Origin of the sequence: uncultured Arthrobacter sp. (assembly GCF_947495145.1) — a bacterium.
In the GTDB taxonomy this organism is placed as follows: Bacteria; Actinomycetota; Actinomycetes; order Actinomycetales; family Micrococcaceae; genus Arthrobacter_D.
Map to the genome: position 1 here is coordinate 1 of NZ_CANLXP010000014.1, position 89,134 is coordinate 89,134.

General features: G+C 63.1%; 78 protein-coding genes and 2 pseudogenes. 35 read left to right on the forward strand and 45 right to left on the reverse strand.

Features of this window, described 5'->3' with window-relative positions; translation table 11 throughout:
* On the reverse strand, positions 1–572 hold a 572-nt coding region (locus Q0877_RS11280), incomplete at its 3' end, for a DUF222 domain-containing protein (RefSeq protein ID WP_299167832.1).
* A gap of 166 nt (positions 573–738) precedes the next feature.
* Positions 739–1,275 (reverse strand): N-acetyltransferase, encoded by a 537-nt coding sequence (locus Q0877_RS11285; protein WP_299167834.1) that lies wholly within the window; start codon positions 1,273–1,275, stop codon positions 739–741.
* Between the two features lie 95 nt (positions 1,276–1,370).
* Between Q0877_RS11285 and Q0877_RS11290 the strand changes: the two genes are divergently transcribed.
* Positions 1,371–2,402 carry a copper resistance D family protein gene (locus tag Q0877_RS11290; RefSeq protein WP_299167836.1) on the forward strand — a complete coding sequence of 344 codons (1,032 nt, stop codon included), beginning with the start codon at positions 1,371–1,373 and terminating at the stop codon, positions 2,400–2,402.
* Positions 2,403–2,472: 70 nt separating this feature from the next.
* Here Q0877_RS11290 and Q0877_RS11295 read toward each other — a convergent pair whose 3' ends face one another.
* Positions 2,473–3,129, reverse strand: a complete 657-nt coding sequence (locus Q0877_RS11295; protein WP_299167838.1) for a class I SAM-dependent methyltransferase — start codon at positions 3,127–3,129, stop codon at positions 2,473–2,475.
* 135 nt (positions 3,130–3,264) lie between these two features.
* Positions 3,265–4,290 (reverse strand): matrixin family metalloprotease, encoded by a 1,026-nt coding sequence (locus Q0877_RS11300; RefSeq protein ID WP_299167839.1) that lies wholly within the window; start codon positions 4,288–4,290, stop codon positions 3,265–3,267.
* Between the two features lie 204 nt (positions 4,291–4,494).
* On the opposite strand from Q0877_RS11300, the gene Q0877_RS11305 reads away from it, so the two are divergent.
* Positions 4,495–5,145, forward strand: coding sequence for an SDR family oxidoreductase (locus Q0877_RS11305; protein ID WP_299167841.1), 651 nt, complete (start codon positions 4,495–4,497; stop codon positions 5,143–5,145).
* 73 nt (positions 5,146–5,218) lie between these two features.
* Here Q0877_RS11305 and Q0877_RS11310 read toward each other — a convergent pair whose 3' ends face one another.
* The 8 genes from Q0877_RS11310 to Q0877_RS11345 all read right to left on the reverse strand — a co-directional run bounded on the left by Q0877_RS11310 (position 5,219) and on the right by Q0877_RS11345 (position 18,145).
* On the reverse strand, positions 5,219–6,184 hold the full coding sequence (locus Q0877_RS11310) for a glycosyltransferase family 2 protein (RefSeq protein ID WP_299167843.1): 966 nt from the start codon (positions 6,182–6,184) through the stop codon (positions 5,219–5,221).
* A 3-nt stretch (positions 6,185–6,187) separates the two neighbouring features.
* Positions 6,188–7,690 carry a polysaccharide pyruvyl transferase family protein gene (locus Q0877_RS11315; RefSeq protein ID WP_299167846.1) on the reverse strand — a complete coding sequence of 501 codons (1,503 nt, stop codon included), beginning with the start codon at positions 7,688–7,690 and terminating at the stop codon, positions 6,188–6,190.
* Positions 7,691–7,825: 135 nt separating this feature from the next.
* Entirely contained in the window at positions 7,826–9,520 is a 1,695-nt protein-coding gene (locus Q0877_RS11320) for a nuclease-related domain-containing DEAD/DEAH box helicase (RefSeq protein WP_299167848.1), read from the reverse strand.
* The gene (locus Q0877_RS11325) at positions 9,513–12,728 is read right to left on the reverse strand and encodes an exodeoxyribonuclease V subunit beta (protein ID WP_299167850.1); all 3,216 of its coding nucleotides are present in this window, start codon (positions 12,726–12,728) and stop codon (positions 9,513–9,515) included. Before Q0877_RS11325 ends, Q0877_RS11320 begins: the two co-directional genes overlap by 8 nt.
* A complete protein-coding gene (locus Q0877_RS11330; protein WP_299167852.1) occupies positions 12,725–15,397 on the reverse strand; it encodes a PD-(D/E)XK nuclease family protein in 2,673 nt (890 codons plus the stop codon). The genes Q0877_RS11325 and Q0877_RS11330 overlap by 4 nt, the downstream gene beginning before the upstream one ends.
* Before the next feature lie 94 nt (positions 15,398–15,491).
* Positions 15,492–16,205 carry an endonuclease/exonuclease/phosphatase family protein gene (locus Q0877_RS11335; RefSeq protein WP_299167968.1) on the reverse strand — a complete coding sequence of 238 codons (714 nt, stop codon included), beginning with the start codon at positions 16,203–16,205 and terminating at the stop codon, positions 15,492–15,494.
* Between the two features lie 55 nt (positions 16,206–16,260).
* Complete coding sequence (locus Q0877_RS11340; protein ID WP_299167855.1) at positions 16,261–17,373, reverse strand: alcohol dehydrogenase catalytic domain-containing protein; 1,113 nt, start codon at positions 17,371–17,373, stop codon at positions 16,261–16,263.
* Positions 17,374–17,446: 73 nt separating this feature from the next.
* On the reverse strand, positions 17,447–18,145 hold the full coding sequence (locus Q0877_RS11345; RefSeq protein WP_299167857.1) for an HAD family hydrolase: 699 nt from the start codon (positions 18,143–18,145) through the stop codon (positions 17,447–17,449).
* Between the two features lie 127 nt (positions 18,146–18,272).
* Between Q0877_RS11345 and Q0877_RS11350 the strand changes: the two genes are divergently transcribed.
* Together Q0877_RS11350 and Q0877_RS11355 are read left to right on the forward strand one after the other, a co-directional pair.
* A complete protein-coding gene (locus Q0877_RS11350; RefSeq protein ID WP_299167859.1) occupies positions 18,273–18,635 on the forward strand; it encodes a hypothetical protein in 363 nt (120 codons plus the stop codon).
* Positions 18,636–18,752: 117 nt separating this feature from the next.
* Positions 18,753–19,217 (forward strand): TetR family transcriptional regulator, encoded by a 465-nt coding sequence (locus Q0877_RS11355; RefSeq protein WP_299167861.1) that lies wholly within the window; start codon positions 18,753–18,755, stop codon positions 19,215–19,217.
* Between the two features lie 96 nt (positions 19,218–19,313).
* On the opposite strand, the gene Q0877_RS11360 is transcribed toward Q0877_RS11355, so the two are convergent.
* The 9 genes from Q0877_RS11360 to Q0877_RS11400 all read right to left on the reverse strand — a co-directional run bounded on the left by Q0877_RS11360 (position 19,314) and on the right by Q0877_RS11400 (position 28,110).
* On the reverse strand, positions 19,314–19,670 hold the full coding sequence (locus Q0877_RS11360; RefSeq protein WP_299167862.1) for a hypothetical protein: 357 nt from the start codon (positions 19,668–19,670) through the stop codon (positions 19,314–19,316).
* An 81-nt stretch (positions 19,671–19,751) separates the two neighbouring features.
* The gene (locus tag Q0877_RS11365; protein ID WP_299167864.1) at positions 19,752–21,161 is read right to left on the reverse strand and encodes a GntP family permease; all 1,410 of its coding nucleotides are present in this window, start codon (positions 21,159–21,161) and stop codon (positions 19,752–19,754) included.
* Positions 21,162–21,247: 86 nt separating this feature from the next.
* On the reverse strand, positions 21,248–22,009 hold the full coding sequence (locus tag Q0877_RS11370; protein WP_299167865.1) for a triose-phosphate isomerase family protein: 762 nt from the start codon (positions 22,007–22,009) through the stop codon (positions 21,248–21,250).
* Between the two features lie 3 nt (positions 22,010–22,012).
* A complete protein-coding gene (locus Q0877_RS11375) occupies positions 22,013–22,963 on the reverse strand; it encodes a 3-hydroxyacyl-CoA dehydrogenase family protein (protein WP_299167866.1) in 951 nt (316 codons plus the stop codon).
* A gap of 4 nt (positions 22,964–22,967) precedes the next feature.
* The gene (locus Q0877_RS11380) at positions 22,968–23,435 is read right to left on the reverse strand and encodes a ribose-5-phosphate isomerase (RefSeq protein WP_299167868.1); all 468 of its coding nucleotides are present in this window, start codon (positions 23,433–23,435) and stop codon (positions 22,968–22,970) included.
* Positions 23,428–25,167, reverse strand: a complete 1,740-nt coding sequence (locus Q0877_RS11385) for a dihydroxyacetone kinase family protein (protein WP_299167870.1) — start codon at positions 25,165–25,167, stop codon at positions 23,428–23,430. The genes Q0877_RS11380 and Q0877_RS11385 overlap by 8 nt, the downstream gene beginning before the upstream one ends.
* Positions 25,168–25,236: 69 nt before the next feature.
* Complete coding sequence (locus tag Q0877_RS11390; protein ID WP_299167873.1) at positions 25,237–26,235, reverse strand: sugar phosphate isomerase/epimerase; 999 nt, start codon at positions 26,233–26,235, stop codon at positions 25,237–25,239.
* Positions 26,236–26,348: 113 nt separating this feature from the next.
* The gene (locus Q0877_RS11395) at positions 26,349–27,035 is read right to left on the reverse strand and encodes a GntR family transcriptional regulator (RefSeq protein ID WP_299167874.1); all 687 of its coding nucleotides are present in this window, start codon (positions 27,033–27,035) and stop codon (positions 26,349–26,351) included.
* 52 nt (positions 27,036–27,087) lie between these two features.
* A complete protein-coding gene (locus tag Q0877_RS11400; protein ID WP_299167876.1) occupies positions 27,088–28,110 on the reverse strand; it encodes a LacI family DNA-binding transcriptional regulator in 1,023 nt (340 codons plus the stop codon).
* A gap of 198 nt (positions 28,111–28,308) precedes the next feature.
* Here Q0877_RS11400 and Q0877_RS11405 point away from each other — a divergent pair, with 198 nt between their 5' ends.
* From Q0877_RS11405 to Q0877_RS11435, 7 genes are read left to right on the forward strand one after another with little or no spacing between them, the layout of a single operon-like run.
* A complete protein-coding gene (locus Q0877_RS11405) occupies positions 28,309–29,628 on the forward strand; it encodes an ABC transporter substrate-binding protein (RefSeq protein WP_299167877.1) in 1,320 nt (439 codons plus the stop codon).
* Positions 29,629–30,555 (forward strand): carbohydrate ABC transporter permease, encoded by a 927-nt coding sequence (locus Q0877_RS11410; protein ID WP_299167879.1) that lies wholly within the window; start codon positions 29,629–29,631, stop codon positions 30,553–30,555.
* Positions 30,552–31,451 (forward strand): carbohydrate ABC transporter permease, encoded by a 900-nt coding sequence (locus Q0877_RS11415; protein WP_299167880.1) that lies wholly within the window; start codon positions 30,552–30,554, stop codon positions 31,449–31,451. Before Q0877_RS11410 ends, Q0877_RS11415 begins: the two co-directional genes overlap by 4 nt.
* Positions 31,452–31,459: 8 nt before the next feature.
* A complete protein-coding gene (locus Q0877_RS11420) occupies positions 31,460–32,644 on the forward strand; it encodes a Gfo/Idh/MocA family protein (protein WP_299167881.1) in 1,185 nt (394 codons plus the stop codon).
* Positions 32,645–32,661: 17 nt separating this feature from the next.
* Positions 32,662–33,666, forward strand: coding sequence for a sugar phosphate isomerase/epimerase (locus Q0877_RS11425; RefSeq protein ID WP_299167882.1), 1,005 nt, complete (start codon positions 32,662–32,664; stop codon positions 33,664–33,666).
* Positions 33,667–33,695: 29 nt separating this feature from the next.
* The gene (locus tag Q0877_RS11430) at positions 33,696–34,391 is read left to right on the forward strand and encodes a ThuA domain-containing protein (RefSeq protein WP_299167883.1); all 696 of its coding nucleotides are present in this window, start codon (positions 33,696–33,698) and stop codon (positions 34,389–34,391) included.
* Positions 34,376–35,482, forward strand: a complete 1,107-nt coding sequence (locus tag Q0877_RS11435) for a Gfo/Idh/MocA family protein (RefSeq protein WP_299167884.1) — start codon at positions 34,376–34,378, stop codon at positions 35,480–35,482. The genes Q0877_RS11430 and Q0877_RS11435 overlap by 16 nt, the downstream gene beginning before the upstream one ends.
* Before the next feature lie 491 nt (positions 35,483–35,973).
* Here the strand turns inward: Q0877_RS11435 and Q0877_RS11440 are convergent, their stop codons facing one another.
* Positions 35,974–36,234 carry a Txe/YoeB family addiction module toxin gene (locus tag Q0877_RS11440; RefSeq protein WP_299167885.1) on the reverse strand — a complete coding sequence of 87 codons (261 nt, stop codon included), beginning with the start codon at positions 36,232–36,234 and terminating at the stop codon, positions 35,974–35,976.
* A complete protein-coding gene (locus Q0877_RS11445) occupies positions 36,231–36,482 on the reverse strand; it encodes a type II toxin-antitoxin system Phd/YefM family antitoxin (protein WP_299167886.1) in 252 nt (83 codons plus the stop codon). The genes Q0877_RS11440 and Q0877_RS11445 overlap by 4 nt, the downstream gene beginning before the upstream one ends.
* Positions 36,483–36,582: 100 nt before the next feature.
* Between Q0877_RS11445 and Q0877_RS11450 the strand changes: the two genes are divergently transcribed.
* The 3 genes and pseudogenes from Q0877_RS11450 to Q0877_RS11460 form a co-directional block, all read left to right on the forward strand.
* A complete protein-coding gene (locus Q0877_RS11450; RefSeq protein WP_299167887.1) occupies positions 36,583–40,050 on the forward strand; it encodes an SNF2-related protein in 3,468 nt (1,155 codons plus the stop codon).
* Between the two features lie 235 nt (positions 40,051–40,285).
* Positions 40,286–40,543 (forward strand): type II toxin-antitoxin system Y4mF family antitoxin, encoded by a 258-nt coding sequence (locus Q0877_RS11455; RefSeq protein WP_299167888.1) that lies wholly within the window; start codon positions 40,286–40,288, stop codon positions 40,541–40,543.
* A pseudogene (locus tag Q0877_RS11460) lies at positions 40,540–41,391 on the forward strand (type II toxin-antitoxin system HipA family toxin); the annotation flags it as partial. The gene Q0877_RS11455 and the pseudogene Q0877_RS11460, both read left to right, overlap by 4 nt.
* Before the next feature lie 240 nt (positions 41,392–41,631).
* On the opposite strand, the gene Q0877_RS11465 reads toward Q0877_RS11460, so the two are convergent.
* A complete protein-coding gene (locus tag Q0877_RS11465) occupies positions 41,632–42,384 on the reverse strand; it encodes an alpha/beta fold hydrolase (RefSeq protein WP_299167889.1) in 753 nt (250 codons plus the stop codon).
* 42 nt (positions 42,385–42,426) lie between these two features.
* Between Q0877_RS11465 and Q0877_RS11470 the strand changes: the two genes are divergently transcribed.
* Positions 42,427–42,978 carry a hypothetical protein gene (locus Q0877_RS11470; RefSeq protein ID WP_299167890.1) on the forward strand — a complete coding sequence of 184 codons (552 nt, stop codon included), beginning with the start codon at positions 42,427–42,429 and terminating at the stop codon, positions 42,976–42,978.
* 57 nt (positions 42,979–43,035) lie between these two features.
* Here Q0877_RS11470 and Q0877_RS11475 read toward each other — a convergent pair whose 3' ends face one another.
* The gene (locus tag Q0877_RS11475) at positions 43,036–45,057 is read right to left on the reverse strand and encodes a transketolase (protein WP_299167891.1); all 2,022 of its coding nucleotides are present in this window, start codon (positions 45,055–45,057) and stop codon (positions 43,036–43,038) included.
* An 83-nt stretch (positions 45,058–45,140) separates the two neighbouring features.
* Between Q0877_RS11475 and Q0877_RS11480 the strand changes: the two genes are divergently transcribed.
* From Q0877_RS11480 to Q0877_RS11500, 5 genes are all read left to right on the forward strand, one after another.
* Positions 45,141–46,301, forward strand: a complete 1,161-nt coding sequence (locus Q0877_RS11480; RefSeq protein ID WP_299167893.1) for an ROK family protein — start codon at positions 45,141–45,143, stop codon at positions 46,299–46,301.
* 122 nt (positions 46,302–46,423) lie between these two features.
* Positions 46,424–46,879, forward strand: a complete 456-nt coding sequence (locus Q0877_RS11485) for a PTS sugar transporter subunit IIA (protein WP_299167894.1) — start codon at positions 46,424–46,426, stop codon at positions 46,877–46,879.
* A 34-nt stretch (positions 46,880–46,913) separates the two neighbouring features.
* Complete coding sequence (locus Q0877_RS11490) at positions 46,914–47,186, forward strand: PTS sugar transporter subunit IIB (protein WP_056550377.1); 273 nt, start codon at positions 46,914–46,916, stop codon at positions 47,184–47,186.
* 39 nt (positions 47,187–47,225) lie between these two features.
* On the forward strand, positions 47,226–48,779 hold the full coding sequence (locus Q0877_RS11495; protein ID WP_299167900.1) for a PTS ascorbate transporter subunit IIC: 1,554 nt from the start codon (positions 47,226–47,228) through the stop codon (positions 48,777–48,779).
* A 52-nt stretch (positions 48,780–48,831) separates the two neighbouring features.
* Positions 48,832–48,975 carry a hypothetical protein gene (locus Q0877_RS11500; protein WP_299167902.1) on the forward strand — a complete coding sequence of 48 codons (144 nt, stop codon included), beginning with the start codon at positions 48,832–48,834 and terminating at the stop codon, positions 48,973–48,975.
* 31 nt (positions 48,976–49,006) lie between these two features.
* Here Q0877_RS11500 and Q0877_RS11505 read toward each other — a convergent pair whose 3' ends face one another.
* Positions 49,007–49,798, reverse strand: coding sequence for an alpha/beta fold hydrolase (locus tag Q0877_RS11505; protein WP_299167904.1), 792 nt, complete (start codon positions 49,796–49,798; stop codon positions 49,007–49,009).
* A gap of 135 nt (positions 49,799–49,933) precedes the next feature.
* Positions 49,934–50,938, reverse strand: a complete 1,005-nt coding sequence (locus Q0877_RS11510; RefSeq protein ID WP_299167970.1) for a LacI family DNA-binding transcriptional regulator — start codon at positions 50,936–50,938, stop codon at positions 49,934–49,936.
* Between the two features lie 186 nt (positions 50,939–51,124).
* On the opposite strand from Q0877_RS11510, the gene Q0877_RS11515 reads away from it, so the two are divergent.
* The 5 genes from Q0877_RS11515 (at position 51,125) to Q0877_RS11535 (ending at position 56,115) form a co-directional block, all read left to right on the forward strand.
* A complete protein-coding gene (locus tag Q0877_RS11515) occupies positions 51,125–52,345 on the forward strand; it encodes an extracellular solute-binding protein (protein ID WP_299167906.1) in 1,221 nt (406 codons plus the stop codon).
* A 58-nt stretch (positions 52,346–52,403) separates the two neighbouring features.
* Complete coding sequence (locus tag Q0877_RS11520; protein ID WP_299167909.1) at positions 52,404–53,357, forward strand: carbohydrate ABC transporter permease; 954 nt, start codon at positions 52,404–52,406, stop codon at positions 53,355–53,357.
* Positions 53,358–53,478: 121 nt separating this feature from the next.
* On the forward strand, positions 53,479–54,231 hold the full coding sequence (locus Q0877_RS11525) for a carbohydrate ABC transporter permease (protein ID WP_299167972.1): 753 nt from the start codon (positions 53,479–53,481) through the stop codon (positions 54,229–54,231).
* A 25-nt stretch (positions 54,232–54,256) separates the two neighbouring features.
* Positions 54,257–55,036, forward strand: coding sequence for a ThuA domain-containing protein (locus tag Q0877_RS11530; protein ID WP_299167912.1), 780 nt, complete (start codon positions 54,257–54,259; stop codon positions 55,034–55,036).
* A complete protein-coding gene (locus Q0877_RS11535) occupies positions 55,033–56,115 on the forward strand; it encodes a Gfo/Idh/MocA family protein (protein WP_367182170.1) in 1,083 nt (360 codons plus the stop codon). Before Q0877_RS11530 ends, Q0877_RS11535 begins: the two co-directional genes overlap by 4 nt.
* A 384-nt stretch (positions 56,116–56,499) precedes the next feature.
* On the opposite strand, the gene Q0877_RS11540 is transcribed toward Q0877_RS11535, so the two are convergent.
* Positions 56,500–57,660, reverse strand: coding sequence for a hypothetical protein (locus Q0877_RS11540; protein WP_299167915.1), 1,161 nt, complete (start codon positions 57,658–57,660; stop codon positions 56,500–56,502).
* Positions 57,657–58,139, reverse strand: coding sequence for a DUF4365 domain-containing protein (locus tag Q0877_RS11545; protein WP_299167918.1), 483 nt, complete (start codon positions 58,137–58,139; stop codon positions 57,657–57,659). Before Q0877_RS11545 ends, Q0877_RS11540 begins: the two co-directional genes overlap by 4 nt.
* A 485-nt stretch (positions 58,140–58,624) precedes the next feature.
* Here Q0877_RS11545 and Q0877_RS11550 point away from each other — a divergent pair, with 485 nt between their 5' ends.
* Positions 58,625–61,738 carry a DUF3427 domain-containing protein gene (locus tag Q0877_RS11550; protein WP_367182172.1) on the forward strand — a complete coding sequence of 1,038 codons (3,114 nt, stop codon included), beginning with the start codon at positions 58,625–58,627 and terminating at the stop codon, positions 61,736–61,738.
* A 514-nt stretch (positions 61,739–62,252) separates the two neighbouring features.
* Here the strand turns inward: Q0877_RS11550 and Q0877_RS17115 are convergent.
* From Q0877_RS17115 to Q0877_RS11575, 6 genes and pseudogenes are all read right to left on the reverse strand, one after another.
* Positions 62,253–62,984, reverse strand: a complete 732-nt coding sequence (locus tag Q0877_RS17115; protein ID WP_367182171.1) for a reverse transcriptase family protein — start codon at positions 62,982–62,984, stop codon at positions 62,253–62,255.
* Positions 62,985–63,012: 28 nt separating this feature from the next.
* Positions 63,013–63,969, reverse strand: coding sequence for an IS481 family transposase (locus Q0877_RS11555; protein ID WP_299167922.1), 957 nt, complete (start codon positions 63,967–63,969; stop codon positions 63,013–63,015).
* A 221-nt stretch (positions 63,970–64,190) separates the two neighbouring features.
* Positions 64,191–64,775, reverse strand: a pseudogene (locus tag Q0877_RS11560) (MIT C-terminal domain-containing protein).
* A 157-nt stretch (positions 64,776–64,932) separates the two neighbouring features.
* Positions 64,933–65,055 (reverse strand): hypothetical protein, encoded by a 123-nt coding sequence (locus Q0877_RS11565; RefSeq protein ID WP_299167924.1) that lies wholly within the window; start codon positions 65,053–65,055, stop codon positions 64,933–64,935.
* Positions 65,056–65,642: 587 nt separating this feature from the next.
* A complete protein-coding gene (locus tag Q0877_RS11570) occupies positions 65,643–66,032 on the reverse strand; it encodes a PIN domain-containing protein (RefSeq protein WP_299167926.1) in 390 nt (129 codons plus the stop codon).
* The gene (locus Q0877_RS11575; RefSeq protein ID WP_299167976.1) at positions 66,017–66,256 is read right to left on the reverse strand and encodes a type II toxin-antitoxin system Phd/YefM family antitoxin; all 240 of its coding nucleotides are present in this window, start codon (positions 66,254–66,256) and stop codon (positions 66,017–66,019) included. The genes Q0877_RS11570 and Q0877_RS11575 overlap by 16 nt, the downstream gene beginning before the upstream one ends.
* A 211-nt stretch (positions 66,257–66,467) precedes the next feature.
* Here Q0877_RS11575 and Q0877_RS11580 point away from each other — a divergent pair, with 211 nt between their 5' ends.
* The 3 genes from Q0877_RS11580 (at position 66,468) to Q0877_RS11590 (ending at position 69,724) form a co-directional block, all read left to right on the forward strand.
* The gene (locus Q0877_RS11580) at positions 66,468–68,030 is read left to right on the forward strand and encodes an amino acid permease (protein WP_299167929.1); all 1,563 of its coding nucleotides are present in this window, start codon (positions 66,468–66,470) and stop codon (positions 68,028–68,030) included.
* Between the two features lie 5 nt (positions 68,031–68,035).
* Positions 68,036–68,371 carry a nuclear transport factor 2 family protein gene (locus Q0877_RS11585; protein WP_299167931.1) on the forward strand — a complete coding sequence of 112 codons (336 nt, stop codon included), beginning with the start codon at positions 68,036–68,038 and terminating at the stop codon, positions 68,369–68,371.
* 66 nt (positions 68,372–68,437) lie between these two features.
* On the forward strand, positions 68,438–69,724 hold the full coding sequence (locus Q0877_RS11590; protein ID WP_299167932.1) for a glycosyltransferase: 1,287 nt from the start codon (positions 68,438–68,440) through the stop codon (positions 69,722–69,724).
* 47 nt (positions 69,725–69,771) lie between these two features.
* Here the strand turns inward: Q0877_RS11590 and Q0877_RS11595 are convergent, their stop codons facing one another.
* Positions 69,772–70,608: a nuclease-related domain-containing protein gene (locus Q0877_RS11595; RefSeq protein WP_299167933.1), complete on the reverse strand. Its 837-nt coding sequence runs from the start codon at positions 70,606–70,608 to the stop codon at positions 69,772–69,774.
* A 126-nt stretch (positions 70,609–70,734) separates the two neighbouring features.
* Between Q0877_RS11595 and Q0877_RS11600 the strand changes: the two genes are divergently transcribed.
* A complete protein-coding gene (locus tag Q0877_RS11600) occupies positions 70,735–71,787 on the forward strand; it encodes a tartrate dehydrogenase (RefSeq protein WP_299167934.1) in 1,053 nt (350 codons plus the stop codon).
* A gap of 120 nt (positions 71,788–71,907) precedes the next feature.
* Here the strand turns inward: Q0877_RS11600 and Q0877_RS11605 are convergent, their stop codons facing one another.
* Positions 71,908–72,549, reverse strand: a complete 642-nt coding sequence (locus Q0877_RS11605; protein WP_299167936.1) for a hypothetical protein — start codon at positions 72,547–72,549, stop codon at positions 71,908–71,910.
* A gap of 51 nt (positions 72,550–72,600) precedes the next feature.
* On the reverse strand, positions 72,601–73,416 hold the full coding sequence (locus Q0877_RS11610) for a YsnF/AvaK domain-containing protein (RefSeq protein ID WP_299167938.1): 816 nt from the start codon (positions 73,414–73,416) through the stop codon (positions 72,601–72,603).
* Positions 73,417–73,802: 386 nt separating this feature from the next.
* Between Q0877_RS11610 and Q0877_RS11615 the strand changes: the two genes are divergently transcribed.
* The 4 genes from Q0877_RS11615 (at position 73,803) to Q0877_RS11630 (ending at position 78,045) form a co-directional block, all read left to right on the forward strand.
* Positions 73,803–75,428, forward strand: a complete 1,626-nt coding sequence (locus Q0877_RS11615; RefSeq protein WP_299167978.1) for a ribonuclease J — start codon at positions 73,803–73,805, stop codon at positions 75,426–75,428.
* An 80-nt stretch (positions 75,429–75,508) separates the two neighbouring features.
* Positions 75,509–75,784 carry an AbrB/MazE/SpoVT family DNA-binding domain-containing protein gene (locus tag Q0877_RS11620; protein WP_299167940.1) on the forward strand — a complete coding sequence of 92 codons (276 nt, stop codon included), beginning with the start codon at positions 75,509–75,511 and terminating at the stop codon, positions 75,782–75,784.
* 5 nt (positions 75,785–75,789) lie between these two features.
* Positions 75,790–76,173, forward strand: a complete 384-nt coding sequence (locus Q0877_RS11625; RefSeq protein WP_299167941.1) for a PIN domain-containing protein — start codon at positions 75,790–75,792, stop codon at positions 76,171–76,173.
* Between the two features lie 129 nt (positions 76,174–76,302).
* Entirely contained in the window at positions 76,303–78,045 is a 1,743-nt protein-coding gene (locus tag Q0877_RS11630) for a hypothetical protein (protein WP_299167943.1), read from the forward strand.
* A gap of 13 nt (positions 78,046–78,058) precedes the next feature.
* Here the strand turns inward: Q0877_RS11630 and Q0877_RS11635 are convergent, their stop codons facing one another.
* A complete protein-coding gene (locus tag Q0877_RS11635; protein WP_299167946.1) occupies positions 78,059–78,361 on the reverse strand; it encodes a hypothetical protein in 303 nt (100 codons plus the stop codon).
* Positions 78,362–78,519: 158 nt separating this feature from the next.
* On the opposite strand from Q0877_RS11635, the gene Q0877_RS11640 reads away from it, so the two are divergent.
* Positions 78,520–80,337: a bifunctional UDP-sugar hydrolase/5'-nucleotidase gene (locus tag Q0877_RS11640; protein WP_299167949.1), complete on the forward strand. Its 1,818-nt coding sequence runs from the start codon at positions 78,520–78,522 to the stop codon at positions 80,335–80,337.
* A 142-nt stretch (positions 80,338–80,479) separates the two neighbouring features.
* Here the strand turns inward: Q0877_RS11640 and Q0877_RS11645 are convergent, their stop codons facing one another.
* From Q0877_RS11645 to Q0877_RS11670, 6 genes are read right to left on the reverse strand one after another with little or no spacing between them, the layout of a single operon-like run.
* Positions 80,480–81,721 carry a type II toxin-antitoxin system HipA family toxin gene (locus Q0877_RS11645; protein ID WP_299167952.1) on the reverse strand — a complete coding sequence of 414 codons (1,242 nt, stop codon included), beginning with the start codon at positions 81,719–81,721 and terminating at the stop codon, positions 80,480–80,482.
* Positions 81,711–82,034, reverse strand: coding sequence for a helix-turn-helix transcriptional regulator (locus Q0877_RS11650; protein WP_299167955.1), 324 nt, complete (start codon positions 82,032–82,034; stop codon positions 81,711–81,713). The genes Q0877_RS11645 and Q0877_RS11650 overlap by 11 nt, the downstream gene beginning before the upstream one ends.
* Positions 82,035–82,079: 45 nt before the next feature.
* Positions 82,080–83,222, reverse strand: a complete 1,143-nt coding sequence (locus Q0877_RS11655; RefSeq protein ID WP_299167958.1) for a Wadjet anti-phage system protein JetD domain-containing protein — start codon at positions 83,220–83,222, stop codon at positions 82,080–82,082.
* 43 nt (positions 83,223–83,265) lie between these two features.
* Positions 83,266–86,667: an ATP-binding protein gene (locus Q0877_RS11660; protein ID WP_299167960.1), complete on the reverse strand. Its 3,402-nt coding sequence runs from the start codon at positions 86,665–86,667 to the stop codon at positions 83,266–83,268.
* Positions 86,664–87,410, reverse strand: a complete 747-nt coding sequence (locus tag Q0877_RS11665) for a DUF4194 domain-containing protein (RefSeq protein ID WP_299167963.1) — start codon at positions 87,408–87,410, stop codon at positions 86,664–86,666. Before Q0877_RS11665 ends, Q0877_RS11660 begins: the two co-directional genes overlap by 4 nt.
* A complete protein-coding gene (locus Q0877_RS11670) occupies positions 87,407–88,858 on the reverse strand; it encodes a DUF3375 domain-containing protein (protein ID WP_299167966.1) in 1,452 nt (483 codons plus the stop codon). The genes Q0877_RS11665 and Q0877_RS11670 overlap by 4 nt, the downstream gene beginning before the upstream one ends.
* Positions 88,859–89,134 lie beyond the last annotated feature (276 nt).

The following is an 89,134-nucleotide window of genomic DNA, read 5'->3' on the forward strand; positions in this document are numbered from 1 at the left end:
TCGATCACGGTTTCCCAGCGTTGGGCCAGGACCCGGAGGACGTCTTCGTCGGATTCGATGGCCTGGCGGACCAGGTGTTCTTCCATGGTCTCCAGCTGTGGGCGGGTTGCCACGGTGCAGACGCGGTGCACGGCATTACGGATGATTGTCGCGGCCCGGCTGCTGATCTCTCCGGCTGCGGTGGCTTCGGCCAGGACCGTCAGCGCGGCCTCGAGGGCGGCCCCCGGTCCGGGGACCTCCGGTAGAACGTCGTGTCCCAGCCGTAGCCGACGGTTCGCCTCGGTGCGGCTGATACCGATTCTCGCTCGCAGGTACTCTGCGGTGTTCTTGTAAGGGTCGCCGGTGTCTGTTGTTGCGAGCTGGTGGTCCTCGGCGGCACGGGCAACCAGGGTTTGAAGATGGTCGATGACGTTGGAGAGTTGCTCGGCCTCGACCAGGATCGCTGCGACTTCCTCGACACCCAGCGTGAGGTAGCCCGCTTCGAACTGCTGCACAAAGGCCAACAGGTCCGATCGCATACCGGCCAGGAGGGACGGATCCTCCGTGGGGTGTTCGAGCAGTGCGACGGCCATACCCAAATTTTATCGAACACGTATACGAAAAACCATCGAACCCCGCCAATGTGGAGGACCAGTGAACCACCACTTATCCACAGGTGCCGGCGCGGATGGTGCCCACCCGAATGGTGCCTCAAACAGCGCAAGTGCACGGCACAGACAGCACAAACGCGCGGGAAAGTTAACCCAGCGCCCGCTCCAACACAAAGTCGGTCTCGACGTTCCTCCCAAGCTGGAACGTTTTCGCCCCAACACGGGTAAACCCGTGCTTCTCATAGAAGCGGACCGCCCGGGCGTTGCGGTCGTTCGTTCCCAGCCAGATTCCCTCTGCCCCATTTCCCTGTGCTGCGATTTCCAACGACGCTTCCATCAGGCGCGACGACGAACCCTGCCCATGGTGCGACGGGTGCACATAGAACTTACTCAGCTCGATCGTCGGAAAAATCGAGAGAGATGACCGCACCTGTTCATCCTTCGGCAACCCTTTCACCAGCATGCTCCAGGCGAGCAAATGGCCGTCTTCCCGCAGGCACAGCAGGATCTTGTCGGGGTCGGCAATGTGCTGCATGAACCGCTCCTCGGAGAGCTCCGTCGCGATGAAATGTGCGATGTCGTCCGGGTGCGACGTCGGCGGGCAGGCGAGCGGGAAGGTGATAGCAGCCAGGATGGCGAGGGGGCCGGCGTCGTTCGCGGTGGCATGGTCGATAACAACGGTCACGGAGTCAGAGTAGCGCCGATCGCCGCCGGTGCCGACATGTTGCGAGCTGGCTTAGGATCGCAGTACTGACCTCTTTCCGACTCCCGAAGGCTTTCATGCACGTCTTTTCCCGAAGCACGCACGCTGTCCGTGCGCCTTCCCGGCGTCCGCTTGGCTTCGTGGTGCTGGCGGTCTTGTTGGCAGCGCTGATTCCGCTGGCGCTTTTCGGACTGTCCGACGACGGCGGCACCGCGAATCTCGTCAGCTGGACCCTGCCGCTGGTGCGCGTGCTGGTGCACCTCACGAGCCTGGTGACGATAGCTGTGCTGTGCGTCGGAGTGCTTTTACCTACTGACGACGACCGTACTGACGACGGCGGCTCGGAGTACCTCGCATCGTTGGCCGTGCGGCTCGGCCGGCGGGGGAGCATGGCGGGGCTTGCCGCCGTCGTCGTCTGTGGGGTGTTCCTGCTATGGACGTACTTTGAAGTTCTCGGCAAGGGTCCGCTGCAGGGCGCCGGGTTCGAGGATTTCGGGACGTTCCTCGATCAGCTCGCCTCAGGACGGGCGCTGATCGCGCAGATCGGCTTCCTTCTTGCGAGTGCGGTCATGGCGTGGTTCGCCCGGACCTCCACCGCGTTGAAGATGGCGTTGTTCCTGGCGGTCGCTGGCACCACAACCCTGGCGCTCGGCGGTCACGCCGCCTCCGAGTCGGGGCACGGCGTGGCGATGTTCAGCATGACCGGACACATTGGAGCGGCTTCCCTGTGGGTCGGCGGGCTTGCGGGTCTGGGCTGGTTGGCACTCACCGTCCCCGAGGCGCTGCACGCTGCGGCCCGGCGATTCAGCAGGCTTGCACTGATCTGCGCCGCGGTGGTGACTGTTAGTGGTGTGGTCAGCGCAGTGGTGCGGGTGCCGGAGCTGACGGCGCTGCCCGGTTCCCTGTACGGACTCGTGCTGCTGCTGAAGGTGATCACGCTGGTAGCACTGATCGGGTTCGGGGTGCTGCACCGTCGTCGGCTGCTGGAGGGAAGTTCCTTCAGCCGGGTGGACTTCGCCAGACTGGCCGGCGGCGAACTGGTGGTCATGGGCGTCGCGTACGGTTTGGCGGTTGCGCTGGTGGGGCTTGAGCCGCCGGTGCTCGTCTGACCAACTTCCCGCCCCTGACTTCCTGCCCCTAACTTCCTGCCCCCATCTTTCCGTCGCCGGCTTGTCCGGATCAGGGCGCAGTTGCATGACCGAGGATGTGCGCGACCGGCGGCGCGAGTGGTTGGACGGAAAAGCCGAACCGCTCGCCGTCCTCAATCCGGAATCCGGCGGCGATGATCGACTGCAGGGTGTCCCGATTGGGATGGCACCCTCCCGCAGCCCGCTGCCAGAGGGGTGTCAGCAGATCTTCGAGGGCAGCGAGCGGTTTTCGGTGCGAGCGGACATGCTCGTAAAAGGCGAGGATCCCGCCCGGCCGCAGGACCCTGCGTGCCTCGGCCAAGGCCACTAACTGGTCCGAAACGCTGCAGAGGACAAGGCTGGCAACTACCGCGTCGGAGCTGCTGTCCTCGGCCGGGATTCTCTCCGCCGTTCCCGTAACAACCCGGACAGGAACTGAAGCGGAAGCCACCCGTGCTTGCGCAAGGGACCTGAGGAAATCATCCGGTTCAACGGCCAGAACCTCGGTAACCGTGGGCGGGTAGTGGGCGAAGTTCGATCCGTCGCCGGCGCCGATCTCCACCACGCTGCCGGTCAGGCTCTTAAGGAGCGAGCCGCGATGTTCGGCCGCGCCCCTGCGGTTCATTTCTCCGACGGCCCTCGCGTAGGCACGGGCAAACCGGGGGTGCTGCAGTTCGGCGGGCCCGGACAAGGGATCAGGAACGGTCATGAAATCAGCCCTTCGCCTGTGTTCACCCGGCCCTGTCGCCGGGGTCAGTCCCACTCTGGAGGCGCCTCGCTGCGCCGTCAAGGACCGGCCGGGCCGCCGTCGTCGGGCTGGCGGGTTTCACACCCGAAACGAAAGTCAGAGCTCCGGCACACAGGGTCCGGCGCCGAGTGTCGCGAGACCGGCGAGGTCTCCGTCGGCGAGGGTAGTGCGGCCGTTGTTTTCCTCGTGCATGAGCTGGTTGGGGTTGTCGACATGATCGAGGCCGAGCACATGCCCCAGTTCATGAATGACGATCGCTTTGACGTGGTCGCGGCCGCCGTCGAACTCGAGAATCTGGGTCATTGCCGGAGCATCGAGCATCACCTGACCCGCCACCAGGACAACGGGCTTGTCCGGTCGTTGAGCTATTTCGCTGCCACCGAGTCCTGCTGTGGGGCCCGCGAGGTCGGGGACTTCTTCCGGGCTGCTCCAGGTGATCAGGACGGGTGCCCAGCGCTCGCCGTAGAGCGCAGGCTGGTAAGGGTCACGATCCTCCGGGCTCGGTGCCTCTGCGCTTGGTCCGTCAAAGACGAAGGTGAGTCCTGTCGCTGCGGCCACCTCGGCGACGGCTTCCTGGACGATCCCGTCCGTACCCGCCGGAGCAAAGTCCGGCCTGACCACGTAGTGAATCGGGCGGCACGGATCGTAGGCGACGAAATCCTGCTTCAGGCCGGGATAGTCGAACAGCGTGTAGTTGCTTGAGCCGGTTGACGGCGGCGGTGTGCCCAGCGGCGCATCCGCTGCCTCAACGCCGCGCGGCGGCACGTTGGACCAGGGCAGATGCGGCAACACATCGGGGAAGATCTCGCGCTCAAAGACCGAGGGCGAGAGGTAAAGCGCAATGACAAGCGCGATGAGCGCCCCGGTGCGGACCCGCAGTTTTGAAGCGGAAGAACGTCTGGAAGCGGAAGAGCGTCTGGAAGCCGCGAAACGTCGACGACGACGGCGCGGCCCTCTGTCTGTCCGCTTCCCGCCGGTAACAGCTGCGTAAGCGCGAAGCTGTTCGTTGAGCGCTTCTTCCAGCGCCCATTGCGGGACGCGTCCTGAGCTCGATCGCCGCAATCCTGACGACGACGGCGGCACGTCGTCCTTTCGGGACCACTCGCGGTCCAATACCCCCATGGTTGTTCAGCTCGTCCTCTCGCGCAGCAGTCCTCGCACAAGCTTCCCTGACTTCCTGGCGCTGGGAAGCCCATTTGCGTCAATCCTGCTGAAAAGTTTCGCGACCGGATAGCGCCGGTTATTCGCCGGGCGCTGAATAGCTAGCCACCCGCACTGCAGCACTCGTAGCGTTGCGTCCAAGAAACCCAACGAGAAGGAGCGGTTATGTCACGCGTTGCAATCATCGGAGGCCACGGAAAGGTGGCTCTGCACCTGTCCCGGATTCTGTCCGGCGCCGGTCATGAGGTGAGTTCGATCATCCGCAACCCGGATCAGTCGGCGGACGTTGAGGAGACCGGAGCAAAGCCGGTCATCGCTGACGTGACGCAGTTGGCGGTCGGTGAGCTGGCCGACGTCGTGCGTGGGCATGACGCGGTGGTGTGGTCTGCTGGTGCCGGCGGCGGCAGCCCCGAAGCTACGTACGCAATCGACCGGGATGCGGCGATCCGTTCGATGGATGCTGCGAAGGAAGCCGGCGTGGACCGGTACGTGATGGTTTCCTACATCGGTGCCCGGAAGGATCATGGCGTTCCCGAGGACAACGGGTTCTTCCATTACGCCGAGGCGAAGGCTGCCGCGGACGAATACCTGCGCGGAACCGACCTGGCGTGGACCATCCTCGGTCCTGGCGCCCTCACGACCGATCCGGGCCAGGGAACGATCGAGGTGTCGAGCGAGCCGCAGCAGGATTCAGTGGCCCGTGAGGACGTGGCGCAGGTCGCGGCAGCTGTGCTGAGCAATCCCGGCACAGTCGGGAAGTTCATCCAGTTCAACAGTGGCGAGACGCCGATCGCGGAGGCACTCGAGGTGGTGTAGCGGCTTCCTCTAAAAGCAATGCCCCCGTACTGGTTCAGTGCGGGGGCATTTGCTTCGCTTCAACAGCTTCGTTTCAACGTCCGAGGAACCGGTCCTTGTAGCGGCGGTAACGGCGGCGAAGCAGGCTGACCAGACTCGCATCACTGATCGCTGCCTCGAGGTTCCCAATGCGGTCATTCAGGTGTTCGATTCGATCCTCCAGATAGTTCTTGCGCTGATGGAGGTGGTCGTACTCCCGCTGGTTATACGAGGTGAGGTAAAGCAGCGCGCCCATTCCCTGCGCGGCAACGTACTCGCGCAGGTGACGCTCCCTGACCTCAAGATCCAGACGGATGTGTTCATCCTGCTGGGCAACGCTGTTTGCCAGGTCGCCGGCGGCTTCACGCCGGCGGTTCCAGTAGGCCAGCGGAGTTCCGTCGATGAATCCCATGCGATGGTGCTGGAGGAAGCGCAGATAGAACTCCCAGTCGCCCACCACTGAGAGCGACTCGTCGAAATACCCGACGTTCTCGTGCACCGATCGCCGATAGAGCACCGAGATCGGTACACATCGGTTGTTCCGGAGCATGTCGAATAGCGTTACCGACCGCATTTGCGGCCAGAAGATCTCGCGGTCCAACTCGTTGATCTGCTCCCCGCGTATCTCCTCCCAGACAATCTCGGTCCGAACCGCCACACCGCCATCTTCGCCGTCTTCCAGGTGGCGAACGGTTCGGTCGAGAAACTCGGGGTGCCATTCGTCATCGTCATCATGGATCGCGATGAATTGGGACGCACTGGCCTGGATGCCGGCATTGGACGCGGCTTCCATGCCTTTCGACTGCGGGTGGTGCAGCACGCTGGCACGGCCGGCTAATGCCGACGCGTGGCGTTCGAGGAGCTGCTCCATATCACGGGTTTCCCCGCCGTCGTTCACGATGAGGAGAACCCACTCCTCGTATGTTTGACGGAGCACATCTTGAAGTGCTCGTTCCAGCAGCAAGGGACGATTCTTCGTGCGCATGATGATGGCGACCGTTGCGGAAGGCCGGGGTGTCATAACTTATTGCCCTTTGACTCGGGAACGAAGCGAAGCTACTGCGCTTACCGCTCGGAAGCTGCGCGATGCGAACCAGCCCTGCAATTCATCTTTAGCGTTTTCTGCGTCCCGGCGGGCAAGGTCGAGTTCTCCTGCGAGGTGTTCCCGCACTACACGAAGTTCTTCCACCTCTGCGCTCAGAGGTAGAAAGGTGGACGCTGCGGCCGCTGCGCGATCGATCCATGGTTCTTTGGCCGGCCACTTCGCCACCTCAGTGAGAGGCGAAGTGGAAAGCGTTTCTCCCTTGAGCGCTCGCACCACCTGATCCCACCAGCCGTCGAACTCTCTGCGCCGTTGGGCTTTAGCGGCTTTACAGTGGGCGCTGATTCTTTCGCGATTGACCCAAACCTCCTGCAGCGCCGGTTCGACAGTGCCATCCACCAGTGAAGGCAGCGGGAGGACGAAGTCTTCCAGACCCCACTGCGCCAGTGCGCCCCCCAGACGAGTGCTGCTGTAACTGTCGACCGCCACCGCGACGACTGGCGTGGCTCCGTTCATCGCGAAAATCACCGGGTGGTAGCGGGAGGTGAGGACCAGTGCCGCCTGGGCAGTGATTTCGGCGGTGCGCCGGGCCGATTGGATGGGCATCAGGTACTTCTGGTCGCCATCCATGGCCGTCACAATGTCCCGGTGCGTTGCCTCGTCGCCGTCATTTGCCCCGGGGGTGCTCATGTGCGGCAGGAAAACCAGCGGTAGCTCTGTGATTTGCTCGGCATGGGTGAGGAAAGTCGCCACCGAGCGAACGTAGTTCTCGTAGGCGGTGGAGTTTCTAACGCAGCCACTCGGAGCGGCGAAGGTAACCGCCGCATAATGTTGGGGGAGCTCGCCGGCTGGTTCGGGTTCCTCGGCCGGCTTCTCTGAGGCTCGAGTTGCGAAGAAGGCTGCGTCGTCGAGGCATTCGCCAACTGTCGCTGAACTGTCCAGGTCGTTGGCCAGTTGAACGGTGGAAGCCTCTCGCCCACCAATCAGCGATGCCTCGCCGAGCATCTGTGTGGCTGTCGCCCGATCGTCTCCGTGAAGGGCAGGACCGAGAGTCTGACCGCCGAGAACTACGGGTTTCCCCAGGGCCCTGGCGATGCTAATGGCCGCCGCACGTTCATAGAGCAACCAACCATAGATCGAGTTCATGTTGCCGCCGCCTGCGATCAGCAGGGCATCGCATGACTTGATCGCCTCAACAAACTCCCACACCTGGTCGGTGGGCGGCAGCTCGAAGTCATCTCCGTTCAGCACGGCACGGATACGCCGAAGGTAGTCACGCCTGTCATTCGGCGGCCAGGGGAACTGCAGGGTGGGAGCGGCGTCAACTCTGGAGTAGCGGGCATGAGTGTCTTCGACGTCCCGAGTGAAAAGCAGGACATCGTCGATGCCCCGGGAACGCAACTCCTCAACCGCCGCATGGGCCATGGCTTCGTCACCTACGTGGTAGACGGGCTGGCCAATGTCTCCCAGGACAGCAACTCTCATTCAATTCCTCGATTTCGTTACTGGAAGTCTGCACTTATGGCCCAGTCGCCCGGCCAGAGTTCACCCTGATGCTGGCTTTTGGAGAAGGGCTTGCCGCACCCAGTGTGCCGAACTTCTCACAACTGTACAAAGCTGCTACTTGCCGAGCTCGGGATTCCAGGTCTCACACGCCCGCAAGGTCTGCGCCAGTTCCTTACCGCCGCCCTGAGCGATCAGGTCCGAGTCACCCACGATGATCAGCAGACTCCGCGCCCGCGACATCCCGACATAGAGCTGCTCGGCTGCCCGCTCCGGGTTCTTGAAACCGTCCACGCAAAGGATGACAACTGATCGCTCGAGTCCTTTGAAGCCGAGTACATGGCCATAGAATTCGGCCTCCTTCGCATGGAACTCGTTCCAGTACTCGAGGGTGGTGCCGCCTTCATGGTGCTGCAGGTGAATGGGGTGCCGGTGGTTGGTGGTCAACAGTGCAATCTGGTTCGCCGGCCAGCCCTCGTCGATCAACGCGTCCACGCAATCCGAGGCGCGGTCCAAGGCCTCGCCGGTAGTGCAGTCCACCCGCCGCACCGGCATCCCCGTGTTCCCGCGCGGCGTGAAGTGCTTCCCGGCCAGCGGTTTGAAGGTCAGGGCGATGCGGCGAGTGTTGCGAAGATTGTCGTCCACATGGATGGGTATCAGGCCGGCGAGCGGTCCATTGGTAAAGTCCGCGGTTCCGCCGCTGCGGTGGTAGACATCCTGCCGGTCGTCCATGAAGGCGTAGATCTCGCTGGACCCCGGATCCTTGAGGCACTGGAACAGCGCCTCCCACCAGAGCGGAGCGAAGTCCTGTGCTTCATCCACCACCACCGCGTCAAACTTCTGCTCGGTCGAAAGGTGAGCGGCTTTCTCCTTGAGAAGTTGAGGCATCTCCTCGTCGAAATAGGACTGCCCTTCTCCGTCCGGCACCCCGAGGGACCGTACATATTCGTGAAACTCGCCCGTAAACGCCGGTTGCCTCTGCCGCCAGGAGCCGACCTTGTTCCGCAGGTGCATTCCCAGGCCCTTGTTGTAACAAAAGACCCCAACCCGTTTGCCTGACTTGCAGAGCTCTCGCGCCTTGGCGAGGGCAAGCCACGTCTTGCCGCTGCCGGCACCGCCCGTGAAACGGATCCGCGCGATATCCCGGGTAGCGGTCAGCAGGGTGTCCTGCCGCTCGGTCAACTGGTCCTGCAGGTCCTCACTTTCAGCTGTACTGGAGATATCGCTGGGCAGGGAGTCGAAGGTTCCTTCCAGCTTCCGCACAATCCGTGCCAGGTACGACGCCGCCAACGGAGTTGCGCCGCTGGCTTCCGTCTCGATCGCGTGCCGGATCCTCTCTGCCGCCGCCGGCAGGTCCTCCCGATCAAGAATCAGGGACCGGGGAGCTCCACTGAGCGTCCAGTCGGCGGGAACGGGGGTGTAGGGAAGGCACGCCATGTAGGCGAAGCGGCTGGTGAGTGGGGACCCCAATTGCTCACCGATCCAGTCCTGGAACGCGTGTTTGGAGCCTTGGGATTGCACCAATGGGTTCTGAATCGGACGTTTCCCGGATCGGTCCGACTGGTACCACTGGCCCTTATCCACACTGAGCAGTCCGCCCTTGACCTCGATGGCTGCCATGCCGACACCGGGCCACAGGACGAGCAGGTCGATCTCGTGTTCCGAGCTGCCGTAGCGAACCTGAACCGAGTGCGCCAGCACCACGCCGTCCGGCAACGCTGCCTTCAATACCTGCCAGACGGCCCGCTCTGCCGCCTGACCGTCATCAAAAACGGGCTTCTCTGGAATGCACTTCACGGCGAGGTCAGCCAATTTTGTATACCTTGCCGAGGGCAGGCAGATGGATCAGGGTCTCGATGACCGGCTTTCCGGTGACATTGAGAAGAGCCTGACGGTAGGTTTCCATCTGCCCGAGGTTCTCCTTGCGGATGTGTTCCGCCGGATCATCGCCGGGGTAGCTTTTGTGGTCGATCAGGACGAAGCCATCTGGCAATTCAATGAGTAGGTCGATCCAGCCTTCCATGTACTGGTTCTGCGCAGTGCGCCACGAGATGGGAACCTCCCGAAGTACTGATGCTCCCGGATACACCGACGCGAGATACTCCGCGATCCGGTCACCCGCGGTGAGAAGCAGTTCGACGCCGATGAGATCGCCTACCTGCCACCGGTCAAGAATTTCTTTGGCAACACCGAGCTGCCCGGCTCGATCGAGCGCCGTGTACTCAGTGCCGAGATACGCGTGAATGGCCGACCCTACGGCCGCCCAACGTTCGTCTCCGCGGGTGGCGAGCGGATCACCGAGGTGCGCGTGCTCGTAGATGCGGACGTTGGCTCCGTCCGTAGTTGTCTGGGCGCTCGCCTTGATCCGCGCGGGCGGATGGGCACCGATCAAAGGGGCGCTAGCGGCGTCGTCGTACTGGATGGAGGAGGTGGAGCCAGCACGCTCAGGTGCGTCCTCTGCTACGTAGGTCTGCACGTACGCGGGCAGTTCGTTGCCGTTCACCGTGATCCGGCCGTCGTGTTCCTCGCCCGACCACTTGATCAGACCGGAAATGCCCAGGTCATTCAATCCAAGCGGCGAGCTGCCCTTTGCGGTGAGGACGGTGGTGTTGATGGATCGGGTCATCCCCACATACATGAGGCGGGCTGCATTTCGGCGTTCGCGGGCCTCATTGGCCATAAGGACGTCGCTGGATTTCGCCGCGGCGTCCAGCGGTGATCCCTTGTACGGGAAGGGAGAGGGCCAAAAGCGGATCCAGCGGCCGGCAAGGGGCTGATCAAGGTCGAATTCGCCGTCGGACTCAACCGCCACACCGAAGGCGCGAGCACCCACTTCGCGGTCGAGGCTTTCCATGATGACCACCGGCCACTCGAGCCCTTTTGCCTTGTGATAGGTCATTACATTGACGACGTCGTCACCCGAGTTGTCAGATGCAACCGCCTCCGATTCGGACAGGAACTGCAGTGCGCCACGCAGTGTCGCTGGCGCCTTCAGCGCTTTCGCGGCCTCGTAGTAGTTGTTGAACTCGGCGCGTACGGCGTCGAGGTTCCGCAGTCGCGTTTCGGGCGCCGACCAGGTTTTCAGCAGCCCGGGCAGGCCGACCAGACTGACGACTTCCTCGAACACCTCTGTGGGCGTCGAAGCGATCGCGCGCTCGCTCAGCTCCGTGAGTGTTGTACAGAGCGGATCGGCGGCCCATCGCCCGAGAGTTTCAGCAGGCTCGGGCGAGGCAAGTAACTCCTGCTGCCAGTTTTCGTGTGCCCCGTGGCGCGGGTGCAGGGCGACAAGCTCGCTAAGCGCGATGGTGTCTCGCGCATCGGCCACGAAAGCCAGCGCGGCCCGCGCCAGCTGCACCTCACGGGAACTCAGCAGCGGCTGACTGTTGAGCGTTGCCCGGATACCGAGAGCGGACAGCGCTGCTGCCACTGCCTGCGCTTCCTTGTTGGTGCGCGTGAGCACGGCGATCTCTTTCGGGGCCAGCGTCGGACGCCGACGCAGCAGGTCGGTGACACCGATAGCGGTTGCCGCAAGCCGCTCTTCGTCCTTCCCTGCTGTCCGGCTCCACGCTTCGACAGACCCGCCAGTGCAGTGGCCACGGGCGTCCGGCAACCGGAGCTCCACGGACTCGCGGCTCATCCCAACGGCTCCAAAGAGCGGGATGAAGGTTGCATTGGACAGGTCGAGAGGCACCTGCTCGGACCTCCAGGAGCTGCTCAGCATCTCCCGCTGGGTCACCTTGGAGACCACCGCATCCATCAGTTCCGGATCGGTTCCTCGGAACTCGTAGATGGCCTGCTTGGGGTCGCCCACCCAGACGGCTTGATCGACGAGCCTGCTGAGCTGCAGAAACAGCTCGAGCTGGAGGGGGCTGGTGTCCTGGAACTCATCGACCACAAGGAACTGCACCCGCTGCGAGAAAGACTGCCGGAACGCCTCATTCTCACGGACGAGTTTGAGGGCCAGTGTTTCCTGGTCCACGAAGTCCATCAGCCCGAGAGTGTGTTTGAAAAGCTCGAACGCTTCGAGGCATTCAGCAGCGCAGGCGTAGATGAGCCGAATGAACTGCTCAATATCGTCGTGGAACGCAGGATTACTCAGCAACTCCTCCTGGAACGCAGCGATGGGCTGCTCAAAGATGGATTTAATGAGTTTCGACGAGACGGCTGGAACGGCCCCACGCCACTGCTCCCAGGAGATGTCCTCCACCGCGCCCATGGAGGTGATCCGGTGGACGACCTTGGGCCAGTTCTCCGCAAAGTTCTTCGCGGCAAGGTTGACGGCCTTACCGGCAGGATCGACGCCATCGCGCACCACAGCCTGAAGCGTCGGTAGCGCCTGACGGAGACCGTCGAGCCAGGCTTCCCTCCCGTCATACGTTCCCCGCTCCTCCAACACGCTCTGGTAACCCTCCCAGGAACGTTCGGCACAGACGGCAAGGTCGCGCGGGGCAAGCAGGTTGTTGCGTGCCGCATCGCAGACGCCGCGGACAATTCCCAGCCATTCGCCGTCATCAGCCAGGCTCATTCTCCGCGCGATCGGCAGGATCCGCTCTGAGTAATCAGCAAGCACTTCGTCGGTAGCGAGTCGGAAAATACCGTCCTGCTCACCCTCCGCGATCGCTTCGAGCGCAGGGGACAACCCGGCGTCAATTGCGTATTCGGTGAGGAGCCTGCTGCAGACGCTGTTGACGGTGCCGATGAGACTCGTGGACAGTTGCTGAGCTGCTTCCTTGAGCTTCAGGGGATCCGGCGCGACGGGACTGTGAGCGCTGGAACCCTGATCGCCGGAGCCCTTATCGTCCGACAGCCCGTGTTCACTCGGCACACCCTGGTCGTCCAACAGCCGCAGCGCTATGCGTTCCTTGAGTTCACCGGCTGCTTTCTTGGTGAAGGTGGTTGCCATGATGGCAGCGGCAGGCGTGCCGCCGGCGATGCGGTCGGCGATGACGTTGGTCAGCGCATGCGTCTTCCCGGTACCGGCACTTGCCGAAATCATGAGTACGTTGCTGAGGGTGTTCATGAGAAATCGCCCGCTAATCCGCAGAGCCTGCTGAAGTGGCAGAACCGGCAGGGCGGCTTGCCATAGAAACGCCCGTCCGCAGCTGCCTGGGCCTCACCGGTTTCCCCGCCGGCCGCCTCACGGGCTGCGTCCACCAGCGGCGTTGCCGTGACACGGCCATGAACTACTTCCGAGACAGAAAAGGTCGCCGCTTTCACTGCGGTATCCCACAGTGCGTTCGGTCCTTCCGCTTCTGTCACGGTTCCACCCAGGCCAGCATGGGTGGACGCGAAGGTGCCCTGCTTGAGCAGGTAATAGGCGGCCGGCCCGTTTTCGCCGGCTGGCCCGCCTTCGCCGACATACTCGCCGGCATCCTCAGAGAGCGCCCACTGGTACAGCGCCAGCTGAAGGGCCTTTCCTTCGCGCACCTCCTCCAGACGGTACTTGTCCCGGTTGCTCCATTTCAGGTCGATGACGGCGGGCCTGCCTTCGCCGTCGATGCCTGCGACGTCGATGGAGCCTCTTACCGGAACCGCCACCTGCTTGCCGTCCACGGTGAGTTCAAGTGTCTTCTCGAACGGCTTCTCAACATCCTGGATGATGATGCCGGCAGCGCTCACCCAGGTGAAGAACTTCATCACGTTTGAGGACAGCACAGCGCGCAGGTTTTTCAGCCTCGCGCTCTGCCCCGGCAGGAGAAGTTGTGACGCGAGGTGCGGCAGGAGTTCGTCAATTTTCCGGTCTATTTCCTCGGGCGTGGGGACGACGCGGAGCTGGGCTGAGAGATCGTGATGCAGTTCCTCGACCAGCTTGTGCGCGAAGATCCCGATCATGGTGTTGCCGCTCGGTGCGCTGTCGGCGTCCGCCGGCCGCAGCCGCATTTTCTTGTCCAGCACCCAGGCCAGGGAACATCCGAGCAGATTGCCGAGCTGGCTAAAGGACAGCGCGTCAGGGGTGAAATCTGCCCGCGGCTCCAGCTCGAACTCAAGGGGCGGCGGTGCTACGGGGAGGCGATCGACCGGTGTTACCTGCGCGGACCGCCCTGCCAGGGCCCAGACATTGCTCTGAACCGGTTGCGCAGGTGCAATGGTGCGGTCGCTGATCTGATCCCGCAGCGACCGCCCCGAATCCGTTGCCGGTTGCGCGGCGACCAGCGCCTCAAGCAGAGGGTTATTCTCGGTGGGCTCGCCTTCCTGCTGCGCAGTCTGAACGATCAGCAAGTTCCGGCAACGCCGCGAGGAAGCGACTGACTGGGTGATCTGAAGCATCGCGAGGCTCTCGGGCGACGGCAGGTGAACGCCGACTGACTTCAGTGCCTCAACGTCTGATTTGTCCCAGCGACGGGTTCGGGGCGCAGTCGCATCGTGGAATCCCCACCACAGGACATCATCCACAGGATCCATCAGCTCGGTCAGGTGTCCAAGCCGCAGCCAGTCGGAGGCTTCACTAGCCGCGAGCGGATTGGTGGTTTCAGCGACTACCGACGAAATGATGCGCCGCAGGTCTGTGCGGCACACCCGCGGCAGGTCGGAAATCAGGGCCGTCAGTGTCTGCAGCTGCGCGTAGGTGGAAGCCAACTCGGGGCGACGATGAGTAATCTTGTTGAGCCTCTTCGCGAGCCACTCGGCCTTGGCGGCCATCTGCGCACCGCTGACGCCGTCGTGTTCGATCAGGAGATCGCGGGAGAACAGGCTGTCGAGCTCGGACGCCGTCTCAGCGTCGAGATCGGGTAGCTCTGCAATCGCCTCCAGTGCGGTATTCCATGCCGCCCCGCCGGTTCCCGGCTCCGCCTTCAGCGCCTTGAGCAGCTCACGTCCGGCCGCGCGTCGGACGGGGGAGACGGGCAGCGAGAGGAACTCGCTGAGCAACTGCACATTCGCCGGACCCCAGATGATCTCCATGAAGAGCGGGATGATCTGGTCCTGTGCACGCCAGCGGGACCTGGCGCCAATGCCCACCCTGGGCAACCCGCGTGCGTGGAGGTAGTGGTCCAGAATGCTGGTCTGGGAGGAAACGACGACGGCGGTGCTCGTCTCATTAACCGCACCGCCCATACTGCCGCCAGCGCCCAACCACCGGGCGGCGTGCTCAGCGGCTTCCCATTCCGTTTCCGCCTGCAGAACGGTGATGCTGGGCAGCGGCGCCGCGTTGGGCTCCGGCTCGTAGATATCAACGCCGCGCACCTCGAGCTTTCCGAGGATTTCCTGCCAGATCGCGGGAAAGGAAGACCGGGGGTGCTGCAGCGCAATGGCTGAGATTCCAAGCGGAAGGGGCGTGTCCAGGGCGGCCGGAAGACCGGCTACGTCATCAGCGAGTGCCGGTGAAAGCGGAAGTTCGACTGCCTCAGCCGCAGCCAGGGTCTGCAACAGATTGGAGGAGCTATCGGCGGGAAGACGGCCGTCCCAACCGTTGGCTACCAGATCATCCCGCGCGTAAAGGAGGTCCTGCGCGGTTGACCATGGGTCTACGGCAAAGGAGGTCGAAAACCACGCGGATAAATTGTCCAGTGCGCGCAAACGTGCGACGTACTGGTTCACGCGTACAAGGTGCGTAACTTCAGGCCGCGTGATGCCGAGCCTGGTCTGCAGCAGCGCCACAAAGCCGAGGCGGCCGAGCCGGACGGTGTTCAGGCCACCGGACCGAAAAGACCACGGCGCGCGGTCGAGAAACCAACCGAATTCAACCCTCATGATTGCCCCGCTCCCCGTGCCCGCCGTCGCGGAATTGTGCTGCCTGAGCAGCTGTTCAGTGGAATCCTGAACGTAACAGCCGCTACTGACAATTCTAGGCGGGCTGGATCTCTTCGACCGTCTCCGGCTCGTCGCCGCTCTCCCGGTAGTCGGCCAGCACCAGAATCGGCAAGTGGTCCGACGCCCCACGAGGCAGGGTTTCTACCTTCTCAATGTCCAGCCCGCGCGACGTCGCAAAGTCGAAGTGCCCCCGGAAGACCATGCCTCGTGTGTAAGTGCGGCGGTCGCTCAAAGACAGGTCGTAACCGGACTCGTTCATGCGCTCGGTTAGCTTCTGGGTGAAGAACGGATAGTTGAAGTCGCCCACCATCAACGTCGCGAAGTCGTCCCCCATGCTGAGCAGTTCGGCGTGCGCGGCGTTGATCTGGTGTCTGCGCAACGAGTTGGACGCAGTCAGCGGAGCGGCATGGAAGGAACCGGCAACCAGCGTATGGTCCGTCTCCAAATCCAGGAGCTTTACGCCGATCAGCCGCTCATGAGCCGGCGTAAGCACGCGGTCGTGCAGCGACTTTTTCAGGGAGAACGAATCGGCCCTGACCATGTCGAACCGCTCCCGCCGGTAGTACATCGCCAGCCCCAAGCGGTTCTCCTTGGTGGCGGTGGCCATCTGCAGGTCTCCGACGATGTCGGGCAGGTCTGATGCATCGCATTCCTGCAGGCACAGCAGATCAACCTCGTAGTCCTGCGCGAGGGCTTCGAGCTCTCCCCGGGCCTTGTGCTCACGAAGGTTGTAGCTGATGGTGCGTATCAGGGCCGCACTCCTTTGGCTGTGGAAGGCAGAAGCAGATTCAGTCTAGACACTCTCAGTGCCTGTCGAACACGATGACTTGCCGGATTGCTTTCCCCTCAGCCAGCTGGTCCATCGCCTCATTGATGTCGTCCAGCGCAATATGCGAGGAAATGAGCGCCTCGACGGGCAGCTTCCCTTCGCGCCAAAGTTGGGCGTATTTCGGAATGTCCCGTTCCGGTACCGCGGATCCCAAATAACTGCCCACTATCATGCGTGCCTCAGCCGTGAGCCCGAGCGGTGCAATCGAAGCGCGCGCGCCGGGCGAGGGAAGCCCTACCGTGACGGTGGTGCCGCCGACGTCAGTCAGTTGCACTGCCGTCTCGAAAGCCCGAACGTTCCCTGCGGCCTCGATGACGACGGGTGCCTTGAGCCCGGCGTCGAGCGCTTCCTGCGGTGTGTAGACGGCGGTGGCGCCCAGGTTCCGTGCCGTTTCCAGCTTCGATGGGACTGCATCGACGCCGATGACGTCGCCTTTAGCCAGCGAGATCGCCGTGATCAGCGCAGCCATGCCGACGCCGCCCAGCCCCACAATGATTACCGTGTCACCGTCCTGTGGCTTGCCGGTGTTGATGACCGCACCGCCGCCGGTCAGGACAGCGCAACCGAGGACGGCGGCGATCTCCGGCGGGACGTCGTCGTCGATTTTTACCGCTGATTTTCGATTCACGACGGCGTGGGTAGCGAAGCCGGATACGCCCAGGTGATGCTTGATGTCCTCACCGTTACGGTGAAGGCGCTGCCCGCCGTCGAGCAGTACGCCCGCGTTGTTGGCAGCCGATCCGACGCTGCACGGAAGCTTCCCTTCGGTGCGGCAGTTCCGGCATTCGCCGCAGCGAGGAAGGAACGCCATGACGACCCGATCGCCAACGGCGAGATCCGTCACGGCATCGCCCAGTTGTTCGACCCGGCCCGCCGCCTCGTGTCCAAGCAGCATCGGGACCGGCCGCACCCGATTCCCGTCGACGACGGACAAATCCGAGTGGCATAGCCCTGCCGCTTCGATGCGCACCAGGATTTCGTCGGGTCCCGGTGGATCAAGCTCCACCTCACCGATGCTGATGGGGCGGGAGTCGGCATAGGGCCGGCTCCGTCCGATTTCTTCGAGGACTGCGCCAGTGATTTTCATGGGTGCCTTTATCCGGTGATTCAGGTCGTGGCGGCCAGGCGCCGTCGGGTGAGCGCACAGGGATAATCCGGCTTCATCGGCCGGTTCCTTTCGACAGTTCCGAAATCTCGCCGGCAAGAATCGCGTTAAGCAGTTCACGGACATTGTCGAAGACGTAGGCCGCACCGGCGTCGCGCAGTTCAGCCTCGCTGGTGCCACCGGTAGTGACGGCGATGGTGGGCATGCCGAGGTTGTTGGCGGCGAGCACGTCCCAGACGGCGTCCCCGATGAACACTGCCGCTCCGGCCTCGAGTTCCGCGACCTTCAGCGCTGCTTCGAGGATGTCGGGGGAGGGCTTGCTGACGCCGGTGTCGGTTGCAGTGGTGGCGCCGGTGATCGCGTCATCGGCATCGATCACCTTCTTCAGGACGGCCAGTTCCTCGTTGTTCGCGGACGTGGCAAGCACGACGGCGAGGCCCACTTCCGCGCAATGCTTCAGCAGGTCGCGGGTGCCGTCGAAGGAGCGAATAGCCGGCCACTGAGCTGAGAACAGTGCTCCGTGGGTGTCCTCGAGCTCCTCGTCCTGATCCTTGTTCCGGTCCGCCCCGATGAGGTGCTCGATCAAGGTGGAGCCGCCCATCCCGATTGTGCGGTGGATGGCCGCCATGGGGACGTCGTGGCCAAAGCGGCGGAAGGCCTGCCACCAGGCGAGTGTGTGCAGATAATTGGTGTCCACGAGCGTGCCGTCGACGTCGAACAGGACGCCGCGGACGCCGTCGTGCTGTTGTGTCATGTTTCCGCCTTGCTTGGTGTGGGTGCAACTTCGTCTGGTGCAATAGGATGTGCTCCACTACGGGTGTGATGGCGGTAACTCACCAACAGGATCCCGGACTACCAACCTTGTCTCAGAAGGAATACCCATGTCGAGTTACTCCACCCAGAATCGCGCCCCGTACCCGAGTGAACAGCCCTTTGCGACCGTCAGCACCCGCAGGTCCCCGGGCACGAGCTACGCAGGTTCAGACTACGAGGGAAAGCGCGCAGCCCAGCTCTCGCTTGCTTACGGCGTGCTCGGGATGTTTTTGTTCTGGTTCGTCTTCGGACCGTTGGCAATCAGTAGCGCGAACAAGGCTGAGCGGATGGGCGAACCGGCAGCGGGCGGGCGACTGCTGGGCTGGGTCGCGATCATTCTTGGCGCACTCAGCATCCTGCTCATCATCGCGTGGGTTCTGTTTTTCGCTGCTGCTTTCTCGAGCGCGTTCCCCAGCGGGATGACGGTCTAGAGCCCACCTATCAGCGCCCACTTAGTGCCGCCGGTATGACGGTAGTGATCTGATCCGGTGATGGTCCTTGGCTAGACTGAATTCCCATTGACGGAACTGCCGAAACCAGGAGGTAGCGTGTTCGAGGATGGAGCGCCGGTCGAAGAGGTCGAGCGGGATGTCGAATCACTGATCATTGATCTGGTTCACGAGCTGGGCGAGCGTGCGGATGCTGATCCGGACCCCTCGGGGGCAGAGGAGCGGGCTTACATCGCGGCGTTCTCCGATGTGAGCGCGAACCAAAACAAGAACCAGGCAGCGCTACTGACGACAGCCATCAAGCGGCCCAACCTGGCGGAATCCCTGAACTACTTGAATCAGCGCCTTGACAGGGAGGATCTGGACCCGCGGCAGCCCGTGGGCATCATCGGGATCATCGTTCGTCTTGCCATGGATGGCCTGTGGGTTTCGGATATCCTGGACAGCACTCGTTTCAAGCCCGAGGACAGGCAACGGATCACTGAGGTCCTCACCGGTCTGACTTACTTGACGGACGACCGGCTCAATGAAGTACTGCGGGAGCGGCAGGGCAAAAGCTCTTAGCAACACCGGGCGGAGTCACCTTGTCCTGCCGGCCCCGCCTCGATGAGGCTTGCAGTTGCTTGCGCACGGGCCGCGGCAGCAGCGCGCGCCGCACTCCTACCGCCAGAACACCGCGATGATGATGTTGAGCAGCGTCAGCCCGCCGATTACTCCCAAAATCGCGGACGGCACTGCGTCCTTCTTGCGGTTGATGAAGGCCAGTACGACGACGGCGATCATCACCAGAAGCTTGACGCCGATTTTGATGTTGTCCACTTCGGCGAGATCTGCGGCTTCGATGACGCCGACCAGCCCAAGTCCGGTGACCAGCTGCAGCCAGCTGCCGTGCATGATGCCGGGGGTGACGACGGCGCCGCCGGTGCGCATGCTTCGGATCTGCGAGATCACGCCGCCGAGGATGGCCGCGAGGCCAACGAAGTGCAGGACGAGGAGCAGGTTGCGAAGGAATTCCATGGCACCAGCCTAAGTGCCAAAAAGCGCCGGACACCCAACGGTGCCCGGCGCTTTCTGCGCGTGTGCAGTGCGTCTACTGCGCTACGAGACGAACAGGTACAGGATCCAGACCAGGCCGAAGGCCATGAAGCCGATCGCTGTGGCGATGACGGTCCAGGTCTTGAGCGCCGTTGTGGTGCTCATCCCCAGGAAGCGGCTGACCAGCCAGAAGCCGGAGTCATTGACGTGCGAGAACGTGATGGCACCCGCGACGATAGCTACGACGATGCACGCGAGGGCCAGGGGATTGGTCACGCCCGAGGCCGCGATTGCGGGAGCCATCAGGCCTGCGGCAGTGGTGCCGGCGACGGTGGCCGAGCCCTGTGCAACACGCATGATGACGGCAACCAGGAAGCCGGCCAGGATCAGCGGGAGGCCGATCGCGTCAAGGCCGTTGGCCATTGCCCCGCCAATGCCGGTAGCGGTGAGCACCCCGCCGAACATTCCGCCTGCACCGGTGATGAGGATGATCGAGCAGACCGGCGCCAGGGCGTCGTCAACAAGGTCCTCCAACGCGCCGCCGAGTGACCCGGTCCGCGGACGGACCACCAGCAGGTACATGGCCAGCAGGGTGGAGATCAGCAGTGCAATGGGAGTGTTGCCGATGAACACCAGGATCTGGACCCACAGGGCATCAGCCGGAACCACACCGGAAGCGCTGAGCGTGTTGAGGCCGGTGTTGAGGAAGATCAGCACCAGCGGCAGCAGGAGCAGGAGCAGGACGGTGCTGAACTTCGGCGGGTTGGTGTCGTTCTTCGGCGGCTCGCCCAGCAGGTTCGGTACGGGCAGCTCAGGGCTCCGCTTGGCAAGCACCAGGGCAAGTCGGTAGCCGGCCACGTACCAGGTGGGAAGACCAACCAGGAGGGCAACCATCAGAACCAGTCCGACGTCGGCCCCTACAATTCCCGCAGCCGCTACGGGTCCCGGGTGCGGCGGCACGAGGGCGTGCATCATGAGGAAAGCACCGGTGGCCGGCAGCGCATAGAGCAGCAGGCCTCCGCCCAGCCTGCGTGCCACCGTGTAGATGATCGGCAGCATCACAATGAAGCCGGCATCAAGGAAGATGGGGAAGCCGAACAGCAACGAGGCAACCGAAAGCGCAAGCGGTGCCCGTTTTTCACCGAACCGGTGCAGCAGGTGGTCGGCGAGCACCTTGGCGCCGCCCGAGGTCTCCACGATCCGTCCCAGCACGGCTCCGAATCCGACCAGCAGTGCAACATTGCCGAGCGTGCGTCCGAACGGACCGATCAGGGTGTCCAGCAGTTCATCGGCTGAAACGCCTGCCACCACCGCGGTGAGCAGGCTGACGATGATCAGCGCGAAAAAGGCGTGCATCCGCACTTTGATAATGAGGAACAGCAGGACTGCGATGGCGGCAACCGCAATCAGCAGCAGGGCGGGGACGGGTAGTCCGCTCGTCACCGCCTGGGTAGTCATCGGTAGAAGGACCATGGGTTGAAACTCCTAGGGCAACATCGTTGGCGCATGCGTAGCCAGCCCTGCTGGTTGCAGGGCTGGTCGTTCTTTTGATTCAGGGTTTACTGGGTGCCGGCAGCGGTTAGTGCCTCATCCAGCACCAGACCGAAGTTCTGTGGGTCGTGGGCGAACCTGCCCAGGAACAGTCCGTCGACCGCCTCGAGGCGGGGGAGCAGGCCGGGACCGGCGCTGCCGCCGTAAATGATCCGGACTCCTGCTTCGCCCTCGCCGGTCAGCTGTTTCCGGAGCCGGGTGACGACGTCGTTCACGTAGTCAGTGGGCGCCGGAGCAGGCGCTCCGATAGCCCAGACCGGCTCGTAGGCCAAGATGACCGCTTCGGTTCCCGCTCCACCGGCGAGCGCCGATTCCACCTGGGCACGGCAGAATTCAGCGGCCTCTTCGGCACTCGATCGCTCAGGTTCCCCGATGCACAGCAGCGGTGTCATTCCGGCGGTGATTGCCGCCGTCACCTTGCGTGCAACGGTGGCATCGTCCTCACCGAAGAGGCTTCGCCGCTCGGCGTGACCGATCTCCACGAGCCCCACGCCGAGCTCAGCGAGAAGACCTGCGCTGACCTCACCGGTCAGGGCTCCGACTCCCGTGCTGCAGTTCTGGGCTCCCACCGTCACGTCCGTGCCGGAGAAGATGCGCTGCGCGCTTTCCAGAACCGGGAACGACGGCGCCACGAAGCTGTGCACTCGTCCCGCCAAAGCGGGCCTGGCAAGGACTTCCTGTCGGATGCCTTCCAGCCAGGTGAGGCTTTGGCGGTAACCGAGGTACATCTTGGTGCTGACACCGACGTACCGGGGACGGGGAATGGCCATCGGTTAGTGCAGGGGAGCGGGGCCGAGATCCTCGATCAGCTTCTGCATCAGGACGTAGGCCTTGTTGCGGTAGGCGATGAGGTCGGCTGTGCGCTCGGCGGGAACGTCAAGGAAACCGGCACCGGTCTTGGTGCCCAGCTTCCCGGCGTCGACCAGGTCCGTGAGGACCTTCGGGGTGGCGAACCGCTCCGGGAAGTCAGTTTGCAGGGACTTGTAGCAGAAGTTGTAGACATCCAACCCGGCCATGTCGGCGATGGCAAACGGTCCGAAGAACGGGAGCCGGAAACCGAAGGTGGTGCGCACTAGGGTGTCGATGTCTTCCGGTGTGGCTACGCCTTCCTCGACGAGCTGGGTAGCTTCGTGGAACAGCGCGTACTGCAGTCGGTTCAGCACAAACCCGGTGACGTCCTTGACGACGGCGGTTTCCTTGCCGGTGGAGTGCACAATCTCGCGGGCGGCAGTGACTACTGCCTCATCCGTGCCGGTGTGGGGGATGATTTCGACGCCGGGAATGAACGGCGAGGGGTTGGAGAAGTGCACCCCGAGGAAGCGCTCCGGGTTGGTGACCGTCTTGGCCATTTCCCCGATGGAGATGGTGGAAGTGTTGGAGCCGATGATGGCGTTCGGCCGGGCAGCGGCGCTGATCCGGGCGAGGATATCGTTCTTGATCTCGATGACTTCGGGAACAGCTTCCTCGATGAAGTCCGCGTCTGCTACAGCTTCTTCAACGGAGGCAGCGGCAACGAGGTTCTTCTCGAGCGTTTCGGTGGCGCCTTCGGGAAACAGGCCGGCTGCGACGAAATCGCGGGATTCGGCGATCAGGCGGTGGTAGTTCTTCTCCGCGATCTCGGCCGAGACATCAGAGAGCGCTACGGTGGCGCCGGAGAGGGCGAGGACCTGGGCGATTCCGCCGCCCATGTAACCGGATCCGACTATTGCAACTTTGCGGGTCATTCTCTTAGTTCTCTTTCGGTTCGTAGGAGCAGATTGCCTCGACCTTGGCGGCGGAGGAGCTGTTTTCGTCGAAGCGGTGGCTCAGCCATTCGTGAACGAGCTTCTTGGCCAGTTCCAGCCCGATGACACGCTGGCCAAAGGTGAGGACCTGCGCGTTGTTGCTCAGAACGGAGCGTTCAACCGAGTAGCTGTCGTGGGCCGTGACCGCACGGATTCCCGGCACCTTGTTCGCCGCGATGGCGACGCCGAGGCCGGTTCCGCAGATCAGGAGTGCGCGGTCCGCCTCGCCTGCGGCAACCTTGCGGGCGGCGTCGACGGCGATGTGGGGGTACGCAGTGGAATCGTTGCTGCCCACACCGACGTCGAGCACCGACTCCACGCGGTCGTCGGCCTCCATCAGGTCCTTGAGGGCGGTCTTGAATTCGACTCCTGCTTCGTCATTACCGATGACGATGCGCAGTTTCTCACTCATGGGTTTGCTCCTTCTTGGTGGTCAGTTCCTGGAACGTATGTGCCAGTGCCTCGGCAATCAGTGCGAAGGACACGGCTCCGGGATCGGGGTGGCCGATGCTCTTTTCGGCAAGCGGCCGTGCGCGCCCCTTCTTCGGGCGGAGGGAAGCGGTCTCTGCAGCAGCGTCGGTCGCGGCACCGGCTGCGGCAGCGAGGGTATCGGCAACAGGGTCACCGTTCCGCGTGCGTGCGGTGAAGGTTTCGATGTAGGGCAGCAGGGCGTCCACCATGGTCTTGTCACCGGCTTCGGCCTTGCCCAGGTTGGTGATGGCGGCGCTGAAAGCCGACGCCGCGTTGAGTGCGTCCTCCGGCCCGTAGGACTCCCGGTTCCCCAGCGAGTGCGCGACGGCGATGAGTCCCGAGCCCCACAGCGCACCGGAGGTTCCCCCTGCCTTTTCCGCCCAGGCTTCGCCTGCCGTAATCAGCACGCGGTCTGCGCCAGCGGAGTCAGCTGCTGCCTGCCCGGCCGCGTCGGCCGCAGCGTCAACACCCCGGCGCATGCCGATGCCGTGGTCGCCGTCGCCGGCCACCGCGTCCATCTTGCCGAGCTCGTCCTCGTGTTCGATGACCACGGCGCGAGCGGCCTCCAGCAGTGCGACGGCGCCCGAACTCAGCGCGGCTGCCGCCTCAGTAGGTGGTTCGACGGGTGCTTCTGCTGCGGTCGCCAGTTCCTGCACGTCCCGGTGGGCGCGCGCTGCAACGTTGCCCTTGCGGAACGCGGGAGTGTCAGCGGGAGCGGACCAGTAGGTTTCGAGCTCGTCGTCGAGCCACAGCAGGGTCAGGGAGACACCGGCCATGTCGAGGCTCGTCACCAGCTCACCGCACTCGGGTTCGACAATCTCGAGCCCTGCCTTGCCCAGCAGCGCCTCGATCCGGCCGTAGAGAAGGAACAGTTCGTCGTACTTGACGGTTCCCAGCCCGTTGACGATGGCTGCAACGCGGCTGCCGGCGTCGTCGGGCTTGTCCTCGAGGAGGTTGGAGACCAGCAGATCGGCCAGCTCGGACGCCGTGGGCATCGGGTGATCGGAAATACCCGGCTCGCCGTGGATGCCCAGTCCGAGCGACATGTGCCCCGGCTGCACCGAGAACAGCGGTTCCTCGGCGCCCGGGAGGGTGCAGCCGTCAAAGGCAACGCCCAGGGAGCGCGTGCGGTAGTTCGCCTTGCGGGCGAGGCGTTCCACGTCATCGAGGGAAAGGCCGGCTTCCGCAGCGGCGCCGGCAACCTTGAAGACCGTTAGGTCGCCTGCAATGCCGCGGCGGTTTTCCAGCTGGTCGATGGGCGCGCTGGCGATGTCATCGGTGACCAGCACTGTCCGGGTGTCGATTCCTTCGGCATTGAGCCGAAGCTCAGCCTGCCCGAAGTGCAGCACATCGCCGGCGTAGTTGCCGTAGCTGAGCAGGACACCGCCGCCGTTGTTCGCCGCTCGGGCAACGCGGTAGACCTGTCCGGCTGCGGGGGAGGCAAACATGTTGCCGCAGGCCGATCCGGCGGCCAGTCCCTGACCCACCAGGCCGGCGAACGCGGGGTAATGGCCGGAGCCGCCGCCGATCACGAGGGCAACCTGGCCCTCGTCCATCTCGGTGGACCGGACCACACCGCCGTCAACGCGAGCCACGTACCGGCGGTTTGCCGCAGCGAAACCGTCGAGGGCGTCGTCGGCGAAGGACGCGGGGTCATCAAAAATGCGTGTCATCGTTCCTCATTGAATTCGTGAGTAGCAAGTGAAAGGCAAGTACAAAGCAACTGACAGTGCGGTGGGATGTTACTGGCTGGCGGTCTGGCGCGGCTTCTGCCGGCCTTGCGCAACGAGGGGCGTGCCCAGAGCATAGTCCTCGGTCTTGGGAAGAATCTTCTTGCGCAGGTAGTCCTGGTTGCTGGCGGATACGCTCAGCCCGTCTCCTCCGTAGTGCTCGGCGCAGATGATGCCCTGGAAGCCGGAAGCAAGGGCGGTGCGGAACGCTTCCCGGTAGCTGATGACGCCCGTTTCCAGCGGCGCGGGCATCGCAACGAACTGGTTGCGGGCAAGGTTCTCGTCCCGCAGGTAATTCTTCACGTGCCAGTAGTTCGCGTAGGGCACGGTCTTTGCGATGAGTTCCTGGATGGATTCGATCGGCCGGTGGAGACGTACCAGATTGCCGAGGTCCGGGTTGAGGCCGACGTTGGGCAGGTCGATGTCCTGGACGAGCCGGACGGCGGAGTCACCGGTACCGAGGTAGGTGTCTTCGTACAGTTCCAGGGACACGAGCAAGCCCAGGTCCGCTGCGTGATTGCCGAGCTCACGAATCCGTTCAACAGCCTTGTTCCAGGTCTCAGGATCGTTCTCGGGATCCTTGTGACCCTCGACGGTCCAGAACCACAGCTGCTTCTTCTGCTCAGGGGTAAGCGCCTGGTGCAGTCCGAAGGAGACGACTTCGCAACCGAGCTGCGCGGCGGCCTCCAGGGTGCGGTGGCTGTAGGCGAGGTTGTCTTCCCAGTTCTGCTCGTCGATGACGCTGCGGCGGATGGCCGAGATGGCGGGCGCTCCGATGCCGGCGTTGTCGGCTGCGAGCTTCAGCTGGTCCAAGCGGTCGGTGGAGAGGTCACCGGGGCGTACCCAGCCATCGAAGAGGTCGATGTTGTCGAAACCGGCGTCCCGCACCTCACGGAAAACACCTTCCCAGGCGGTGGGCTCGGCGTCCTGCATGGTGATGCCGTCAGCCCCCTCATGGGGAAACTGCAGCGGTGCAGCGGTGATGGGCCAGTTGTCTGCGGTGTAAGCCATGGTTCACTCCGTTGTGGTAATCGTATTTCCTATAGGATCCATGATCGCGCTCACAGTGTCAAGATCAAGCGGACGACGACGGCGCGGTCAGGGGAAGCGAATGAGCCAGTTGCTCAGGGGTGCTCCACACTGTCGAGAATGGAGCGTTCTTTCACGCCGTTCAGGTGCGCAATCATGGCCTCGCGGGCCGCTGCCGGATTCCCCGCCGCGAAGGCTTTGAGGATTGCCGTGTGCTCCTCGATGGCTGTGTCAGCGTCCGTCACGCCAAGGCCTGCGAAGAACCGGAAGCGCTGCACCTGCCCGCCGAGCGTTTTGTAGGCGTTGAGGATGAACGGATTGCCGGCATGTTCGGCGATGAGCCGGTGAAAGTCCTCGTCCGCCTTCCAGTAATCACGGAACTCCGCATACGACGCTCCGGTTGGAGCCGTGCGCAGCTGTTCGATGGTGTGCTGCAGCTCGTCGAACAGCTCAGGGGTGCTTCGGGCACAGGCCAGTTCAGCGTTGACCGGTTCGATCACCAGGCGCGCATCAACCAGTTGGCTGAGCTCCAGCGGCGTGAAGAGGGGCGCCACCCGGTAACCCTTGAGCGCTATCCGCCGCACCATGCCGGTGTGTTCGAGCCTCGCAAGCGCTTCGCGGACGGGGGTGGGTGAAACCTCAAGATCCCGGGCAATGCCGTCGATGCTGAGACTCGCCCCCGCCTCCAGCCTGCCGTCGATCAGCGAGGCCATCAGCTCTTCATGCACGTAGTCGGCAAGGACCTGGCGGTTCAGGGCGCGGCGGGGAGGATGAGCAGGCATTGTTAAATCCTATAGGATAGGCGCCTAAACCTCGGGGAGGGCGAAGGCCCCGCTATTTCGGCGAAGCAGTCGACTCCCGCACCAGGAGCCGCGTGGCAAGTTCTATCCGCGTCGAATCGGGCTGCTCACCGTCGATCTGGCGCAACAGGGTCCGCGCGGCTGCACGGCCGATCTCCCGCAGTGGCTGCTCAACCGTGGTGAGCTGCGGCATGGTCGCCTCCGCAAAGGAGGTGCCGTCGAATCCCACTATGCTGAGGTCACCCGGCAGCTTCATGCCGCGCCGGCGCGCTTCCTCCCAGACCCCGATCGCGATGGTGTCGTTCGCCGCGAAAATCGCGGTGGGCGGCTCGGGCAGCTCCAGCAGCTGGGCCAGGCCCTCGATTCCGAAGGACCGCGTGAAGTCCCGCGAGATGATGTACTCCGGCCGCACCTCAACGCCGCGTCCCAGCAGCGCCGCCATGTAGCCGTGCTGGCGGTCCTGGCTGCATTCGGCACGCACCGGCCCGCCGAGGTGGGCGATGCGCTCGTGGCCAAGATCCAGCAGGTGCTCAGTGGCCGCCTTGCCGCCGGCCCAGTTGGTGGCACCCACACTGACGACGTCGGATCCGGGCGGATTGAGCGGATCAACCAGAACCACGGGGATGCCGCGTTCCTGGAAGGTCAAAATGTCACTGGGCCCCCACTTCGAGGTCACGAGCAGCAGACCCCGCCTGCCGGCGTCGAGCATTCGCCGTACGCGCTCGGCAGCGCTGGCAGCTTCCAGCGACATGGCGGACAGCACTACTTCCGCACCGTTTTCGCTGGTGCACTCGAGGATCCCGTCCATCACCTCGCTGTAGTAGGCGGTGGTGACGCTTTCGACGACGACGTCGATCATCACCGAATCGGTGCGCCTCCGCGGAGAGGGAGAGCGGTAGTTGAGGCTGCGCATCACCTCCAGCACCCGGTCACGGGTGGCGGCCGCGACGTCGTCCCTGCCGTTGAGGACTTTCGAAACGGTCGGAATGGACACTCCGGCGATTTCCGCCACCGAGGCAAGCGTTGCCTTCGGCGTTGTGGTGTTGGTCGTTGCCACCGCTTCCTCTTCCGATCTGGAGTGTTTTCTGACTTTTTCAATAAGCCTATTGACCCGGCCCGTGTGATGCAGATAACTTTACACACATCGAAACATCTTTCGAAACATTTCGAAACTAATCAAGACAAGCACTTCTCGGCAACAGCCTGTTTATCGACCGGAGCCAACGTGGGCCCGGATCGAGGAAGGAACTCTCGAATGAAGAACTCCAAGCTTTCCGGCATGGCGGCCGTTGCGTCGGCCCTGACGCTGACCCTCACCCTGGGAGCCTGCGGAAGCAGCGGTCCCCAGGACACCACCGCTGATGCGGGTTCCCCCACCATGTGGGCGCTGACCGGCGCCAACGAGGCCGTCACCGGTGCGTCGGTTGAGTCGTGGAACGCCGCGCACAACGACGCCGCGATCCAGCTCGACTACTTCGCCAATGACGCTTACAAGACCAAGGTCCGCACTGCAATCGGTGCAGGCGAAGGGCCAACCCTCATCCACGGCTGGGGCGGCGGCGTGCTGCAGTCCTACGTCGATGAGGGCCACGTGATGGACCTGACGTCCTTCCTCGAGGAGAACCCCGAGGTGAAGGAACGCTACATCCCGGCGGTCTTCGACAACGGCGTCATTGACGGCACCAGCTACGCCCTTCCCTACACTGGCATGCAGCCCGTGGTCATGTACTACAACAAGGAACTCTTCGAGCAGATCGGTGCCGAGCCGCCCCAGACCTGGGATGAGCTGATGGACCTGGTGCCGAAGTTCAACGAGGCCGGCATTGCTCCGTTCGCACTCGGCGGCCAGTCCAAGTGGCCCAACCTGATGTGGTTCTCCTACCTCGTGGACCGTGTCGGCGGACCTGAGGTATTCAAGGCGATCCTGGACGGTGAAGAGGAAGCCTGGTCAGATCCCGCTGTGATTGAAGCGCTCACCATGATCCAGGAACTTGTCGAGGCTGACGGCTTCATCAACGGCTTCTCCTCCGTGGCGGCCGACGGCGGTGCTGACGCCGCCCTGCTCTACACCGGCAAGGCAGCCATGCTGCTCCAGGGCGCCTGGGTGTACCAGACGCTGAAGAATGACGCCCCGGACTTCGTGTCCTCCGGCAACCTCGGCTACCTCAATTTCCCCGCGGTCGAGGGTGGAGCGGGAGACCCCGAGAACATCGTGGGCAACCCCAGCAACTTCTGGTCGGTCTCAGCGAGTGCCTCCGATGAGCAGAAGGACGCCGCACTGGAGTACCTGAAGGACGGCCTGTACAACGAGGAATACACTCAGGACCTCATCGAGTCCGGCGCCATCCCGCCGACCGTCGGCGCGGAAGAGCTCCTCGCGCAGTCGGAGGACAAAGATTTCCTGACCGAGGTCTACACCATGGCCACCGAGGCCCCGAGTTTCCAGCTTTCCTGGGACCAGGCGCTGAGCCCGGACCAGGGCAGCGCCATGCTCGCCAACCTGGACCGCATCTTCCTGGGAGAAATTACTCCTGAAGAGTTCGCGGAGACGATGAACGGGACGCTGGGCGAGTAAATGGCTCTGCAGACCAAAACCGTTCCGGCGCTACCGGTGCGGCCCGCCCCGGGAAGGCGCAGCGGCGCCTCCCTGGGCTGGTTCGCGGCCCCGGCGCTGGTGTTCTTCGTTATCTTTGCGATCATCCCGCTGGCCGGCGTGATCTTCCTCAGCTTCACCAGCTGGAACGGACTCGGGGACATCACCCTCACCGGCTTCGACAGCTGGATCACCGCCCTCACGAGCCCGGTCACAGCGAACGCCATCTGGGTGACGGTGAAGATCATGTTCTTCTCCCTAATCGTGCAGGTGCCGATCAGCCTGCTGCTCGGCGTCTTCACCGCCGGCACCCAGCGCTACCGCGCGCTGCTCGCCGTCATCTACTTCGTTCCGCTGCTGCTCTCCTCAGCCGCCGTCGCCATCGCCTACAAGGCGCTGCTGGATCCGAACTTCGGTGTGGGTCCCGGGCTGAACCTTCCCTTCCTCGCCCAGGACTGGCTGGGCGATCCGGATCTGGCGCTGTTCGTCGTCGTGTTCGTGATCGCCTGGCAGTTCGTGCCGTTCCACACCCTGATCTACCAGGGTGGCGTCCGGCAGATCCCGGCCAGCTTCTACGAGGCTGCGCAGATTGACGGCGCCGGCCGGATGCAGCAGTTCTTCCACATCACGCTGCCGCAGCTGAAGTACACCATGATCACGTCCTCGACGCTGATGGTGGTCGGCTCGCTTGCCTACTTCGATCTGATCTTCGTGCTGACGGCCGGCGGTCCCGGCTACGCCACGCGGCTGCTGCCGCTGCACATGTATCTCACCGGTTTCCAGGCCAATGACATGGGTGCGGCCAGCGCGCTGGGAGTCATCCTCGTCGTCGTCGGGCTTGGGCTTGCGGTCCTCGTCCAGAGCCTCGGCGGCAGGAACCGCGCCGCAAGCCAGTTGGAAGGAGCATGATGGCCATCACCACCGAGGCGCCCCGGGCCACGAAGAAGGGCTCCCACCCGCAACAACCTGAACGACGACGACGGCGCTCCGGCCACCGGCCCAACCTCCTCGGCGGTCTGGGCGGCTGGATCTGGCTGGCAGTCATCATCCTGCCGATCTACTACGTGGTCATCACCAGCGTGAAGAACCAGGCCGGCTTCTTCGGCAGCAATCCGCTTGCCCCGACGCTGGAGCCGACCCTGGACAATTACGCCTTCGTCCTCGAGCAGGGTTTCGCGCAGTACTTCCTGAACTCGCTGATTGTCACGCTGGGCACGGTTCTGCCGGCGCTCGTGGTGTCCTTTATGGCGGCGTACGCCGTGGTGCGGGGGAGCGGTCGGTTCATTACCTGGACCAACACCCTGTTCCTGATGGGGCTCGCGATCCCGCTGCACGCCACGATCATCCCGATCTATTACATGATCACCCGTGCCCGGCTCTATGACACGCTGTTGGCGCTGATCCTGCCTTCGATCGCGTTTGCCATCCCGATCTCGGTGCTGATCCTGTCCAACTTCCTGCGGAATGTACCCAAGGAGCTGTTCGAATCGATGCGTCTGGACGGCTGCTCCGAGTTCAGCATGATGTGGCGGCTCGCCCTGCCGCTGACCCGGCCAGCCGTGGTGACCGTCGGCATCTACAACGCGCTGCAGGTCTGGAACGGCTTCCTCTTCCCGCTGATCCTGACGCAGAGTCCGGACAAGCGGGTGCTGCCGCTCTCGCTGTGGGCGTTCCAGGGTGAATTCACGATCAACATCCCGGCGGTGCTTGCCGCCGTCGTGCTGGCAACCCTGCCGCTGCTGGTGCTCTATGTCGTGGCGCGCAAGCAGCTGGTCAGCGGGCTCACTGCCGGCTTCAGCAAGTAGGAGATTTCATGACACAGAACAAGACCCCCCTACGGGTTGGCATGGTGGGCTACGCGTTTATGGGTGCCGCCCACTCCCACGCCTGGCGCACCGCGCCGCGGTTCTTCGACCTGCCGCTGCGGCCCGAGCTGTCCGTCCTGGTGGGACGGAACGCCGACGCCGCTTCGGAGGCCGCCGAGCGTATGGGCTGGAACGAGACGGCCACCGACTGGCGCGAGGTCATCGCGCGGGACGACATTGACCTCATCGACATCTGCACTCCCGGGGACACGCATGCCGAGATTGCGATTGCGGCGTTAGAGGCAGGCAAACACGTCCTCTGTGAGAAGCCGCTGGCCAACTCGGTGGAGGAAGCCGAGCGCATGGTTGCTGCCGCCGAGGCAGCAGCGCAGCACGGCATCCAGGCCATGTGCGGCTACAGCTACCGCCGGACCCCGGCGCTGACACTTGCGCGGGAACTGGTGCAGGAAGGCCGGATTGGAACCATCCGCCACGTCCGTGCACAGTACCTGCAGGACTGGCTGTCGGATGAGTTGACCCCGCTGACCTGGCGGATGGACAAGGCCAAGGCCGGCTCCGGATCCCTGGGCGACATCGGTGCCCACATCATCGACGCGGCCCAGTGGGTCACCGGCTCGAACATCGCCGGCGTCTCGGCACTGATGGAGACCTTCGTGACCGAGCGGCCGGTCGGCGGTGACCTCGTGGGCCTCGGCGGCAAGGGCGACTCAACGGGCGAGAAAGGGCCGGTAACGGTCGACGACGCCGCCGCCTTCACCGCCCGGTTCGACGACGGTGCGATCGGAGTTTTTGAGGCCACCCGCTTTGCGCTGGGCAGGAAGAACGCTATCCGGCTGGAGATCAATGGATCGGCCGGCTCGATCGCCTTCGACTTCGAGGACATGAACGTCCTGGAGTATTACGACGGCAGCAATGACAGCCGCACCTCCGGCTTCCGGCGCATTCAGGTGGGCGAACCGGACCACCCGTACACGGGGAACTGGTGGCCGGTGGGGCACGGCCTCGGCTACGAGCACGGGTTCACGCATCAGGTGGTGGAACTGGTGACTGCGCTGAGCAGCGGAACTCAGCCGTCGCCGTCGTTCGCTGATGCCTTGCGGGTGCAGCGGGTGCTGGCCGCGGTGGAGCAGAGCGCAACCAACGAATCCCGCTGGCAGCGGGTCGAAAGATGACTGAGAGGGAGAACCGAATGCGACCAGTAACACTGTTCACCGGCCAGTGGGCGGATCTGCCGTTCGAGGAAGTGGCGCGACTCGCGGGCGAGTGGGGCTTCGATGGGCTGGAAATCGCCTGCTGGGGCGATCACCTCGACCCCGAGCGCGTGGTGGAAGACGATGCCTATCTCCGGAACCGCCTCGACATTCTTGAGCGGAACAACCTGCAGGTCCACGCGATCGCCAACCACCTCACCGGACAGGCGGTCTGTGATGACCCCATTGATGAGCGCCATCGCGGCATCCTGTCCGAGCGCGTGTGGGGAGATGGGGAAGCGGAGGGGGTGCGCCGTCGTGCGGCCGACGTTCTGAAGGCAACGGCCCACGCTGCCGCCCGGCTCGGCGCCAATACGGTCACCGGCTTCACCGGTTCCTCGATCTGGAAGTGCGTGGCCATGTTCCCGCCCGTTCCGGAGTCGATGATCGATGCCGGTTATGAGGACTTCAAGGACCGCTGGGACCCGATTCTGGACGCGTTCGACGACGCCGGTGTGCGTTTTGCGCTCGAGGTGCACCCCTCGGAAATCGCCTACGACTACTGGAGCACCCGCCGCACGCTCGATGTCATGGCCGACCGGAAGAACTTCGGGCTGAACTTCGACCCCTCCCATTTCATCTGGCAGGACCTGGACCCGGTGATGTTCCTGCAGGACTTCGCGGAGCACATCTTCCACGTGCATGTGAAGGAATCGGTGCGGCAGCTCAACGGCCGCAACGGACGGCTGGGATCGCACCTGCCCTGGGGAGATCCGCGGCGCGGCTGGGACTTCGTCACCGCCGGTCACGGTGACGTGCAGTGGGAACCGATCTTCCGCATGCTCAACTCCATCGGCTACAACGGCCCGGTCAGCGTCGAGTGGGAGGACGCGGGCATGGACCGCCTCATCGGCGCACCGCAGGCGCTGGCGCTCGTCCGTCAGTTGGGCGAGATAGCGCCGTCGGCAGCAGCGTTCGACGCCGCATTCTCCACCGGGCGCTGAGCCTGACGTACCTACAGAAAGACTTTGAAATGACGAGCAAATTCGCCCTGATAGTCCGCGGCGGCTGGGATGGACATCAGCCCATCGAAGCCACCGAGCGCTTCATCCCCTTCCTCAAGGAAAGCGGCTACGACGTCCGCGTTGAGGAATCGCCGAAGATCTATGCGGATCCTGAGTACATGGCCACCGTGGACCTGATCGTGCAGTGCAACACGATGAGCACCATAGAGAAGGACGAGTTCCGGGGCCTGCGAGCGGCGGTCGAAGCCGGTGCGGGACTGGCAGGCTGGCACGGCGGCATTGCGGACTCCTACCGGAACGAGTCGGACTACCTTCACCTGATCGGCGGGTCCTTCGCGTGCCACCCCGGCAAGCATCCGGACGAGTGCACCGGTGAGCAGTCGGACAACTACGTGCCGTACCGGGTGAACATGCTGCCCGCTGCGGCGGACCATCCGATCACCCAGGGAATCGGGGACTTCGACCTCGTCACCGAGCAGTACTGGGTGCTGGCAGACGATTACATCGATGTCCTTGCCACCACCACGCAGGCCGTGCGCGAGTGGGACGCCTGGAACCGTCCGGTCACGTCACCGGCTATCTGGACCCGCCAGTGGGGTAAGGGCCGCATCTTCGTCGCTACACCCGGGCACCGGGTGGAGGTACTCGACGATCCAAACGTACGCACCATCATCGAAAGGGGCATGCTGTGGGCAAGCCGCTGAATGTAGGCATCATTGGCTGTGGAGCCATCGTTGCGAAGTACCTGGAGACCTTCCCGCAACTGGAGTCCGTGAACCTGGTGGCGGTTGCGGATCTCGATCCTTTGCGGGCGCAGGCGGTCGCGGACTCGCAGCCGGGCGTGTGGGCGCTCAGCGTGAATGAACTGCTGGACGACGACAGCATCGACGCGGTCCTCAACCTCACGATTCCCGCCGCGCACGCGGAGGTGGCGCTGCGGGCGATCGACGCCGGGAAGCACGTTTACGGGGAGAAGCCGCTCGCCGCGACCACCGAGGAAGCGAGGGAGGTGCTCGACGCCGCCGACGCGGCCGGCGTCCGCGTCGGGTGCGCGCCGGATACCGTGCTGGGCACGGGTATCCAGACCGCCCGTAAGGCTATCGACGACGGGCTGATCGGTGCGCCGATTTCGGCGACGGCCACCATGGTGACGCCAGGCCACGAGCGCTGGCACCCCAACCCCGACTTCTACTACGTTCCCGGCGGTGGGCCGCTGCTGGATATGGGGCCGTACTACGTGACGGCATTGGTGACGCTGCTGGGGCCGGTGGTCTCGGTGATCGGTGCGGCAAGCCATACCCGTACTTCGCGGACCATCGGCTCAGGTTCACGCGCCGGCCAGAGTGTTCCGGTAACCACCGATACTCACGTGACCGGGGTGCTGGTGCATGAATCCGGTGCGCTCTCGACCCTGATCATGAGCTTCGACGCAGTGCAGACAGGATCCCCGAACATCGAGATCCACGGTGAGACGGCAAGCCTGATTGTGCCGGATCCCAATGTGTTCGACGGTGACGTGGAAATCTGCACGCTGACCGAGCGCGACGCCGGCTGGAAGGTGCTGCCCGTCAGCGCCGGCTACCGGGACGCCGGGCGGGGCTACGGTCTGGCGGATATGGCGGACACGCCTGCGGGGGAGCAGCATAGGGCGAACGGTGAACTGGCCTATCACGTGCTTGACGTCATGGAGTCGCTGCTTCGTTCCGCGTCCACCGGAGCGTCCGTCGCGGTTCGGAGCCGAGCGGACCGGCCTTCAGTGGTGCCGCTGACGGAAGTTCCGCAGCCGGTGGCCTAGGGTTCGAGCGGTTTTCGGGTGGAGTGACCGGCCACTTCCCTTCGAAGCGGCCACCCGCCATCAGGAAGGAGTCTTCCAACAACTCGCCGAGCTCTTCGGCGTCGATATGGTCCATCCGCACCAGAACAAGCTGCGGCGACCTTTCGTGGTGTGGCGTCCAGAAGTAGGTTCGCGGATCCGTGCCGGCCAAGGGCTTCACACTCGGTGGTCTTGACGGTCAGAACTCCCGGCTCCCAGATGCGTGCCATCAGGTTCTTCGCGAACCAGGCGGGCTGCCCCAACGTGGGCGTTCAACGACGCCCGGCAAATCACGACAGATCCGTCTCACGTCCGCTTCAGTGGTCATGCCCTAACTCTGGCATCGGACGGCAAAGAGGGCGAGGGCGGCCAGGCAGAGGGGCGACGGCGAGATCGGCGGCACCGCGATCGAGTGCGACATGACCTCGGAGCTGGTGGTGCTGAAGAACGACGCCGTTCGGTAACTTCGCCGGCTACCGGCTGTAGTGGTACCGGCACTGGGCGACGCGGATCTCCCCGTCGACGACCTTGTATACGAGCCTGTGCTCGTCGTTGATCCGTCGGGACCAATATCCCTGAAACCCGTGCTTCAGCGGTTCCGGTTTGCCAATGCCCTCGTTGCCATTTCGCTGCACGTCTTGAATCAGGCTGTTGATCCGTTTGAGGATTTTACGGTCCTCAGTCTGCCACCAGATGTAGTCTTCCCAGGCAGATTCATCCCAGAGCAGCTTCATTCGACAAGATCGTGCGCAGCACCCTCGCCGCGCTCAAGGTTCTCAATGGCGCCGAGGAGCCGTCGAGCGTTCTCAGGGCTCCGAAGCAGGTAGGCAGTTTCCTTCAGGGACTGGTAATCGTCCAGCGAGACGATAACGACGGGATCCTTACCTGCGCGCGTGATTACTATCTCTTCACGATCATCGAGCACGGCGTCGAGCGTCGCTGCATAGTTCGCCCGTGATTCGGAATAGGTCATGGTCTTCATGGGTCCTCCTTGCGTACAAATTATTGTACGCCTCCGAGGGCAATACTCGACAACGGTATCGAGGTCGCAATAGTTGTACATGCCGTCGGGAGAAGTGCGCATGAGTATCCTTGATCTAATGGCTTCCGCTGCCCCGCCCACAGTAAGTGCTGAACAGATCCGCCTTCTCGTTGGCGCGTCCACTTTTCAGAAAGGTGGCTCGTACGCCCGCAAAGGTTCGGCCTATGACCTGTCGTGGAACACCCGGTTCACCGAGCTGACAGGAAAGGTCGAGGGATCTCGCAGCGCGTCCTACCGGACAACAGTGAAGTTCTCGAACTCCGACCTCACACCGGGACCCCTCTATGGCGTCTGCACGTGCCCGATGCGCAGCAACTGCAAGCATGTCGCTGCCCTGCTCCTGACCCACAACGCCGAGCAGTCAGAGGCCAACACTGACCATCTGGCTCTTCCGCCCAAGCCGGCCAGGCAGCCAGAGGTGAAGAAGCGTCGCGCCGCCCAGGCGCCGTCGTCGTCCTGGCAGGGAAGCCTGGACGCACTGGTGAAACCGGCCAGCCCATACGGCAACTCCTACTCCGTCAGCGGCTACTCCTCCCGTGCGGTGCGTCCGTCAATACCGCTTGCCCTGCAGTTCGAACTGCGCGAGGGATCCGACTACAAGACGAAATATGCCCAGCGCACTTCGACCGCGCCGCGCACCGTGCATCTTCAGGTGAAGCCGGTGCAGCGGAGCGCCGCGGGCAATTGGGTTGTTGGGCAACTGCGGTGGGAGACGTTCAATGCCGGCTACTCGCCCGGTGAATTGAATGAAGCGCACTGGGACTGGATGTGTACCTTCGCTGCGGTGAGCCAGCGCGGCCAGCGATACCACGGCTACGGCACTCCGCTTAGGCTGAACGACTTCCGGTCGTCGCTGCTCTGGGATGTGCTGAAGCGCGCTCGTGCAGTGGGCGTGGAGCTTGTCGGGGCGGGTAAGGGAACAACGGTCGCTCTTCACGACTCAGCGACCGTGGATCTCAACGTGAGTTTTGAGAACGTGAGCTCTGAAGGCGGAGGGCTGATGCTGACCCCTATCGCCGAGGCTGACGGCCAGGTGCTCGACCCCGCGGCGCTGGGTCTTGTCGGTTCTCCCGCGCATGGACTCTTCTGGTGGGACGGTGATGGCCCGCTCGCTTCCCGGAGCGTCGGGTTGGCTCCGACAACGGCCCCGGTGCCGGAGGCTATTCGCCCCCTGATCACCACCCGAACACCGCTGCAGATCCCTGCGGCAGGGCGCGATGTTTTCTTTACCGAGTACTACCCACAACTGCTCCAACAGATCGGCGTGGTGTCCAGGGACGGCTCCGTCGAACTGCCGGAGATCACACCTCCCACACTGGTCCTTTCTGTCACCTACGCACCTGCACCGTCCTCCCGCCGTCGCTCAGCCGCCGGACCCGACAGCGCCAGGGGATCCGTGTCACTGAGCTGGTCCTGGGAGTACACCCATGGAGGAACGACGACAGTGCATCCGCTTCCCGACAAAGGCACGGGCCACCGGGACCGGCCTGCGGAAGCCGGCACCCTGACCGCAGTTGCCGAAGGGCTCGATGGTTTCCGCGCCGCCTGGTATGACGCTTTTCCGAGGCCGGCGGAAGGCTTCCCGGGCCGCACGGAGCCGAGGGAGCTGCACGGAGTGGCCGCAGCACGGTTCGTCGCCGAACTGGTGCCGGAACTCGAAGCCCTGGAGCACGTGCGCGTTGAGCAGAGCGAGGATGTCCCGGATTACACGGAGCTGACCGAGCAGCCAACGGTATCCGTGAGCACCACCGAGACGGAGGACCGCGACTGGTTCGGCCTGGGCGTCAGCGTCTCCCTGGGTGGGACGGAGGTTCCGTTCGGTGAGCTGTTCCGCGCGCTCGCCCTCGATGAGCGGCATCTGCTCCTCCCGGGCGGCGGCTACTTTGCCCTGGATCAGCCGGAGTTCGCCCAGCTGCGCAGGCTGATCGAAGAAGCTCGTTCACTGCAGGACAAGGACACCGATGAGCTGCGGATCAGCAGGTTCCAGGCCGGTCTGTGGGAGGAGCTGACAGACCTTGCGGCCACAGCCGAACAGGCCGAGTCCTGGCGGAACTCGGTCACCGCGCTGCTCGAGTTGTCCGAGGTGCCCATCCGGGACGTGCCTGCGGGTGTCAACGCGACGCTTCGGCCGTACCAGCAGGAAGGATTCAGCTGGCTGGCCTTCCTATGGGAACACGGACTCGGCGGTATCCTCGCCGACGATATGGGGCTGGGGAAGACTCTGCAGTCCCTGGCGCTGATCGCGCACACCCGGGAAGTAGGGCAGGAAACGCGGCCGTTCCTCGTCGTCGCTCCCACCTCGGTGGTGCCCAACTGGGCCGCGGAGGCACATCGGTTCGCACCGCACCTGCGGGCGGAGGCGGTAACGGACACCCTGCGCCGCAGCGGTGCCGACCCGGCCGCGCTGGCGGCAAGCAACGACGTCGTTATTGTTTCCTACACGCTGTTCCGGCTGGATTACGAGGCGTACGCGGGGCAAAAGTGGGCAGGGCTGATCCTGGACGAGGCACAGTTCGTGAAGAATCCGGTGACCCGGGCCAGCCAGAATGCGCGGGATTTCCCGGCGCCGTTCAAGCTGGCGATCACCGGCACGCCGATGGAGAACAACCTGATGGAGCTGTGGTCCCTCTTCGCGATTACCGCGCCCGGACTGTTTCCCAGTTCCCGAAGGTTCGCGGACTATTATCAGCGGCCCATCGAGAGGGAGTCCGACGGCGATCGGTTGGCGCAGTTACGGCGGCGGATTCGTCCGCTGATCACCCGCCGCACCAAGGAGCTGGTGGCCCGGGATCTGCCGCCCAAGCAGGAGCAGGTGCTCGAACTTGAGCTTGCGCCGCGGCACCGCACCATCTATCAGAGGCACCTGCAGCGCGAGCGCCAGAAGGTCCTTGGACTGCTCGATGACATGAATAAAAACCGGTTCGAGATCTTCCGGTCGCTCACAATGCTGCGCCGGCTGAGTCTGGACGCTTCACTGGTGGACGAGAAGTACGCAACAGTTCCCTCGAGCAAGCTGGACGCGTTGTTCGAACAGCTTGAGGACATTGTCGCGGAGGGCCACCGGGCGCTGGTGTTCAGCCAATTCACCGGGTTCCTGGCCAAAGCAGTTGAGCGGCTGGAGGCGGCCGGGATGGAGTACGCCTACCTGGACGGAAAGACCCGCCGACGTGCGCAAGTGGTCGAGAAGTTCAAATCCGGGAAAGCTCCGGTGTTCCTGATCAGCCTCAAGGCAGGCGGGTTCGGTCTGAACCTGGCGGAGGCGGACTACGTCTTCCTGCTGGACCCCTGGTGGAATCCAGCCAGTGAAAATCAGGCGGTGGACAGGGCGCACCGGATTGGGCAGCACCGCAACGTGATGGTGTACCGGCTGGTGGCCAAGGACACCATCGAGGAAAAAGTCATGGCGCTGAAGGAGAAGAAGGCCAAGCTCTTCACCGCGGTCATGGACGACGACGCCATGTTCTCTTCCGCTCTCACGGCCAGTGATGTGCGGGGTCTCTTTGAATGAGCGGGCGGGCGGAGTTGCTGCGTCAAAGTGGCACGCGCCCCCGCATCAGTAGGATGACCGGCAGGATCTTGCCGTTCTGCCGGTCTTGACCTATGAACCTGACCGTTTTCGACGTGACTCGGCGCGAATCGGAACGTTCGTACCGATTCATGCTTAATCTCCGTTGAAAAGCTCGTTTGTGCCCCCCATACTGAAAGAATCGGTACGATCGTGCCGGAAGAGGAGTGGGTGAACGGTGGCCTTCGAACGAACCCTTGCGGAATCGGTGCGTGCCCGGCGCGTCGCAGAGCACCTTACCCAAGCTGATCTCGCTGACCTTGCCGGCGTTTCGGAACGATTTGTCCGATCCGTTGAACACGGGAAACCGACAGTCAGGTTGGAGTCGCTGCTGGTGGTCCTTCGCACGCTGGGACTGGATCTTGCTGTCACAGGTTGGCGCCGCGAGGCGCAGGGCGCTGAAGGGCCGGAATTGCAGGGTCGTGGTGCACGGTGAAGTCATTCGAGGATGCCAAGGATCAGCGGCAGGCTGACGTATACAAACAAGGCGTCCTCGCCGCACGACTCGAACGGCATGAGAGTGGAACACGGTTCAGCTATCTGCCGGAATACCTTGTGACGGGCGGTCCCGCGGTGGCGGTATCGCTACCGCTGTCGTCCGAAGCCGTGGTCACGGCCAGTGGCGCTGTGCCTTCGTTCTTCGCTGGATTGCTGCCTGAAGGACGCCGCCTGTCATTGCTGCGCAGGGCAGTTAAGACGTCGATTGACGATGAACTGTCCCTTCTGCTCGCAGTGGGAGGTGACACAGTGGGCGATGTGCAGATCGTGCCCAAGGGCAGGGTCGTGGCGGAAATTGCTCCCGCCGTCGTACTGGATCCCAAGGCCCCCGTTGACTTCGACGAGGTGGTGGAACAGACCGGGATTGACCCAAGCGCGTTGGCTGGCGTTCAGGACAAGCTTTCGGCAGGAATGGTCTCGCTTCCCGTGGAAGCAGCGGGAAGGCGCTTCATCCTGAAACTGGATCCGCCCGACTTTCGGCATGTGGTCGAGAACGAGTTCCTGATGTACTCGTATGCGCGCCGACTGAAGATACCCACCAGCGCAGTGAATGTACTGCGTGATGTCGCGGGGCGTCCTGGGTTGTTGGTCGAGCGATTCGATCGGGAGACGGACGAGCAGGGGGCCCTTCGCCGGCTGGCGGTGGAGGATACGACTCAAGTCATGGGGCTGCATCCGGCCGCTAAATACGACGTGCCCTATGAACAGTTCTGCAGGGAACTCGTTGCACTCTGCGATGCACCGCTGCCGGCACTGCGCAACCTGGCGCTGCAGCTGGTATCCGCCTGGCTGACGGGGAACGGTGACCTCCACGCAAAGAACGATTCGCTCCTGCGGGACGCGGGGCGGTCGGATTGCGATCTCGCCCATCTACGACATTCCGTCGACTGTGGTCTACGGAGACCGATCGCTTGCTTTGCCAGTAACGGGAAAGCGGACGGGTATTTCGCGCAAACATTTCTTGAGCTGGATGGAAGATTTGGGCCTGCCGCAGCGGGTAGCGCCGCGCCGGCACAAGCGCAAGGATTACGACGACGACGCCAGCCACCCAGCCACGCGCTGGGCGAACCACTCCTGCTTCTGGAACGGGATGCCGTGGCCGCAGCCGTCGACAACGTCGAGTTCGCTGCCGGGCAGGGCTTCGTGTAGCGCTTCAGCTGAGCGGCGCATCAGGAACCGCTCGCGGTCGCCGACCATGATGAGGGCATCACCGGGAAACCGGGACCACCCATCGGGAATCTGGAAGCGGAGGTTCTCGCCGACGGCACCCACCATGGTGGAACGGGAGATACCCGCGCTGGTGCGGATGTATTGCTCCATCAGTCCCGGTGGAACGAACAGTTCGCGTGCCTGAAGCTTTGCGAACCAACGTCTGCGGACAAGGGGCGAGGCGATTCCGAGCGCCTGCAGCGTGAGCTGAGTGAAGGGCATCGACTTCGCCTGCGCGCTGATCACCAGCACCCTATCCACCAGATCCGGGCGGGACGCGGCAAGCTGCACAGCGAGCTGCGCCCCGAGGGAGAAGCCGATCACCGCCACTGGGCGCTGAACTTGCCGGGAGAGCATCTCGGCGAGCGTTTCGACAGTGTCCGCATGCGACCGATAGGGTTCCTCGGCGCTGCGGCCGTGGCCTGGCAGGTCCGGAACCAACACCTGGTGCTTCGGTTCCAGGGACCGGCGCAGCAAGTCCCACATCCAGCCCGCTACGCCGCCGCCGTGAAGGAGCAGGATGGGGGAGTTGCCGGGGGAGCCGAACGAATCCGCATGCATAGTGTCCATGTTTCCAGAGCCCGGGACGCGAATGCTCCCTAGGATTAGCGCATGATTCTGACCCAACTGCCTCCCCAACCGCTGCGGGTGATCGTCGAGCCGACAGACGGAGCGGAGTGGTGGCAAGTCATGGGTGCGCTCGGCCCATTGGCAGTCCTCCTGGCGGCTGTCATTACCGGCGCCGTCGCATGGAAGAGCGTTCGGCAGTCGCAAAAAGCGCTGGAACAGGAGGTTGACGCTGACCGGCGCAACCTTGCGCAGCGATCACTCGCCGACCAAAAAGCCCAGTGGTGGGAACGTGTCCAGTGGGCACTCGACGCTTCCTTCTCCAGTGATCTCAACCGGAAAGCGGCGGGGATCGCTATGGTTCGGGTGCTCAGCGAACCGGAGTGGCTGACGGCCGAGGAGTTCCTGCTTCTTGACGCCGCCTGGCGGGAAGGGCTGGAGCCGACCGCAGCACGCGGCGCCCGCATCCAGAGCAACGCGGCAGATTCACGAGTGAGGGTGGAAGCGGCTCGCTTGCGCGTTGCCCTCGATCGCCGCCTGAGGCGTGTCACGCCGGAATGGGTTGGGCAGCTAGCTCATGACGCACATTCGGGTTGACCCTCGAGGTTCCGCGTTTTATGGACGCTCTGGGTGGCTGAAGCCGTCAGGCAGGAATCACCGCAGCACCCGCCGGGCCGCGTCCAATACTGCGTCCAAATGGATGCCGCGAAGAGCCATGACCTCGGCGCCGGATCCTGATTCGCCGAACTCCTCAATGGAGACCACCTCACCGGCGGTGCCGGCCCACTTGAACCAGGCATCACCCCGTCCTGCCTCGATCACCACCCGTGCAGTCAACGACGCCGGAAGCACCGATTCGCGGTAGTCGCCATCCGCCTCGCTGAACCACTCAACGCACGGCATGGACACTACCCGCGCGGCGATTCCGTCCGCCTCAAGGGCCTCGGCAGCCTGGATCGCCAGCGACACTTCACTGCCGGTGGCGATCAGCGCGAGGTCGTTGCCGTTGCCGCTTTGCCATCGAACGAAGCCGCCGGCTCTGGCACCGTCTGCAGTGTCGCCGTCGGACGCGAGGACCGGTACATCCTGCCTGCTCAGCACCAACGCGACCGGCCGCTGCGGGGATGCGAGGATGCGCTGCCAGACAGCGGTGACCTCCACGGCGTCGGCGGGCCGGACGACGTCGAGCCCCGGCACGGTACGCAGTGAAGCAATCTGCTCCACCGGCTGGTGGGTAGGCCCGTCTTCGCCGACCGCCACCGAATCGTGGGTGAAGACGTACACCACACCCAGCCCCATGAGTGCCGCCAACCGGATGCTGGGGCGCATGTAGTCGCTGAAGACCAGGTAGGTCGATCCGAACGGACGCCAGGGTCCGTGAAGGGCGATGCCGCTCAGAATGGCCGCCATGGCGTGTTCCCGGATGCCGAAGCGAATGAACTCGCCTGCGGGGTTGCCTGCCGAGAACGGTTTGCCGTCGACGGCGACATTGGTCGAGCCACTCAGGTCAGCCGAACCTCCCCAGAGCCGGTGCGATTCCTGCAGCGCCTTGATCACTGCGCCGTTGGTCTTGCGGGTAGCCACCGGGTCTCCCGGAGAGCCCGTGTCGATTCCATCCAGCGGCGATGCGTCGGTAATGCCATCCCGGAAGGCTTTCCAGCGTGCAGCGTCTTCGGGCTGATCAGCTTCCCAGGCGCTGTGCTCGCGTTGCCAGGCTTCGTATAGCGCACCGCCACGCTCGGAAGCGGCTCGGGTGTGGGCCAGGACCTCCTCGTCCGCCAACTCCGGCAAGTCAGCGGTGGGGGAGTATCCGAGCGATTCCAGGACGGTGGCGACTTCCTCCGCGCCGAACCCGCCGGAATGTGCTGCGGGGGTTCCACCAATCTTGGTGGAGGGGGTCCCGATGACCGTCTTCACCGCCACGAGCGTCGGTTGACCTGTCCGTTCCGCAGCGGCGCGGAGGACGGATTCGAGGGCAGCGAGATCGGTGGCGTCGTCAATCTCGAGGACGCGCCAGCCATAGGCCCGGTAGCGGGCGCGGACATCCTCCGAAAAGGTGCCGGACGTGTCGGCATCAATGGTGATGCCGTTGTCGTCCCAGATGAGCACCAGGTTGTCGAGGCCGAGACTGCCGGCCAGGCTGGAGGCTTCTGACGACACGCCTTCCTGTAGGCAGCCATCCCCGGCCAATGCCCAGATGGTGTGCTGCAGGTGATCCGAGCCCGGTGTGAAAAGTGCCGATTCGTGCTTGGCCGCGATGGCCATGCCGACGGCAGAGGCAACTCCCTGCCCCAGTGGCCCGGTGCTCATTTCAACACCGACGGTGTGGTGGACTTCCGGGTGGCCCGGAGTCCTGGATTTCAGTGAGCGGCTTGCCGCCAGATCCTCAAGGGTGAGCCCGTACCCGGTGAAGCACAGTTGGATGTAGAGCAGGAGGCTAGCGTGTCCGGCGGATAGTACGAATCTATCCCGCGCCGGCCAGTCCGGATGACTGGGTGAATGCCGAAGAACCCGCGAGAAAAGGACGTGCGACAACGGCGCCAATGCCATCGCTGTACCGGCGTGTCCGTGGCCTTTCTGTTGTACGAGGACGGCCGGAATTGCCTGGGCGGCGGCAACGGCGCGGGCGTCCAGGGCGGAAGGAACTCCGACGGTGAAAGAATCTTCTATAGTCACGGACGCCACTTTGGTATACACATGTACTTAAGTCAATGGGTTGATGATGTGCGGCCGCAGGTTGGCTGGGAGAAGGGGATGCAATGGTCAAGGGGTTGGCAACGGGTTCAGGTGTGGCTTTGAGCCTGATCCGATCAGGGCGTGCAACCACCCGGAATGACCTCATTGAGGTACTCGGCTGGTCGCGCATCACTCTTGCTCGACGGCTCGACGAGCTGCTGGAGGCATCCGTCATCGTCAGCGTGGGGCAACTCGACTCTCGGGGCGGAAGGCCGCCGGAAACCTTCGCCGTCAATGCCGACGCAGGGCTTCTCCTCGCTGTCGATATCGGCGGCTCCCATACCCGCCTGGCCATCACCGATCTGGTGTCCAAGGTGTTGAGCGAGGATGAAGCCGATATTGGTCTGAACGAGGGCCCGACCGAGATTTTCGAATGGGCAGGGCAGGTCTTTGACTACATGCTCCGCAGTATGGGCAAGGAACGTAAGGACGTCGTCGGAATCGGCGTCGGGGTCCCAGGTCCGGTCGATGTGGCAACTGGGCGGCTGGCCAGTCCGCAGGTCTACCCGGAATGGGACGGCGTGTTGGTCCGGGAGTATTTCAAGACCCGGTATGACCACGCGGTCTTCGCCGTTGACAGGGACGTAAACGTCATGGCGCTCGCCGAAGCGCGGCGGGCGCCCAAGGAGGAACCGAACCTGGTGGTGGTGAAGGCAGGGATCGGGCTCGGGCTTGCCTTCGTCCTCGACGGCCGGGTCTACCGTGGGGCGCGTGGGGGTGCCGGAGACGTAAGCTGCCCGACGCTCGGCGGCGACCGCCTGCAGCGGCTGGAGGCGGTCGCAAGCGGCGCAGTGCTGAGAGCCGAACTGCTCGCGCGAGGCTACAAAGTGCGCACGAGCGCCGACATCGTCGACCTTGCGCGCCAGGGAGACCAGGCAACGCTCTCCCTGATCGAAGAAACGGCGACGATCATCGGACAGACGCTCGCCGACGTCGTCGGCTTGTTGAATCCGGAAGCGGTGATTATCGGGGGCAATCTCGCCCAGTCCGGAGATCCATTCCTGCTTCCTATCCGACAGGCAATTTTCGACGGCGCGAGGGACTTTGCCACGCGCGGTCTGGTGGTGGAGCCAAGCCGGCTGGGCCACGCTGCGGGCGTCACCGGCGCGTCACTTCTGGCCCAGGACGCGCTTTTCGAGCCCGGCCGCATCAGTCGGATGACCCGCACCGGAGCCACCAAATAGCTAAGCCAGTTGACGATAACAAAACGATTGCCACTTTGGGTTACTTGTAGACATAAGATCCTTTGCGACGGTAGCGTGTGACGTGCGCCACCCCCTGCCCCCACCAACGCAAAGGATTTGTTGTGAGCCTGAATCTCGCCGAAGAGCTGTCGTCGATCACCACGAAAGCGACGGCCTCCGACTGGAGGGAAGCTATCCGTCTCGCTGGTGACGGGCTGGTAGCCGGTGGCGTCACCACCGAGGCCTACACCGAGGAAATGATCACGGCTGTGGAGGAACACGGACCGTACATCGTGATTGCCCCCGGAATTGCGCTGGCACACGCCCGGCCGGCGGAGTCGGTCCTCAAGGGTGGATTGAGCTGGGTAAGCCTGGAAACCCCCGTCGAGTTTGGCCACGCATCGAATGATCCGGTGACCCTGGTCATCGGGTTGGCTGCCCTCGACCACACCGCGCATATCGAAGTGCTGAAGGCAGTTGCCGGCGTGCTCTCCAACAAGGAAGTCCGCGCACGGCTTGAAGCAGCGGAGACCCCGGATCAGGTCCGCGACCTCCTCAGCAGCCTGGCCACCAAGTAAACCGACCTCATCAACCTGGACTGAAAGGCATCTCATGAAAATCGTCGCCGTATGTGGAATGGGCATTGGAACCTCAGTGCTCCTCAAGATGAATGCAGAGAAAGTTCTCGCCTCACTGGGCATCGACGCAGACGTCGAAGCCGCAGATATCGGTGTTGCGCGAGGCGCAGCCCAGACCGCGGACATCGTCCTCACCTCCGACGAGCTCGCACCCGAGATCGGTGACGTTCCGGCGGAAGTCATCATCATTGACAACTTCTTCGATCTCGATGAGATCACCGAGAAGCTCACGCCGGCCGTCCAGTAGAACCTTTCCGTCCAGAACAGCAGAAAAGGAGCGCCCACGATGGAGTGGCTCGTTGTAGTACTGAATTTCATAGGTCAGCAGATTTTGAATGTGCCGGCCTACCTGATCGGCATCATCACCGCCATCGGTTTGATGGCCATGCGCCGTAACTCCGGTCAGGTGATCGGAGGCGCACTCAAGGCAGCGTTGGGCTTCCTCATTCTCGGTGCCGGTGCCGGCGTCGTCGTCGGTTCGCTGGATCCGCTCGGCGCGCTGATCCTGGCCGTGACCGGCGCCCAGGGTGTGATCCCCACCAATGAGGTCATCACCGCACTTGCCCAGGAAGAGTTCGGTGCACAGAGTGCGTACGTGCTGACCCTCGGGTTCATCGTGATGCTGATTCTTGCTCGCTTCACCCCGCTGAAGTACGTGTTCCTGACCGGTCACCACATGGTGTTCATGGCAACCATGCTCACCGTGGTGCTGTCGGTTGGATTCGGTGGCGGCCTGAGCTGGCTCGTTGTTCTCATCGGCGCGCTGCTGCTTGGCGTGATCATGGTGGTCATGCCGGCGTTCGCTCACCCGTGGACGAAGAAGATCACGGGCAATGACACCATCGCTATCGGCCACTTCGGCACGCTCGGCTACATCGCAGCGGGTGCGTCCGGCCAGGCTGTGGGCCGGCGGAGCAAGTCAACCGAGGACATCAACTTCCCGCAGGGGCTCAAGTTCCTCCGCGACTCGATGGTTGCCACCTCGCTCTCCATGGTCCTCATCTACATGGTGTTCGCGATCTGGGGCCTGATCGCCCTTCCGCTCGAGGACGCCCTGGCAATCTTCGGTGCGGCAGACGCCGGAGCGTTCATCATGGCGGGCTTTGGGCTGGCGCTTCAGTTCGGTGTTGGCGTTGCGGTCATTCTCTACGGTGTGCGGACGGTGCTGGGTGAACTGGTTCCTGCGTTCCAGGGCATTGCCGAGAAGGTTGTTCCCGGTGCCAAGCCCGCGCTGGATATCCCGATCGTGTTTCCGTTCGGTGCGAATGCCGTGCTGATTGGCTTCCTCAGCTCCTTCGCCGGCGGACTGATCAGTCTGGGCATCCTTGCCATCTGGCTCAACCCGATGTTCGGACTGGCGCTGATCCTGCCCGGCATGGTTCCGCACTTCTTCACCGGTGGTGGTGCCGGTGTCTACGGCAACGCGACGGGCGGACGTAAGGGCGCTGTGATCGGCGGCTTCGTGAACGGTGTAATCATCACCATCCTGCCGGCCATCCTCCTGCTGGTGCTCGGCGAGCTTGGCTTCGCCAACAGCACCTTCGGCGATGCGGACTTCGGTTGGTTCGGCACCCTGATCGGTGTGAGCCTGCTGGGCGGCACCACGCTTGGTGTCGTGTTGACCATCGTGATTGCCATGGCGCTGGTAAGCGCGGCTATCGTCTTCCAGCGCAAGTTCGTGGATACCGGCTGGGTTCCCGGAGCCAACCGCCAGGAATGGCTGGACGGCCTGAAGGCGGAGGAGAAGGCACGGGTCGATGCGGAGAAGGCCCGCAAGGCTGAGGAGCGCAAGGCCGCTGCGGCGTCGAACGCTGAAAGCGTGCCGCAGAAGTCCGAGTAGGGGTTAGCGGTAGGGAAGGGCGGCACCGGAAGAGGTGCCGCCTTTCCACGTTGTGGAGACTGAGTTAGCGAACGACGACGACGGCGGCTGCCTCCATCGCGCAAAGCGCCAGTCATGCGTCGGTGAAGACGGCGATATCACCGTGGTCGGTCAGGCCGGCAATGGGCGGTCGGGACTGGTGACGCCCGGCGGGTAGCACTGAACAGGGGAGCAACCCGTTTAAACCGTTAAGCCGCTGGTCCACCGGTTGACTCAAGGATGAAACGCGCGGTTTCCTCCGGCTGATCCCAGTGGGGAAAGTGTCCGCAGTCTTCGAAGACGTGAAGGGTGGCGTCCGGGTAGAGGGACATCGCGACGGCGGCTTCGCTCAGCGGCGTAACCCTGTCGTGCCGGCCCCACCCGAACGCCAGCGTTCCCTTGAGGCTGCCCTGCGGTGCGCCCTCCTGCCGCGGTCCGTGTGCGAGAGACCGTCGCGCTTCATCGAGGCTCGGTGAGGTAGCGAACCCCCGGAGCTCGGTAAGGACGAGATCCGGGTCAAGTTTCCACGGTGCCGCAGAGAACTGTGCGAGCAGCGCTGTACGACCGGCGGCCTGTTTGACGAGCGTCGGGAGTGCGGACTGAATCCGGCGTACGAGCGCGATGGAAGCAGTGATGGTGCTGTTGAAAACACGGACCTGGGTGTCGTTCCAGAACCCCCCGGGATCGAGCGCGACGACGCTGCCGGTGTGCCCACGCCGAGCCATCTCCACAACCATGCGTGCTCCCATGGAGCTGCCGACAATGTCCGCGCCTTCCAGATTCTCCTCGAGCAGGAAGCGTTCGACGGCGTCGGTAAGGGTAGTGATGGTCACCTCGCCGGTGAGGGGGTCGCTTTTGCCGAAACCGGGCAGGTCGAACGCAATAACCTCGCGCTCCTGCTGAAGCATTGGAAGGACCGGATCCCAGTTACGGATGCTGGAGCCGAGTCCGTGGACAAGCACGAGGGGTTTGCCGGTGCCGCTTCGTTCGGTGTTCAACATTCGTATTGTGTCCTTCCGCTGCCATGCCGCGAGACGGCGTGTGATGACTCAGCCTAGTACGCGGCGTCAACGGGCTGCGTGCCCTCCCTGGGATTGGCGCATGGCCATCGACCAGCTGCTTCCGCGGTCCTCTGCTCAGGGCACCGGCCCCGTCGACTTCCCGCCCTCCAGTTTGCACATCACCAGCTCCTGCCGCAGCTCCGACGCCCGGCCCTCCAGCTGGTCGATCAGCGCTTCGACGCCCATTCGCCCCAACTCGACGCTGGGGGAGGACATGACGGTCAGCTCCGGATCGGCCATCGCAGCCATCGCAGGGGAGGAACCGACGGACAGCACCGACAGGTCCCGGGGTATCTCGATCCCCGCGTGCCGCAGCCCGCTGACAAACCCCGTGGCCGCCAGCTCGTTCTGGATGATGACGCCGGTGGCGTCGGGGAAATCTCGCAGCAGTTCCTCTGCCGCCGCTTTTCCCGCGCCGGGCGTCGCCTGGCACGTGAACGACGCCGGTTCCAAACCCTGGCGCTTCATCTCGGCTTCGTAGCTGTCCCGTGAGCGGCCTACCGGCCCAAACTCTTCAAGATCGCGGCTGCCCACGGCGTCGTCGAGGAGCACAATGCGAGAGTGTCCCAGCTCCGTCAAGTGCTGGACCGCGGCAACGAGCGTGTCCTCAAAGTTGATGTCGACGTAGGTCAGGGCACTGGGATCGCGAGTCCGCCCAATCAGCGCGAACGGTGTACCGGATTTCACTAGCTCCTCGACGCGCGGATCGTCCAGCTGCACCTCCATCAGGATCACGCCGTCCACCAGTCCGCTTGAGGTGAGCTCCGTGGTTTGGCCGGCGTCGTTACTGATGGGCCAGAGCACCAGGTTGTAGCCGAGCTCCCGGGCGGCAGCTGCAGCGCTGGTGAAGAACTCCACGACCGTTCCGCTGAAGGAGTGCTGAAGCGCCGGGAAGAGAAGCGCGATGATCCGCGTGCGCTTACTGGCCAGAGCCCGGCCGACGACGTTCCGCCGGAACCCAAGTTCCTGCATCGCCGCCTCGACCTTGGCCCGCGTCGCGGGGGACACCGGCTTGGTGTTGTTGATCGTGAAAGACACCGTCGCGATGGACACATTGGCGTGCCGGGCGACGTCCTGCATGGTGGCCACGGGAACCGCCCTTCGAGTCAGCGAAACATTGCAGACCGAGTTGAACAGGCCCGCAAGACTCCTTCAGTAAAGCGTTTAAATTTTTCCTTGACAAGCCCGGTTGTGACCCATCACACTCGATTGGAGTCGCTGAGTTAAGCGTTTTACTACCCGGACCAACCACGGCAAGGGAGCCCCATGAAAAACCGGAAATTCACCCTGGCAGCCATGACCGCCATCGCACCGCTCGCGCTGACCGCCTGCGGGGGAGGCGGCGGCAGTGCCAGCTCAAGTGGTGAGGTCGAGTCCCTCACTGTCGTCGACTACTACAACAACGAGCCGGACAAGACACTGGTCCAGGAAGCCATCGACCGCTGCGCCACCGAGCTCGGCGTCACTATCGAGCGCGAGACCGTTCCCGGCAAGGACCTCATTCAAAAGGTCCTGCAGCGCGCATCATCGCAAACCATGCCCGACGTCCTCATGCTCGATAACCCCGACGTCCAGGAGATCGCCGCCACCGGTGGCCTGTCACCGCTGAGCCAGTACGACGTCGACACCTCCGGATTCGCGCAGGGCATGCTCGAGGCTGCCACGTACGAGGGCGAGGTGTACGGGCTCGCACCGACCGCCAACACCCTCGGCATCTTCTACAACCCCGAGCTGCTGGAGGCCGCCGGCGTCGAACCCCCGACCACGTGGGACGAGCTCAAGACCGCCGCGGAACAACTGACGGAAGGTGACCAGTACGGCATCGCGTTCTCCGCCATCGCCACCTACGAGGGCAGCTGGCAGTTCCTGCCCTTCATGTGGTCCAACGGCGGCGAGGAAACCGACCTCACCAGCCCCGAAGTAGCCGAAGCCCTCGCGCTCTGGAAGGGCCTGGTGGACAGCGGTTCGGCCTCCGAAGCCGTCATCAACTGGTCCCAGGCCGACGTGAAAGACCAGTTTGTCGCGGGCAAGGCCGCCATGATGGTCAACGGGCCCTGGCAGATCCCGGCCCTGCAGGAGAACCCGGACGTAAAGTTCGCCTCCGTGCAGATTCCCGTCAACGAGGAGGGCCAGACCTCCATCGCCCGGCTGGGCGGCGAAGTCTGGACCGTCCCGGTCACCGGCGACGACGCCAAGCAGGCCAAGTCCGCCGAGTTCGTCGAGTGCATGAGCAACGACGAGAACCAGCTCGCCCTCGCCGAAGCCCGCTACACCGTCCCCACCAAGACCGCGCTCGCCGAGGAGTACGTCGCCAAGGTACCCGAGATGGAGTCCTTCACCGAGCAGGTTGCCAACGCCCGCTCGCGCACCGGACAGCTCGGCGAGGAATGGCCCGAAGCCGCGACCGTCATCTACAACGCCATCCAGCTCGCGCTGACCGGCAAGGCCGAGCCTGCCGAAGCCTTCGAGCAAGCCTCTGCCGGATAGCGCAGGCGGACACGATGTGCAGCGAGTACTCAGCACGATGCCGGAAGGGTCACGTTCGATGACACAGACGGAACTCACGACGACGGCGGCCGCCTCCTCCGCGGAGGCCCCGCCTCCCGTCCGCGCACGGCGCCGGTTCTCCCGCGAGGGCGTCACCCGCCTTCTCTTCGTGGCGCCGGCCGCCCTGTATCTGGTGCTGTTCTTTGGCTACCCGGTGGTCAAGAACATCACCATGAGCCTGCAGGAGTACACCACCAAGACCTTCTTCACCGGAGAAGCGCCCTGGGTGGGACTCGCGAACTACCAGGCGGTGCTGAACAGCAACCTGTTCTGGCCGTCGATGACCAACACCGCGCTGTTCACCATCGGGTCCATCGCCGGGCAATTCATCATCGGGCTGGCGCTCGCCTGTTACTTCAAGCGGCGCTTCCCGCTCAGCAACTTTTTGCGCTCGATGCTCCTGCTGCCCTGGCTGCTGCCGCTCATCGTTTCCAGCGCAACCTGGCGGTCCATCCTCGAGCAGGACTCCGGCATCCTCAACCAGTTCCTCGGCACTTTCGGAATTGAACCCGTGCCGTGGCTGACCAGCCCGGCGGTGGCGCTTATCGCCGTCGTACTGGTGAATATCTGGGTGGGCATTCCGTTCAACGTGACCATCCTCTACGGGGGTCTGCAGGACATCCCGGACGAGCTGTACGAGGCGGGTGCGCTGGATGGCGCCACCGGGTGGAAGGCGTTCCGGCACATCACGCTGCCGAACCTCAAGCCGGTGATCAGCGTGGTGCTGGTGCTCGGCGTCGTCTACACGATCAAGGTGCTGGACATCATCCTGGGCCTGACCAACGGCGGGCCGGCGAATGCCACGCAGACGCTGTCCATCCGGTCGTACCAGGAGTCGTTCATCAACTTCGAGTTCGGGGTGGGTGCCGCGTTCAGCAACATCCTGATCCTGATCTCGCTGGTGTTCGCCGTCATCTACCTCCGTGCCAACCGGCGCGCAGTCGACGAGTAAGGGGACAACCGTGACTAGCGTGGAAACCGCCGTCGTACACGTTCCGGCGCACCGAAACGCAGGCAAGGAACGCAACCGCTCCGCCGGGTACACCGCGCTGGGGATCCTGTTCCTGGCCGTGATGCTGTTTCCCGTCTACTGGATGGTGAACGCGTCGCTGCAGCCCTCTGGCAACACGCTGACCGCCAGCTTCTTCCCGCTGAATCCGAGCTTTGAGGGGTACGCCCGGGCCATCGCCGAGCAGGGGCCGAACCTCGTCACCAGTCTCATCGTCTCGCTGGTGACCGTGGTGTTCAGTCTGCTCGTCGCGGCACCGGCGGCGTACGCGCTGGCCCAGTTCCGGTTCCGCTGGGTGAATGTCGCGCTGCTTGCGATCCTGATTTCGCAGATGATTCCGGGCATCGTGATCGCGAACGCGCTGTACGCGGCGTACAACGACCTCGGGCTGCTCAACAGCATCCCCGGCCTGATCCTGGCCGACGCCACGCACGCCATCCCGTTTGTCATCCTCATCATGCGGGCGTTCATGATCGGCATTCCAACCTCGATCGTTGAGGCCGCGAGGGTCGACGGCGCGGGGCTGGTGCGTGCGTTCGTCTCGATTGTGCTGCCGATCAGCCGGAACTCGCTCATCACCGCGGGCCTGTTCGCGTTCCTGTTCTCGTGGAGCGACTTCCTGTTCGCGCTGACCCTCACCACCACCGACGAGGTGCGGCCGGTGACCTTGGGCATCTACCAGTACCTGGGCACACAGGTGTCCAACTGGAGTGCCGTCATGGCCACCGCCGTCCTGTCCTCCCTGCCGGCGATCGCGCTGCTGATCCTGGCCCAGAAATACATTGCGGCCGGTGCCACCGGCGGGGCCGTCAAGTAAAGCTTCCAACGAAAGTGAGAAAACCATGACCACCAGTTCCGACACCGTGCGCGTCCTCGTCTGGGGCGAGAACCGCCACGAGCAGGTCCAGCCCGAAGTCCGCGCCATCTACCCCGACGGCATGCACAACACCATCCGCGAGGGCATCGAGGAGAACCTCGGCGCGCGGGCAGTCGTTCGGACCGCCACGCTCGACGATCCCGAGCACGGTCTCACCGAGGACATCCTCGAGAACACCGACGTGCTGGTGTGGTGGGGGCATGCCGCGCATGGGGAGGTGGCGGATAGCGTCGTCGAGCGCGTCCACCGGCACGTGCTGGCGGGCATGGGGTTGCTGGTGCTGCACTCTGGCCACTGGTCGAAGATCTTCGGGAAGCTGATGGGCACCTCGTGCACGCTGCGGTGGCGGTCCGAGCGCGACCGCGAGATCGTGTGGACCGTGAACCCGGCGCATCCGATTGCGCAGGGCGTGCCGCACCCGTTCATCATTGACGAGCAGGAGATGTATGGGGAGTTCTTCGACATTCCGGCGCCGGATGAGCTGATCTTCCTCAGCACGTTCAGCGGGGGAGAGGTGTTCCGCAGCGGCTGCACGTTCAAGCGCGGTTTCGGGAAGATCTTCTTCTTCAGCCCGGGCGATCAGGACTACCCGGTCTACCACCACAAGGACGTGCGCCGCGTAATCGCGAACGGCGTCGAGTGGGCGAAGACGCTGCGGCCCGAGCGTACCGATCCGGTGTTGCTGCGCTACGAGACGGAGGACTTCTACACCGGTCACGGCTACCAGGGGGCGATGAGCAATTGATCACCTTCAAGACCGTTGAGACTGCCGGGCCGTTGCGCGTGGTGCAGGTGGGTGCCGGCGGGATGGGCAAGGCCTGGATCCGGACACTCCAAGCGAACGACGACGTCGAGCTGGTCGGTCTCGTGGACCTCAACCTGGGTGCCGCGCAGGCTGCGGTCGACGAGTTCGGGCTACGGGACGTTGCTCTCGGCACGTCAGTGTCGGAGGTTGCGGCGGCGACCGGTGCGCACGCCGTCGTGAACGTGACGGTGCCTGCGGCGCACCATCCGGTCAATATGGAGGCGATGTTCGCCGGGTTGCCGGTGCTGTGTGAGAAGCCGGTGGCGCCGACCGTGGCGGAGGGTTTGTCTCTGGCGGCTGCGGCGGAGGTGAGCGGGCAGCTGCTGATGATCAGCCAGTCGCGCCGGTACTTCCAGGGGCTGACCCAGCTGAAGGCGCTGACCGCTGAGCTGGGGGAAATTGGTGTGGTGACGACGGAGTTCTTCAAGGCCCCGCACTTTGGTGGGTTCCGGGAGGAGATGGCGCATGTGCTGCTGGTGGACATGGCGATCCACCAGTTCGATGCGGTGCGGTTCCTGCTGGATCAGGATCCGGTGTCGGTGTATTGCGAGGAGTTCAATCCGTCGTGGAGCTGGTACGACGGCGCTGCTGCCGCCACCGCGGTGTTCCAGATGAGCGGTGGCACCCGGTATGTGTATACGGGTAGCTGGTGTGCGGACGGGTTGGAGACGTCGTGGAACGGGTCGTGGCGGGTGAACGGTGCAGGGGGTTCTGCCACGTGGGATGGTGCCGGGGCTCCTGTCGCGGAGTTGGTGTCCGGTGCAGCTTCGGTCGCGCCTGTGTCGCATGAGGAGGAGATCGCCGGCGCGCTGGTGGAGTTTGTGTCGGCGTTACGATCTGGTGAGGTGCCGTCGGGGGAGGTGCACTCGAACGTGTTGAGCTTGGCGATGGTGGAGGCGGCTGTGCAGTCAGCGTCGACGGGTCGGCGGGTGCTGATCGATAAAGTGGTGGAAGACGCGCACGGGACTGCGGCAGCGTCGGAGCGGCGAGCGGACGTGCGGGCGGCGCTGGAAGCGTAGGGCTCAGCTAGTGCACGTAGCAATGAGTGCTTCGGCGAGCGCAAAGACTGAATGGTTCGCCGTCCTCTCACAGAGCCTTTGAATCGAACTGGGCGCCACGAGCGGCCATCTCACCGGCGGGCGCGGTTGCCCTTACTCGATGCAACTTCGTCTCCAGCCGTAAGAGCTCTCGATCTCTGCAACCGGGCCCCAATGTGGCTATCTGCGAAGGCTCAGTCATCATCAAAATGGACCTTGGTACCTTCGGTTAGGCGTTTGTGGCACCTAGATCGTCCAAATAAATGTGCGTACCGCCATCAAACTGTCGGCAGGGCGGAGCCGGGGCCGATAGAACGACCACCGTATGGCGCGATCTGCTCGTTCGGTCATCTGTCAGCGATCAAGCTAGAAGAGGGGCAGATTGTCATACGAGATTCGCTGCTCGGTGGGAACTACTCGAACACCCGCGGCATCGTAGAGCCAGTAAAAATTGCCTTCTCGTTCCAACCGTCCTGAAACTTGGAGCATTGCATCGTTGGAATGAGCTTCGAGGGCTACTCTGTATTGCTCCGCGTCGAGGCGGACCCGAGCCTTCTTGACTGAAGACCCACTGTCTATCACCAGACGAATAACCCTAATGTCGGTAGCGGAAGCGTGGCTTAGTAGGACTACTTCGCCTACCAGTGTTACGTCCTGAGATGCCGGTGCCTGGGAGAACCGTGTAGCGACTTTGTCGAGTATCGGCGACTCCACAGGGGTGAAGGTGAATTCGTGCTTTGAAGGAGTGAGATTTTGACTGTGCCGCACCACTTGAATAGCCGACTCACCATCACGCGTAACGTCGCCCAAAGCCTTAATGAATTCATATGACAAGCCGTCGTGCACCGCTTCAACAAAAATGTCGGTGGTCGGTTTCGCACGATATTCGTCTAGGCAGCGACGTGCCAGGTCAAGGGAACGCTCGAATGTCTGCAGTATCTCCCGACCACTTACGGACTCTGCCAGACGCGGGGTCTGACTGGCGACCTCTTCGGAACGCCTCGAGAAATGAAATCTCTTGTCCGCATGTGTGTGCGCGGTAATCACGTAGCTCCCTATTGCGGTCTGACCCATATAGCAGTCATCTATGAACTGCTTGGCTATGAACGCGCTCGCATTGCCGTGATACATCCTCGCCTCACGAGTGGACTTCGCCGAGGCGATAAGCATCGAGCGGGCAGAAGCATAAAGCAACTCGCCGTCTGTCCATCGGATAAGCCCTCCGTCTAGCGACGTTTCCTTTTGCCAATGCGATTCGTCGAGCGCGGTCGTCTCTTTGATGCGATACAGCGCTTCGGCGTGCTTGGCTTCGGCACCGAACCTTCGAAAAATTTCGCGTTGTGCTTTGCCTAGGAGGCGATCGAAATCTGGACGAGTATCGTCCAGCGGAATGAGAACTTCGCCTGCTCCGTCGTATTCCCGCCAGATGTCGAACTTCCCCGGCACCCCCTCGGCGCGGTACCAACGAAAGTGTTCAAGCGTTGCTAATAAACTGTTCACGCGCTCGGATCGTGCGAATGTATTCATGGCTGTCCGCCCTGTCCGATTCGCTGCATGATGCCGCACAGCGCCACATCATCGAAGATGTCTTCTCTTCGAGCGTTGAAGCTAGGTCTAGCTGCGGTTGACGCTGGAGCACCTCGTAAATTCACCCAGTAACAACAATGCTTCAGCGCCAGGTAATCGTGGGAAGCCTCTAACCAGGACGCTTGCTCGGTTGGCAGCGACATGATGACTGCTATCCGGTTGACACTCGGGTCAGTGCTCGCAAACTCCTCGTAGCGGTCGGCGCGCATATTCGAAGAGATGTGAGTTGAATTTTGGCCGATATATTGGGAGGTGCTTTTTAGCTGTATCTCCAGATAAACGGCGCCCGTCTGAAGGTGCTGGTCAGATCTGTGGGACAAAACAAGATCAATTCCCTCGTCTATCTCCGGAGTTCCCACCAGATTGCATCCTGCCGCTGCCGCAATCGCGCGGACGTAGCTAACCTGAAACTGCTCCATGTGATTCAATCCACGTGTGTGTGATCCCCTAAGGATCAACGGCGCGCCCCCACTCATGAAGAGATCGTACAGTTGCACAGGCGTTTCCTCGATCCAGCGTCTTCTTTCGAAAAGGCTACGGGACTGGTATGACATTCCTGAGCGTCTTGCGGCGCTGATTGCATCGCGGCGTCATCCTCCTATCGCCTGCACGCAGTTGAAATCCCGGCCGACCGTAGTTCGTTGAAAAGCAGTGTCCGAGCGGTCCAAGATAGTAATGGCCTGTGCCGGCTCTGATGTGAGCCGAGTTGATGTAACAACAGCTGCTCTCAGATTGGCGGACGATAGGCCGGCGAGGGCGGTCACCTTCTGACCGATCCAATCCTGCGTCGTGTGGTGCCCCGCGTCGCGGTTCCGAGATCAGTTGCTGGATCGAAATCATCTCACCGAATAACTACTACCCTGGTTAGGTGAGCCAAATCATTGGGGGAGGGGCAGCACCGCAGCTGCCCGAGGGGCTTTATGAGCTCCTGAAAACTGACATGATCGCCGCGCAACTCGATGCGGCACAAGACCTACATGCGTCGTTCGAGCAGATCGACGAAGACACGGCCCCTGATATTCTCTCGCGTCACGTCGCCGACGCCGTGCGGCAAGCGCTCACCAAAGCCGCCCCTGCCGAGCGGGTGGAGATCGCGAACACCATTTTGGGACATCTCGACCAACCGGCCGTCATTGCCGCTGGCCCTCAAGAACTTCATGCGCTTCACCGCCCCGACCATCTCCGCAGGCGCAGTGTCAAGCGCCCCACCACGCGGCTCAGCGAATCGGCACTTCTGACCAACAGCAAGGATGACCCGAACCTTGCAGCAGAAATCCGAACTGAGATGGACTCGGCCAACTCCGTCGACCTGCTGTGCGCCTTCGTCCGCTGGACCGGATTGCGGTTACTCCAACCTGCTCTGGAACGACTACAGGAACGCGGTGTCCGCCTAAGAGTCATCACGACCACGTACATGGGCGCCACGGAACGCCGGGCCATCGACGAGCTGGTCAATCGCTACCGCGCCGAGGTCAAGATCAGCTACGAAACCCAGGCCACCCGCCTTCACGCCAAAGCGTGGCTATTCAGAAGGGACACCGGCTTTGACACCGCATACGTCGGAAGCTCAAATCTTAGCAAGGCCGCACTCCTTGACGGACTGGAGTGGAACGTCCGGCTCTCCAACATCGCCACGCCCACACTGCTGAAGAAGTTCGAGGTCACCTTCGACAGCTACTGGGAGCAGCGAGCGTTCCAGAGCTATGATCCCGAACGAGATGGCGACAAACTCGATGCTGCCCTTGAGCGGAACGGCGGCAAACGCACCATCGCCCCGGATGGCGTCACCGGACTGGAGGTCCAGCCCTACCTCCACCAGGAGGAGATGCTCGAAGCGCTCGAGGCGGAGCGGCTCAAAGGCCACACCCGCAATCTCCTCGTTGCCGCCACCGGAACCGGCAAGACCGTCATCGCCGCGCTCGACTACAAACGTCTCAGCGAAGCCGCAGGCCGAAACCTCACGCTCCTTTTCGTCGCGCACCGTCAGGAAATCCTGCGACAATCCATGCGCACCTATCGCAACGTCATGCAAGATGGTGCTTTCGGCGAGCTCTACGTCGGCGACAACAAGCCCACCCAGTGGAAGCATGTCTTCGCTTCGGTCCAGTCACTCAATGCCAGAGGCATCCAGCAGCTCGAACCCAACATGTTCGACATCGTCGTCATCGACGAGTTCCACCACGCTATGGCGCCTACCTATCGAAGTCTGATCGACCACCTCACACCGCAGCAATTACTCGGCCTCACGGCGACACCTGAGCGAGGTGACGGCCTCAACGTCGCCGACCAGTTCTTCGACGGTCGTACGGCGAGCGAACTCCGGCTCTGGGATGCCCTCGACGCTGACCTCCTGGTGCCCTTCCACTACTTCGGTGTGTCCGATGACGTCGACCTCAGCCAGGTGGAGTGGAAGCGAGGCAACTACGATCTCGCCCAGCTCGACCGCCTCTACACCGGTAACGACGCCCGCGCAGCCAAAGTCATTCGCGAACTCCGAGACAAAATCACCGGAGCCAACCAGATGCGTGCCCTCGGCTTCTGTGTCTCCGTTCAGCACGCCCAGTACATGGCCGAGGTTTTCAACCGTGCGGGCATCACGTCGGTAGCCCTGCATGGTGGAACGGACGACGACGAACGCGCACTTGCGCTCGCACAGCTACGCGACCGCCAAATCAACTGCATCTTCACCGTGGACCTCTTCAACGAAGGTCTTGACCTGCCCGAAGTAGACACAATTCTCATGCTTCGCCCAACCCAGAGCGCAACAATTTTTCTTCAGCAGCTTGGCCGCGGGCTGCGGCGCGCTGAGGAGAAATCGGTCCTCACTGTGTTGGACTTCATCGGGCAGCAGCGCCGTGAGTTCCGCTTCGATCTGCGTTACCGAGCGCTCACGGGATTGGGCCGAAAGCAGCTGGAGAAAGCGGTCGACGACGAGTTCCCGTTCCTGCCGTCTGGTTCCCAGATCGTTCTCGACCGTGTGGCGCAGAGAGTCGTGCTGGAGAACATCCGGGCTCAGTTGCGGTTCAACCGCGCGCAACTCGTGCGTGACATCGCCTCCTATGGCGAAACGGTACTGGCCGAGTACCTCGAGCGATCTGGCAACGACCTGAAAACCATTTACCGCTCGACGCGGGATTCCTGGACCGGGTACCTACGCCAGGCTGGCCTGATCGAGGGGCTTTCTCCAGGGGAGGCGGCCATAGCGGGTGGACTGGCAGAGCTTGAACAGGAGAAACAACTCCTGTTGCGCATGGTGCGGCTGCTTCATGTGGACGACCCCGAACGAGCCGACGCGTACACAAGGCTCGTCCGCCAAGACTCGCCGCGGTATGGAGACCTCGGACCACGGGAAAAGACGTTTGCCCGGATGCTCTTCTATACGCTGTGGAGCGATGGCGGCGGTTTTCAAACGTACGACGACGGTCTGGACCACCTACGTAGGTTCCGCTTTGTGTGTGACGAAATTCGGCAACTCGTAGAACTGGGCGTCACCGATTCTAAGCACGCCGCGAAGGGGCTCGGCGCCGATTTGCAACACATTCCGCTGTCATCGCATGCAACCTACCGGCGCGAGGAAGTTCTAGCGGCACTGGAATATGGCTCCCTTGAGCTCGGCAAGAACGTGCAGCACCGAGAGGGAGTTGCATGGTGTCCAGCGGCGTCGACCGACGTCTTCTTCGTCACGCTCAACAAGGATGAGAAGAACCACTCAGCAACCACCATGTACAAGGACTACGCCATCGGTCAGGACCTCTTCCATTGGGAATCACAGAACTCGACCGCCCCAAACAGCCCTGTAGGGCAGCGTTATCTGAACCACAAATCGCGAGGGTCGCAGGTGTTGCTCTTCACCCGCGACACTGCGGAAGACGAGAGCGGGCTAACGGTGCCCTACACGTGTTTGGGTCAGGTTGATTACGTCCAGCACTCGGGGGAGAAGCCCATCGCTATCACCTGGAAGCTGCATCGACCTATGCCGGCGGACGTCTTGGCTACGGCATCGGCAATAGTGCAGTAACCATTGGCAGCGCACACGAATTTGCTTTCGCGGAGGCATGCGAATGTGCTGCAGGTGGATCTGCCGGTGTCTGTCACCGCCGTAACCCAGATATGCAAGGAGATCCGATACCAAGTATTCTTGCCGGTTTCGTGGGAGCGCTATCGTCGGCTGAGGGCCGCTCGGGAAAGTGCACGCGAACGTGCTGAATCTGGCGAAGGTGGAGGCTGCGGTGCAGTCGGCGTCGATCGGCCAGCGGGCCCAGTCAACAGCAAAGTTGTCGAGGACGCTCACCAGGCGGCGGTGGCGTCGGAGTGGCGTGAGGGCGTGCTTCAAGCGTGAATTCGGCCCAACCGAAGGCGGACACCTTGTTGCCCTACAGGACTACCCTTCACCTGCGTAGATACGGATCGCGACCGACACCATGCATTGGTAACAAGGGGCTGGGTTCAGGCGGATGAGATTGATGAGCATGCCTTCGGACTTATCCTGATCGAGCGGGGCTGCGCCGGCTCCCGAGCGGTGCGTTTGAAGCTTAGGCTAAGCGTGACATTATTGGTAGACCCTCACGCTTGAGGATCTGGTTGAGACGCTGGTGCCAACGCGATGCACGTTCCCTCTCAACTCCGAGTGCGAACGCGATCCAGCCAGCAAGATGATCGACAAACGAGAAAACAGAGTTGAATCCTCGATGGGTGGAGTGACGCGCGAGTCCGAATTTTTCGACCCCGCGTAGGTGTACCTCTATACGCCGTCGATGCTCGGGCATCAGTCGAACGGAGTCGTCCACAAGCAGCCCGAGAACAACGTTGCGTGACCCAGGTGGCACTATTCGAGTCTTGGTCCTGTGCGTGACGAATCCAGCTTTTCGGATGTGACCCGACACTTCCCGGGTGACCATCTCTGCGGCGGATCGATGAAACGCATCTAGACCGGAGAACAATAGATCGTCGGAGTAGCGAGTGTAAGTGAGGCCGCGTTGGAGGGCGAAGGCCTGGAGGAATTTATCGAGTCGGGCTGCGGCTGCGTTTGCGAGTATTCCACTCGTGGGTCCGCCTTGTGGTAGAACTCCTACTCCGGCTACAGCGTAGCTCTCAATTACGGTGCTTGCGGCCAGCCAGGGAGCATGCCGAGCGTTTTCTGCTCGTGTCGTGATCCGTGCAAGTTCGAAGGAGACGAGCTTGCCGTATCCGAGCCTTCGGAACACGCGATACACCGATGCCTCGGTCACGGTTCCAAAGAAGTCGTGCAGGTCCATCTTTACCATCCAACGAGCGCCTAGGTGTACCCGGTCATCAGGTTAGTGCCAGTCGGCTGATCGGTGGTTTGCCTCCGAGTGCGCTGTGACTGCGTTCAGTGTTGTAGTGCTCGAGCCATGGGTCAAGCGCGGCTGTGCGTTGGGTGTTGCTGGTGTAGGCCTGGCGGTAGGCCCATTCGGTAGCCAGGGTGCGGTTCAGCCTTTCGACCTTGCCGTTCTGCCATGGGCAGTGGGGTCTGATGAACTTTTGGGTGATGCCGTGCTCGGCGCAGAGTGCCCGCAGGGAGTGTCGGTAGGCCCAGGCGTTGTCGGTCATCAACCGCTCGATTCGGGTGATCCCGCGAGCGGCGAAGTAGGCGATCCCGCGCTCGAGGAAGCCCGCGCAGCTGGGGCCTTTCTCGTCGGGCAGCACCTCGCTGTAGGCGAGGCGGGAGTGATCATCGATTAGGGAGTGGATGTAGTCGTATCCGGGTCTGCGTTCCCGGTCGCGTGGAATCGCCCGTCCGTGGACGCGCCAGCCCCCGCCGTCGGGGATCCGGCCGAGCTTCTTGACGTCCATGTGGACCAGTTCGCCGGGCCGGGCGCGCTCGTAGCGGACCGCGGTGGATTTCGAGGAGCGGATGAGATCGCCGGTCATGGGGTCGCACTCGCGCAGACGGGGCACTGCGTGCCGGCGCAGTATTCGGGAGACCGTTCTGGCCGGGACTCCGATTTTCGGTCCGAGCAGGTCGGGGCCCTGCCGGTGTTCGGCCCGGGCGGCCAGGACCTTCTGCTCGACCTCGGGCGCGGTCCGGGTGGGCATCGTGTGCGGCCGCGAAGATCGAGTCTGTAGCCCGGTCTCGCCCTCGGTCTCGTACCTGAGGATCCAGGTCCTGACGCACTTGCGGGAGATGCCCATCGCCGCGGCGATGTGGGCCTGTTTCCATCCGGCCTGGTGCCGCTCGATGATGAGCTTGCGGCCATGGACAGTCAGACGGGCGTTACGGTGGAACATGAGAACCTCCGAGTTGGAGTGGGCCTTAGACAAGCCACATCCCACTCGGAGGTTTTTCCTAGTTCAACCAGGCTCGCCGCTACCAACGTCCTGGCCGGGTACATCTAGTACCTGCGATGACATCGCCGCCCGGCACGAACCGCACACTATCCAGCAGCGCTACAGCGGCTGCCCGATCGTCGACCTCGAATTGCTCTAGCCAAACCGCGGCGCGAGTAGTTTTAGACAGCTTCATCGGTTGCTCCTTGCGCCGTGGTACGCACGTCAGTTACAGACTGCTCAACCATTTTCCCGAATATAGGTGACTCCGAAGGCGCGGACCTGCCGGAACTCCTGGCGGCTCGTGCCGAAGTCGAACCAGCCGCCGTCTGACTTCTGGAAGATGTCGAGGCCCGGCCGAGATTGATGCGCCAGCCGGTGTCGGTTCGGATCCAGCGGTCATGTCCCCCGGGATCCTTCGACACGTTCACCTCGATGCCTTGCTGAGATGCTCCCTGAACGATGTTGTTGAGCATGTGGAGTTGCTTCGTATGTTACTCGGGGTCTTGGTCGAGCACGGTGAAGAAGCTGACGGTGACCTCGTCAGCCGGGTCTTTTGCCGCAGCGATGAGGGCGAGCAATTCGACAAAATTCCGGCCTTGGTGTCCCATACGGATATATGGGTCGTGCAGTTCGATCTCGGTTGCGTTTCGCAGGTATGGCACTAGTAGCGTTTCGTAGGAGATACCCCGTTGGTTCTCCAGGGAGTTCCGCTGTTCTCGGAATAGTTCTGCCTGACCTGAGCCGGACGCGAAGGAATGGCACATCTAGCTCCTCGATCCAGCTGGCAGGATCCGTTCAATATGGTTCTGCCACAAGGTGAATGTTTAAGCGAAGTCGCTCCAGTCCAGCATCGTGGTTCCGAAGAATGCCGCTTGAACGGGGTGGCCCTCGGCGAGGAGCCGGTCGGCGATCCCGCGCTGATCAAGGATTCCGATCGTCCCGAGTGGAAGCCGCCGGCACGGGAGCCACCAGCTCCGGCGTCGGGCGGCGCTCCACGATCGCTGTGTCCACGCCGGCCACGGCGAGCTCACCGGCCAGCATCATGCCAGGTGGGGTTGAAATGGCTGACGTTATCATCGCCGGAGGAGGTCCCACCGACTCCGTGCTTTTGGGGCCACCTTTTTCGGGTGCGTCCGAGCCAGTGTGAGGCTTGACGGGGGCCTTGCCGCAAGCCCCCTTGCCAGCGGTACATTGGAAATGGAACGGACCAGCGCAAACGCCCCGAATTTCTTTCTTTCTCGCTCCGCAGGTTCCAAGTCCCGTTGACGGGCATAGAATCGTGCTCAAACCAGACGTTAATGAGATGGTGCGCAAGATCCTCGCCGATCCGTCCTACCAGCAGAATGCGCAGCGTATCGGCAGATCGGTCCTGAGGCGCATGGTGTTGATGTGCTTGTGGACTTTGTGGAGGCACTTGGCGGACACGTCGTCGTCGCTTCATGGGCATTGGGCGGAGTTTAAAGACGTAACCCCGGCGATGTGGCGAACCAGTGATCGTTCCGGGATCTTCAAGAGCTAAGCTGCGCGCTGAACCTACGCTGCGCCAAGTCAAGACATTTCGACGAGCGACGGGAGCCTATAGGCCCCCAGTAACTCCGGACGCCTGAGGAATTGACTGAGATGAGTCCGTATCAGAGCGGACGAACGTCCGCCAGAGACTCCAATCCGTCAAAGTCCTTAGAATTGCGGGTGTAGAGGATTGCGTTGTGGGTCATCGCGGTGGCGGCGATCAACAGGTCAAAATTGCGTGCACGGGGTTTTCGGCCGGCCGCAGTGACCGCTTCGGCGAGGAGGCCATAGTTGCGGGCAACGGCGCTGTCTACAGGCAGGGCAGCGAATCGGCTCTCGATGGATGCGAGCCTGCGCAGCCGCAAAGGGCGCTGACTGGCGCTTGCCGCCAGAACTCCGTAGTGCAGCTCCGCCAAGCTCACCACACTGATACCGATCTTTTCGGGCACTGCAGGAACATCGTTGGCTATCAGCAGGTTGGTGTCGAAAATGGCCCTCACTGCTGTGCCCATGGATCCTGAGGCGCGTCGTCGAACGTACCCAGGTCCCGGCCCCAGTCAGGATCTGTGGGGACGGAGAAGATCCCTTCGATCTCCCCGAACTGCCGCCAGGCATGCGCTTCGATCGGGCTGAGTACGGCGGCATCGCGTCCGGATACGGTGATCGTGATTGTTTCGCCCGCTTCAGCCCGCTTGATCACGTCGCTGGCGTTCTGGCGAAGCTCCTTGAGTCCGATGGTGGTGAGTCTGCGCCTTACACCTTGCCCGGACTCTTACTCGCGCTTTGCCGGCTTATAGGACGGCCAGTGCCACCCCAATAATGCCGGGCGGCCCCCGGTGAAAGACCGGTCGGGAGCCGCACGTTGTAAGTTCCGCCGTCCGGCATAGAATCGTGCTCAAGCCAGACGCAAATGAGTCAGTCAGAGTCCCAGAGCAAGGGGTCAGGCCATGAGTGTGTTCCGTACCAAATCCATCGAACAGTCCATACGCGACACGGAGGAGCCGGGACACCAGCTCAAAAAGAGCCTGGGCGCGCTGGACCTCATCGTCTTCGGTGTCGGCGTGTGTATCGGTGCCGGAATCTTCGTGCTCACCGGCCAAGCGGCCGGCGCAAACGCAGGTCCCGCCGTCGCGCTTTCCTTCCTTATTGCCGGTGTTGTCGCCGGGCTGAGCGCGATCTGTTACGCCGAGCTGGCCTCGACCGTGCCGGTGGCCGGCAGCGCCTACACCTTCTCATTTGCGACACTTGGTGAGCTGGTGGCCTTCATAATCGGCTGGGACCTCGTGCTGGAGTTCACGGTCGGGGCGGCCGCTCTGGCCACATCGTTCAGCCAGTACCTCGGTGTGGTGCTCGAAGGCACGCCATTCGCCATACCCGAGGCCATCGCTTCCGTGGACACCGGCGTGATGAACCTTCCGGCCGGGCTGCTCATCCTCGGGCTGACCGTCGTGCTCATGACCGGCATCAAGCTCTCCAGCCGCATCAACCAGGTGGTCACGGCGATCAAGGTGGCTGTGGTGCTGCTGGTGATCATTGTGGGCCTCTTCTTCATCAACGTCGCTAACTGGTCACCCTTCATTCCGCCGACTCAGGGCACGGCACCGTCAGAAGCGGGGGCGCTCGATGTGCCGTTGGTGGAAACCATCTTCGGACTTGAACCCACCGTGTACGGTCTGGGCGGCGTGTTTGCGGCAGCGGCTTTGGTGTTCTTCGCCTTCATCGGGTTCGACGTCATTGCCACCACCGCCGAGGAAACACGCAACCCGCAGCGCGACCTGCCGATCGGCATCCTCGGTTCCCTCGCCATCGTCACGGTGCTCTATATGGCCGTCTCGCTGATCATCACCGGGATCCGTCCCTATTCCGACATTGACCCGGCCGACGGCGCCCCACTGGCGACAGCCTTCACCGCCATCGGTGTCACCTGGATGGGCGACGTGGTGGCGATCGGCGCATGTATAGGTCTCATCGTCGTCGCTATGATCCTGCTGCTCGGCCAGACGCGGGTGGGCTTCGCGATGAGCCGGGATCGGCTGTTGCCGCCGGCGCTGGGCGCCGTGCACCCCAAGTTCGGAACGCCCTATCGGTTCACGCTGCTGGCCGGAATCATCATTGCGATCATTGCGACTTTCGTCCCGCTGTCCACGCTGGCTGAGTTGGTCAATATTGGGACCCTGTTCGCGTTCATGCTGGTGGCGCTCGGCGTGATCATCCTGCGCCGCACCCGGCCCGACCTGAAGCGGTCCTTCCGTGTTCCGTTCGTGCCGGTGGTGCCGATCCTGGCCATCGCCCTATGCTTCTTCCTCATGCTCAACCTCACCGGCGGCACCTGGCTTCGGTTCTTCGCCTGGATGGCCATCGGCGTCGCGGTGTACTTCCTGCACTCGCGGAAGCGCAGCATCATGGTCACGGGCGGTCCCGGCTACAACGCCGGGATGCCGGAGCAGCAGCGGCAGACCGACGTCGGTCTCGGGGGAGCGGGAATCGCCCCGAACGACGACGACCGGTAGGGCGCATGACTCTCTCACCGCAGGAGACCGTGCTCGAATTCGTCCGTGCGTACCGTGAGCAGGACGCACGCCTCGCTCTTTCCCTGATGGCGGACAGCTTCACCTTCACCAGCCCGCAGGACGACCGCCTCGACCGCGATACCTGGCTGGAGCGGTGCTTCCCCACGGCCGATCACTTCGATGCACCGGCCAGAACCCTGCAGATCGTCGAGACCGGCGGCGTCGTGCTTCACCGATACGAGTACAAGGTCGCCGGACGCACCTACCGCAACGTCGAAGCCACCCGGGTACAGGACGGGTTGGTACATGAGGTCGAGGTGTACTTCGGGGGAGCGGTGTAACCAGCTATTCCCAAGGCGCGGGGTGGTTACTGGTAGGCAACGCACTCGCCTGACCAGGAGCCCGCCATGGCATCGGTACTCGTCTGTTCCTGCCCCATCACCGGGCACGTCGTCCCGATGCTGGCGGTCGCCGCCGCCCTCGTGAACCGCGGCCACACCGTCCGGTTCCTCACAGGTCAGCGTTATGCCGACCGCGTCGCAGCCACCGGTGCGACCTTTCTCCCGCTGCCGCCCGAAGCCGACTTCGACGACACCAACCCCGACGAAGTGTTCCCCGACCGCGCCGGCCTCAAAGGCCCGGCAGGCATCCGGTATGACCTCACCCATGTCTTCCTCCGCCCCTCCAAACATCAGTACGACGCAGTCCAGCGCGCCATCGCTGAGATACCCACCGACGCTGTGCTCGCCGAGCCACTCTTCATCGGGGTCGCCCTCCTTCTGAATACGCCCCGCGCAAACCGCCCAGCTGTTGTCAACTGCGGCATCACGCCGCTCAGCCTGTCGAGCCGAGATACCGCTCCCTTCGGCCTGGGCATCCCGCCTCTACGCGGACCCATCGGCCGCATTCGAAACCGCGCGCTGGAAGTAGTGGCGGAGAAAGTGATTTTCAGGCCGGTGCAGAAATACGCGAACGAAGTGGCGCGCAAGGCGACCGGGAAACCATTCCCAGGCTTCTTCCTCGATTGGCCGCGCCGCGCCGACCTTCTCATCCAGTTCGGCGTCTCCGAGTTCGAGTACCCGCGCTCCGACCTTCCCGACACCGTCCACTTCGTCGGCCCGGTCTCGCAGGGCGGCGGCAGAGACACCACCGACGTACCCCTGCCCGAGTGGTGGGCTGACCTCGACTCCGGCCGGCCGGTCGTACACGTCACCCAGGGCACCATCGCCAACCGTGACTACAACGACCTCATCCTCCCCACAATCGACGGCCTGGCGAACGACGACGTTCTCGTCGTCGTCAGCACCGGCGGCCGACCCGAGGACACGCTCACGGGACCGTTGCCGGCGAACGTCCGAGTTTCGTCATATCTCCCGTACGACGAGCTGCTGCCGAAGACCAGCGTCCTTGTCACGAACGGCGGTTACGGGGGAGTGCAGTTCGCTCTGCGCCACGGGGTGCCGCTGGTCGTTGCGGGTCAGTCAGAGGAGAAGGTCGAAGTCACTGCTCGCGTCGCGTGGTCGGGTACCGGGATCAACCTGCGGACCAACCGTGCCAAGCCTGACGACGTCGCGAAGGCCGTGCGCAAGGTCCTCACCGATCCGTCCTACCGGCAGCATGCCCAGCGGATTGGAAAGGCGATTCAGGAATCGCGCGGCGTAGATGCGCTGGTGGACCTGGTCGAGAAGGCATGATGTGGCTTAGTGCAATCAATATGCGGCGCAAAGCTAAGGAGCAGGCGTCACCGTACAAGCGCGAACAGCAGCGACGGAAGCACTCCGGAGATAGTCCCGAGAACAGTCCCGACCAATGCAAGCACCCAACCGACGCGCCGTCGTCGTGCCTGGTCCACCTTCCGTGACACTTCATAGAAGGCGGATTCCAGCCAGCGCGCGTCACTCTGAGGCTGCGGGTTCTTGTGCCAGGTCTCGGGCTGGGCAGCGGCAGCGCTCAGTATTGCGATCTGCTGCGGCGTCAGAACCGGCCGCCGATGGTTGAGTGAGCGCAGTAGCTGCCGCGGTGTGAATACGGCAATCTCAGAATGCTTCTCGCGAACGGTGAGGCTTTTCGCTCCAACGATGACGACGACGCCACTCACATGAATAGGGTGTCCCACCGCAGCAGACAGGAGCTTCGACGCTCGTTTTGCTTCATACACCGCATTGGGGATGTGACGCTGGCGCTGGCCCGCAACCATGAGTGTGTTCTTCGCAGTCCAAACGGCCTGACCGGCATGGCGCTTGGTGTTCACGGTGAACACCCCGCCCGGACCGATGAGCACATGGTCAATATCCGACGATCCCTTACCCACAGGAACTGCGTGAAGCACTGTCCACTCGGGACCGAGCTGGAGTAGCAGGGCGCCGATCTCCCTTTCCCCTAGAGCACCCCAGTACCAGGGGGCACTTTCGGAACCAAGCGGTCGGGCGCCGAAGAAGCGACCCAGTGCGGAACGTGGTGGATCCAGGCGGTGAGCAGCAAGCAGTTCCTCGATGACCGAGTGCCCGGGAACACGACTGGTTAGCGTTTCACTATGCGACGGCTGAGACTGGGCAGGCAGCGGTTGAGCTTCAGACATTGTTCCCCCAAATGTGTCGATCTTTCCATCGAAGAGTAATCGATATGAGCCCGCTCATCGCAGCGAACAGGACTGGTTCGAAGGCGACATATGCTCGTGCAAGACCACCCGAACGATAGGAATCCCATGAGCCGCACGTACGTCATCGATTCGATCCCCGGCGACGGCATTGGCGTCGATGTCACCGACGTGGCGATGCAGTGCGTCGATGCCGTCGCTACCCTGCACGGCTTCTCTGTCCAGTGGCGGGTACGCGACTGGAACAGCGACCTCTACCGCAAGACCGGCCGCATGATGCCAGTCGACGGTATCGAGCAGCTCAGCAGTGGCGACGCCGTCTACCTGGGCGCTGTCGGAACACCGGACGTGCCCGACGACGTCACACTTTGGGGACTCCTCATTCCCATCCGTCGCGAGTTCGACCAGTACATCAACCTCCGCCCCATGCGGCTGCTGCCCGGCGTCGTCGGCGCGATGCCCGGCATCGAGGACCTGGACATCGTGGTGGTGCGCGAGAACGTCGAGGGCGAGTACTCGCAGATCGGCGGTCGGTTCGGTTCGGGGACGGATGGGGAGTTCGCGGTGCAGGAGAGCGTGTTCACGAGAAAGGGCGTTGCCCGTGCTGCGCGCTACGCCGCGAAGGCCGCCGTCGAACGTGGCGGGCAACTGGTCTCGGCAACTAAGTCCAACGGCATCATCCACACCATGCCTTTCTGGGATGAAGTGGTGGCGGAGACCGTGAAGGAGTTCCCCGGCGTCGTCGTTGAAAAGGTGCTCATTGACGCGCTAGCGGCGCGGCTGGTGATGAAGCCGACGAGCATCCGGACCATCGTCGCGTCGAACCTGTTCGGCGACATCCTCTCGGATCTCGTGGCGGGCATCGCCGGGTCGATCGGGATTGCTCCGAGCGCCAATCTGAACCCCGAGCGCAAGCATCCGTCGATGTTCGAGCCCGTACACGGATCGGCTCCCGATATCGCGGGTAAGGGGATCGCCAACCCGGTCGGCGCACTGTGGGCGGCGGCAATGATGCTCGACCACCTAGGAGAGGAGGCCGCTGCCAAGTCGCTGACGAACGCGTTCGAGTCTGCGCTCGCCGACGGGATTGCGACGCCGGACCTGAAGGGATCGGCTACTACAGCCTCGTTCGCTACGGAGGTGCTGTCCCGGCTGGAGTAGCCTCCGACGTCGTCGTTTTCCATAGCCAAGCGGCCTACCTCGGTCAGAACCGCCGCCGAAACGCCGTCGGCCCACCTTCACATATGGAAGGTGGGCCGACGGCGAGCCTGAGGTTGAAGGCTACCGGTTATCGACGAGGTTGGCCTTGTCGACCTTGCGGTGGAAACGCATACCTGCCAGACCACCGAGGATCGCACCGATGAGGGCGACAACCGCTGCAATGATCGCGGAGATGATGCCCGTTGTGGTCATGTTCTCCGCGTTGGGGATCTGCGGGAAGCTGTTGACCTGGGCGAGAAGGTTGAACTGCGCGCCGGCGATGGCACCGAGGATGCCGACGATGACCGCAATGACGATCGCCCATACCCACACTGCAATACCCTGCTTCATACCGTTGAACCGAGCCATCCGGCCGGCAACATAACCGCCGCAGTAGTAGGCGATGAGCAGAATCACGAGCAGGATGATTGCCCCGATGATGCCGGCGCCCTGCGGATCCTGCGTGGCTTCAGATGCCACATCGGTGTTGGTTACGTTGCCGATGACTGCGCCAAGCGCCGTGGCCAGGGCGGTGAGCAGAACAGCTGTACCGGTTGCGGTGAGCCAGCCGAAGAAGGCCGAGCCGATCTTGACGCCGCCGAACTCTTCCTTCTCGCGTTCCAGCAGGTGATCCCGCTGGTCCTTGTCGACGTCATGGCGCCGGGTGTGGTCGGGATCGTTGTCGTCTGAGCCGCTGTGGGCGGATCCTGCGCTGGTGCTCATGGTCTCTCCTGAAATCTGTATTTGGTGCGAATGATGATCAGCGAAGGCTTGTTAGCGGCGGTCGCTGTCGACGCCGTCGGTATCGATTTGTTCCTTGCGGACTTCCTCGTTGACGGTCTGCTGTTCGGTGACGGTTTCCTTGTCCAGACGGACCCGCTCGACCGGTACGGCTTCCTTCTCAATGACGGGGCGCTCCTCATGGAGGGTGACCTCGTGTTCTTCTTCGCTGATGGCGGGGCCGTCGAAGGCTTCGCCGCGGTTGGCGTCGGTGATCGGTTCGCGCTCGATGCGTACCTCTTCACGCTGGACCGGGACGGTCTTGGTGACGTTCTCCGTGACGACAAACTTGCGCAGTCGCGCACGGCCGGCTTCGCGGCGCTCAGTACCAACGTGGAGCTGCTCTTCCGAGCGGGTCATCGCATCATCGGTGGTCGGGCCTGAGGTGTCATGGCCGACGGAAGCGCGGTCAGAGTCATCAGCACCGGTGGTCCTGTGGGCGTCGGAATCCCCGGTGGTTCCCGTGGTGTCCTCGCCGGTCGCGTAGCCGTTGGTCGAGATGCCGTAGTAACGGTAGAGCTCGGCTTCTTCCTGCTCGCTCAGGTGGCCATCAGGGGCAACGTTGGGAGCATCCTTGATCTTGTTCTTGGAGTATCCGACGCGAACGTCGTTGCCTTCGAGGGCTGCCCCTTCGAGCGGCGCGAAGGACTCGTTCGAGCCGAAGAGCCCGGTATTGATGGTGACCCAGCTCGGGTTTCCGGTGTGATCGTCGACGTAGACCTGTCCTACGGAGCCGATCTTGCCGCCGTCGTTATCAAGAACCTTGCCGCCGGACTCGAGGATCTGCGAAATGTTGTCCTGAGAAATCATGGTGTTCTCCTTCATAGTGGAACCACAAACCGCCGAGAAAGGAAGCATGCTTATTACTAGGTTACCGTACGAACTAGCCGTCGTCTTCCGAGGTGCGGTCCGACCGTGAGGTGAATGCTGACGAAAGCTGCAGATCGAGCGAGGGAACCGGCGTCGTCGGCTTTAGACAGCACGGTGATAAAGTCGGTACAAAGTAATGCCGTCCCCATCGCTGATGCAGCGCAGGTTCACGGCCAAGCAGGGCGTTCCCGCCACGAAGCACCTTACCGCCGGTATTTGAGCTCCGGGTTTGCCGCCCGTCCAAGAGATCGGATCCCATGACCAGGACTTCACGCCACTCCTCACCACGAGCAGGCCAGACACCACCGCGGCTGGATAAGGGTGCCATGCGCATCGTCGCGCTGGGCGGTCTGGAGGAGATCGGCCGCAATATGACCGTCTTCGAATTCGGCGGCAAGCTGCTGATTGTCGACTGCGGTGTCCTCTTCCCTGAGGAGCACCACCCGGGCGTGGACCTGATCCTGCCCGACTTCTCCTACCTGCGTGATCGCCTCGATGACATCGTCGGCCTGGTGCTGACGCACGGGCACGAGGACCACATCGGCGCCGTGCCGTACCTGCTGCGTGAACGCGCGGACATCCCCATCATCTCGGCGAAGCTGACGCTGGCGTTCATCAAGACCAAGCTGCAGGAACACCGGATCACCGCCAAGACCGTGCAGGTCAAGGAGGGGGACCGGAAGAAGTTCGGGCCGTTCGACCTCGAGTTCCTGGCCGTCAACCACTCCATCCCGGACGGGCTGGCCGTTGCCATCCGCACCAGCGCAGGGCTGGTCCTGGCCACCGGTGACTTCAAGATGGACCAGTTCCCGCTGGACGGCCGTATCACCGACCTCGCCGGATTCGCACGCCTCGGGGAGGAGGGCGTGGACCTGTTCCTGCCGGACTCCACCAACGCCGACGTTCCCGGCTTCCAGATCTCCGAACAGGACCTGGCGCCGGCCATCGACGAGGTGTTCCGCACCGCACCGCGCCGGATCATCGTTTCCAGCTTCGCGAGCCACATCCACCGCATCCAGCAGGTCATCGACGCGGCGCACCTGTACGGGCGGAAGGTGGCCTTTGTGGGCCGCTCGATGGTGCGGAACATGAAGACCGCACGCGAACTGGGGTACCTGAACATTCCGCGCGGGCTGCTGGTGGACTTCAAGGAACTCGACAAGATGGCGCCCACCAAGGCCGTCCTGATCTGCACCGGCTCGCAGGGTGAACCGATGGCGGCGCTGGCTCGCATGGCAAGCCAGGACCACATGATCGATCTGGCCCAGGGCGACACCGTGTTGCTGGCCAGCTCGCTGATCCCGGGCAATGAAACCTCGATCTACCGGCTCATCAATGACCTGACCAAGCTCGGCGCCAACGTGGTGCACAAGGGCAATGCGAAGGTCCACGTGTCCGGCCACGCCAGCGCCGGCGAGCTGGTCTACTGCTACAACCTCGTGCGTCCCCGCAACGTGATGCCGGTCCACGGCGAGTACCGCCACCTGAAGGCGAATGCGGAGCTGGCTGTGCGGACCGGTGTGAACCCGAAGCAGGCTCTCATTGTCGAGGACGGCACCACGATCGACCTGAAGGACGGCGTGGCTCGCGTCTCCGGCAAGGTCACCGCGGACTATGTGTACGTCGAGAATATGGTGGCCGGTGCCGCGACCGAGGAGTCGCTGCAGGACCGCATCCGCCTGGCCGAGGACGGCGCGCTGACAGTGCTGGCCATCGTCAACCCGGACACCGGAAAGCTGGAGGAGGATCCGGAGTTCTTCCCGGTCGGCTGGGCCCCGAAGGACGGCGAGCTGGACAAGGCAACCGACATCGTGGAGAAAACGCTCGCCCAACTAAAGGGCGAGAAGACCGGCCCCGACGCGGAGCGCGCCATCGCCGAGGGTCTGGTCCGTTGGTCTGACCGGTCACTGCGGCGCAAGCCCGTGGTGACGGTCATCATCGTCGACGCGTAGGCGCTACTTTCGATCAAGTATCCGCGAGAGGAGCTTCCTTACCTATTGGTAAGGAAGCTCCTCTTGAGTAAGATTGACGCATGACTCTCGCGAAGGTAACCAGTAAGGGCCAGGTCACCATACCGCTCGAGATCCGACAGAAACTCGGCCTTGAGGCGGGCTCCAGAATCGATTTCATTCTCACCGGAGAGGGCCGCGTAGTCGTCGAACCTGTTCATTCGTCGGTCAAGTCACTTGAAGGCGTATTCCACAATGCCGGCCGCAAGCCGGTTTCTCTGGCCGAGATGCAGGACGCCATCGAGGAAGAGGCGGGACGCGCTGGGCATGCACGTCCGGAACCCGGTGCAACTACGTGATCGGCGTGGACACTAATGTCCTGGTCAGGTATCTGATCAAGGATCATCCCGAACAATCCACTGCGGCGTCTGCGCTCTTTGGATCCTTCTCGCCGAAGTCGCCCGGCTATCTCAGCGCAACAGTTTTGGTGGAGACGTTCTGGGTACTCAAGCGCGTCTACAAAGTGAGTTATGCAGAGATCGCCGACGTACTCCTGAACCTCGCCTCGTCAGAAGAAGTTGTAGTGGAGCACTCTGATGTCGTCCGTCAGGCAGCCCGCAAAGCTGCTGAAGGCTATGACTTCGCAGATGCTTTGATTGCCCTCAACGGGCGTGAGCGAGGCTGCGACTACACCGCTACGTTCGACACACAGGCGGCCACCCTGAAGGGAATGAAGCTGCTCAAGTGAGCGGTAGGGCACCAACTCGACCTGGAACGGCACGTGCACGCCGCCGTCGTTCGTTGCCATGTCCCTGGCCGCCGGTCAACTGCCGGAATACGTTCGTGAAGGCTGGGGCCAAGATGGCATCATCGAAAGATGAGCCCGAAAAGCCGTACACGCAAGCCCAAGTCCGCGGCCAGGAACAAGAACCGCAGGACCGGCCCGCCCAGCAACCCCATCGCGGACGTCTACCGCACCGTGGCTCCGCTATTTGCAGTGGAGGCGGATCATACGTCTTCCCTGCACAGTGAGCTGATTGCGTCGGAGCTGTACTCCGTCATGCATGAAACCACGAATCTTGGTCCTGGAATCGATGCCGAGATGTTCGGCGACTGGGTGCGGTACGTCGAACGACAGCGGGATGCCGCAGCTGCCGCTATGCTATGGGCGCTTGCGCAAGTGGCTGATCCACCCGCTGACGCCGAAGCCGCCGCGGCCGCTCAGCGCCTGATGGACGCAGACGTAGCGCCGCCGGCATGGCTTGCGCCCCTGCGAAAGCTTGAGGCCACGGAAGCGTGGATGCTGACGGATGTTTTCGGTGACTCCATCGAGCTGGTGATCGAGTTCCGCACCGGACGGCGCAAGCACGGAATGGCCATGACGATCGACACCAACCACATGGGCGGTTACGCCACCAGCCTGACGTTCGACGAAAGCGCGCGCAAGCTTGTCAAGGACCGGGAACGGTTCGCCGGGCATATGGACGGCCTGATGCAGATTGAGACTGCATCGCTGACCGAGGTGCGGGCCCTGGGCATCGCTGCGATTGACGCCACCGACATCACCAGCGATCCTGACCTGGCGGCGGAGTATGCAGCGAGCCGTTCGCTGGCACTGAGCCGGCTGCGTGCGCTGCCGGGTAACGACGTCGTCGACCTCGCCGACCGCCGCATCCCCGTCGAAGCCGACGTACTGTCCCAGGCCGAGGAGATCGGGGCGGAGAACGAACGGCTGGCCGCCGAGTTCCTGGCGGATCTGCAGAAGGACCCGACCGACCACGCGGTCCGAGACTTCGATGAGGAGTTCGCGCGGCTCGCCGAGCTTGCGATCATGTACGGACGCAATTACGACGACGGCCGCCTCCTCCGCGTCAGCCCTCCGAAAATCAGCAGCTTCACCGGCTGGTTCCTGCCGCGCAAGGTGACGCTCGATGACGAGGAGCGAGAGGCGCTTCCGCTGTTCCTTGAGTCGTGGATTGCCTGGTGTGGGAAGCGTCAGCAGCTTCCGGCGCTGGCGATTGAACTGGTGCAGCATGCAGCAGCGACCACCCTCGATTCCGTGGCCGATCTGATTGAGGACGGCGAGGAGCTCACGTCACCGAGCATGGCGTTTCTCGAAGGCTTGGATATGGACACGATGGAGGAAGTGCAGGATGCCATCGGGCGCCGGCAGCTTGCCATGCCCTACTTCGGCACGCGGATCGGTGCGGAAGATTACCCGCAGCTGAACGCCAATAGGGCGGATGAGCTGCGGCTCCTGGTGCTCGGCGAGCTGAAGGAACTCCATGGTGTGGGGAAGAAGGAGTATCCCCGGAGCGGTGAACCGGATGGCTCGCCCGTCTGGGACGCCGCGCTGCGCGAGCTCGTGATTTCGCAGTTGTGGCACAACGACCCGCCGCAGGTCTGGGAAGCAGCCGTGCGGTTGCAGTCGAAGAGCCTGAACCGGTTGGAGATCCTCGCTCAGCTTCAGGGAGCGCTGTCCGGGCATATCGACGCTGCCAGGCTCCGGCCCCTGACCGACGGAGCCGGTTCCGACGCAGTGCATGCCGTAGGCTACGTCGCGTCGCTGTCAGCTCTCGGTGCGAGCAAGGGGCGGGGCGGACACCTTCGTCCTGTCTAATTCCATCTCGGTTTTACTCGCCGCCGCCGTCCGCAAAGCCCGCGTCGAAGGATCCGGCGAAGTCCGCCTCCGGGGCGGGGTCCGCGACACCCGTATAGGTCTGGCCGGAGTCCCCCGCGCGCAAGGCGGCTGGATCACTGTAGGGGGAGGCGTCGTCGTCGGCTGTCAGAAACGCGAGCACCGCACTGGGTGCAATAGCGGCAGCAGCGACCGCGCCCGGAATGCGCAGGGCCGGGTCTTCCGATTCGGGCACCAGCTCAACCTGGAACGGTACGTGCCCGCCGTCGTCGTTGATTGCCAGGTTCTTGACTGCCATGGTGCCCTCCAACGCTGAGCCGGTGTGTACCTCTGATCGTCCTCGTTTCGCCGGCCATGTCAACGCCTGTTCACCCGAATCAGGGCACGGCGTTCCCAAAGTGTCACCGGTCACGGGTAGCCTGCTGTCACCGCATTACGACAGGGAGTTGGTTTCACGTGTTCCACACTTTCAACAGAGGGCCTCGCCGTGCCATCACGGCCGTCGCGCTCAGCTGCGTCGCAGCATTGACGCTCGCACCGGCAGCAACCGCCGCACCCGGCGACACCGAGGGTTCCACCATCCAGGGTTCCAACGGAAAGACGGCCACCATCACGGTGATGGGCACCAGTGATCTCCACGGCTACATTGAGAACTGGGACTACTTCACCAACGCAGAGTACGACGACGCCGCCTCCAACGATGTTGGCCTCGCCAAGATTTCCAGCCTGGTCAAGCAGGTCCGTGCGGATCGCGGAGAGGAGTCCACCCTCCTCATCGACAACGGTGACACCATCCAGGGCACCGCACTGACGGACTACTACGCCAACGTCGAACCCATCAACGAGACCGGCGAGCTGCACCCGATGGCCGCGGCCATGAACGCCCTGGATTACGACGCCACAACGCTGGGCAACCATGAGTTCAACTACGGGCTGCCGCTGCTGCGCGCCTATGAGGAGCAGCTCGACTTCCCGCTCCTCGGCGCCAACGTGAAGGACTGGGAGACCGGCGAGGACGGCTTCACTCCGTACGTCATCGAGACGGTCAAACTCAAGGGGCAGAAGCCGATCCGGGTAGGCATTCTCGGCCTCACCACGCCGGGCAGCGCCATCTGGGACAAGAACAACGTTGAGGGCGAACTGCGTTTCCTCGACATGGTTGAGCAGGCTGAAAAATACGTTCCCGAGATGAGGGCAGCCGGCGCCGACGTCGTTGTTGTCAGTTCCCACTCCGGGCCGTCGGGCACCTCGTCGTACGGCGGAGACCTGCCGGTCGAGAACGCTTCGACGCTGATTGCGGAGGAAGTGCCGGGGATCGACGCCATTCTGGCCGGCCACGAGCACCGTGAGATCGCCGAGCGTTTCATTACCAACGAAGAGACCGGCGAGCAGGTGCTCCTCACCGAGCCCAAGCAGTGGGGCCAGCGGCTGTCCGTCATGGACTTCGAGCTGGTCAAGGTCCGCGGGCAGTGGGACGTTGTTTCTGCGAACGCGGAACTGCTGAATGCGAACACCGTTCCTGCTGATCCGGAGATTTCGGCGCTGGTGGCGGACCAGCACCAGCAGGTTGTCGACTACGTGAACACAGCAATCGGTACCGCTGCGGAGACCATGTCGGCAGCTGAGTCCCGGTATAAGGACACAGCCGTCATGGACTTCGTGAACAAGGTGCAGGCTGACGCCGTGGACCGGGCACTGGAGGGAACCGCCAACGCGGACCTTCCGGTGCTGTCCATCGTTGCTCCGTTCAACCGGGCAGCCGTCATCCCTGAGGGCCCCGTGACCATCCGGGATATGGCCGGGCTGTACGTCTTCCCGAACACGCTCTTCGGTGTCGAGATGACGGGCGTGCAGATCAAGGATTACCTCGAGTACTCGGCGAAGTACTTCAACCAGACCGCACCCGGCGCTCCGGTTGATCCCGCAACGCTGACCAACGCCGGCGGCACTCCGGACTACAACTACGACATGATGTCCGGTGTCTCCTACAGCATCGACATCAGCAAGCCCGTGGGGGAGCGCATCGTCAACCTGAGCTACAACGGCGCACCGATCGATCCCGCTCAGCGTTTCGCTGTGGCGACGAACAACTACCGGCAGTCCGGCGGCGGCAACTTCCCGCATATCGCCACGGCTCCGGTGCTCGTGAACCAGCAGACGGAGATCCGCCAGCTGCTCATCGACTACCTGATCGCCCAGGGCACCATCGACCCGGCGAACTTCTTCGAGGAGAACTGGCAGCTCACCCGCGAAGGCGAGCCCGTCTTCAACTAGCACGACGGCGGTACCCGGCAGCGGCATCAGGGGTATTGATACGGCAGGACGCGGACCGAACGGTCCGCGTCCTGCCCCGTCACTGCTTCAAATCAACCATCTGCAGCCTCGATTCAACTCGCGTACTGACGGGCAAGGCTTCTTAATCCTGGTACCAAATGGACGGGTTCAGAAGCGCACCACCTCGTAGGCGCTCGCGGTCCACCTCGCTCAGAGCTACGGCGTCCGCGGCTTCACGCCACCCGGTCTTCACAACTGAAACCGTGTGCTCGATAATCGCACGCGCTTCCAGCCGGTCAAGCAGGTAGACGGGGGCCGCCTTTTCGCAGACCTCCAACCTGGAACGCTTGTCCCCGTCGCGGCCAATGGCGAGAGCGTGAGTCACCTCGCCGCCTGACCGGGGCTGGGGACACAGATCGTAGGCCGGAGTAAGCGTTAGTGCGTTACCGTCCCAGAAAGCGGCGTGATTCCGGGCGTGATCATCGGTATTGCCGATAACGACGTTGAAAACGATCCTGCGAAACAGCTCGTGCAAAGTGGCTCTCGCGTCGGTGAACCGCTCCCGGATCTGGTCGGCGAGGTCCGGATAGGTGCAGTAATGACCGGTCATGGGTTGTTCGCCAAGAATGGTGAGCGCAGAAACCAGCATTTTCCTTTCCCCGTTTTCTCCTCGGTCGAAGCGCTCAACGAGGAGAACATCGCGCCCGTGTACTGATTCGATCCGCGTGGGTGCCACATTGATCCCCACGTCAGAGGCGAGTTTCATTGCCAGGGCCTCCGCCTTGATCACCGGGTAATTGTCCGTCTTGCTTGAGAATTTGGCGATCAAGCGTGTGCCTGTCGCGGCGTCGTCAAGCAGGGCTTTGGGACGGGCGCCACCGATAGACGTTCCACGGAAAATCGCCTCCTCCAAAGCAGGAGGAAGCCTTTCCCCTGCTTCTATCCGGTCGCTGGCAGAGAGGAGGTCGCTGAGGTCTGCCTGGTGATCGTAAGTTCGTGCCACGTATTCGGTGGGGGACCGTTGGAAATCGAGCGCCCCGATTCTGTCTGATCCCGATTCGAGAAGGTAACTGAGGAACGGCAAATCATCCGTATCGCTCTGCGGGCGAAGGTGTCCGTAATGCTTCGCCAGGATCACGCGTCTTCCCCAGTAATCAGGGCCGGCATCCTGAATGCAGCCGTGCGCTTCCCAGCTCGGGTGTGGACGCTGAGTGCCGCGTATCAATGGCAGCTCCGGAAGGTAAAGCGGCAAGCTATCTTCTCGCTCCACATAGCTGCGCCCATAGGTGAATGAGTGGGACCGCGCAGTCTCATCAATCCGTCCAGCGACGACTGGGTCCTGTGTCCCCGGTAGCCATACCCAGACATAGGCCTTAGAAGTCATCGTCGAACTCCGTCTTTGGCTGGTGTACCCGTTGAGGGAGGATAGCGAGCCGCTCCTCCAGCATTTGGCGGGCTGCAGGGTCCGAAGCACCGACCAGCGGAATGCCGAGGAGGCCTGCGACCTCGAACACGGTTCCGATTGCCGCTTTGGGCGATCCCTTCTCGATGGACAGGAGGGTGGTGGGCGAAACCCCGGCCCTCTCAGCCAAGGCCGCCTGCGTCCATCCTCGACGCCGGCGTTCCACTGTTATCTGCTGCCCCAGCGTAGAAAGAGCACTTAGGGTACGTGGGGCGTAAGTGCGGGATATCTTCATGAGAGGAGCCTCGACTGTACTTTATTGGTTCTTAATCGATCTTAGCTACAATACATTGGTGAAAAGTAGTCGGGTCAGCGCGTAGCTCCACTCGATGCGTTCCTGTTCCAGCCGAACGTTCCCCTGGCGCTTCAGCTCCGCCATGACGTGCTGCTCGGCAGGCAGGAGATGGCTGAACGTTCCAGTGGATGGAACAGGCTCCTTCACCCAGAGATCGCGGTAGGCCTCAAGGGTCTCAATGTCCATCAGGACAGTGGACACGTTGGAGCAAGCAGATCGGATTCGGTTCAGAATTCCAAAGCCGTGGGAATCAAGATCGCCCCAATACACAACCCGGCCATCCCGAACCCACGGAATACGCTCCAACCGGTCCACCGCGTATCCAGCACCGTGAAGGACCACCGCGCCGGGAACCGGCGGCATCGCGATCACCGACTCAAGGTTTTCGAACACGAAAACGGTGTGCGGCTGAATGTTCAAGGCAGCCAGCTCTGACACCGGTGCCGCTACATCCACCAGACCGCCGGGACTCAGATCGGGATCCAGGAACCGCATCCGCACCAGCACCGGCGGAGCGCCCAGCCCGAGGGACTCCCTGCCCGTCAGCGCTGCGAACAGCTTTTCCACCAGGCTGCGGTGGGTCGAGACCCATTTGGTGTCGACGCCGCGCACAGGAAGCTGCCGGATATAGAGCCCCGATTGCGGATTCGCTTCCAGCCATTGAAGCACCAGGAACAACCGGTCGAAGTCGGCGTCATCAAGCTCCGCAATCCGACGTGCACTGCGCCTCACCGCTTCAGCCAGCGTGCCGCCGTCGAACGTCGACAGCAGTGCCTGGACTCGCGCGCTCAGGCGCGACCAATGCTGCCCCTTCCGCGCGAACCGTGCCACATCGACGGCACCACTGAGGCGCAGCCGGTGCGGAACCTGCTGCGTTCCGAGGCTCGCCCAGCGGCGCGGCGCCCACACCACCGCGTCCCCCAGTCCGGCGTCGCGCCAGGATTTCACCCAGGCGATCGCCGCACCTTGGTTCGCGAGGGCTGCCTGTTCGGTGGGAGGATGCAGCGGAAATTCGACGACGACGTCGGCACCACCACCTACCGCCCACTCACCGAAATTTCGCTCATACTTGCCGGCCGCGGTAGCGCGTGCCTGTTCGACGCCGATCCACGGCTTCGCGGCCGGCATCAGGCGAGACCTCGGCCCCGAAACTCTAGGCGTCCTCGAGGCATCAAGCGTCTGTCTCCGGCGCCGACTCATCAGTGGCGCCCTGCAGTTTGCCGTCGCCGACTGAAACCACCCCTATCCGTGAGTCGCGGAAGTCCCGACACACCACCAGCGCTATGCCGCCCACGTAATCCTCGAGAGTCTGCAGCAGCTTTAGCGGTGTGGCCAGAACCATGTGGAAGCCGAACTCGAGGAACACGTTCATGGCCATCCGTGTGAACGCGCTGTCTGCCTTATCGAAAGCCTCGTCGAGGATGACCGTGCCGTAACCGGGGATGTCGTCCTCATCCTCAGCCAGCTGGTACCGCAGTGCAGCGGCCAGGCAGAAGATCACCAGTTTCTGCCGCTGGCCACCGGAGAGCCCGGCGCTCGAATCGTGAATATTGACCGTGGTGCCGGCCTCATCCAGCTCAACCCCGGTGAAACGGACATGCTGCCGGGTGTCCAGGACCTGCCGCTGCCAGGTGCGGTCCCCGGCTTCGCTGGAGGATAGGCGCGTCATGAGGCGGTTCATCACATCGAACTTTTGCTCTGCGGCCTCGCGGCTTTCCTCGGCCCAGGACCCGGCGGAGATGGTCTGGAGATCCTGCATGAACTTGGTCTTCGCCTCGGAATTGTTGTCCTTGACCATGATCTTGAGATACCGGCCCTGGTCAAAAGGGGAGCGGCGCAGGGATTGGTTCACCGGGTCGATTCGCTCCCGGATCTGCCCGGGCGCGCGGCGGATTTCGTTGGCCAGTTGACCGACATTCCGTTGCGCCTGACTTTCCAGCAGGTCGAAGAACTTCTGCTCGAACTCCGGCAGCCGGTCGGCACGAAGTTTTCCCAGGATGTCGAGGAAGCCGCCACGGTCGGTGATCTCTGCGGTGAGATCGCCCGCAACAGCCCGCCACGACGAAATGAAGGAAAACTCGATCGCCACGATGGACTGCTCCGCCGCCTGCACCGAACCGCGGGCAGCGTTCTCCTCCTCGGTGAGCGCGCCGCTGACCTTCAGTGCGACACCGTCGATTTCAGCATGCGTAATACTCCGGCGGATGCTGTGGAAGCGCTGTTCGAGCTCGGCTGCGTCTGCGTCCCCCACCGGTGTTCGCACTTCCGATGTGAGCTCACTGATGATCCGATCCAGTTCCTTCAGACGGCTGTGCTCATCAGCGACAAGCGTCCGCTTGACCGTCTCGTGTTCCTTTGCCGCCGCTAACCGCTCGCGGGTATCCTGCTGCGCCTTTTCCGCAAGCCGGATGTCGCTACTGGCCGCGCGCAGGGTGTCCAGGCGCTGCAACTGCATTCGCCGGGCACTCTCAGCGGCCGGCACATCGAGATCTTCCCAACTGCGGTGCTGCAGGGACTCCAGCGCGCGGACGCGTTCGACGGCGGCGTCGCGCATCCGCTCTGCCCTCGCCACTTCGGCGGCCGCCGCTTCAAGGCCTCGGGTTGCCTCTTTGAGCAGGCCGAGAAGGTGCTCAACCTTTGCCTCATTATCGAAGCCGAGGATCCAGAATTCTCGGTCGTCGAGTCGGTGGCGGTCGTCTTTCTCATACCGGCTGCGGGACCGTTTAACCTGCCCTGCCAGCGTGACGCCCTTCTCCAGCGGTTTGAGCTCCGCCGGGTCCTCAACGCATTCGTAGTCATACAAGCGGGAGAGCTGACTATTCACCCAGGCCGCCATTGGGCCCTCACGGACCTCGAGTTTGTGGATGAGGGAGCGGCCCGACCGCGTGGTGCGCGGCGCTTCCACGCGCGTACCCACTACTTCCACGACCAGCCGCGTGCCCAGATCCATGCCGTTCATGGCCTTGGAAACGGCAGCTTCATGGACGGCCGGCACCAGCATGATGGTTGCCAGCGGGCGGAGCACACGTTCCAGTGCGCCGGTCCAGGCAGAGTCACCGGAGCGGACCTGCAGGAGCTCGGCAACAAAGGGCAGGCTCGACGACGGCAATCCGGTGGCGTCCGAGATGCGCTGCCGTGCCTGAAGATTGCGCCGGTCCATGTTCGAGGACTGCTGGCGCAGGGCACGGATGTCCCCGGTAAGGGACTCCCGGCGGCGGGCAAGGTCGGTGCGTTTGCCGCGGAGCTCATCCAACTGCTGGTCGCCCTTCGACCTTGCAGCATCCAGCTCGGTGCGCTCTTTCTCAGCAGTGGCGCGGAGTTCCTCGAACTCCTGCAGGGAAGCTGGAAAGGTGATGCCCACCGAGCTGAGGTCCTGCTCCAGGTCAGCCCGCCGCCGTCGTACTTCCTGTTCTTTTGCTTCAGCGAGGCTGAGCCATTCGCGTTGTTGTGCGAGTGCCTGGCCGCCGCTGTTCTCAACCTGCGCGCGGGCCAGCCCGTGGGCCTGGTCTGCTTCCTCGACGGCAGCGGCCGCCGTGGTGAGCTCGGCCTCCGCGATTTTCAGCCGATGCTGCGCTGTTTCCTGCTCCTGCTCAGCTAGACGGAGTTTCCACGCGTCCTTGAAAGGCTCAAGGGAATGCCGCAGCCGGGCCGCGTGCTCGATGACCCCTGTTCCTTCCTCGTATTGGCGGCACAGGGGAACGAGGGGCTCAAGGTGTTCGACCTGCCGCCGGGCATCCACCACCAGGCGGTGTGCTTCGGCGAGCTCGGAGAACTGCTCAACGGCCGTCTTGGCGAGCCGGAACGTGGAAGGTTCGTCGAGCATGAAGTTGCGGAAGAGCTCGTCGAGGTTGCCCAGGCTCTTGGCGGACTGGGTCTTGTGCAGGAGCAGTAGCGCGTTGTCGCTGGCAATACCCAGCAGGCTGCGGAATTTGCGGGAGAAGCTCGAGTGCTGGTCGGTGACCGTGGCGGCATCGGGCCAGTTTGCCTTGATCCGCCGTGGCTCCAGGCCATTACGGGCGTAGACCTCGAAGTCCGGAAGCGAGACGTCCTCCTGCAGCACGAGGTGCAGCTCGCTCACCTCGGATGGGGAGTTGCTGCCGCGTTTGAGGTGGTAAAGCTTAACCAGGACCACCGGGTGCTGGCTGCGGCCATCGCGGTAACGGAGGAGGATGCCGCTCCAGGTGGCACCCGGGCGCAGGTGGTCGCTGGCCACCTCTCCGGTAACCTCATCAGCCTGACGACGCCAGGCGCCACGGATGTAGCTGACAATCGAGCGGTCTTCGCCCCGGCTGGAGACGTCCTGCGCGGCCGCGTTGAACCTCAGCCACTTCCGCGGAGTCAGCACGGCGGCGATTCCGTCCAGCAGGGAAGACTTGCCGGACCCGGAGTGACCTGTGATGAGGAACCCTTCGCGCGCCACGTCCACCGTGTGGTGGCCCTGGAACGTTCCCCAGTTCACCAGTTCCACACCGTCCAGGCGCCACTGCCCGGGGAGGGTGCCGCCTTCAACAGGGGCAGCCTCGGGAATGGCGCGGTCGTCGAATTCGAGGCCGGGCAGGGTGTCGGTGCTCATGCTTTGCTTTCCTCCGCGCTCAGCTCAGTGTCCGCCCTCGTCTCAGTGTCCTCGCTCGTCTCGGTGTCCTCGCCGGCCTCGGCTGCGTCCTCGGACATGCCCCGCGCTGCGAGCCTGCGGTACTCGGCCTGGACCGCGGCGATCTCATCGGCTCCGAAGATCAGGCGCAGCACGGGAGAGACCTCGAAGCGGTCCTCGGTGCTGGTGGTCGCCAGGATGCCGTAGGTGACCATCTTCTGCCAGGAGGAGTTGATCCGCTTGGCGAATCCTGCCGGGTCCGAGTCCGTGGCTCCGCGGTAGACCTGCAACTGGTCTGATACCTCGTCCTTGCCGACGATCACGCGTTCGCGGCCGTCGCTGTGGAGCAGTTGCTGGCGGAGGTGCAGCAGCATCGCGGTGTCCATGAAGGTCAGGGGATGGCTGCGCATGACTTTCGGTGCATCCGTGTCCGGGACCCGGACGTTGCGGGCGAACGCAAGCTGGCTTTCGACGTCGACCACCAACTCCAGATACGCATCCGCGAGGCGGGACCGGATCTCCGGTTCGTCATTCAGCAGGGCAGCCCAGAGGTGGCCGTGACGTTCCGCTGACAGGAACGGCCCGCGCAGCAGTTGCACCAGCGCGCGGCGGGACGGGTCCCGAAGGGTACCGGTGTCGCCGTCCCACAGTGCGGTGTTGTCCGGCCGGTGTTCCGGGCCCGCGTCCGCGCTGTTGTCCAGGCTGGCTTCGGTGGACGTGGTCATGACACCTTCCGGGTGAAGAGATAGGAGGGAACCACGCCGTGCCGGGCGACTCCCTGGGACGATTTCCAGCTCACCGGCTCCTCGCCGCCGAGTTCCCGCCCCTGATTCTCGGCCAGAACCAGCAGACCGACGACACTGGCCACTCCCTGCGTGGCCGGGTGTGCGTCCAGTATTTCAGAAATGGTGACGGCGCCGCGTCGCTCCAGGACGTCATTGACGTTGGAGATGAGTTCCTTCATGTCGATTTCCGACGCCCGGGCCAGCTCGCGCAGCTCCCGGAGATCCACCGGTGCGGCATCCTGTGTCCGAAGGCTGGCCACCGTCTCTGAATCCGCGGGGTTGTGCAGAGCAAAGGCGGCAACCGTGCCGAGCTGGACTGAGGTGAGATCCAGGTCCAGACCCGTTTGTTGCCACACCTTGACGCTGCTGCTGACCTCGACGCCCTCCTTCAGGGTTGCCCGAAGCAGGGAGTTGATTTTCCTGTCCTGCTCGAGTTCCTGACTCTGAACGAAGCGGCGGAGGCTGCGGGAGAGGTGAGTCATGACGTCATGGACTTCTCCGCTGAGATCCTGCAGCGTGGGGAGCATGCGGCGCAGGAAGCGTGTCTGGCGCGGTGTCAGCTGGCCGGCGAAGTCCCGGTCCAGTACTCGGCCGACCGATTCCTCGAACCCGGTGCTTTGCTCCGGGTCCAGGATCAGGGAGAAGAAGCCGTTGAAGCTGCGGCCGGCGTCGGACTCGGAGAGGTGATCCACACCGCGGAAGATGTCCTCGAGAACCGTTCCCCGCGAACCCTCCTGACTGATAAGGCGCTCCCGTAGTTGCCGGTTGATAGATTCCAGCTCACCGCGGACCCGGGCGAAGTCGCTGGGCAGCTCATCCCCGAGCAGCAGCAGTTCGGTGGCCCGTTCCAGCGCGCGGTCGGCGCTGAGGACCTCGAAGTCACCGGCCTGGACCCGTTCGATCTCCGCGCTGAGGCGGTCCTGCTCCGCGCGCAGGGCTTCCAGCCGTGAGGCGGAACTCGGATCCGTGTCCCGGGCGAGCTGCCGCAGCGAGGCAAAAATGCTGGACAGGCGTGATTCCGTCACCGCTTGGCGGGGTTCGGCAAGCTGGGTGACAAACTGAATGGCCATGAGCGCGCCGGGCGAGAGCTCGAAGGTCTCACCACGGGCTTCTTCTGCGACGCGGCGAATCAGGATGCCCTCGTTGCGCCACTCCGAGCAGTACGCCTGTGCGGTCTGCGGGAGCTCAAAGCCATGGTCACGCAGTCCCTGTAGATCGGAGTCGATCAGCTCGAAAAGCTCCGGCGCAGGACGCCGTCTTTCCTCACCACCGAGATGCGTTCCCAAAAGCGCGACGGCGGCGCCCGCGTTCCGTCCGCGCAACAGGGACCAGGCAGGACTTTCCTTGGCCAGGCGGTCGGTTGCGTATGCAGTGCTGAGCGTGCTCACGTCGTCAAAGGTACAACCCGGCGCCGACAAAACGCAGTTCGCGAGTCAGGGCCGTGGCGTTGCGATGAGGTGAGCTGAGATGAGGTCGCTGGACTGCTCATTTGTGATGCTTCCACGGTACTGGAGCGATACCTCCTACCTCATGAACTCTCTGGACAGGCATCTGTCCACGGTACCGGCGACGGTCACGGTCCAGCAGGCTTAGCCTGAATCCACCGGTGGGGTTGAGCGCCACTCGGCGTTTTAAACGGGAAATGCCCGTCTGATCAGGAAAAA

Excerpts from the sequence above, each read along its gene's own strand:
- Q0877_RS11290 (WP_299167836.1), top strand. The coding sequence starts at position 1,371 with ATGCACGTCTTTTCCCGAAGCACGCACGCTGTCCGTGCGCCTTCCCGG.
- Q0877_RS11295 (WP_299167838.1), bottom strand. The coding sequence starts at position 3,129 with ATGACCGTTCCTGATCCCTTGTCCGGGCCCGCCGAACTGCAGCACCCC.
- Q0877_RS11300 (WP_299167839.1), bottom strand. The coding sequence starts at position 4,290 with ATGGGGGTATTGGACCGCGAGTGGTCCCGAAAGGACGACGTGCCGCCG.
- Q0877_RS11305 (WP_299167841.1), top strand. The coding sequence starts at position 4,495 with ATGTCACGCGTTGCAATCATCGGAGGCCACGGAAAGGTGGCTCTGCAC.
- Q0877_RS11310 (WP_299167843.1), bottom strand. The coding sequence starts at position 6,184 with ATGACACCCCGGCCTTCCGCAACGGTCGCCATCATCATGCGCACGAAG.
- Q0877_RS11315 (WP_299167846.1), bottom strand. The coding sequence starts at position 7,690 with ATGAGAGTTGCTGTCCTGGGAGACATTGGCCAGCCCGTCTACCACGTA.
- Q0877_RS11325 (WP_299167850.1), bottom strand. The coding sequence starts at position 12,728 with ATGAACACCCTCAGCAACGTACTCATGATTTCGGCAAGTGCCGGTACC.
- Q0877_RS11330 (WP_299167852.1), bottom strand. The coding sequence starts at position 15,397 with ATGAGGGTTGAATTCGGTTGGTTTCTCGACCGCGCGCCGTGGTCTTTT.
- Q0877_RS11340 (WP_299167855.1), bottom strand. The coding sequence starts at position 17,373 with ATGAAAATCACTGGCGCAGTCCTCGAAGAAATCGGACGGAGCCGGCCC.
- Q0877_RS11345 (WP_299167857.1), bottom strand. The coding sequence starts at position 18,145 with ATGACACAACAGCACGACGGCGTCCGCGGCGTCCTGTTCGACGTCGAC.
- Q0877_RS11350 (WP_299167859.1), top strand. The coding sequence starts at position 18,273 with ATGTCGAGTTACTCCACCCAGAATCGCGCCCCGTACCCGAGTGAACAG.
- Q0877_RS11360 (WP_299167862.1), bottom strand. The coding sequence starts at position 19,670 with ATGGAATTCCTTCGCAACCTGCTCCTCGTCCTGCACTTCGTTGGCCTC.
- Q0877_RS11365 (WP_299167864.1), bottom strand. The coding sequence starts at position 21,161 with ATGGTCCTTCTACCGATGACTACCCAGGCGGTGACGAGCGGACTACCC.
- Q0877_RS11370 (WP_299167865.1), bottom strand. The coding sequence starts at position 22,009 with ATGGCCATTCCCCGTCCCCGGTACGTCGGTGTCAGCACCAAGATGTAC.
- Q0877_RS11375 (WP_299167866.1), bottom strand. The coding sequence starts at position 22,963 with ATGACCCGCAAAGTTGCAATAGTCGGATCCGGTTACATGGGCGGCGGA.
- Q0877_RS11380 (WP_299167868.1), bottom strand. The coding sequence starts at position 23,435 with ATGAGTGAGAAACTGCGCATCGTCATCGGTAATGACGAAGCAGGAGTC.
- Q0877_RS11385 (WP_299167870.1), bottom strand. The coding sequence starts at position 25,167 with ATGACACGCATTTTTGATGACCCCGCGTCCTTCGCCGACGACGCCCTC.
- Q0877_RS11390 (WP_299167873.1), bottom strand. The coding sequence starts at position 26,235 with ATGGCTTACACCGCAGACAACTGGCCCATCACCGCTGCACCGCTGCAG.
- Q0877_RS11395 (WP_299167874.1), bottom strand. The coding sequence starts at position 27,035 with ATGCCTGCTCATCCTCCCCGCCGCGCCCTGAACCGCCAGGTCCTTGCC.
- Q0877_RS11405 (WP_299167877.1), top strand. The coding sequence starts at position 28,309 with ATGAAGAACTCCAAGCTTTCCGGCATGGCGGCCGTTGCGTCGGCCCTG.
- Q0877_RS11410 (WP_299167879.1), top strand. The coding sequence starts at position 29,629 with ATGGCTCTGCAGACCAAAACCGTTCCGGCGCTACCGGTGCGGCCCGCC.
- Q0877_RS11415 (WP_299167880.1), top strand. The coding sequence starts at position 30,552 with ATGATGGCCATCACCACCGAGGCGCCCCGGGCCACGAAGAAGGGCTCC.
- Q0877_RS11420 (WP_299167881.1), top strand. The coding sequence starts at position 31,460 with ATGACACAGAACAAGACCCCCCTACGGGTTGGCATGGTGGGCTACGCG.
- Q0877_RS11425 (WP_299167882.1), top strand. The coding sequence starts at position 32,662 with ATGCGACCAGTAACACTGTTCACCGGCCAGTGGGCGGATCTGCCGTTC.
- Q0877_RS11430 (WP_299167883.1), top strand. The coding sequence starts at position 33,696 with ATGACGAGCAAATTCGCCCTGATAGTCCGCGGCGGCTGGGATGGACAT.
- Q0877_RS11440 (WP_299167885.1), bottom strand. The coding sequence starts at position 36,234 with ATGAAGCTGCTCTGGGATGAATCTGCCTGGGAAGACTACATCTGGTGG.
- Q0877_RS11445 (WP_299167886.1), bottom strand. The coding sequence starts at position 36,482 with ATGAAGACCATGACCTATTCCGAATCACGGGCGAACTATGCAGCGACG.
- Q0877_RS11450 (WP_299167887.1), top strand. The coding sequence starts at position 36,583 with ATGAGTATCCTTGATCTAATGGCTTCCGCTGCCCCGCCCACAGTAAGT.
- Q0877_RS11465 (WP_299167889.1), bottom strand. The coding sequence starts at position 42,384 with ATGGACACTATGCATGCGGATTCGTTCGGCTCCCCCGGCAACTCCCCC.
- Q0877_RS11470 (WP_299167890.1), top strand. The coding sequence starts at position 42,427 with ATGATTCTGACCCAACTGCCTCCCCAACCGCTGCGGGTGATCGTCGAG.
- Q0877_RS11480 (WP_299167893.1), top strand. The coding sequence starts at position 45,141 with ATGGTCAAGGGGTTGGCAACGGGTTCAGGTGTGGCTTTGAGCCTGATC.
- Q0877_RS11490 (WP_056550377.1), top strand. The coding sequence starts at position 46,914 with ATGAAAATCGTCGCCGTATGTGGAATGGGCATTGGAACCTCAGTGCTC.
- Q0877_RS11495 (WP_299167900.1), top strand. The coding sequence starts at position 47,226 with ATGGAGTGGCTCGTTGTAGTACTGAATTTCATAGGTCAGCAGATTTTG.
- Q0877_RS11505 (WP_299167904.1), bottom strand. The coding sequence starts at position 49,798 with ATGTTGAACACCGAACGAAGCGGCACCGGCAAACCCCTCGTGCTTGTC.
- Q0877_RS11510 (WP_299167970.1), bottom strand. The coding sequence starts at position 50,938 with ATGCAGGACGTCGCCCGGCACGCCAATGTGTCCATCGCGACGGTGTCT.
- Q0877_RS11515 (WP_299167906.1), top strand. The coding sequence starts at position 51,125 with ATGAAAAACCGGAAATTCACCCTGGCAGCCATGACCGCCATCGCACCG.
- Q0877_RS11520 (WP_299167909.1), top strand. The coding sequence starts at position 52,404 with ATGACACAGACGGAACTCACGACGACGGCGGCCGCCTCCTCCGCGGAG.
- Q0877_RS11525 (WP_299167972.1), top strand. The coding sequence starts at position 53,479 with ATGCTGTTTCCCGTCTACTGGATGGTGAACGCGTCGCTGCAGCCCTCT.
- Q0877_RS11530 (WP_299167912.1), top strand. The coding sequence starts at position 54,257 with ATGACCACCAGTTCCGACACCGTGCGCGTCCTCGTCTGGGGCGAGAAC.
- Q0877_RS11540 (WP_299167915.1), bottom strand. The coding sequence starts at position 57,660 with ATGAATACATTCGCACGATCCGAGCGCGTGAACAGTTTATTAGCAACG.
- Q0877_RS11545 (WP_299167918.1), bottom strand. The coding sequence starts at position 58,139 with ATGGAGCAGTTTCAGGTTAGCTACGTCCGCGCGATTGCGGCAGCGGCA.
- Q0877_RS17115 (WP_367182171.1), bottom strand. The coding sequence starts at position 62,984 with ATGGTAAAGATGGACCTGCACGACTTCTTTGGAACCGTGACCGAGGCA.
- Q0877_RS11555 (WP_299167922.1), bottom strand. The coding sequence starts at position 63,969 with ATGTTCCACCGTAACGCCCGTCTGACTGTCCATGGCCGCAAGCTCATC.
- Q0877_RS11565 (WP_299167924.1), bottom strand. The coding sequence starts at position 65,055 with ATGATGCTGGCCGGTGAGCTCGCCGTGGCCGGCGTGGACACAGCGATC.
- Q0877_RS11570 (WP_299167926.1), bottom strand. The coding sequence starts at position 66,032 with ATGGGCACAGCAGTGAGGGCCATTTTCGACACCAACCTGCTGATAGCC.
- Q0877_RS11580 (WP_299167929.1), top strand. The coding sequence starts at position 66,468 with ATGAGTGTGTTCCGTACCAAATCCATCGAACAGTCCATACGCGACACG.
- Q0877_RS11585 (WP_299167931.1), top strand. The coding sequence starts at position 68,036 with ATGACTCTCTCACCGCAGGAGACCGTGCTCGAATTCGTCCGTGCGTAC.
- Q0877_RS11590 (WP_299167932.1), top strand. The coding sequence starts at position 68,438 with ATGGCATCGGTACTCGTCTGTTCCTGCCCCATCACCGGGCACGTCGTC.
- Q0877_RS11595 (WP_299167933.1), bottom strand. The coding sequence starts at position 70,608 with ATGTCTGAAGCTCAACCGCTGCCTGCCCAGTCTCAGCCGTCGCATAGT.
- Q0877_RS11600 (WP_299167934.1), top strand. The coding sequence starts at position 70,735 with ATGAGCCGCACGTACGTCATCGATTCGATCCCCGGCGACGGCATTGGC.
- Q0877_RS11605 (WP_299167936.1), bottom strand. The coding sequence starts at position 72,549 with ATGAGCACCAGCGCAGGATCCGCCCACAGCGGCTCAGACGACAACGAT.
- Q0877_RS11610 (WP_299167938.1), bottom strand. The coding sequence starts at position 73,416 with ATGATTTCTCAGGACAACATTTCGCAGATCCTCGAGTCCGGCGGCAAG.
- Q0877_RS11615 (WP_299167978.1), top strand. The coding sequence starts at position 73,803 with ATGCGCATCGTCGCGCTGGGCGGTCTGGAGGAGATCGGCCGCAATATG.
- Q0877_RS11620 (WP_299167940.1), top strand. The coding sequence starts at position 75,509 with ATGACTCTCGCGAAGGTAACCAGTAAGGGCCAGGTCACCATACCGCTC.
- Q0877_RS11630 (WP_299167943.1), top strand. The coding sequence starts at position 76,303 with ATGAGCCCGAAAAGCCGTACACGCAAGCCCAAGTCCGCGGCCAGGAAC.
- Q0877_RS11635 (WP_299167946.1), bottom strand. The coding sequence starts at position 78,361 with ATGGCAGTCAAGAACCTGGCAATCAACGACGACGGCGGGCACGTACCG.
- Q0877_RS11645 (WP_299167952.1), bottom strand. The coding sequence starts at position 81,721 with ATGACTTCTAAGGCCTATGTCTGGGTATGGCTACCGGGGACACAGGAC.
- Q0877_RS11650 (WP_299167955.1), bottom strand. The coding sequence starts at position 82,034 with ATGAAGATATCCCGCACTTACGCCCCACGTACCCTAAGTGCTCTTTCT.
- Q0877_RS11655 (WP_299167958.1), bottom strand. The coding sequence starts at position 83,222 with ATGCCGGCCGCGAAGCCGTGGATCGGCGTCGAACAGGCACGCGCTACC.
- Q0877_RS11660 (WP_299167960.1), bottom strand. The coding sequence starts at position 86,667 with ATGAGCACCGACACCCTGCCCGGCCTCGAATTCGACGACCGCGCCATT.
- Q0877_RS11665 (WP_299167963.1), bottom strand. The coding sequence starts at position 87,410 with ATGACCACGTCCACCGAAGCCAGCCTGGACAACAGCGCGGACGCGGGC.